The organism is Flavobacterium covae (genome assembly GCF_001534645.1).
Classification (GTDB): Bacteria; Bacteroidota; Bacteroidia; order Flavobacteriales; family Flavobacteriaceae; genus Flavobacterium; species Flavobacterium covae.
Genome location: NZ_CP013992.1, coordinates 2,992,195 through 3,107,537 on the forward strand (window position 1 = coordinate 2,992,195; position 115,343 = coordinate 3,107,537).

General features: G+C 31.4%; 107 protein-coding genes and 2 pseudogenes (1 of these 109 running past the window's edge). 53 read left to right on the top strand and 56 right to left on the bottom strand.

What is annotated here, in order from left to right; translation table 11 throughout:
• The 12 genes and pseudogenes from AWN65_RS13105 to AWN65_RS15470 all read left to right on the top strand — a co-directional run.
• Nucleotides 1–274 carry the 3' portion of a hypothetical protein gene (locus AWN65_RS13105; RefSeq protein ID WP_060383557.1) on the top strand. The gene continues 206 nt to the left of window position 1, outside the view, so the window shows 274 of its 480 coding nt (coding positions 207–480); its start codon lies beyond the left edge, outside the window; it ends in the stop codon at nt 272–274.
• Nucleotides 275–306: 32 nt separating this feature from the next.
• The gene (locus tag AWN65_RS13110; protein ID WP_060383558.1) at nt 307–1,755 is read left to right on the top strand and encodes a lipopolysaccharide biosynthesis protein; all 1,449 of its coding nucleotides are present in this window, start codon (nt 307–309) and stop codon (nt 1,753–1,755) included.
• 166 nt (nt 1,756–1,921) lie between these two features.
• Complete coding sequence (gene dut, locus AWN65_RS13115) at nt 1,922–2,356, top strand: dUTP diphosphatase (RefSeq protein WP_060383559.1); 435 nt, start codon at nt 1,922–1,924, stop codon at nt 2,354–2,356.
• Between the two features lie 113 nt (nt 2,357–2,469).
• The gene (locus AWN65_RS13120; RefSeq protein WP_060383560.1) at nt 2,470–3,480 is read left to right on the top strand and encodes a sugar phosphate nucleotidyltransferase; all 1,011 of its coding nucleotides are present in this window, start codon (nt 2,470–2,472) and stop codon (nt 3,478–3,480) included.
• A gap of 170 nt (nt 3,481–3,650) precedes the next feature.
• Nucleotides 3,651–4,997 carry a tetratricopeptide repeat protein gene (locus tag AWN65_RS13125; RefSeq protein WP_060383561.1) on the top strand — a complete coding sequence of 449 codons (1,347 nt, stop codon included), beginning with the start codon at nt 3,651–3,653 and terminating at the stop codon, nt 4,995–4,997.
• Nucleotides 4,994–5,779, top strand: coding sequence for a DUF4292 domain-containing protein (locus tag AWN65_RS13130; RefSeq protein ID WP_060383562.1), 786 nt, complete (start codon nt 4,994–4,996; stop codon nt 5,777–5,779). Before AWN65_RS13125 ends, AWN65_RS13130 begins: the two co-directional genes overlap by 4 nt.
• A gap of 16 nt (nt 5,780–5,795) precedes the next feature.
• Nucleotides 5,796–7,010, top strand: coding sequence for a murein hydrolase activator EnvC family protein (locus tag AWN65_RS13135; RefSeq protein WP_060383563.1), 1,215 nt, complete (start codon nt 5,796–5,798; stop codon nt 7,008–7,010).
• 85 nt (nt 7,011–7,095) lie between these two features.
• A complete protein-coding gene (locus AWN65_RS13140; protein WP_014165977.1) occupies nt 7,096–7,506 on the top strand; it encodes a BrxA/BrxB family bacilliredoxin in 411 nt (136 codons plus the stop codon).
• 89 nt (nt 7,507–7,595) lie between these two features.
• On the top strand, nt 7,596–8,327 hold the full coding sequence (locus AWN65_RS13145) for a lysophospholipid acyltransferase family protein (RefSeq protein WP_060383564.1): 732 nt from the start codon (nt 7,596–7,598) through the stop codon (nt 8,325–8,327).
• A 13-nt stretch (nt 8,328–8,340) separates the two neighbouring features.
• A complete protein-coding gene (locus AWN65_RS13150; protein WP_060383565.1) occupies nt 8,341–9,342 on the top strand; it encodes an acyl-ACP desaturase in 1,002 nt (333 codons plus the stop codon).
• 176 nt (nt 9,343–9,518) lie between these two features.
• Complete coding sequence (locus tag AWN65_RS13155; protein ID WP_060383566.1) at nt 9,519–10,163, top strand: HD domain-containing protein; 645 nt, start codon at nt 9,519–9,521, stop codon at nt 10,161–10,163.
• A gap of 516 nt (nt 10,164–10,679) precedes the next feature.
• Nucleotides 10,680–10,788 (top strand): annotated as a pseudogene (locus AWN65_RS15470) (IS982 family transposase); the annotation flags it as partial.
• 329 nt (nt 10,789–11,117) lie between these two features.
• On the opposite strand, the gene AWN65_RS13160 reads toward AWN65_RS15470, so the two are convergent.
• From AWN65_RS13160 to AWN65_RS13180, 5 genes are all read right to left on the bottom strand, one after another.
• Nucleotides 11,118–14,579 (bottom strand): efflux RND transporter permease subunit, encoded by a 3,462-nt coding sequence (locus tag AWN65_RS13160; protein WP_060383567.1) that lies wholly within the window; start codon nt 14,577–14,579, stop codon nt 11,118–11,120.
• A gap of 92 nt (nt 14,580–14,671) precedes the next feature.
• On the bottom strand, nt 14,672–15,811 hold the full coding sequence (locus AWN65_RS13165) for an efflux RND transporter periplasmic adaptor subunit (protein WP_060383568.1): 1,140 nt from the start codon (nt 15,809–15,811) through the stop codon (nt 14,672–14,674).
• Nucleotides 15,812–15,829: 18 nt separating this feature from the next.
• Nucleotides 15,830–17,152 carry a TolC family protein gene (locus AWN65_RS13170; protein ID WP_060383569.1) on the bottom strand — a complete coding sequence of 441 codons (1,323 nt, stop codon included), beginning with the start codon at nt 17,150–17,152 and terminating at the stop codon, nt 15,830–15,832.
• Nucleotides 17,153–17,749 carry a TetR/AcrR family transcriptional regulator gene (locus AWN65_RS13175; protein WP_060383570.1) on the bottom strand — a complete coding sequence of 199 codons (597 nt, stop codon included), beginning with the start codon at nt 17,747–17,749 and terminating at the stop codon, nt 17,153–17,155. It lies immediately after the preceding gene.
• A gap of 1 nt (nt 17,750) precedes the next feature.
• On the bottom strand, nt 17,751–18,530 hold the full coding sequence (locus tag AWN65_RS13180; RefSeq protein WP_060383571.1) for an SDR family NAD(P)-dependent oxidoreductase: 780 nt from the start codon (nt 18,528–18,530) through the stop codon (nt 17,751–17,753).
• A 189-nt stretch (nt 18,531–18,719) separates the two neighbouring features.
• Here AWN65_RS13180 and AWN65_RS13185 point away from each other — a divergent pair, with 189 nt between their 5' ends.
• Nucleotides 18,720–19,694 carry a polyprenyl synthetase family protein gene (locus AWN65_RS13185; protein ID WP_060383572.1) on the top strand — a complete coding sequence of 325 codons (975 nt, stop codon included), beginning with the start codon at nt 18,720–18,722 and terminating at the stop codon, nt 19,692–19,694.
• Between the two features lie 113 nt (nt 19,695–19,807).
• Nucleotides 19,808–20,164, top strand: a complete 357-nt coding sequence (locus AWN65_RS13190; protein ID WP_060383573.1) for a hypothetical protein — start codon at nt 19,808–19,810, stop codon at nt 20,162–20,164.
• On the opposite strand, the gene AWN65_RS13195 is transcribed toward AWN65_RS13190, so the two are convergent.
• Entirely contained in the window at nt 20,161–21,489 is a 1,329-nt protein-coding gene (locus AWN65_RS13195) for an alkaline phosphatase D family protein (protein ID WP_060383574.1), read from the bottom strand. The two genes, AWN65_RS13190 and AWN65_RS13195, sit on opposite strands and share 4 nt — an antisense overlap.
• Nucleotides 21,490–21,734: 245 nt before the next feature.
• On the opposite strand from AWN65_RS13195, the gene AWN65_RS13200 reads away from it, so the two are divergent.
• Both AWN65_RS13200 and AWN65_RS13205 read left to right on the top strand, forming a co-directional pair.
• Nucleotides 21,735–22,976 (top strand): MDR family MFS transporter, encoded by a 1,242-nt coding sequence (locus AWN65_RS13200; protein ID WP_060383575.1) that lies wholly within the window; start codon nt 21,735–21,737, stop codon nt 22,974–22,976.
• Nucleotides 22,973–23,872 (top strand): hypothetical protein, encoded by a 900-nt coding sequence (locus tag AWN65_RS13205; RefSeq protein ID WP_123861962.1) that lies wholly within the window; start codon nt 22,973–22,975, stop codon nt 23,870–23,872. The genes AWN65_RS13200 and AWN65_RS13205 overlap by 4 nt, the downstream gene beginning before the upstream one ends.
• A 93-nt stretch (nt 23,873–23,965) precedes the next feature.
• On the opposite strand, the gene AWN65_RS13210 is transcribed toward AWN65_RS13205, so the two are convergent.
• On the bottom strand, nt 23,966–24,487 hold the full coding sequence (locus AWN65_RS13210) for a hypothetical protein (protein WP_063743550.1): 522 nt from the start codon (nt 24,485–24,487) through the stop codon (nt 23,966–23,968).
• Nucleotides 24,488–24,623: 136 nt separating this feature from the next.
• Here AWN65_RS13210 and AWN65_RS13215 point away from each other — a divergent pair, with 136 nt between their 5' ends.
• The 4 genes from AWN65_RS13215 (at nt 24,624) to AWN65_RS13230 (ending at nt 30,775) form a co-directional block, all read left to right on the top strand.
• Nucleotides 24,624–27,383 carry a 2-oxoglutarate dehydrogenase E1 component gene (locus AWN65_RS13215; protein WP_060383577.1) on the top strand — a complete coding sequence of 920 codons (2,760 nt, stop codon included), beginning with the start codon at nt 24,624–24,626 and terminating at the stop codon, nt 27,381–27,383.
• Between the two features lie 54 nt (nt 27,384–27,437).
• The gene (gene odhB / locus AWN65_RS13220; RefSeq protein WP_060383578.1) at nt 27,438–28,649 is read left to right on the top strand and encodes a 2-oxoglutarate dehydrogenase complex dihydrolipoyllysine-residue succinyltransferase; all 1,212 of its coding nucleotides are present in this window, start codon (nt 27,438–27,440) and stop codon (nt 28,647–28,649) included.
• Between the two features lie 82 nt (nt 28,650–28,731).
• Nucleotides 28,732–29,946: a TCR/Tet family MFS transporter gene (locus AWN65_RS13225; protein ID WP_014165997.1), complete on the top strand. Its 1,215-nt coding sequence runs from the start codon at nt 28,732–28,734 to the stop codon at nt 29,944–29,946.
• Between the two features lie 70 nt (nt 29,947–30,016).
• Nucleotides 30,017–30,775: a UDP-2,3-diacylglucosamine diphosphatase gene (locus AWN65_RS13230; RefSeq protein ID WP_014165996.1), complete on the top strand. Its 759-nt coding sequence runs from the start codon at nt 30,017–30,019 to the stop codon at nt 30,773–30,775.
• A 31-nt stretch (nt 30,776–30,806) separates the two neighbouring features.
• Here the strand turns inward: AWN65_RS13230 and AWN65_RS13235 are convergent, their stop codons facing one another.
• Nucleotides 30,807–31,808, bottom strand: a complete 1,002-nt coding sequence (locus AWN65_RS13235; protein ID WP_060383579.1) for a phosphatidylinositol-specific phospholipase C domain-containing protein — start codon at nt 31,806–31,808, stop codon at nt 30,807–30,809.
• A gap of 386 nt (nt 31,809–32,194) precedes the next feature.
• On the opposite strand from AWN65_RS13235, the gene AWN65_RS13240 reads away from it, so the two are divergent.
• The gene (locus AWN65_RS13240) at nt 32,195–34,408 is read left to right on the top strand and encodes a TonB-dependent receptor (RefSeq protein WP_235588325.1); all 2,214 of its coding nucleotides are present in this window, start codon (nt 32,195–32,197) and stop codon (nt 34,406–34,408) included.
• 348 nt (nt 34,409–34,756) lie between these two features.
• Here AWN65_RS13240 and AWN65_RS13245 read toward each other — a convergent pair whose 3' ends face one another.
• From AWN65_RS13245 to AWN65_RS13280, 8 genes are all read right to left on the bottom strand, one after another.
• Nucleotides 34,757–35,722, bottom strand: coding sequence for a 2-hydroxyacid dehydrogenase (locus AWN65_RS13245; RefSeq protein WP_060383581.1), 966 nt, complete (start codon nt 35,720–35,722; stop codon nt 34,757–34,759).
• Between the two features lie 534 nt (nt 35,723–36,256).
• Nucleotides 36,257–36,640: a T9SS type A sorting domain-containing protein gene (locus AWN65_RS13250; RefSeq protein WP_060383582.1), complete on the bottom strand. Its 384-nt coding sequence runs from the start codon at nt 36,638–36,640 to the stop codon at nt 36,257–36,259.
• Nucleotides 36,616–37,041, bottom strand: a complete 426-nt coding sequence (locus tag AWN65_RS13255; RefSeq protein WP_060383583.1) for a choice-of-anchor J domain-containing protein — start codon at nt 37,039–37,041, stop codon at nt 36,616–36,618. The genes AWN65_RS13250 and AWN65_RS13255 overlap by 25 nt, the downstream gene beginning before the upstream one ends.
• Before the next feature lie 463 nt (nt 37,042–37,504).
• Nucleotides 37,505–38,287: an enoyl-CoA hydratase/isomerase family protein gene (locus tag AWN65_RS13260; RefSeq protein WP_060383584.1), complete on the bottom strand. Its 783-nt coding sequence runs from the start codon at nt 38,285–38,287 to the stop codon at nt 37,505–37,507.
• Nucleotides 38,288–38,291: 4 nt separating this feature from the next.
• Nucleotides 38,292–39,770: a sensor histidine kinase gene (locus AWN65_RS13265; protein WP_060383585.1), complete on the bottom strand. Its 1,479-nt coding sequence runs from the start codon at nt 39,768–39,770 to the stop codon at nt 38,292–38,294.
• Entirely contained in the window at nt 39,770–40,318 is a 549-nt protein-coding gene (locus AWN65_RS13270) for a CopD family protein (RefSeq protein WP_060383586.1), read from the bottom strand. Before AWN65_RS13270 ends, AWN65_RS13265 begins: the two co-directional genes overlap by 1 nt.
• A complete protein-coding gene (gene hemH, locus AWN65_RS13275; protein WP_060383587.1) occupies nt 40,318–41,328 on the bottom strand; it encodes a ferrochelatase in 1,011 nt (336 codons plus the stop codon). Before hemH ends, AWN65_RS13270 begins: the two co-directional genes overlap by 1 nt.
• Nucleotides 41,329–41,418: 90 nt before the next feature.
• The gene (locus AWN65_RS13280; RefSeq protein WP_060383588.1) at nt 41,419–42,285 is read right to left on the bottom strand and encodes a helix-turn-helix transcriptional regulator; all 867 of its coding nucleotides are present in this window, start codon (nt 42,283–42,285) and stop codon (nt 41,419–41,421) included.
• A gap of 231 nt (nt 42,286–42,516) precedes the next feature.
• Here AWN65_RS13280 and hemA point away from each other — a divergent pair, with 231 nt between their 5' ends.
• From hemA to AWN65_RS13350, 14 genes are all read left to right on the top strand, one after another.
• Nucleotides 42,517–43,827: a glutamyl-tRNA reductase gene (gene hemA, locus AWN65_RS13285; protein WP_060383589.1), complete on the top strand. Its 1,311-nt coding sequence runs from the start codon at nt 42,517–42,519 to the stop codon at nt 43,825–43,827.
• A 33-nt stretch (nt 43,828–43,860) separates the two neighbouring features.
• Nucleotides 43,861–44,826, top strand: coding sequence for a hydroxymethylbilane synthase (gene hemC, locus AWN65_RS13290; RefSeq protein ID WP_060383590.1), 966 nt, complete (start codon nt 43,861–43,863; stop codon nt 44,824–44,826).
• 106 nt (nt 44,827–44,932) lie between these two features.
• Nucleotides 44,933–45,610, top strand: coding sequence for a uroporphyrinogen-III synthase (locus tag AWN65_RS13295; RefSeq protein ID WP_060383591.1), 678 nt, complete (start codon nt 44,933–44,935; stop codon nt 45,608–45,610).
• Nucleotides 45,611–45,621: 11 nt separating this feature from the next.
• Nucleotides 45,622–46,647 carry a uroporphyrinogen decarboxylase gene (gene hemE, locus AWN65_RS13300; RefSeq protein WP_060383592.1) on the top strand — a complete coding sequence of 342 codons (1,026 nt, stop codon included), beginning with the start codon at nt 45,622–45,624 and terminating at the stop codon, nt 46,645–46,647.
• 218 nt (nt 46,648–46,865) lie between these two features.
• Nucleotides 46,866–47,453 carry a DUF3575 domain-containing protein gene (locus AWN65_RS13305; RefSeq protein WP_060383593.1) on the top strand — a complete coding sequence of 196 codons (588 nt, stop codon included), beginning with the start codon at nt 46,866–46,868 and terminating at the stop codon, nt 47,451–47,453.
• 61 nt (nt 47,454–47,514) lie between these two features.
• On the top strand, nt 47,515–48,420 hold the full coding sequence (gene hemF / locus AWN65_RS13310) for an oxygen-dependent coproporphyrinogen oxidase (RefSeq protein WP_060383594.1): 906 nt from the start codon (nt 47,515–47,517) through the stop codon (nt 48,418–48,420).
• A 1-nt stretch (nt 48,421) separates the two neighbouring features.
• Complete coding sequence (locus AWN65_RS13315; protein WP_060383595.1) at nt 48,422–49,456, top strand: DUF4421 family protein; 1,035 nt, start codon at nt 48,422–48,424, stop codon at nt 49,454–49,456.
• Nucleotides 49,457–49,474: 18 nt separating this feature from the next.
• Entirely contained in the window at nt 49,475–50,470 is a 996-nt protein-coding gene (gene hemB, locus AWN65_RS13320) for a porphobilinogen synthase (RefSeq protein WP_060383596.1), read from the top strand.
• Between the two features lie 86 nt (nt 50,471–50,556).
• Nucleotides 50,557–50,934, top strand: a complete 378-nt coding sequence (locus AWN65_RS13325) for a c-type cytochrome (protein ID WP_060383597.1) — start codon at nt 50,557–50,559, stop codon at nt 50,932–50,934.
• A gap of 79 nt (nt 50,935–51,013) precedes the next feature.
• Nucleotides 51,014–51,484, top strand: a complete 471-nt coding sequence (locus AWN65_RS13330; protein WP_060383598.1) for a methylated-DNA--[protein]-cysteine S-methyltransferase — start codon at nt 51,014–51,016, stop codon at nt 51,482–51,484.
• A gap of 67 nt (nt 51,485–51,551) precedes the next feature.
• A complete protein-coding gene (locus AWN65_RS13335) occupies nt 51,552–52,265 on the top strand; it encodes a 3'-5' exonuclease (protein WP_060383904.1) in 714 nt (237 codons plus the stop codon).
• Nucleotides 52,266–52,282: 17 nt separating this feature from the next.
• Nucleotides 52,283–52,888 carry a hypothetical protein gene (locus AWN65_RS13340; RefSeq protein WP_060383599.1) on the top strand — a complete coding sequence of 202 codons (606 nt, stop codon included), beginning with the start codon at nt 52,283–52,285 and terminating at the stop codon, nt 52,886–52,888.
• Between the two features lie 55 nt (nt 52,889–52,943).
• Nucleotides 52,944–54,383, top strand: coding sequence for a nucleoside recognition domain-containing protein (locus AWN65_RS13345; RefSeq protein WP_060383600.1), 1,440 nt, complete (start codon nt 52,944–52,946; stop codon nt 54,381–54,383).
• A gap of 342 nt (nt 54,384–54,725) precedes the next feature.
• Complete coding sequence (locus AWN65_RS13350) at nt 54,726–55,733, top strand: IS256 family transposase, variant Zn-binding type (RefSeq protein ID WP_424959246.1); 1,008 nt, start codon at nt 54,726–54,728, stop codon at nt 55,731–55,733.
• Between the two features lie 277 nt (nt 55,734–56,010).
• Here the strand turns inward: AWN65_RS13350 and AWN65_RS13355 are convergent, their stop codons facing one another.
• Nucleotides 56,011–57,615 (bottom strand): Ig-like domain-containing protein, encoded by a 1,605-nt coding sequence (locus tag AWN65_RS13355; RefSeq protein WP_235588326.1) that lies wholly within the window; start codon nt 57,613–57,615, stop codon nt 56,011–56,013.
• Between the two features lie 87 nt (nt 57,616–57,702).
• Nucleotides 57,703–58,386: a ComF family protein gene (locus AWN65_RS13360; protein WP_060383906.1), complete on the bottom strand. Its 684-nt coding sequence runs from the start codon at nt 58,384–58,386 to the stop codon at nt 57,703–57,705.
• Nucleotides 58,387–58,486: 100 nt separating this feature from the next.
• On the opposite strand from AWN65_RS13360, the gene AWN65_RS13365 reads away from it, so the two are divergent.
• Both AWN65_RS13365 and AWN65_RS13370 read left to right on the top strand, forming a co-directional pair.
• On the top strand, nt 58,487–58,723 hold the full coding sequence (locus AWN65_RS13365; RefSeq protein WP_123861961.1) for a hypothetical protein: 237 nt from the start codon (nt 58,487–58,489) through the stop codon (nt 58,721–58,723).
• 377 nt (nt 58,724–59,100) lie between these two features.
• Nucleotides 59,101–60,645, top strand: coding sequence for a glycine--tRNA ligase (locus tag AWN65_RS13370; RefSeq protein ID WP_060383602.1), 1,545 nt, complete (start codon nt 59,101–59,103; stop codon nt 60,643–60,645).
• 323 nt (nt 60,646–60,968) lie between these two features.
• Here AWN65_RS13370 and AWN65_RS13375 read toward each other — a convergent pair whose 3' ends face one another.
• Nucleotides 60,969–61,169, bottom strand: coding sequence for a hypothetical protein (locus AWN65_RS13375; RefSeq protein ID WP_060383603.1), 201 nt, complete (start codon nt 61,167–61,169; stop codon nt 60,969–60,971).
• Nucleotides 61,170–61,481: 312 nt separating this feature from the next.
• Here AWN65_RS13375 and thiL point away from each other — a divergent pair, with 312 nt between their 5' ends.
• Nucleotides 61,482–62,534 (top strand): thiamine-phosphate kinase, encoded by a 1,053-nt coding sequence (thiL, locus tag AWN65_RS13380; protein WP_060383604.1) that lies wholly within the window; start codon nt 61,482–61,484, stop codon nt 62,532–62,534.
• Nucleotides 62,535–62,893: 359 nt separating this feature from the next.
• Here thiL and AWN65_RS13385 read toward each other — a convergent pair whose 3' ends face one another.
• The 7 genes from AWN65_RS13385 to AWN65_RS13415 all read right to left on the bottom strand — a co-directional run bounded on the left by AWN65_RS13385 (nt 62,894) and on the right by AWN65_RS13415 (nt 70,280).
• Nucleotides 62,894–63,853, bottom strand: a complete 960-nt coding sequence (locus AWN65_RS13385) for a DUF2931 family protein (RefSeq protein WP_235588327.1) — start codon at nt 63,851–63,853, stop codon at nt 62,894–62,896.
• A gap of 76 nt (nt 63,854–63,929) precedes the next feature.
• Nucleotides 63,930–66,272 (bottom strand): T6SS phospholipase effector Tle1-like catalytic domain-containing protein, encoded by a 2,343-nt coding sequence (locus AWN65_RS13390; protein WP_060383606.1) that lies wholly within the window; start codon nt 66,270–66,272, stop codon nt 63,930–63,932.
• Between the two features lie 10 nt (nt 66,273–66,282).
• Nucleotides 66,283–66,765: a DUF4280 domain-containing protein gene (locus tag AWN65_RS13395; protein WP_060383607.1), complete on the bottom strand. Its 483-nt coding sequence runs from the start codon at nt 66,763–66,765 to the stop codon at nt 66,283–66,285.
• 20 nt (nt 66,766–66,785) lie between these two features.
• Nucleotides 66,786–67,832 (bottom strand): hypothetical protein, encoded by a 1,047-nt coding sequence (locus tag AWN65_RS13400; protein WP_060383608.1) that lies wholly within the window; start codon nt 67,830–67,832, stop codon nt 66,786–66,788.
• A gap of 4 nt (nt 67,833–67,836) precedes the next feature.
• Entirely contained in the window at nt 67,837–68,841 is a 1,005-nt protein-coding gene (locus AWN65_RS13405; protein ID WP_063743531.1) for a TssN family type VI secretion system protein, read from the bottom strand.
• A gap of 3 nt (nt 68,842–68,844) precedes the next feature.
• Nucleotides 68,845–69,777: a hypothetical protein gene (locus AWN65_RS15095; protein WP_060383610.1), complete on the bottom strand. Its 933-nt coding sequence runs from the start codon at nt 69,775–69,777 to the stop codon at nt 68,845–68,847.
• A gap of 5 nt (nt 69,778–69,782) precedes the next feature.
• Complete coding sequence (locus AWN65_RS13415) at nt 69,783–70,280, bottom strand: C40 family peptidase (RefSeq protein ID WP_317043929.1); 498 nt, start codon at nt 70,278–70,280, stop codon at nt 69,783–69,785.
• Between the two features lie 229 nt (nt 70,281–70,509).
• On the opposite strand from AWN65_RS13415, the gene AWN65_RS13420 reads away from it, so the two are divergent.
• The 11 genes from AWN65_RS13420 (at nt 70,510) to AWN65_RS13470 (ending at nt 81,496) form a co-directional block, all read left to right on the top strand.
• Nucleotides 70,510–71,580 (top strand): PKD domain-containing protein, encoded by a 1,071-nt coding sequence (locus tag AWN65_RS13420; RefSeq protein WP_060383611.1) that lies wholly within the window; start codon nt 70,510–70,512, stop codon nt 71,578–71,580.
• Nucleotides 71,581–71,614: 34 nt separating this feature from the next.
• A complete protein-coding gene (locus tag AWN65_RS13425; protein WP_060383612.1) occupies nt 71,615–74,083 on the top strand; it encodes an AAA family ATPase in 2,469 nt (822 codons plus the stop codon).
• Nucleotides 74,084–74,096: 13 nt separating this feature from the next.
• The gene (locus AWN65_RS13430; protein WP_014166031.1) at nt 74,097–74,546 is read left to right on the top strand and encodes a hypothetical protein; all 450 of its coding nucleotides are present in this window, start codon (nt 74,097–74,099) and stop codon (nt 74,544–74,546) included.
• 11 nt (nt 74,547–74,557) lie between these two features.
• Nucleotides 74,558–75,922, top strand: coding sequence for a DUF5458 family protein (locus AWN65_RS13435; RefSeq protein WP_060383613.1), 1,365 nt, complete (start codon nt 74,558–74,560; stop codon nt 75,920–75,922).
• A 162-nt stretch (nt 75,923–76,084) separates the two neighbouring features.
• Nucleotides 76,085–77,242 (top strand): hypothetical protein, encoded by a 1,158-nt coding sequence (locus AWN65_RS13440; RefSeq protein ID WP_060383614.1) that lies wholly within the window; start codon nt 76,085–76,087, stop codon nt 77,240–77,242.
• A gap of 3 nt (nt 77,243–77,245) precedes the next feature.
• Nucleotides 77,246–77,761 (top strand): type VI secretion system TssO, encoded by a 516-nt coding sequence (gene tssO, locus AWN65_RS13445; RefSeq protein WP_060383615.1) that lies wholly within the window; start codon nt 77,246–77,248, stop codon nt 77,759–77,761.
• 18 nt (nt 77,762–77,779) lie between these two features.
• A complete protein-coding gene (locus AWN65_RS13450; RefSeq protein WP_145902571.1) occupies nt 77,780–78,301 on the top strand; it encodes a hypothetical protein in 522 nt (173 codons plus the stop codon).
• Complete coding sequence (locus tag AWN65_RS13455; RefSeq protein WP_060383617.1) at nt 78,301–78,993, top strand: hypothetical protein; 693 nt, start codon at nt 78,301–78,303, stop codon at nt 78,991–78,993. Before AWN65_RS13450 ends, AWN65_RS13455 begins: the two co-directional genes overlap by 1 nt.
• Nucleotides 78,994–78,995: 2 nt before the next feature.
• The gene (locus AWN65_RS13460) at nt 78,996–79,427 is read left to right on the top strand and encodes a GPW/gp25 family protein (RefSeq protein ID WP_174647507.1); all 432 of its coding nucleotides are present in this window, start codon (nt 78,996–78,998) and stop codon (nt 79,425–79,427) included.
• A 30-nt stretch (nt 79,428–79,457) separates the two neighbouring features.
• Nucleotides 79,458–81,284, top strand: coding sequence for a type VI secretion system baseplate subunit TssF (locus AWN65_RS13465; protein WP_060383618.1), 1,827 nt, complete (start codon nt 79,458–79,460; stop codon nt 81,282–81,284).
• Between the two features lie 8 nt (nt 81,285–81,292).
• Nucleotides 81,293–81,496, top strand: coding sequence for a LysM peptidoglycan-binding domain-containing protein (locus AWN65_RS13470; protein WP_060383619.1), 204 nt, complete (start codon nt 81,293–81,295; stop codon nt 81,494–81,496).
• A gap of 103 nt (nt 81,497–81,599) precedes the next feature.
• On the opposite strand, the gene AWN65_RS15300 is transcribed toward AWN65_RS13470, so the two are convergent.
• From AWN65_RS15300 to AWN65_RS14660, 11 genes and pseudogenes are all read right to left on the bottom strand, one after another.
• Entirely contained in the window at nt 81,600–82,037 is a 438-nt protein-coding gene (locus tag AWN65_RS15300; RefSeq protein WP_081078453.1) for an RHS repeat domain-containing protein, read from the bottom strand.
• 362 nt (nt 82,038–82,399) lie between these two features.
• The gene (locus tag AWN65_RS13480) at nt 82,400–82,777 is read right to left on the bottom strand and encodes an immunity 22 family protein (RefSeq protein ID WP_060383620.1); all 378 of its coding nucleotides are present in this window, start codon (nt 82,775–82,777) and stop codon (nt 82,400–82,402) included.
• A gap of 9 nt (nt 82,778–82,786) precedes the next feature.
• A complete protein-coding gene (locus AWN65_RS15305) occupies nt 82,787–83,062 on the bottom strand; it encodes a hypothetical protein (RefSeq protein WP_060383621.1) in 276 nt (91 codons plus the stop codon).
• Between the two features lie 129 nt (nt 83,063–83,191).
• A pseudogene (locus AWN65_RS15405) lies at nt 83,192–83,560 on the bottom strand (RHS repeat domain-containing protein); the annotation flags it as partial.
• A gap of 219 nt (nt 83,561–83,779) precedes the next feature.
• Nucleotides 83,780–84,361, bottom strand: coding sequence for a hypothetical protein (locus AWN65_RS13490; RefSeq protein ID WP_060383622.1), 582 nt, complete (start codon nt 84,359–84,361; stop codon nt 83,780–83,782).
• A 4-nt stretch (nt 84,362–84,365) separates the two neighbouring features.
• Entirely contained in the window at nt 84,366–85,067 is a 702-nt protein-coding gene (locus AWN65_RS15385; RefSeq protein WP_081078454.1) for an RHS repeat domain-containing protein, read from the bottom strand.
• Between the two features lie 297 nt (nt 85,068–85,364).
• Complete coding sequence (locus AWN65_RS13500) at nt 85,365–85,925, bottom strand: imm11 family protein (RefSeq protein WP_060383623.1); 561 nt, start codon at nt 85,923–85,925, stop codon at nt 85,365–85,367.
• A 10-nt stretch (nt 85,926–85,935) separates the two neighbouring features.
• Nucleotides 85,936–86,445: an AHH domain-containing protein gene (locus AWN65_RS13505; protein WP_060383624.1), complete on the bottom strand. Its 510-nt coding sequence runs from the start codon at nt 86,443–86,445 to the stop codon at nt 85,936–85,938.
• A 992-nt stretch (nt 86,446–87,437) separates the two neighbouring features.
• The gene (locus tag AWN65_RS13515; protein WP_060383626.1) at nt 87,438–88,256 is read right to left on the bottom strand and encodes a tyrosine-type recombinase/integrase; all 819 of its coding nucleotides are present in this window, start codon (nt 88,254–88,256) and stop codon (nt 87,438–87,440) included.
• Nucleotides 88,256–89,083, bottom strand: a complete 828-nt coding sequence (locus AWN65_RS13520; protein ID WP_060383627.1) for a tyrosine-type recombinase/integrase — start codon at nt 89,081–89,083, stop codon at nt 88,256–88,258. Before AWN65_RS13520 ends, AWN65_RS13515 begins: the two co-directional genes overlap by 1 nt.
• 120 nt (nt 89,084–89,203) lie before the next feature.
• Nucleotides 89,204–91,573 carry a CHC2 zinc finger domain-containing protein gene (locus AWN65_RS14660; RefSeq protein ID WP_063743522.1) on the bottom strand — a complete coding sequence of 790 codons (2,370 nt, stop codon included), beginning with the start codon at nt 91,571–91,573 and terminating at the stop codon, nt 89,204–89,206.
• Between the two features lie 134 nt (nt 91,574–91,707).
• Here AWN65_RS14660 and AWN65_RS13530 point away from each other — a divergent pair, with 134 nt between their 5' ends.
• Entirely contained in the window at nt 91,708–92,073 is a 366-nt protein-coding gene (locus tag AWN65_RS13530) for a helix-turn-helix domain-containing protein (RefSeq protein ID WP_060383628.1), read from the top strand.
• 156 nt (nt 92,074–92,229) lie between these two features.
• Here AWN65_RS13530 and AWN65_RS13535 read toward each other — a convergent pair whose 3' ends face one another.
• The 5 genes from AWN65_RS13535 to AWN65_RS14670 all read right to left on the bottom strand — a co-directional run bounded on the left by AWN65_RS13535 (nt 92,230) and on the right by AWN65_RS14670 (nt 98,190).
• Nucleotides 92,230–92,511, bottom strand: a complete 282-nt coding sequence (locus tag AWN65_RS13535) for a DUF6881 domain-containing protein (protein WP_060383629.1) — start codon at nt 92,509–92,511, stop codon at nt 92,230–92,232.
• A gap of 10 nt (nt 92,512–92,521) precedes the next feature.
• Complete coding sequence (locus AWN65_RS14665; protein WP_081078456.1) at nt 92,522–93,046, bottom strand: HYD1 signature containing ADP-ribosyltransferase family protein; 525 nt, start codon at nt 93,044–93,046, stop codon at nt 92,522–92,524.
• 992 nt (nt 93,047–94,038) lie between these two features.
• Nucleotides 94,039–94,857, bottom strand: a complete 819-nt coding sequence (locus tag AWN65_RS13550; RefSeq protein WP_060383630.1) for a tyrosine-type recombinase/integrase — start codon at nt 94,855–94,857, stop codon at nt 94,039–94,041.
• Nucleotides 94,857–95,684 (bottom strand): tyrosine-type recombinase/integrase, encoded by an 828-nt coding sequence (locus AWN65_RS13555; RefSeq protein ID WP_060383631.1) that lies wholly within the window; start codon nt 95,682–95,684, stop codon nt 94,857–94,859. Before AWN65_RS13555 ends, AWN65_RS13550 begins: the two co-directional genes overlap by 1 nt.
• 121 nt (nt 95,685–95,805) lie before the next feature.
• The gene (locus AWN65_RS14670) at nt 95,806–98,190 is read right to left on the bottom strand and encodes a CHC2 zinc finger domain-containing protein (RefSeq protein WP_081078457.1); all 2,385 of its coding nucleotides are present in this window, start codon (nt 98,188–98,190) and stop codon (nt 95,806–95,808) included.
• Between the two features lie 152 nt (nt 98,191–98,342).
• Between AWN65_RS14670 and AWN65_RS13565 the strand changes: the two genes are divergently transcribed.
• A complete protein-coding gene (locus AWN65_RS13565) occupies nt 98,343–98,675 on the top strand; it encodes a helix-turn-helix domain-containing protein (RefSeq protein ID WP_060383632.1) in 333 nt (110 codons plus the stop codon).
• 249 nt (nt 98,676–98,924) lie between these two features.
• Here the strand turns inward: AWN65_RS13565 and AWN65_RS13570 are convergent, their stop codons facing one another.
• From AWN65_RS13570 to AWN65_RS14675, 5 genes are all read right to left on the bottom strand, one after another.
• Nucleotides 98,925–99,359, bottom strand: coding sequence for a hypothetical protein (locus AWN65_RS13570; RefSeq protein WP_060383633.1), 435 nt, complete (start codon nt 99,357–99,359; stop codon nt 98,925–98,927).
• Between the two features lie 8 nt (nt 99,360–99,367).
• Nucleotides 99,368–99,910, bottom strand: coding sequence for an HNH/ENDO VII family nuclease (locus tag AWN65_RS13575; protein ID WP_060383634.1), 543 nt, complete (start codon nt 99,908–99,910; stop codon nt 99,368–99,370).
• 992 nt (nt 99,911–100,902) lie between these two features.
• On the bottom strand, nt 100,903–101,721 hold the full coding sequence (locus tag AWN65_RS13585; RefSeq protein ID WP_060383630.1) for a tyrosine-type recombinase/integrase: 819 nt from the start codon (nt 101,719–101,721) through the stop codon (nt 100,903–100,905).
• Complete coding sequence (locus tag AWN65_RS13590; RefSeq protein ID WP_060383631.1) at nt 101,721–102,548, bottom strand: tyrosine-type recombinase/integrase; 828 nt, start codon at nt 102,546–102,548, stop codon at nt 101,721–101,723. The genes AWN65_RS13585 and AWN65_RS13590 overlap by 1 nt, the downstream gene beginning before the upstream one ends.
• Nucleotides 102,549–102,669: 121 nt before the next feature.
• Nucleotides 102,670–105,054 carry a CHC2 zinc finger domain-containing protein gene (locus AWN65_RS14675; protein ID WP_081078457.1) on the bottom strand — a complete coding sequence of 795 codons (2,385 nt, stop codon included), beginning with the start codon at nt 105,052–105,054 and terminating at the stop codon, nt 102,670–102,672.
• Between the two features lie 152 nt (nt 105,055–105,206).
• On the opposite strand from AWN65_RS14675, the gene AWN65_RS13600 reads away from it, so the two are divergent.
• Nucleotides 105,207–105,539, top strand: coding sequence for a helix-turn-helix domain-containing protein (locus AWN65_RS13600; RefSeq protein ID WP_060383632.1), 333 nt, complete (start codon nt 105,207–105,209; stop codon nt 105,537–105,539).
• 249 nt (nt 105,540–105,788) lie between these two features.
• Here the strand turns inward: AWN65_RS13600 and AWN65_RS13605 are convergent, their stop codons facing one another.
• The 5 genes from AWN65_RS13605 to AWN65_RS14680 all read right to left on the bottom strand — a co-directional run bounded on the left by AWN65_RS13605 (nt 105,789) and on the right by AWN65_RS14680 (nt 111,902).
• On the bottom strand, nt 105,789–106,223 hold the full coding sequence (locus tag AWN65_RS13605; RefSeq protein ID WP_060383633.1) for a hypothetical protein: 435 nt from the start codon (nt 106,221–106,223) through the stop codon (nt 105,789–105,791).
• 8 nt (nt 106,224–106,231) lie between these two features.
• Nucleotides 106,232–106,774, bottom strand: a complete 543-nt coding sequence (locus AWN65_RS13610) for an HNH/ENDO VII family nuclease (RefSeq protein ID WP_060383634.1) — start codon at nt 106,772–106,774, stop codon at nt 106,232–106,234.
• Between the two features lie 992 nt (nt 106,775–107,766).
• Nucleotides 107,767–108,585 (bottom strand): tyrosine-type recombinase/integrase, encoded by an 819-nt coding sequence (locus AWN65_RS13620; RefSeq protein ID WP_060383626.1) that lies wholly within the window; start codon nt 108,583–108,585, stop codon nt 107,767–107,769.
• Nucleotides 108,585–109,412 (bottom strand): tyrosine-type recombinase/integrase, encoded by an 828-nt coding sequence (locus AWN65_RS13625; RefSeq protein ID WP_060383627.1) that lies wholly within the window; start codon nt 109,410–109,412, stop codon nt 108,585–108,587. The genes AWN65_RS13620 and AWN65_RS13625 overlap by 1 nt, the downstream gene beginning before the upstream one ends.
• A 120-nt stretch (nt 109,413–109,532) precedes the next feature.
• Nucleotides 109,533–111,902 carry a CHC2 zinc finger domain-containing protein gene (locus AWN65_RS14680; RefSeq protein WP_063743522.1) on the bottom strand — a complete coding sequence of 790 codons (2,370 nt, stop codon included), beginning with the start codon at nt 111,900–111,902 and terminating at the stop codon, nt 109,533–109,535.
• 134 nt (nt 111,903–112,036) lie between these two features.
• On the opposite strand from AWN65_RS14680, the gene AWN65_RS13635 reads away from it, so the two are divergent.
• The gene (locus AWN65_RS13635) at nt 112,037–112,402 is read left to right on the top strand and encodes a helix-turn-helix domain-containing protein (RefSeq protein WP_060383628.1); all 366 of its coding nucleotides are present in this window, start codon (nt 112,037–112,039) and stop codon (nt 112,400–112,402) included.
• Nucleotides 112,403–112,558: 156 nt separating this feature from the next.
• Here AWN65_RS13635 and AWN65_RS13640 read toward each other — a convergent pair whose 3' ends face one another.
• From AWN65_RS13640 to AWN65_RS15390, 4 genes are all read right to left on the bottom strand, one after another.
• The gene (locus AWN65_RS13640; protein WP_060383629.1) at nt 112,559–112,840 is read right to left on the bottom strand and encodes a DUF6881 domain-containing protein; all 282 of its coding nucleotides are present in this window, start codon (nt 112,838–112,840) and stop codon (nt 112,559–112,561) included.
• A gap of 10 nt (nt 112,841–112,850) precedes the next feature.
• A complete protein-coding gene (locus tag AWN65_RS15375; protein WP_335338731.1) occupies nt 112,851–113,615 on the bottom strand; it encodes an HYD1 signature containing ADP-ribosyltransferase family protein in 765 nt (254 codons plus the stop codon).
• A gap of 262 nt (nt 113,616–113,877) precedes the next feature.
• Nucleotides 113,878–114,429 carry a DUF6707 family protein gene (locus tag AWN65_RS13650; protein ID WP_060383636.1) on the bottom strand — a complete coding sequence of 184 codons (552 nt, stop codon included), beginning with the start codon at nt 114,427–114,429 and terminating at the stop codon, nt 113,878–113,880.
• A 1-nt stretch (nt 114,430) separates the two neighbouring features.
• Nucleotides 114,431–115,126, bottom strand: coding sequence for an RHS repeat-associated core domain-containing protein (locus AWN65_RS15390; protein WP_335338732.1), 696 nt, complete (start codon nt 115,124–115,126; stop codon nt 114,431–114,433).
• Nucleotides 115,127–115,343: the final 217 nt, after the last annotated feature.

Genomic DNA, 115,343 nt, shown 5'->3' on the forward strand with positions numbered 1-115,343 from the left:
AAATAAAGTAGCCAATCCTAATAAAGTAACTTCAAAAGAATATTTCTTTAGTTTTAAGGATAATATTAATTGGCTGGCAAATGAAGAAAATCATCAAGATGAACAAAATATTATTTCTAATACAGAAAAAGCGCCTTTGAATATTACATTTAGACAAGCTGTTTTGGAGTATTTTTACAAAGGAAAAAAATCTTTTTTAAAAATCAAGAAAGTAAAAGAAAAAGAAATGTTAGTTTATCCTTCTATAAGAACAAATGAAAATGATAAAAATTAATACTTTTGTAGGTTTAAAATAACATAATTATTTTGGGTATTTATAAAAGTTTATTTAAGCAGACACTAATCTATGGTTTAGCTACGGTCTTACCTCGTATGATTAGTTTTTTATTGAATCCTCTGTATGTAAAAAAATTACCAAAAGCTGAATTTGCTGATGTATCTATTATTTTTGCTTATCTAATCTTTTTTAACGTGGTTCTATCTTATGGAATGGAAACTGCTTTTTTTAGGTTTTATAGTCAGGAAGAAAACAAAAAAAATGTTTTCAAAACCTCATTGGCATCTCTTTTTTGGTCTTCTATTGCCTTTTTGGCTTTTTCATTAATTTTTAGAGAAAGTATAGCTCACTTTATTAATATTAAAAAGGAATATATTACTTATACCATTTGGATATTGGTCTTAGATGCTTTGGTTGTTATTCCCTTTTCAAAATTACGTGCCGAAAAAAAATCAATGCAGTATGCCGTGATTAAAATTTTGAATGTTGTTATTAACTTTGGCTTAAATATTTTTTTCTTACTAATACTTCCTCTTATTTCAAAAGAAAACCCTATTAGTACACTTTATTTTGATCATTTTCAAGTCGGATATATTTTTATTTCAAATGTTCTAGCTAGTTTATTTACTTTAGTAATGCTGTCTAAACATTATATTAAAAGGGAAGGTGTTTTTGATAAAAAGCTATGGATTAAAATGATTCAATATGGCTTACCTATACTTTTTTCAGGAATTGGCTTTGCTATTAATGAGCACTTTGATAAAATTTTATTAGAAAAATTACATGTTTCCAAAGCGGATATTGGGGCATATTCTGCTTGTTATAAATTAGGTATGTTTATGGTTTTATTTCGCACGGCTTACTCCTTGGGTATAGAACCTTTCTTTTTTAATCATGCTAAAAATGAAAACGCTCCTCAAACTTACGCCACTATAACAAAATATTTTGTCATTTCGGGTTCTTTCATTTTGCTTTTTGTAATTGTTTTTATTGATCTTCTCAAACAACCGTTAGTTCCTAATGAAACATACTGGGAAGCAATAAAAGTAGTTCCCTTGATTGTATTAGCTAATTTCTTTTTAGGAATTTACACAAATCTATCTGTATGGTATAAACTAACTGACAAAACATATATAGGCACTATAATATCTCTTATAGGTGCTATCCTGACATTAATTTTTAATTATTGGCTAATTCCGGTCATGAGTTATTATGGTTCTGCCCTTGCAACTATTATAGCTTACGGAAGTATGATGTTTATATCCTATTATTTAGGTCAAAAAAAATATCCTATTCCTTATGAAACAACTAAAATCGTAAGCTATATAGGAATGTCTATTACATTATCTATTTTATCTTTTTATGTTCCCATTCTACGCAATAATTATATTTTTGGAATATTTGCCCTAATAGCATTTGGTTATTATATTTATCAAAATGAAAAAAATATTTTTTTGAAAATAATAAAAAGGAAATAGTTAAAATAGAGGAGATCTGAAAAGTCAAAACTCAACATCTAGTCTATCATTTCAACGACAGAATAAATCACATTATTAGTGTTATGTAATTTCTTACTTTACTCTAAATAAAAAGATTAAGACCTTTTTGGAAATCTCATAATTGTTAAAATCGTATATTCACAACATGGAAATAAAAATTGTAAATAAATCAAAACATACGCTACCTCATTATGAAACTGATTTATCAGCAGGTATGGATTTAAGAGCTAATTTAGAAGAATCTATTACAATCCCTCCTCTGGGAAGAGTATTAGTTAAAACAGGATTATTCATAGAATTACCACAAGGCTATGAAGCACAAATAAGACCCAGAAGTGGTTTAGCCCTAAAAAAAGGAATTACTGTTTTAAACTCTCCAGGTACCATAGATGCTGATTATCGGGGTGAGATAGGTATCATTTTAGTTAATTTGTCAAATGATTTCTTTGAAATTGAAGACGGTGAACGTATCGCACAATTAGTCATTGCTAAACACGAACGCATATTTTGGCAACCTGTAGAAATTCTTTCTGATACAAATAGAGGCAAAGGAGGTTTTGGAAGTACGGGACTAAAATAATTTCATTAAATTCAAAATAATAAAACTTTAAAAATTGAGTATTAAATAAATAAATTTTAAAAACTACTTTCCCTGTAGCAAGTTCTTATTTACAAGAACAAGGGACTAATCTTATGAAAATCATTGTACCTATGGCTGGTCGTGGCTCACGTCTTCGCCCGCATACACTAACTATTCCTAAACCATTAATTCCTATTGCTGGCAAACCTATCGTACACCGTTTAGTAGAGGATATTGCTAAAGTAATTAATCAAGATATTGAAGAAATTGCTTTTATCATTCATGAAAGTTTTGGTCAAAAAGTAGAAGAAGAATTAGTGGCTATAGCACAAAATTTAGGAGCTAAAGGAACAATTTACTATCAAAATGAAGCATTAGGTACAGGACACGCTATCATGTGTGCCAAAGAATCCCTTTCAGGTCCCACCGTTATTGCGTATGCTGATACCCTTTTTAAAGCTGATTTTACATTAGATACGGCTGCTGATAGTGTAATTTGGGTAAAGCAAGTAGAAAATCCTGAAGCCTTTGGCGTAATTAATCTAAATGAATCAAATGAAATTATTGAACTAGTAGAAAAGCCTTCTACTTTTGTTTCTGATTTAGCTGTTATTGGTATTTATTATTTTAAAGATATAGCAATCTTAAAAAATGAATTACAAGCTGTTTTAGACAACAACATCATTCACGGTGGTGAATACCAAATAAATGATGGAATCAAACAAATGATGGACAAAGGAATGAAATTTGTTCCTGGAAAAGTAGATGAGTGGATGGATTGTGGAAATAAAAATGTAACAGTTGAAACAAATAGTAGAATGCTGAATTTTTTACATGCAGAAGGTGAAAATATGGTAGCTGATTCTGCTCGTATTGAAAATTCTACAATCATTCCTCCTTGTTTTATAGGAGAAGACGTAGTTTTAATAAACTCAACTGTAGGGCCTAATGTATCTCTAGGAAAGTCTACACATTTAACAAATGTTACCATTAAAAACAGTTTGGTTCAAACGCATACACATTTACGTAATGCTGATTTGGACAATGCTATGATTGGTAATCACGCTACTTTTGACGGAAACTTCAAAAGTATAAGTATAGGAGATTATTCTACATTAGAATAAATAAAGAATAAAACTGTCCGAATGTTTTTTTAAAATTTTCGGACAGACCTTTTTAAACTGGATATTTTACTGTTATAACAACATTAACACCCCCTTTTTTGTAACAAATAATCTAGAATGATTAAAAGAACAACACTATATGTTAATCACTGTACGTAAAATTTAAAAATATGAATAAAACAATATACAAACTGGTCTGTTTTATATTCATAACCAGTACACATCCTTTTTTAGCCCAAACAGATCCTGAAAACATCGTATCAGATAATGATAGTTTTCAAGAAGCCTACTATGAATCTTTAAAACAAAAAGGAATTGAAAATTATGACAAAGCACTTATTGAATTGGAAAAATGCTTACAACTCCAACCTAATAACGCAGTTGTTTATCATGAATTAGGCAAGAATTATTATTTTAAAAAAGATTATATTTCGGCTGAAGAAGCCTATATAAAAGCGACAGAATTAGACTCAAAAAACAAATGGAACTGGATTGATTTATATGATGTCTACTATACCACCAAGAATTATAATCAAGGAATTTCAGTTCTTCAAAAAATCATTGTTTTAGACAAAAAATACAAAGAAGATTTATTGGCACTGTTTATGTACACTCGTCAGTTTGATAAAGCTCTAATACTAATCAACGAATTAGACGAATCCGAAGGTAAAACAGAAAGAAGAAATCAATACAGAGCAGAAATCAATAGGCAAACGAATATCAACGCTGGAAGTAAATCTGATTTAGAAAAAGCAATTGAAACTAATCCCTTAAATGAAGAAAATTATCTTTCTCTAATTACTAAATATTCTGAAACCAATCAGGAAGAAAAAGCCAGAGAAGTAATTGAAAAACTAAAACAAAACATACCTACTTCAGAATGGGCTGCTGTGTTCCTCTTTAAATATCATATTACTGACACAAAAGGAACAGAAGCTTTTAGCACACTTGAAACCGTTTTGAAAAGCAGAAAAATGGATAAAAAAATTAAAATTAAAATGTTTAATGAATTTTTAATTTTTGTATCTAAAAATCCTGTTTTTGAAAATCAACTATCAAAAGCTATGTCCTATTTTGAAGGAGATCCAGAATTTAATGTAAATAAAGAAGTTGGAAAATTCTACTTTAAAAAAAAGCAATGGGATTTAGCTATTAAAAATTTTCAAAAATCTATTATTTTTCAAAAAAACGATCTAGAAACAGCCTTATGCACTCTTATTTGCTATGAAGAAAAAAAAGATTATCAAATAATGTTAAAACTTACTACAGATTATTTAGATCTATTCCCTAATCAACCTGAATTTTATTACTTTGCAGGAAAAGCAAATTTTGAACTAAAAAATTATAAAAAAGCTAACGAAATTTTAGAAGTTGGTTTCGATTATATAATTGAAAACCCTACATTAGAAATTAATTTTCTAGATTTAATAAGCAACGTTTCAACTGCTTTGGGCAATACCAAAAAAGCAGAAGAATACCAAAAGAAAGCATTGATTATTAAAAATACAACAAAATGATCAAAAAGATTATAAGTATAATAAGCGTAGCACTCGTGTCCGTTTCATGTAAAACCAAACAAAATCTTGTTATACATCAAGAAAATAAGACACCAATTATTGCAGAAACGGCAAAAAATGTTATAACAAATCACGAAGCCATAAAAAGAGATTTTAAAACAGCGTATATAAAATCGGATATACAGTATAAAGATGAAAACCAATCCTCTAGTATACTAGCAGACATTCGTATCAAAAAAGATCAAATGATCCTTGTAACCGCTAAGATATTAGGTTATCCCGTAGCCAAAGTACTATTAACACCCTCCTCTGTAAAATATTATCAAAAAATTGGAGGAAAGTTTTTTGATGGGGATTATAAAATATTAAGTAACTGGTTAGGCACTGAATTAAATTTTCAAAAAGTTCAAAACCTACTTTTAGGAAAAACTATCGACGACCTTTCTTTAGGCAAATATACCATGATAAAAGAAGAAAACAGTATAAAATTATTGGAAACAACACCCCATAATCTTATAAAATCTTACTCCTTTGATCCCAACTCTTTTTGGTTAAACAGTCAAGAAATAAAACAAATTGATCGAGATCAAAAAATGACGGTTAATTATACTAATTATAATTCAGCCTCAGAAGCTATTTTACCAATGGAACTTGTTATTTTTGCAACTCAAGGTAATAGAACCACAGAAATTACAATACAAAATGAATCTGTTACGTACAATGAAGAACTGACATTTCCGTATAGTGTACCCGAAGGTTATAAAGCCATAAAAATTAATTAAAAAGAATTAATAAATTATGTTAAAACATATCTTATCTTTTGTTTTTATTCTTAACACCATCATGGTCTGGTCTCAAGAAGAAGATAGACAACGCAAATTAGAAGAACAAAAAGCTAGAATTCAAGAAGAAATCCGTCAAAAAGAACGCCTATTGGGTGAGCAAAAAAGAAAAGAAAAAGATGTAACTAAAATTGTAGCCCAACAAAAGGAAAAAATAGACTTACAACTTAAACTGATTCGTACTACAGAAAAACAAAAAAAAGTATTAGGAAACAGTATGTATATCAACCAATTAAAAGTAAATCAATTAAAAAAGGATTTACAAATCCTAAAAGAAGATTATGCTGAAATGATTGAAAAATCATATAAAAGTCGTTCAGAACAAAGTAGAGCGATGTTCATTTTATCTGCTGATAATTTTTTACAAGCCTATAAAAGAGGAGAATATATGAAACAATATTCTAGCTTCCGAAAAATGCAGGGCGAAGAAATAAAAAGTAAAACAAAAGACCTAGAAAACTATAACACTAAATTAGGTACGCAAAAAAAACAAAAAGAAAAATTAATTGCTATAAGCGAAAAAGAAAAAAAAGATCTAGAACAAGAACGTCTAGAACAAGAACGCCTATTAAATAGCATTAAAAAAGATAAAAAGAAAATCATTGCCGAAATTCATAAAAAGCAAAAAGAATCTCGCGCCATTGAACGTCAGATAGATCGCTTAATTCGTGAAGCAATTGCCGCAGCTAACAAAAAAGCAGGAAATACAACTAATACAACCACTTTTGTATTAACACCTGAAGCTAAAGAATTAGCTAATGATTTTCGATCAAATCGTGGTCGATTACCATGGCCTGTAGAAAAAGGAGCTTTAACTAAACGCTTTGGTCGTCAGCCCCACCCCTTAGAACCTTCTATCATGATTGAAAGTAGCGGAATTGAAATTTCTTCCGAAAGAGGTGCTCAAGCTCGTGCCGTTTTTGGAGGCGAAGTAAGTGACGTACAAATGGCTGCTAACGGAACTGCAACTGTAGTTATCAGACACGGTGACTATATCACTTCTTATTCTAATCTTAGTGGAGTAAATGTCAGTAAAGGACAAAAAGTAAGCACCAAACAAACTTTAGGAAGCATTCATTTCAATAGTTTTACAAATAAAGCGGTCTTAAAATTTTATATTTATCAAAATACAACAAAACTAAATCCTCAATCTTGGATTAAAGGATTATAAGAACTATTAAAATCATATTAAATAAAAAGGTTACAATAGAAAAGTTTGTAACTTTACAAAAGAATAACTTTAACATATAAAGAATATGTATCCAGAAGAAATGGTAAAGCCAATGCGCGAAGAATTAACTAGCAAAGGTTTTCAAAATTTATATACAGCAGACGATGTAAAAAATGCAATTACAGCTACCGGTACTACCCTTGTTGTAGTAAATTCAGTTTGTGGTTGTGCGGCTCGTAATGCTCGTCCAGGTGCTATAATGAGTTTGTCAGGTGAAAAAAAACCGAACCAATTAATTACTGTTTTTGCAGGTGTTGATAAAGAAGCTGTAGATGCTGCTCGTGAACAAATGTTTCCTTTCCCTCCTTCTTCACCAGCTATGGCATTATTTAAAGATGGCGAGTTAGTACACATGTTAGAACGTCATCATATAGAAGGACGTCCAGCAGAAATTATTGCTGAAAATTTAAAGGACGCTTATAGCGAATTTTGCTAAAAGCTATAAGACCTTGTTTTTAATAAATGTCATCTAGATCTTTTTTTCTAGATGACATTTGTTATTTTTGACCTAATAAAACTAAAAACATGTTAAAACTTATTTCTTATCCGTTATCTATTCTATTTGGAATACTGTTTTTTCTTTGCTTACTTATCTTTCATCCTATACAATGGTTCTGTTTCTATTTTTTCGGATATAATACCCACCGAATCAGTGTAGCAATTTTAAATGCTTTTTTAGTTAGAACCACTCATGTATTAGGAACTACCTATAAAATAAAAGGCCTTGAAAATATCCCCAAAAACAAACCCCTGATTATTGTAGCTAACCATCAAAGCCTATATGATATCCCTCCTTTTATCTGGTTTTTACGCAAATGCCATCCTAAATTCATTAGCAAAAAAGAATTAGGAAAAAAAATACCAAGTGTTTCCTTTAATTTACGTCATGGAGGTTCCGCTTTAATCGATCGGAAAGATCCAAAACAGGCCTTACCAGAAATAAAACGAGTAGCTGAATATATTAATCAAAATAATTATTCTGTAGTCATATTTCCAGAAGGTACAAGAAGCAAAACGGGAGTACCCAAACCTTTTTCTATAAATGGCTTAAAAATGCTTTATAAATTTGCGCCCGATGCCTATTTTTTGCCCGTAACAATAAATAACTCATGGAAAATGACACGTTATGGTCAATTCCCTTTAGGATTAGGCAGTAATATTGAACATATAATTCACCCTCCTCTAAAAATATCTGATTATAGTTTTGATGAAATATTCAAAAAAACTGAAACTATAATCAAAGAACATATAAAATAATTATACTAATCTTATGGAAAAATTAAATAATATTCGCTTGGAAGTCATGCAGTATCTAGAAAAGAGTTTGGATTCTTTTGTAGAAAATTACCTACTTCCTGTGGAAAAAATCTGGCAACCAAGTGATTTATTACCAAACTCTGAAGCAGAAAACTTCATAGAAGAAGTCACAGAGCTTAGAGAAATAGCAAAAGATTTACCTTATGATTTTTGGGTAGTTCTAGTAGGCGACACAATTACAGAAGAAGCCTTACCAACCTATGAATCATGGTTGTTAGATATTGAAGGTATTCAACAAAAAGGATCTATAGGCGATAACAGCTGGGCTAAATGGATTCGTCAATGGACTGGCGAAGAAAATCGTCATGGTGATTTACTTAATAAATATTTATATCTATCAGGACGTGTAAATATGCGCGAAGTAGAAATAACCACTCAACATCTAATAAACGATGGATTTGATCCTGGTACTGATCGTGATCCTTATAAAAATTTTGTGTTTACAAGTTTTCAGGAATTAGCTACTTATATTTCACACATGAGAGTATCTAAATTAGCCAAACAATTTGGCGATAAAAAATTAGCTAAACTATGTAATTTAATTGCAGGCGATGAAATGCGCCACCACTTGGCTTATAGTGAATTTGTTAACCGAATTTTTCAAATAGATCCTAGTCAAATGATGTTAGCTTTTCAATATATGATGAAACAAAAAATTACAATGCCTGCCAACCTTATTCGAGAATCGGGAGAAGCTATAGGAACTGCATTTGAAAAATTTTCTGAATCTGCTCAACGAATAGGTGTTTATACTGCTACAGATTATATTGATATTATGGAAAAATTAATTCAAAAGTGGGAAATAGACAAAATCACTCATCTTACAGATGAGGCAGAAAAAGCGCGTGATTATCTAATGAAACTACCTGCAAGAATGACTCGATTAGCAGAAAGAATAGTTACTCCTACTGAGGAAAAAATATTTAAATGGGTACAACCTGCTTTAATAGTGTAAAAAATAGAAATCAAGATAAATTCAAAGTGGCTGTCTCAAAAATAAAAACAAAAGTTTATTTCATACTAAAATATAAGGAAAAAAGGTAATTAATATATCTAATTTACTTCCTATATTTCTAAAAAAACGTGACAATTAAACTTATTTTAAGACAGCCCTTTTTAAAGATATAACCTATGGAAATTATACAAAAAACAATTGAATTTGTAAAAAAGCAATTAGAAGAGGCTGAAGGCGGACATGATTGGTTTCATATAGAACGAGTATATAAAAATGCCCAACAAATAGCTAAAGAAGAAGAATGTAACGAAACGGTAGTTTACCTAGCAGCTTTATTGCATGATATAGCCGATAGTAAATTTTATAATGGTGATGAAACTATTGGTCCTAAAACAGCATCTGATTTTCTTACATCACAAAATGTTGATCAAAACATTATTGATCATGTAGTGAAAATTATAGAAAATATTTCGTTTAAAGGAGGTAATTTCACATCTAATTTTTACTCTAAAGAACTCGCTATTGTCCAAGATGCGGATCGCTTAGATGCCATTGGTGCTATAGGAATTGCTAGAGCCTTTAATTATGGTGGATTTAAAAATAGAAAACTCTATGATCCTTCTATTACACCTAATTTAACAATGAGTAAGGAAGAATATAAAAATACCACATCGCCTACCATTAATCATTTTTATGAGAAATTATTGCGTTTAAAAGAAAAAATGAACACGTCAACTGGAAAACAAATTGCCTTGCAACGCCACCTGTTTATGGAGCAATTTTTAGAACAGTTTTATAATGAGTGGGAAGGAATGAAATAATGAGCACGAGGTCCTTAAAATTATCTTTCTATTAACCTCTAAGAAAAATCTTATTATTTCGTTTTTTTCATTGAAACGCAAAGAGGTTTTACCCAAATTACGCATTAGAAAAAAGTAGGAATTTAGCTTATGAAGCTTGAGTCATCCTTTACTAATAAAGGGAGATTACGCCTTGAGGCAGAATGTTTTTTCAAGCAAATATTAGATAAACCCAGATCACGCATTAAAAAAACTATTTTTTATAACTCATTGAAATAAAATGTTTTAATTTTTATCAATTCTAGTTTTTAAAAAATTAAAATATTAGGGAATCAATAAAGTTTTTTTAAATTCTCTAATGCGTAATTTGGGATAAAATCAACTTTTTATTGCTTTTGTAGGATAGTATCTAAATCAACATGTGGTTTATAACTCCAACGTAAGGAGGAGTCTCATAATCAAGATTATGTAATTTCTCCCTTTGGTCAAAATGAAAGATTGCGAACTTTTTGAACAGTCTTAAGGTTAAAAAAATATTATTTTAAAGGCTTTTGTTGTGAGATGTATTACGTTATTGATTCTTTTCCAGTAGCTGTATGTAATAATATGGAGAATTGTAAATTGTAAAATTCTCAAAGAAGAAAAATGATTAGGTTATATAGCTAGATTCCAGAACTACTAACGACACCAAGTTTTGGCGGTAGACTTCCCGACTTGGGATATTACCCTTAATTAGTATCTCTATTTCTCCTATGATAAATTAACTTTATCTTTTTCCATGTTAGAGTATAGTATACCTTTTAGATAAAAGATGAAATTGTTTTATAAAAAAACTGTTTAAAAATTCTGTAATATTTGTATTCGTTAAAGAAATAAAACATTTATAAATTGTTATGTCATTTATCTCCATAAAAAATATCCCACAATATCACTCTAACTTTTAAACAGTTCTGTATATTTTTATATTTGGATTAATTATTCTAATTTACTTCTTAATTTTTTCTCTCTCAATTTGTATTTAATACGTTTTACTAAATAAAACATAACAGGTACCATAACTAATGTTAAAACAGTGGCGTAGGTTAACCCAAAAATAATAGTCCAAGCAAGAGGTCCCCAGAAAACTACATTATCTCCACCCATGTATAAATGCGGATTAAGATCTGTAATCAATCCAAAAAAATCAAAATTTAACCCAATTGCTAACGGAATTAACCCTAATACTGCGGTCAACGCAGTTAATAATACTGGGCGTAAACGAGATTTTCCAGATTCTATAATAACTTCCTTAATTTGTTCTAATGTCAGATCATCGTGGCTTTCTAATCCGTTATCTTCTACTTTTTTATCCATTAATAAAACAAAAAAGTCCATTAAAACGATTCCGTTTTTCACCACAATTCCTGCTAATGAAATAATTCCCATCATTGTCATGAGTACAACAAAATCCATTTGAGCGATTACATAGCCATAAAAAACACCGCTAAAACTTAATAATACGGTAAACATGATGACTAAAGTCTTAGAAATAGAATTAAACTGTAAAACAATAATAGTTGTAATACCTGCTAAGGCTAAAAATAAGGCAAAGAATAAAAAGTTTTGGTTCTTACCTTGTTCTTCCTGTACTCCCGAAAAACCATACGTAATATCACTTGGTAGCTTATAGTTTTTTAACTCATTAGCTATGATTTTTGTTATTTCGTTTCCGTTATAACCTGTTAAAATATTAGAGTACACCGTCATAATTCGTCTATAATTTTTACGTTTTATTTGATTGTACGTTTTTGTTTTTTCAACATTAGATATAGCAGCAATGGGCACTTGCATTATCTGTCCAGTATTAGGATTTCGATACGTTAAGGGTTGATTAAATAGTGTACTTTCATTTTTACGTTGTTCATTTTGTAAACGCATTACGATATCATATTTATCGTCTCCTTCTTTATATGTTGAAATTTCTTGACCATATACCGCACGACGAAGTGTAAAACCAGTCATTCCCGTAGAAGCACCTAAACTTCCTGCATTTACTCTATCAATTTTTACAGATAATTCAGGACTTTCTTTGTTTATATCTACTTTTAATTTTTCAACTCCAGGTATGTTTTTTGCATTTAAAAATTCAATCATCTTATCTGCTTCTTTCAGCATTAGGTCATAATCAGTTCCTGTTAACTCAATACTAATAGGATATCCCGCAGGTGGTCCTGCTGCATCTTTTTCTACGGTTACAGATGCGCCAGGAATGGTTCTAATTTTCAATCTAATTTCTTCCATTACATCTGAAGTATTTACACCTCTTCGGAACTTAAATTCAGAAAAATTAATTGTAACTTTCCCTTTATGTGGCGTTTCTGACTGTACTCCTAAGTCTATTTGAGGGTTTGTGGCTCCTACTCCAACTTGGGCTATAACAGAATTAGCTAGAAAATTTTCTTTCGTAGTAGGATCTACATACTTATTTAAGACAGATAGTATTTGTTTTTCAACATAGTCTGTAGCTCTATTGGTCTTATCTATAGATGTTCCTTGCGGATATTCTATATAAGCTATTACTTGGTTGGGAATATTATTTGGAAAGAATAAAACTTTTCTTGGAAAAATACCTACTAATAAAAAGGAGAAGAATAGCATTATTACAATTATTCCAAATGCTCTCCATGCTTTTTTTCCTGTCAAAATTTTTGCCAACATTTCTTTGTATTTCTCTTCCATACGTGGAAAAAAATGATGTTGAAAATCTTGGGTCCATTGATATAGTTTTTTATAATACAACCACATTAATCCAATTGCAATTAAAGCAATATGTCCTATTGCTCTGGCTATTTTAATATCAAAAACATATCCTATAGCTATAAAAACAACCCCTAGAATGAGGAATAATTTAGTGTTGTTTTTTAATGATTTTGAGGTGATATTTCTATCTACAATATCCATAGATCCTCCTGTCATGGCGGCATTAGTAACCATAGCTACAAATAACGAGGCCCCTAGTGTTACTGATAAGGTTAATGGAAAATACATCATAAATTTCCCCATAGTTCCAGGCCATAATGCAAAAGGTAAAAACGCCATTAATGTAGTTGCTGTTGATGAAATTACAGGCCAAGCAATTTCTCCTATTCCAATTTTAGAAGCTTGTACTCTTGGCATTCCTTTTTGCATATTAGCAAATACGTTATCAACAACAACAATACCATCGTCAACTAACATCCCTAATCCCATTACTAGACCGAATAAAACCATCGTATTCATGGTAACTCCTACTCCTTGAAGGATCGTAAAAGCTATAAATATTGACAAAGGAATGGCTGCTCCTACAAATAATGAGTTACGTAAACCCATTGTAAACATTAAAACAACCATAACCAGTATTATCCCGAAAATAATATGATTAGATAATTCTTCTACTTTATGTTCTACTTTAGAGGACTGGTCATTTGTTAAACTAATTTCCAGATCTTTAGGTAAAACGGTTTCTTTTGCTTTATTAATGACTTCTTTTACTTTTTCTATAGCAGAAATCATATTTTGTCCAGAACGTTTTTTTACATTAAGCATTACAACTTCTTCTCTTCTTTCTCGGGCAAAAGTGGTTTTTTCTTTTTCTTTAAAGGTAATAGTAGCTATATCTTTTAGATAAACCGATCCTCCTAATGTTTTTACGATAATATTTTCTAACTCGGAAGGGTTTGTTATTTCTCCTGTAATTCTAATATTGTTACGGATTCCTTGTGAAACTAAATTTCCTCCTGAAAGAGACATATTTTCGTATCGAACAGCATTTGCAATATCATCAAAGCTTACTTGAGCTGCATTCATTTTATAAACATCTATGGCAATTTCTACTTCTTTAGTATCAACACCTAGTATATCTACTTTTTTTATTTCTGGAATTCGTTTAATTTCTTCTTCTAGATACTTTCCATATTTTTTTAATTGTTGGGTTGTATAATTTCCTCGAAGATTAACATTTAAGATGGGAATTTCTTCTGATATATTTAAACTAAATACGCTAGGCTCTACCTTTCCTCCATTATCTAATACAGGCCAACTTACGTTGGTTTTAGATACGTCTACTTTATCTTTGATTAAGGCTTTTCCTTGATCAGTTGTAATATTATCATCAAATTCAACTACAATAATACCGTAATCTTGATAGGAATCAGAAGTTACTTTGTTAACACCACTAATATTTTTTATTTCATCTTCTAAGGGTTTTATTACCAATTTTTCAACATCTTTTGCAGAATTCCCTGGGAATATAGAAGATATATAAATTTTATTTTCTATTACTTCTGGGAAATCTTCACGAGGCATCGTTATATAGGCATATATACCTGTCATTACAATTATTAAGGTAAATATATAAACAGTTACTCGGTTATCGACTGCCCAGCTAGATATACTAAATTCTTTTTGCTTATGTGACATATCAGCCCCCTACCCCCAGAAAGGGGAATTCCTATTAGGGGTCAATAGGAAAATTAGTTAATATTAAATTTTATTATAATCCATTTTAAAAATTAAAAAGTTAATTTCATTCCTTCTGAGATCATATTTGCTCCTTCTGAAACGATTACATCTTTTTGTTTTAAACCTGAAAGAATTTCTGTATAATTATTGGCTGTTTGACCTATTTTAACAATTACTTTTTCGGCCACTTTATCTTCTTTTTGTCCTACAACAACTTTATATACATAGTTGTTTCCTTTTCCATCTTTTTGAATTATGTTTGTTGGAATTGATATAACAGATGGATTTGAGTAATCCATGATTTTTAATTTCGCTACTTGATTAGGTCTTAATAGTTCATCTGGATTGGATACATCTATTTTTACTGTAAAACTTCTATTGGCAGGATTTATAGTTTTGGCTACTTGACGCACTTTTCCTATGCTGTTTTTATTTATTGAAGCTATATTTACGATTACAGAAGTTCCTCTTTTTACTCTTGGTAAATACATTTCTGGGACTTCTGTTCTAACATACATTTGGCTTAAATTTACGATGCGCATTAAACCCTGTGGAGTAGCAGATACTACTTGTCCTCTTTCTACAAATACTTCATCTATTACACCACTAAAAGGAGCACGAATAATGGTTTTTGCAATTTGTGCCTTTATTTGATTAATAGATTTAGACAGACTTATCATTTGGGTTTGCGCTTGTAGGTACTGTATTTCAGAACCAATTTTTTGATCCCATAAACGTTTTTGACGCTCATAAGTGGTTTTGGCTAATTCATATTGTGTTTGAATACTTGCCAATTGTTGACTCATACCAGCATCATCTATTCTTCCTAAAATTTGTCCTTTGCCAACAGACTGACCTGCCTTTACATCTAGATTTACTAAAGTTCCTGGCATTTCAGGTTGGATCAATACATTTTGTTGTGTATCTACATTTCCTTGAATTTCAACATAATGATTAAATATTGTGTCTTTTACAGTAATAGTTTGTACCAATGCTTCATCTGTTTTCTTTTCTAAAGTTGCAAGAACTTCATCTAATCTTGCTAAATCAGCTTGAAGACTTGCTCTTTTATTTTTTATTTCGGTTAAATTTTTGCTTTCTATTAAGGCATCAACTGTCATAGAATTTTCTTTACTTCCGCAAGAAACTAGCAATAATGTATGAATGGTTAGGATAAATATTTTTTTCATTTGTGATCGTATATAATTTTAGTTCTTTAATAATAGTTTTTCTAAAGTTGCTCTTTTGGTAATGACTTCTACCATAGATTGTAAGTATGCTTGTTGTGATGTATATAACTGACGTTGCGCTTCTGTAAATTCAAAACTGGTAGATAAACCTTCTTTAAATTTAACACTTTGTTTGTTTTCAATTCTTTCCGACAAACGTAAGGTATTCTTAGCATTACCATATTGTGCTACACTATATTCAAAATCACTTTTTGCTTTTTGATATTGAAGTTTTAATTTTTGTTCTGTTTCTGCTAATTTTGTTTTGGCTTGTTCAAATGCTATTTTAGCTTGATGTGTTTTAGCTTGTCTACCCAATGAGCTAAATAGTGGAATGTTTAAACCAATTGAAAGGGTAGAATAATCATACCATTTTTGATTAGCATTAAACATAGTAAAACTATTATCAAATGTATTGGCTCCAAAATTCACTTGAGCTCCCAAGGAAGGTAATGCTTTACTTTTTTCTAATTTTAACAATAATCGGTTTACTTCTACTAAGTTGTTACTGATTTTATAATCAACCGAATTATTAGTATCAAAAGTTTCTGATAAAATAGCTAAATCAATGTTTTGTGATGCAAGTGTATCTAATTTATCTGTCAGTTGAATGGTTTGATTAATTTCTATTCCCATTAAAAGTTTGAGCATATTGGTTGCTATTACTTCCATACGCTTTGCGTAATCCAACGAACTATTAATTTCGGATAATGTAATCTGTAAACGCTCTACTGATTCTTCTTCAACAAAACCATTTTTATATATTTGTTTTGTATCATTTAGTGTTTTTTCTAATATCACTTTATTTCGTTCTACGATCATGATACTTTCTTGCGCTAATAAAACATCTCCATAGGCTTTAGTAGTTATTTCTCGAATTTCTTGCGCTGTTTTTACTTTTGCATCTTGAGAAATTTTTAGGTATGTTTTAGCTGATTCTAAACCTACTAAATAAGAGCCATCAAAAATCAATTGACTTAATGTAAGCTTTGCATCCATGGCATTATACTGACCAAATTGTAATGCGGCAGGTACTCCATTAAAACTAATTACGCTAGTAGCTATCTTAAAATTATTTTGATACCCTACATTTGCACTTATCTGAGGTAATCCGATAGTCGTTGTTTCCCATTTCTTTTTTTGAGCTATTTCTATATCTCTGCTTGAATTAATAGCAGTGTAATTATTTTTTGTTGCGTAATCTACAGCTTGATCTAAACTAAACGAATAGTTCATCTTCTCTTGAGCATAAGTCTGCCCCACAAGAAATAATGCTAATAAAAGTCTATGCAAGTTTTTCATTTAATTGTTATATTTCAGTAATTGTTTTTCTAATTCTTTTATGCCTTTAGGTGTAGCTAACGCTCTAGTATGATATTCTAACGCTTCTAATTCTAATTTTAATGTTTCGCTTTCTAGTTGTGTATTTTCATTAATATTAAATATAAGTGTGTAATAAAATTGTATATAAGCAGGTATGTATACTTCTTTTCTATAGAGTCCTTCTGTTATTCCTTTTTCAATATTTTTTTCAAACATTTCATTACAATCTTCCATTTCACTCGCCATTAACTGATTATAAATATCAGGATAATGTTTTTTTAGTTGATAAGCGGGTGAATTATCATAAGATTGAAACATTTCTTTAAAAAGCCGACGAATTTCAAAATTTTCCTCTATTGCATTATAATTCTTAGCCACAATTTCATCTATAACTAAATGTATTTTTTCATGAATAACAAAAGTTGACTCTCTTATTAAAGATTCTTTATTACTAAATACTTTATATATTGTTTTTTTAGAAATACACATTTCGGCAGCAATATCATCCATGGTAACACTTTTAAAACCGAGTTTTAAAAACATATCTGTAGCCTTAGCAATAATTTTATCTTTCATATTATGCGGTTTCTTGAATAAATCGAGTAATTTTTGTAACCCATTTTCTAGGAGCAAATCGAACTGTATTAGCTAACAGCGTGTTTTTAATTCCATGAATTGCTACAACATCTCCTCTTAGCATGGCTTGGTATCCATAGTAAGCTACTTCTCGTGATGTAGGCAATTTTTTGTTTTTTACTAATTTACTACTTTCCATATCTGCCATTGATTGAAACCCACTTTCTGTTGCACCAGGACATAAAGCTGTTATTGTTACACCTGTTCCTTCTACTTCATTTGCTATAGCTTCTGTAAAATGTAAAACGTATGATTTAGTTGCATAATATACAGCCATTAAAGGACCTGGTTGAAAAGCCGCTGTAGAAGCTACATTCATAATCTTTCCACTCTTACGTTGTATCATATCTTTTAAAAATATATACGTAAACTGAGTCAAAGCCGTTATGTTTAATTGAATCATCTGATCGGTCTTATCCCAATTAGATTTTATAAATAAGCCAAAGTCACCAAAACCCGCGTTATTAATCAAGTAATCTATTGTTAAACCATACTTTTTAACTTCATTATAAACATTTAAGGCAGCTCCTCTTTTTGACAAATCTTCAGAAATAGTATAAATCCTAATATTATTTTTAGCCTTTAACTCTATTTTTAAATCATCTAGTCGCTGTCCATTTCTAGCTACAAGTACTAAATCATCTCCTTGTTCGGCATGAATTTTAGCTAATTCTAATCCTATACCACTTGAAGCTCCTGTAATTAAAACCGTTTTTTTCATCTACATTTATTTTCAAATAAACTAAAAACCACCATTATACATTAGTATTAAAATGTGTTTTTAAAAGTTAAGCAAATATATAGAGGAAACTTTAAAAACTTAAAAAGTTTCCATTTTTTTTTGTTTTTTTTAACATTTAATAAAACTAGGTGTTCCCAACTTTTAAATTATTTTAGCAAAAAAAATACAATGCAGGCAATTAGTACCTATCAAGATATTATTACAAAACATTTTGAAAATTTATCAATACAAAAAGAACCCCTCAATTTATACAACCCTATACAATACATTTTATCTTTAGGAGGAAAAAGAATACGTCCGGTGCTAACATTAATGGCTGCTGAAATTTTTGATACTTCTTATGAAAAAGCTCTTTCAGCGGCTACAGCAATAGAAGTTTTTCATAACTTTTCCTTAGTACATGATGATATTATGGATAATGCTCCTTTAAGAAGAGGCAACGAAACTGTTCATGAAAGATGGAATATTAATACAGGTATTCTTTCTGGTGATGCTATGCTTATTTTAGCCTATCAATATTTTGAAAATTATGAACCCGTTATTTTTAAAGAGTTAGCACAATTATTCAGTAAAACCGCACTTGAGGTATGTGAAGGACAACAATATGATGTAGATTTTGAAACCAGAAAATATGTAAACGTTGCTGAATATCTTAAAATGATTGAATACAAAACCGCCGTACTGGTAGGAGCTGCATTAAAAATGGGAGCTATAATTGCAGAAACATCCGCTGAAAATGCAAACTTAATTTATGAATTTGGTTTAAATTTAGGAATTGCTTTTCAACTTCAAGATGATTATTTAGACGCTTTTGGAAACCCTTTAACCTTTGGAAAACAAATAGGAGGTGATATTATAGAAAATAAAAAAACATATCTCTATATAAAAGCATTAGAGTTTTCTTCTGAAACAGAAAGAACTCAATTAGAACAATTATACTCTACCCATTCTAAGGATAATAGCAATAAAATTGAAACAGTAAAAAACATTTTTAACTCAAGTGGAGCTAGTGCAGCTACACAAGAAGCAATCAAACAATACACTCTCAAAGCTTTTACTACACTAACAAAAATTAATATTAGTGAAGATAAAAAGGTTATTCTAAAAACATTTGGAGAAAACTTAATGAATAGAAATGTTTAACACTTGCAAAATCATTTCAAATAAAAAAATAACACATTAACACAAAATGAGTTTGATATAGAATTTTCTTTATTATATCAAACTCATTTTCATCTAAATAATCATGATTGAAATTGAAAAAGTTCATCGCTCCTCAAAACACTGATTTAATACTTTCAGAAGCTCAAAAAAAAGAGCTATATTACAAGCTCATTGAACAAGTTTCCAAAGACTTTTTATTAGCTAATGAAGATTTAAATATACTACATCCTATTTCCCCTGTTGAATTAAAAATTCAAGTACATAAAAAAGTACACCAACTTATTCAAAATAAATTTAATGAATACTTAAACCTACTATATATTATTGATGTAAACGAAGATGATATAAAAAAACTCGACGGTTTCAACCTAGTTGAACTCGCCGAGCAAGTAAGTTATCTCATTCTAAAAAGAGAGTGGCAAAAAGTGTGGTATAAAAACCTATACTAATACCCTAATTCTTTTTTTGTAATAACTTTATTCCATAACTCTTTTCCTTCATGATCAAATAAAGACAATTTAACTTGTCTATCATCCTTATCGCCTGTAAAAGACAGTAATCCAAAGTTATGTTGTACAAACATACTTCCTTCTACACGATTCTTGTTTTCTTCTTTCAATCCTGAATTAGAAGGATTAGAAGTCAATGGAGAAACGGTCCAATCATATAAAGAATAATTATTACCTCTTTTCAACATGGACAATTCTGCAAAATGGCGATCTCCTGTCAAGAATAGCACTCCTTTAATTTCGTTTTTTGCAATTTCATTAAGCAAATATTCTCGTTCCTGAGGATAAGTTGCATAATTTTCAAACTTTGAAGCTGAATTTAGTACTTGACCTCCAACAACTATAATCTTAAAAGTAGCTTTAGAAGAAGACAAAGCATCAATTAACCATTCTAATTGTTCTTTACCTAACAACGTTTTTTCTCCTGTTTTACGATCATTAGGCGACTTAAAAAAGCGATTATCTAATAAGAAAAACTGTGCATCACCCCAATTAAAAGTAGAATAAGTTCCTTGTGTTTGAGACACATCTAAACCATAAGACTTATTAGCCCAAAAATCCTTAAATGCTTTTTGAGTATGTATTTTATAATTAAAACTTCTATCACCATCATTAGGTCCAAAATCATGATCATCCCAAATAGCAAAATTTTGAGTACTCGCTAATAATGGTTGAATTTCTTTAACACTTCGAGAATGGGTATAACGAAGGTAAAGACCTGATAAACTTTCATCTACTTCTCTCAAATAAATATTATCCCCTCCCCATAACATAATATCTGGTTTTTTAGCAGCTATACTTGTAAAAACACCATAATTACTTCCATAAGGCTTTCCTGGTCTATCAACCTCAGGTTGATTAATGTAAACACAACTACCAAAAGCTACTGTAAAATCAGGTGCTTTTTCACGCCATTGCCATAACTTTTTGGACTCAAAAGTAGTTGGATAAGGTAACTTTATTAACTTATTATCAAGATATACTTGATACGCATATTTTTTTCCTTGTTCTAACCTATCTAGAACTACGTGACAAGTATATCCCGACTCTTTCTTTGTATTATAAACATCCGAAAACATCTTTTTTGATGGATTTAACAAATCATAATACTCTAACTTTACACTAGCACTAGTAGTTGTTTGTAACCAAATTACAGCTTCTGTCATTTCACAATACCCTACCATAGGACCTGACTGTAGCAATTCTTTTTGAGCAAACAACGAAAAAGCTTGAAGCAAAAAGAAAAAAGAAATAATTTTTTTCATTTAAAATAGATTTTATCAAGGCTCTGCCTTTATAATTATTATAAATTTTTATAAAAACATATATTACAAAGAAAGCAGCCTATTGAAGATTGTTTACTACAAAAATAATAAATAATCTTTGACTACAGAAAAACGAATTAAACCATTACGGTTTTACCGTATATTTTGTTAAAACAAAAAGAAAAAAACACAATAAAAACAGCTTTAAACTAACTTAGCCCAAGATTTCCCCTAAATCTACACGTATGAAAAAAAAAATTACTTATTTAGATAATTTCAGAGGTTTTACCAAAGAAATTTGGATTCTCACGCTCATTACTTATATTAATAGAGCAGGAGCTATGGTCATGCCGTTTCTAAGTAACTACCTACACAAAGGCTTTTCGTTTACCCTTCAAGAAGTAGGTTGGCTTATGAGCTCTATAGGCATTGGCTCTTTCTTAGGAAATTGGATAGGCGGTAAATTAACCGATAAAATAGGCTTTTATACGGTTATTCTTTCAAGCCTCCTATTAGTAGGCTTTGGCTTTATTTCATTAATGTTTTTATATGATTTTATAGAAATCAGTATTGGATTATTTGTTTTAACGGCTATAGCTGATATGTACAAACCCGCCGTTTATGTAGCCATTGGGTGTTTTAGCAACTTTTCTAATAGAACTCGCTCACTCACCCTTATAAGACTAGCAACTAACTTAGGTATGTTTACAGGTCCTATCATTGGAGGTGTTTTGATTGCTAATAACAATTATGATCCTTTATTCTGGATAGACGGTATAAGCTGCGTAACAGCTGTAATTTTATTTCTATTTTTAATAGATGAAACAAAAATTGATATTTACGCTAAAAGAGTAGAACAATTAAAAGAAACTACAAATACAAAAAACTCCATATTTAGAGATTCTAATTTTGTAATTTTCTTATTAGGTTCTTTCATTACCGCATTATTATTTTTTCAACTTTTCACTACACTTCCCGTATACAACTCTTCAAAATTTAACTTTAGTGAAATGCAAATAGGATTATTACTATCATTAAATGGATTACTAATATTCCTCTTCGAAATGCCCATTATAGGATACCTAGAAAAAACCAAAATAAAAAACACTAAAATTTTCCAAATAGGAAGCCTTTTTATGACTTTGGGATTTTTATTCTTAATCTTTGCCAATTGGATTTTTTTACTAATGATAAGCATTTTATTAATCACATTAGGACAAATTCTAATATTTTCTTTTGCCAATACTTTTGCTTTTAACAAAGCAACACCAGGTCAAGAAGGAAGATATATGGCTCTCTACTCTATGAGTTTTAGCTTTGCTCAAATATTAAGTTCTAAACTTAGTTTTAGCATCATCGAAAACTACAGCTTTAATACTAATTGGATTTTAATGGCTCTCATTGGTGTCTTAGGAATTTACATTTATTTTAGACTAGACAAAAATCTAAACCAAATCCCACCCATTAATCAAACCATAATATCATGACAAACTCTACTATAAACAATAAAAGCTTTAAAATCATAATCACATTATTATCCTTATTACTACTGAGCAGTTTAATCTATATCTATAGAATGTCTGCCCATTCTAAAGGCATTATAATATCATTAAGAAGCGAAAAAGCAGAACTGACTAATGATCTAGAAAAAGTAAAACTAGCACTAGAAAACACTCTTTCTAAAGAAGGTCATTTAAGCAAAGAATTATTAGAAGAAAGAAAAAAAGTAAACACCCTCCTAGCAAAAATAAAAAATGAAAACTATGATCCATCTGAAATTTCTAAATATCAAATTGAATCAAAAAATTTAGAATTAAGAATAGGATACCTAATGAATGAAATAGAACGGTACAAAAAAAGAATAGACAGTACCGAAAACGAGCTCATTGCATCCAATACAGAATTAAAAAACATAAAAAAAACAAATGAAGACCTAAACACAAACAACGTAGATCTAAACAAAAAACTACAAATTGCTGATGAAAAATTAAGTAAAGCATCTAGATTAAGCTTCTCTAATCTAGAAGTAAATTCTTTTAAATTAAAATCATCAGGCGAAATTGTTCAAACAAATAAAGCAAGTAAAACCAATTTAATAAAAATTAATTTTTTAATTAGCGAAAATGAATTGGTAACACCTCAAAACAAAACTTTTTATTTCCAATTATTTGATCCCAATAATGAGCTAGTAACACATAATGAAACCACCACAACAGGAGAAAAAATAGAAGATTACACAGCCGTTTCATTTATTCATTACCAAAATAAAGCCATGAAAATTGAAAAAGCAATTCCTATAAAAGATCCAATACCTGGACTATATCAACTAAAAGTTTATGATGCAGCTAAGCTCATCTTGAGTAATAGCTTCCAAATTAATTAATTCTTTCGCCCATTTCTTTTATTAACAGAACAAAAAAACTGTCCCAAAAGTCATAATAGCATTTTTTGGGACAGCCTTTCTTAATAAATCATTCTAGAATACGATCCTAACAAAAGGCATCCATGCTGATGTATATAAATTATTAGTATTTTTAAAAAGAAGATTATAACGCAAACCAGCCGTAACATTATTCATTCTATAGCCACCCCCTAAAAACAAAGCCGTATTCCAAAAATCATCAAAACGACGACCCGAAATCGTATTATAATCCAAATTTACTCGTAACTGTTCTATATCCGTTGATAATTGCAAATACTCAACCGGGCTATACAACAAACTACCGCTCACACCATAAACAAAAGAAGTAAAATTGCCAGAGTTTTTAACATAACTACTATTAAGTCCCAATCCTACACTCGTTTTATCATCAAAATTATAATACATAGTTGGAGAAACTGAAATATTAGTAAAATTATTCCCTATACTAAGCCCTAGACCTCCCCCAAAACGAACATGATCCCAAAAATTATTTACAGGCGGATCTGCCTCTAAATTTTGAGCTTGATTAATAGATGAAAATAAAAAAAAACTAAAAAAAAATACATTTTTTATCATTAGACTCTCATTTTAGATATAGATTTTAAAGAATTAAAAATTAATCATATAAATATACTGTTTTATTGGCTATATTAGTCTAAAAGTTTTTACTTTTGCAATAATTTTTAACCAAAAATTGTCATTAGACAGCATTATGGATAGGTTTTCCTTTTTAAACGCAGCACATACGGCCTTTTTTGCCGATTTATACGATCAATATTTAGTAAATCCTGATAGTATTGAACCTTCTTGGAGGGCTTTTTTTCAAGGATTTGACTTTGCTAATGAATTCCCAAATGGATTTTCAGGTGAAGAAACTTCTTCGGAAGGAGCTATAAACAACGCTCAATTAACGGATAAAATTCAAAAAGAAATTAGAGTACTTCAATTAATTGAAGCTTACCGCACAAACGGGCACTTATTTGCCGATACAAATCCTGTAAGAGATAGAAGAACCCACACGCCTAGTTTAGAAATTGAAAACTATGGCTTAGCAAGTTCTGACTTACAAACGGTTTTTCAAACCGCTAGTTTAGTGGCAGGTAATCCAACTACTTTGGCTGATTTAATTACTTTATTAAAGAAATTATATTGCCAATCAATCGCCTTTGAATACAAATACATTCGCGATACTAAAACACAAGCATGGATTGAACAAAAAATCAATGCCATGGCAAATGAGGTAACTGCCGATAAGAAAAAGATTATCATTGAAAAATTGAATGAAGCTGTTTCATTCGAAAATTTCTTACATACAAAATACGTAGGGCAAAAGCGTTTCTCTCTAGAAGGAAACGAAGCGGTTGTTCCTGCTTTTGACATTCTAATTGAGGAAGCTGCCGAATTAGGAGTGGAACAATTAGTATTAGGAATGGCACACCGTGGTCGTTTGAATATCTTAGCAAATGTTTTTGACAAAGAACCTAAAAAGATTTTTAGCGAATTTGATGGTAAGGACTATGCAGATGAAGACCATTTTGACGGTGATGTGAAATACCACTTGGGGATTACAACTCCTAAAACAACTCGTAAAGGAAAAGGGATTAACATCAATTTAGTACCTAACCCTTCACACTTAGAAACTGTAGCTGCTGTGGTGGAAGGAATCACACGTTCTAAACAAGACCGTTTCTTCCCAGCACAACCTAATAAAGTATTACCAGTTATCGTACACGGAGATGCGGCTGTATCTGGTCAAGGAATTGTGTATGAAATTGCACAAATGGTACACTTAGACGGTTACAAAACACAAGGAACCATTCACGTAGTAATCAACAACCAAGTTGGTTTTACAACAAATTATACCGATTCTCGTTCAGCAACTTACTGTACAGATATTGCTAAATTAACTTCAGCACCTGTTATCCATGTAAATGCCGATGATGCGGAAGCAGTGGTAAAAGCTATGTTGTTTGCATTAGAATATCGTATGGAGTTCGGTTCAGACGTATATATTGATGTTTTAGGTTATAGAAAATATGGTCATAACGAAGGGGATGAACCTCGTTTTACGCAGCCTGTTTTATACAAATCGCTTTCAAGACATAAAAATGTAAGAGATTTATATGGCGCTAAATTAGTAGAACAAGGAGTTATTTCAACTTCGTATGTTAAAGAAATCGAAGAGGCTTACAAAGCTAAATTGGATGAAAATTTAACAGCATCGCGCGAAGAAACTTTAACAGTTATCGAGCCGTTTATGCAAGACGAGTGGGTTGGTTTTTCTAAAGCGAACCAAGCTAAAATGTTAGAAAAAATTGATACCGCAGTAGCAAAAGACACCTTAGACGGTATCGCTAAAGTAGTAACAGAATTACCAGAAGGGAAAAAATATATCAGCAAAATACAAAAGCTTATCAACGATAGAAAAGCGATGTATTTTGAGAAAAACCAGTTAGACTGGGCTATGGGTGAAATGTTAGCCTATGGTTCGTTATTGACGGAAGGTTACAACGTTCGTATTTCTGGACAAGATGTAGAACGTGGTACATTCTCACACCGTCATGCCGTAGTAAAAACGGAGGATACAGAAGAAGAAGTAATCTTATTGAACGACGTACCTAACAAGAAAGGCTACTTCAATGCTTACAACTCATTGTTATCGGAGTACGGTGTAGTTGGTTTTGATTATGGTTATGCTATGGCATCGCCTAAAACATTAACCATTTGGGAAGCTCAATTTGGAGATTTCTCTAATGGAGCTCAAATCATGATTGACCAATACATTTCGGCAGCGGAAGACAAATGGAACAACCAAAATGGTTTGGTTATTTTAATGCCTCACGGCTATGAAAACCAAGGTGCAGAACACTCATCGGCACGTATGGAACGTTACTTACAACTTTGTTCAGAACAAAATATGTATGTGGCTGACTGTACAACACCTGCAAACTTCTTCCACTTGTTAAGAAGACAAATGTTGGCAGATTTCCGTAAACCTTTGATGGTTTTTACCCCTAAGAGTTTATTGCGTCATCCAGAAGCGGTTTCTTCAATTGAAGAATTTGCTACAGGTTCGTTCCAAGAAGTTATCAATGATACACACGTAAATCCAGTGGATGTTAAAACATTGGTTTTCTGTACAGGTAAATTCTACTACGACTTAAAAGCAGAAAGAGAAGCACAAGGAAGAAACGATGTGGCATTAATAAGAATCGAGCAATTGTTCCCATTACCAGTAGACCAATTAAAAGCGATTATTGCTTCGTATCCAAACGCAACGGATTATGTTTGGGCACAAGAAGAGCCAAGAAACATGGGAGCTTACGGATTTATGTTGATGAATTTCAACGAGGTTAAATTCCGTGTAGCATCACCTAAAGCGTACAGTGCGCCAGCATCAGGAAGTTATACACGTTCTAAGAAACGTCATGCGGATGCGATTGCTATGGTTTTTGATAAAACTTTAGTTTAATAAAAAATTGTATTTTTGATAAATAGATAACAACACTTTATAAAATTATAAAAGATGATTTTAGAAATGAAAGTCCCTTCGCCAGGGGAATCAATCAAGGAAGTGGAAATTGCTACTTGGTTAGTACAAGACGGAGATTATGTAGAAAAAGACCAGGCGATTGCTGAGGTTGATTCAGATAAGGCAACATTAGAATTACCAGCTGAAATGAGCGGAATCATCACGCTTAAAGCTGAAGAAGGGGACACAGTAGCTGTAGGTGCAGTAGTTTGTTTAATTGATACAAGTGCCGCAAAACCAGAAGGTGGTGCAGCTCCTGTAGCAGAGAAAAAAGAAGAAGCTCCTAAAGCGGAGGCTCCTAAAGCAGCACCGGTTCAAGCAACCACGTATGCAACAGGTTCAGCTTCGCCAGCAGCTAAAAAAATATTAGCAGAAAAAGAAATTGACCCTGCAACAGTTACAGGTACTGGTAAAGCAGGTCGTATTACTACTGAGGATGCTTTAAATGCAAAAGCTTCTATGGGTACTCCTACAGGAGGTTCTCGTGGTTCTCAAAGAACAAAATTATCAATGTTACGTCGTAAAGTAGCAGAGCGTTTAGTATCTGCTAAAAACGAAACGGCTATGTTAACTACTTTCAACGAAGTTGACATGAGTGCTATCTATGCGTTACGTGACGAATACAAAGAAGAATTTAAAGCAAAACACCAAATGGGATTAGGCTTTATGTCATTCTTTACAAAAGCGGTAACACGTGCTTTACAATTATTCCCAGATGTAAACTCAATGATTGATGGACAAGAAAAAGTGTCTTTCGATTTTTGTGATATTTCTGTTGCGGTTTCAGGACCTAAAGGCTTAATGGTGCCTGTGGTACGTAATGCAGAAAACTTAACGTTCCGTGGTGTTGAAGCTGAAATCAAGCGTTTAGCCATTCGCGCACGTGATGGTCAAATCACAGTTGATGAAATGACAGGTGGAACATTCACTATCTCTAATGGTGGGGTTTTTGGTTCTATGTTATCTACCCCTATCATCAATCCGCCGCAATCAGGAATCTTAGGGATGCACAATGTAGTAGATAGAGCTATAGTGAAAAACGGTCAAATCGTGATTGCTCCAGTTATGTTTGTAGCATTGTCTTACGACCACCGTATCATTGATGGACGTGAGTCGGTAGGTTTCTTATGTGCTGTGAAAGAAGCTTTAGAAAATCCAGCAGAAATCTTAATGGGTGGTAATCCAAGAAAAGCTTTAGAATTATAGTTATTGCTAACAACAAAGCAATCTTACCTATTTAAAATCCCAAATTCCAAAAGAGTTTGGGATTTTTTTGTTTATTTGTTCTATGAAGAAAAGTCAAAAACAAGCGGCTATAGGTTTTATTTTTATCACGCTTTTAATAGATGTGATAGGTTTAGGAATTATTATTCCAGTAACCCCAAAGTTAATTCAAGAACTCATACACGGTAATGTAAGCGATGCTGCACAATACGGAGGTTGGCTTACTTTTGCGTATGCTTTTACCCAGTTTTTGTTTTCGCCCTTGGTAGGAAATTTGAGTGACAAATACGGTCGCCGTCCTGTATTATTGCTTTCACTTTTTGGATTCAGTTTGGATTATCTGTTATTGGCTTTTGCACCCACCATCAGTTGGTTATTCATCGGACGCATATTGGCGGGTATTACAGGGGCTAGTATCACGACCGCTTCTGCATATATCGCAGACATTAGCAACGATGAAAATCGCGCCAAGAATTTCGGAATGATTGGAGCCGCTTTTGGTTTAGGATTTATTATTGGTCCCGTTATTGGAGGCTTGTTAGGGCAATACGGGGCACGTATTCCTTTCTATGCCGCCGCGGTTTTATGTTTACTCAACTTTTTATATGGTTATTTCATACTTCCAGAATCTTTATCCAAAAAACACCGTAGAGCCTTTGATTGGACCAGAGCTAATCCGATAGGTGCTTTTATTAGTTTAAAAAAATATCCAAAACTGATTGGATTAACCCTTGCCGTGTTCTTGCTGCATACGGCTTCTCATGCAGTGCAAAGTAATTGGAGTTATTTTACCATGTATCAATTTCATTGGGATGAAACCATGATAGGGTTATCCTTAGGCGTAATAGGTTTATTAGTCGCGCTAGTACAAGGTGGTTTGATTCGATGGATAAATCCAAAGCTAGGGAATGTAAAAAGTATCTATGTAGGCATGGCTTTGTATACGATAGGTATGTTTCTTTTTGGTTTTGCCAGCCAAAGCTGGATGATGTTTGCCTTCCTGATTCCGTATTGTCTTGGTGGCATAGCAGGACCGGCATTACAAGCGGTAATTGCAGGGCAAGTGCCCGCAAACGAACAGGGAGAAATACAAGGTACCTTGACGAGTTTGATTAGTGCTTCAGCTATTATAGGACCGCCCATCATGTCGAGTGTATTTTATTATTTTACTCAAGAGAGTAACGCGCATTCTTTTGCAGGTGCTCCTTTTATTTTGGGAGGCTTTGGTATGTTATTAAGTACACTAATGGCTTATGTGTCGTTAAAAAAGCATCATTAATGAAACTATTTTAAATTCAATAGTTTTTTAAGTACTAGCAAAATAATATCTTTGCTCGAAATCCTGCTACATGAATTCTACTTCTCATAAAAAAATATATTTCGCTAGCGACCAACACCTTGGCGCACCCACGCCTGAAATGAGTTTTCCTCGGGAGCAAAAGTTTGTACAATGGCTGGATGAAGTCAAACAAGATGCGGAAGCTATTTTTTTATTAGGCGATTTATTTGATTTTTGGTTTGAATATAAAACGGTGGTTCCTAAAGGTTTTGTACGGGTGTTAGGCAAACTCGCCGAGATTCGTGATAGTGGGATTCCTATTTACTTTTTTGTGGGTAATCACGACCTTTGGATGAATGATTATTTTGAAAAAGAGTTAAACATTCCCGTGTATCACACAACTAAGGAATTTACATTCAACGATAAACTTTTTTTAATCGGTCATGGCGACGGTTTAGGACCTGGGGACAAAGGCTATAAGCGAATGAAAAAAGTGTTTACCAATCCCTTTTCAAAATGGTTGTTTCGCTGGTTGCATCCTGATGTGGGCGTGAAATTAGCGCAGTATTTATCGGTAAAAAACAAAATGATTTCAGGAGCAGAAGATGTCAAGTTTTTAGGGGAAGATAACGAATGGTTGATTCAGTATGCCAAACGCAAATTAGAAACCAAGCATTATGATTATTTTGTGTTTGGTCACCGTCATTTGCCTATGGAAATTCAACTAAACAAAAATGCCCAATATTATAACTTAGGCGACTGGATTGGCTATTTCACTTATGGTGTTTTTGATGGAACACATTTTGAGTTAAAAAAACAAGAACACTAAATTACTTTTTAGTGTTCTTGTTTTAGCAACATTAATTAGAAAAATTATTAACTGATATTTCAATACACTTTTCGGACAATCTATTTCCTTTTTCTGAATTGATAAAATCCATCAAGATCCACCCACATGATTTTAGTTTTGGGTTATTACTTTGGATATAATCTGCTACTTTGGGATTAATTCGATCCGCTACAGCTACTGGATAAGCAAAAGCGCTAGCTCCTGAACAATACGTTAAATAAGCATTCATTACATTTGAATCAGCATTTGAACGAATAATATTTTCAATAATACGATCGTATTTATAATTTATAGAACTTGGTAATATCGTATTAACTGTATAAAAATCAGAAATCTTAAAAGAATTGTAATATCCATTTCCCATTAGAGTACCATTTGAAAAATTAGGATTTCCAGACCAGCCCTGCACAAAGGTAGAATTTGTATAGGTTTCTCTCGATAGAGGTAAAACTCTTCCTCTACAATCACCTAATAGGCTATTTGTATTCCAATTTTTCTTTACCAATCCTTTAGATTCATACTCATTCATTTTAGCATCAAAATAATTAACCCAAGTAGATTTGTCCTCTCCATTCTCTTTTTTCATAATAACAATAATTGCTTCATTGGGATGTACTTTTAAAAACTCTTTAAAAGTTGACATTATTTGATCTAAAGTTATATTAAGTTTTACAATTCCGTGGTATCCCATAAATTGACCGTTTTCATAATTAAAACGTAAATCAAAAATTCTTGCTCCGGCACCTAATTGTTCGTTTATACTACCATATTGATTACTACTAAAAGCCCAATTTTTGATAGACATTGAATCATGTGTGCCAGGAATAGATAATTTAGACAATGGGGTACTGGCTTTTATCGAGGACATCCAATTATCTTTAGAAACACTAGCTATGAGCCTTTCTTTTAAAGATATGTTTTCTATATTTTCATCAGATCTTGGGGCTAAAGAATCTGAACTACAAGATTGTAAAATAGCTAAAAAAGCCATACTAAGTAAAATTTTTCTCATAAATAAATAGGTTAAATTAACTTACAATATATTATTTAATAAATAATTAACAAATAAAAACATACAAAAATTGTATATCAATTTCAACAGTATCTCATCTGGATATTCTTGGAGATCTTAAATATTAAAGTATCTTTACATTGTCTCAAAAGGGGTGCTTTGTTTCTTTTTAAAAAGTTAAATAAGGCTGAGATTATACCCAATGAACCTAGACAGGTAATGCTGTCAAGGGAAGGGCAAGAGCCTAACTTACAAAAAAATATACGTTTTTTATTAATGAATAATAACCCCTTTTATTCGTAACCATTTTGTAACGAATGAAAAATTTAATTCACAATCAAAGACATCATTTTTTTTTTAAATTTATTCTGAGTACACTATTTTTGATGAATATTAGTACTGTATTTGGTCAAGAAAAAAAAATAAATGATTCCACAAAGATCAACGCATTAGAAGAAGTAAAAGTAGCTTCTACTCGTCTAAACAAAAAATCTCCGTTTGCTTTTACAGATATTAAAAAGGAAGCATTAGAACGAAATAATTTAGGACAAGATCTTCCTATTTTGTTAGACCAAATGCCTTCTGTCGTTACTACTTCTGATGCTGGCGCTGGTGTAGGGTATACTGGATTAAGGGTAAGAGGGAGTGATGCTACTCGTATAAATGTAACGATTAATGGCATACCTTATAATGATGCTGAAAGTCAAGGTACTTTTTGGGTAAATATGCCTGATTTTACAACTTCTGTAGAAAATATCCAATTACAAAGAGGTGCTGGAACTTCTACTAATGGCGCTGGAGCATTTGGGGCTAGCCTTAACTTACGTACGCTTACCCCTTCCTTAGAAGGATATGCTACCACTTCACACAGTATCGGATCTTTTAATACTCGAAAACACAATATTACTTTTGGTTCTGGAATTAAAAATGGTTTTTATGCGGAAGGGCGGCTTTCAAAAATAGGAAGTAATGGATATATAGATCGTGCTTCATCTGATTTAAAATCTTTTTATGCAGAAGCCGGATTTATCCATAAGCAAACAGCTATAAAAGCCTTAGTATTTGGAGGTAAAGAAATTACTTATCAATCTTGGTTTGGAACTCCAGAGGCGGTAGTTAATGGCGATAGAGTTGGCATACTAGCTTACATTAATCGTAATTATTCCAGCACAGAAGAAACTGAAAATTTATTAAATTCAGGAAGAACGTATAATTATTACACTTATGATAATCAAACTGACAATTACGAACAAGTTCATTATCAACTACATATAACACATCAATTCACAGATCATTTATCAGCTTCCTTATCAGGAAATTACACTAAAGGGAAAGGATATTATGAAGAATTTAAGGGAGATCAAAAACTTAAAAAATATTTTCCTGACCACATAAATGGTAATTTTAAATCAGATGTAGTACGTAGAAAATGGTTAGATAATGACGCTTATAGTCTTGTTTACACCTTAAATTACAATACTAAAAACTTTAATGCTAACCTAGGTGGTGGATATAATCAATACGACGGAACTCATTTTGGGGAGCTGATCAAACATCAGTATACAGATCTTCCTGTTACTAATGTAAATTATTATAAATCACTAAGCAAAAAAGAAGATTACTCAGTATATATTAAAGCGGATTATACATTTTTTTACAAATTACAGCTCTTCTTAGATATTCAGGCACGTCGTATAGATTATACAACACACGGATTGAGTAGTGATTTAAAATTATTAAATGTAAAGAAAACATATCCGTTTTTAAATCCTAAAATAGGCTTAAACTTTGCTATACATAAGAATCATAGTATCTATGGATTCTTTGCTGTAGCTAATAAAGAGCCTAATCGTAATGATTTAACGAAGAATCCTATTGAACCTCAAGCAGAACAATTATTGGACTATGAGGCAGGTTACCGATTTAAAAATAAGATAACACATATTAATTTAAATGGGTATTATATGCACTACAACAGTCAATTAGTTCTTACAGGGGCATTAGATGAAGTTGGAGATCCCATTCGTGAGAATGTAGAAAAAAGCCGTCGAATTGGTATTGAATTAGAAGCAAGTATTCAACCTACTAAGTTTTTTAAATTAGATTTTAATATCACAAAAAGTATAAATAAAATCAAATCGTTTGATTATTCTGTCCCTGTAACTGAATACGATATAAATGGTAATAAAAGTTATTCAACAAAAATCACGAAATATGAAAATACAGATATTTCTTTTTCACCTAATGTAACAGGAGGTGTAACTGCCACTTTTTATCCTATTAAGGATTTAAGCGTTGCTTATATACAAAAATATATAGGAAAACAGTATTTAGATAATACTTCTTCAGAGGACAAAATATTAAATAGTTATCACAATGGTAATTTAAGTATTCAATATATTTTTAAACCTAAAAGTTTTGCCGAAATCAGTTTCAATTTACTAATTAATAATTTTTATAATAAGCTGTATGAATCAAATGGTTATACTTATAGTTATTATGATCGCCCTTTAGGTTCTAATAATCCTGTTACTACTGAAAATTTCTACTATCCACAGGCTGGAAGAAATTTTTTAACTGGTGTAACACTCAAATTCTAGATTTTATGAGAATTGTTTTTCGATACTATTTGTTTGTTTCTAATATCTGTTCTTTAGGGTAATTTAGAGAAATGGGGAAAAAATATATAAAAGTACTTGAATATCAATTATAAGAATTTACTCTAAAAAGTTCCCTCTTTTTTTAGATTTTACATCTAAAAAGAGGGATTTGAGTTTAACTTGTATTATGTATTAATTATTACTAATAAAAATCCTCTATTTTTTTATCTTCAATATCATATTCCTCTTTACCACAAGAAGTAAAGCAAAAATTTAGGTTATGTTATGAAGAGAAATTTCCTAATATTAAGATACTCTTAAAACAAAAAATCTTTCATTTAGTATATCTTATTGGGAATGCTTAATAAGATAGAGTTCTTTTATTTTATCAATGATAATTTGTGCTAATTTTTCTTTACTTTCAAATGTCCAACCTGCAATATGAGGCGTTAACAAAATATTAGAAGCATTTAATAAGTATTCAAATGCGGGTGTCTTTTGTTCTTCAAAAAGTGTTTCAAAAGAAAGTTTTTCGTATTCTAACACATCTAAACCTGCTCCTAAAATCTTCTTTCCTTTTAACGCTTCTACCAAATCCAGAGTTACCACACTTTTACCTCTAGCAGTATTAATCAACCAAAAAGGTTTAGCAAATGCGTTAATAAAAGAGGCGTTAATCATTTTATCTGTTTCAGGTGTCCAAGGTGTGTGTAAGCTGACTACATCTACTTTTTCTTGAAATTCTTGCAATGTAACTTGGCGTGCATTGGCATCACCTACATTAGGAGCAATATCATAACAAAGAACGTCTACATCAAAACCTCTTAGTTTTTTGGCAAAGGATTTTCCCATATTACCATAACCAATGATGCCTACAGTTTTGCCATCTAATTCATGACCGCGATTTGCTTCACGGTTCCATTGTCCGGATTTAATTTCGTTATTGGCTTTGTTTAGATTGTTAAATAAAGACAAAAGCATTCCCAAGGCATGTTCGCCCACAGCATTACGATTGCCTTCTGGCGCAGCAATTAAATGAATGCCTTTGGTTGCCGCATAATGACAATCAATACTTTCTAAACCAGCCCCTACACGGGCTATGAATTGTAAGTTAGTGGCTTTATCTAAAAAGGTTTTGTCAATTTTAAAACGGCTTCGTATAACAATACCATGATATCCTGAAATTTTGGATTCAATTTCTTCTTTGGAAGAGGTAAAATCATCATAATTTAGAAAACCTGCTGTTTCCAATTGATTTCTTAGCAAAGGGTGATTGCTGTCTAAATGTAGTATTTTTATATCTTGAGGTTTCAATTTTGTAAGTTTTATTCAAATATAAGAAATTTTAAATACTAGATTCTATTTCAAAAATTTTCATTTTTAACGTTTATATTGAATCTTAAATTTGTTATTGATGTTATACCACTTAAAGTATACTGTATTAAAAAGTAAAATTCTCAATATGTTTTTTTATTTTAAAACAACTCGAACAAATGGTTGAGTATATAATTGAAATAATCGTCCGTTCGAGTGCGAGGCGCATCGAGAGCCAACACTAATTTTAGAAGATAAAACAGAGTTAGAGCAAATAAGATTAATACAACAACTTGAAGATGAAGACAAACAAACAATATTTAAACTAGTTGAGAAGGCACATTTATTTCTTAAAAATTAAGGGAATATCAAATAATAAATCCTTTTGATATTCCCTTAATAAAAACAGGTAAGTTTAAAATCTAAAATCTCACTAATTTTTTAATAAAATTTCGTGCTTCTCAAACAATACGGATCAAGCTCAGGTTAATTATAAAACTACTTTTAAAAATTTCACTGATAACCTGATTCTTTCTAGTTTTTAACAAACTTGATTGTTTTTTCTAATCCGTCTAAATCCGTAAATTTGGCTATATATATTCCTTGAGGATAATCTAAAAGTGCTAAAGATCCCCTAAGTGCATTTATTTCCTTTGTTTGCATTTTCTGTCCTTGCAAATTACATATAGTAATAGCTTGAAGTTCTTTTGTGTAAGAAAAATGAAGATAATCAGCAGTAGGATTAGGGTAAAATTCAAATCCCTCGTGATTAAAAGTAGGAGCCTCTAAAACATCTGATAAACCTGCGTTCACAACATTATCTATTCTTATAGCACCTATTTCTAGATCAGCAACATAAAAGGCTAAATAAATTTTTTTTCCTATATATTTTTTTAAATTAATTGTATTTTTTTCCATTCTCTTTTATCAAGACTTTCGGTTAATACTATCTCTTCAAAATCGTCTAAATCTTTTCCTTTTTCAGATAATTTTAAAACATATCTTCTTGGTGTTGTTTCATTAAATAAACTACCTACCCAATATGAAAAACCATCTGTATTATTTTCTATTACCTCTATTTGTGGTGTAATTAAATAAGACCCTCCTTTTTGATTAGTTGCTTTACCAACAATCATAGCACAACTCCTTCCATCTTTAGGAAACAATTCATCTTTATAAATTCCCCAATAAGGTCCGTCTTCTCGTGTTTTTACTATGTCCCATTCTTTATTAAAAACTTCTTTATCTTCAAATCCTTCATTAAATTGTGCCTTTGCTTGAATAAAAACAAAGAAGAGCATAATCATAATTTTTTTCATTTTCAATTTACTTTTAAATATTTATAACTTTTTAAGGGGAATTTTCGTCTATTTTTTTCTGCGCGAAAGTATGACACATATAAAAGAAAAAAGTTGACACAGATCAACCTTTTAAAAAAATATATTAATATAGTCGAATCAAAACCAGTATAGTTTCAAACTGAATTATACATAAGAGATTTGGTATAGATAAAAATATACGTTTTTTGTTTCAAGGCTACAAAACTACAACTATGGAACAAAATTCCGCATATTTTTATCTTATTTACTGTTTTTATTTTCATTACAAAGTCTAACATATAATCTAAATTTAATAAAAACAGCAACCTCTTTTTTAAAGAATTTTCATTTAAAAACCTAGTTAATGAAATTTGGAAAACTTTGATCAAGAGGGGGTAATATTTTAATATTAAATTCTTTTCTTACGAACTAAAAGTTATTTAGAATAAGTTTTAATCAGTTGTTATTTTCCTTCAAAAATAGCTTTGCGTTTCTCTAAAAATGCGGTCGTTCCTTCTTTAAAATCAGCGGTAGCAAAACATTCTCCAAACTTTTTAATTTCTGTTTCAAAACCGTTTACACCTTCTTTATAATTTGCATTTACGGCTTCAATTGCTTTACCTATAGCAATGGGAGAGTTACGTTGTATTTTATCTACTATAGTCATATAGGTAGCAAACAATTCTGTTTGAGGCACTACATGATTTACCAATCCAAATTCTTTTGCGGTGTTAGCATCTATCATACCAGCTGTCATAATCATTTCCATAGCACGTCCTTTACCGACTAATTGTGCCAAACGTTGTGTCCCTCCATAACCTGGAATAACGCCTAATGAAGTTTCAGGTAATCCCATTTTTGCATTTTCAGAAGCAATACGAAAATGACAAGACATGGCAAGCTCTAAACCGCCTCCTAATGCAAATCCGTTTACTACAGCAATTACAGGGGTTTTCATGTTTTCTACAAAATTAAAAAGAATTTCTTGTCCTTTTCTAGCTAATTCAGCTCCTTCTTGTTCAGAGAAATGAGCAAATTCAGATATGTCAGCACCTGCTACAAAAGCTTTTTCACCACTACCTGTAAGGACAATAGTTCTAATGTTTTCATTTGCTTCTAATTCTTTTAACCAATAATGTAATTCTTTTATCGTTTCAGAATTTAGTGCGTTTAATTTTTCTGGTCGATTAATTGTTATAGTAGCTGTAAATTTTTCGTGCTCGACTAAAATATTTTTTAATTCCATATTGCTATTTATTTATAATAGGTAATAGTACTTTAAAAGTAGTTCCTTTAGTTAATTTAGATTCAAAAGTAATCTTTCCTTGATAATTTTCAATTATATTTTTGATAATCGCTAGTCCTAGTCCCATTCCGCTAGTTTTTGTGGTAAATTTAGGTTCAAATATACGTTCAAAATCTTGAGCTGCTATTCCTTTTCCATTATCACATACACTAATTATGGTATTATTTTCCTCTTTTTTTACAGATACTAAAATTTTCTTATCTATTTGTTCTTCTGGTATAGCCTGTATTGCATTTTTTACTAGATTCGTAATAATACGGATAAGTTGAGTTCTATCTATTTTGGTAATAATTTCATTTGTACAGGGACAATACTTAATATAATCTTCATTAAAAATATCTAATGCCATACTTACTACATCTACCACATTTAGTGTTTCGTTTTGTTGAGCCGGCATAGATGCAAAATTAGAAAAAGCATTGGCAACAGCACTCATGGTATCTATTTGCTGAATGAGTGTTTTAGAAAAATCTGTTACTTTTTGCTTAATGTTAGGATCTTGAGGATTAAAACGCATTTCAAAACTCTGAACGGTTAATCGCATGGGAGTTAAGGGATTTTTTATTTCATGAGCTACCTGTTTTGCCATTTCTCTCCACGCTCCTTCTCGCTCCCCTTGTGCTAGTTTATTAGCACTTTCTTCTAACTCATCAATCATCTTATTATAAGACTGAATAAGTTTATCTATTTCGGAACTGTGTGTTACTAAATCTATTTTTTTATTCTTTTCGGTCAAACTGGTTTCGGTTAGTCTACGAGAAATGGTTTCAAGAGATTTGGTAATATATCGAGAAAGATAGAAAGCTAACCAAACTGCCAATGAGAACATTCCTAAATACACACTCCCAAATATGGCTAAAAAGTTTTCTATTTCTTGTTTATAATAACTATCATCTTGTTTGTAGGGCAAACGTATAATACCAATGGGTTTCTTTTCTATATGATCCATTAAGTAGCTATAAGAGAAATTATACACATCTCCTCTTGCTTCCCCCTCACCTATGAATCTATTTTTATCAGCGTATTTAATTTTCCCTAACAAATTATCCGATATATTAATCGTAATTTGTCCTTTTATCATAGGTGCTCTTGAATTAATTAACATTCTTCCTTGCAGGTCATAAATATCTATTTCTAAATTATGAATATCGGCTATTTCAAATATTTTTTCTTTAAAAATTGAGGCTAAATTAGCTGTTATTAGAGGATGCGGAGTGGTTTCTAATACATACTCTATATGTTGTTTAATTTGTTCTTCTTTACGTAATAATCGTTCTTTATGATATTCTTGGCTTTCGTATTGAAAGTGAAGTATTGATACTAATGCTATTAATATTGAGGATATTAATGTTATAAATATAAGTGCAAGAAAAATTCTTGATCGTAAGGAAAGATTTTTACCCCAAAGAAAGATGTTTATCATTATTTTTTTTCTCGTATGTTTTTATAAAACTTATAACCTAGCATTAGAAGTATAGAAAAAAGAATTATACCTATTACGCCAAATATCCAATTGATAGCATTTTTTAAAATTACTAAAAAAACGACTGCAAATAAAATAATGGTAGCTCCTTCATTCCATAATCGAAAAAAGGTAGAACTTTTTTTAACTTCATTTTTTTGCAATTGATTAAAAATCTGATGACATTTTAAATGATACAAATACAAGAGAAAAACAAAAGTTAACTTAACATGCATCCATGATTGTGTAAGCCATAGACTACCTATATCAGTAAAAAATAACATCCAAAAAGCAAAAATACTAGCAAGTATAGCACTTGGCCAAGTTATAATGTACCATAAACGGTATTGCATCAATTGGTATTGTTTAATTAGAATACTTTGTTCTGGCTCTATTTTTTCCTTAGCTTCAGCGTGGTATACAAAAAGACGTACAATATAAAATAATCCTGAAAACCAAGTGATTACAAAAATAAGATGCAATGATTTTATGTAGTTGTAAAGTTCCATTAATTCCAATTCTTAATCCAACTTGCTATAGTTTGCGCCCAATCATCACGATCATTTAAACAAGCTACTGTCAAAAAGTTTTCTCCTCCATTTTCTTTAAAACTATGAGCAGCCTCCATACCTATTTCTTCCAGAGTTTCTAAACAATCTGAAACAAAAGCAGGTGTTACAACGGCTAAATTTTTAATTCCTCTTTGAGCGAGTCCATCAATTGTGGCATCAGTATAAGGCTGTAACCAAGGATCACGTCCTAAACGAGATTGAAACGAAGTGCTGTAACTTCCTTCTTCTAATTGTAATAATTCGGCTACTTGTCTGGTTGTTTCATAACATTGATGGCGATAACAAAATTCGTGTGCGGGAGAGGGTGTTATACAACATTTTCCATCAATTGTACAATGTGATTTTGTAATATCTGATTTTTTTATATGTCGTTCTGGTACGCCATGATAGGAAAACAACACATGATTAGCTTCAATGCCAGCCAAAGCTTCCTTTATTGATGTTCCTAAATTAGCGATATAACGTTCTCGTTTATAAAAAGCAGGTATTGTTTTAAAAGTCATAGAAGGAAATTTCTTTTTCCGAATTTCTTCCGCTAAGACCAAAATAGTTTCTGTGGTTGCCATAGCAAATTGTGGATACAAAGGCAAAAGCAATACTTCTTTTACTCCCTTATCATACAATTGTTGTAATCCAAATTCTATACTAGGATTACCATAACGCATTGCAATTTCTACTGGAAAATCAACTAAATCTTGTACTTTTTTTTGTAATCGTTGAGTTAAAACAATTAAAGGAGATCCTTCTTCCCACCAAATTTTTTTATAAGCTGCTGCTGATTTTTTAGGTCGCGTATTCAATATGATTCCTTTTACTAGAAAGGCTCTTAATAAATAAGGAAGATCTATTACGCGTTCATCCATTAAAAATTGATCTAAATATTTTTTTACATCTTTTACCTCTGTACTGTCGGGCGAACCTAAATTAACTAATAATACTCCTTTCATTTTTATGTTTTTTGAGACTTACAAAATTTAAAGATAGTTTAAAATAAAATGATATTGTACTTCCTATCTTATATCTTTCTTTTATCTATTCTAATTTACTTTTTCTAATAAATACTTTTTAGGCGTTGTACCAAATTTCTTTTTAAATGCTGCAATAAAATGACTAGCTGTACTGTAGCCAATTCTTAATCCTACTTCATTTACATTATAAGATCCGCTATCTAATAAATTTCGAGCATATTGCATTTTATAATCAAACAAAAATCCATAAACTGTTTCACCGTAAATCTGTTTAAACCCTGTTTTTAGTTTTTTTAAGTTTAAACCTACTTGCTCGGCTAGTTCTTCTAGCCCTGGTGGTTCTGACATATTAGCAATAATAATTTCTTTTGCTTTTTTTAGTTTCTTTACATTTTCTTCATCTATTAAAAAAGGGCATTGTTCTATATTAGGATCTTCACTTTTATTGAAAAACAAACTTAGGAGTTCGTATCCTTTTCCTCTGTAATATAAATTTTTAATAGTTGGATTTAAATTATAGTGAAACATTTGATTGAGTACAATAGCCATAGAGGGCGTTATATTCTCTTCTCCATAATATTTTCTATCCCGATTTTCTTCACTCAAAAAAGGGATATGGTCTGCATCATTAGTAAATAAACCATGAAATTTTTTAATAGATATCAAAATAGAGATAATCCAAGTTTTGGGTTCTATATTTAAATGTAGCGGGAGTTCTTTTTCGGGATTGTAAAATAAAAGCGATTTTTCGCTTTCTAATCCTATGGTATAACTACCATTATTAAAAACAAACTTTCCTTTTCCTTTTAAACCAAAATGAAACTGAATCAAACCTGTCTTTACTGGACGTTCATACTTAACAACTTCTTCTGTATCATTCTGAAACCTTAATAAAACAAATTCATCATCCATTTTTATCTCTTCAGTAGCACCCATAGCGACATTTTTTTAAATAGATTTTTTCAGTAAACAGGATTTGTTATTTAGAATTATTCTACATAACAAACTTGTGAGCAGCCTATTCCAGTACAAAAATAGCATAAATATGACTAAAAACTCAAATCAACTATCAAAATAACTTATAGCGATACAAAAAGTACTTATAGCGTTATTTTGGAAAAACAAAACTAAATACTTTTGTTTGTAGAAAATTTGATTAGGATTTTAATGACACAGAATATTCCCTCAAAATCTGCCACTTTTTACGCAATTGGTTTAAGCTATTTAAAAGCAGATGCTGAAATGCGAGGAAAATTTAGTTTAGATGAACCAGCTAAGACTCAATTGATCCAACAAGCCAAAGAAGATGGCTTAGAAAGTTTGATCGTTACTTCTACTTGTAACCGAACCGAAATATATGGTTTTGCACAGCACCCTTTTCAGTTAATTAAATTACTTTGTGCAAACAGCCAAGGTACCGTTGAAGACTTTCAAAAAGTTGCTTACGTATATAAGAATAAAGAAGCGATCCATCACCTATTTAGAGTAGGAACTGGCTTAGACAGTCAAATCTTGGGCGATTTTGAAATCATTTCTCAAATTAAAAACGCTTTTGTCTTATCAAAAGAATATGAAATGGTTAATGCTTATTTGGAACGTTTAGTAAATTCTGTTATTCAAGCAAGTAAGCGTGTAAAAAATGAAACGGAAATATCATCTGGTGCGACTTCGGTTTCTTTTGCCTCTGTTCAATATATTTTCAAAACAGTTCCTGATATTTCCGATAAAAATATTTTACTCTTTGGCACAGGAAAAATTGGTCGTAATACCTGTGAAAACTTAGTAAAACACAGCAAACACGATCATATTACTTTAATTAATCGCACAAAAGATAAAGCAGAAAAATTAGCTAAAAAATTAGATCTAATTGTAAAAGATTATGCTGATTTACAAGAGGAAATTCAAAAAGCAGATGTCTTAGTTGTTGCTACAGGAGCACAAAATCCAACCGTTGACAAAACCATCCTAAATTTAAAAAAACCTTTACTCATCTTAGACCTGTCAATACCTAAAAACGTAAATGAAAACGTTCAAGATATAGAAGGAGTAAGATTAATTCACATGGATCACTTGTCACAAATGACAGATGAAACTCTAGAAAATCGAAAGAAATTTATCCCACAGGCAGAAGAAATAATTGAAGAAATTCAAGACGAATTTATTACTTGGACAAAAGGACGCAAATATGCTCCAACTATACATGCACTAAAAGCAAAACTACAGTCTATCAAAGAATTAGAAATGGCATACCAACGCAAAAAAATGTCTAATTTTGATGAAGAGCAAGCAGAAATTATAAGTAATCGAATCATACAAAAAATAACCAATCATTTTGCTAATCACTTAAAAGATGAAAACACTTCGGTTGACGAAAGTGTAGATTGGATACAACGTGTTTTTCAGTTAAGTGCTCCAACCCCAAAAGGAAGTTTTTCTAAAACAGAAACGATTCATACAGAAGATTTACAATCTATCTAAATCTTTATTCGGGTTTAAAAATTAAAATTCTTAATGAAAAAAAATAAAGACAAACAAATTATTTCTCCAGGAGATAATAACCGGGTAATCAGAATTGGAACTCGTGATAGTGAATTAGCTCTTTGGCAAGCACATACTGTTGAAAAACAACTAAATGATTTAGGCTATAAGACCAAAATTATAGCTGTTAAATCACAAGGTGATATTATCCTTGATAAACCTTTATATGAATTAGGAATTACAGGAATTTTCACTAAAACACTAGACATTGCTATGATTTCTGGTCAAGTAGATATTGCCGTACACTCTATGAAAGATGTACCAACTACTTTACCACAAGGCATCGTACAAGCCGCTGTTTTAGAAAGAGCTAATACAGTAGACATTTTAGTTCATAAAGGAAGTACTGATTTCTTAAATACCGTCTCCATAATTGCCACAGGAAGTTTACGCCGTCAAGCACAATGGTTACACAAATATCCACAACATAAAACAGTTGATTTAAGAGGAAATGTAAACACTCGCCTTCAAAAATTAAAAGATAATGACTGGGGTGGAGCTATTTTTGCCTGTGCTGGTTTAGAACGTTTAAATTTAAAACCTGAAACAACCCTTTCGTTAGACTGGATGATACCTGCACCTGCACAAGGAGCTATGATGGTAGTAGCTATGGCAGAAGACACTCTTGCACTGGAAGCTTTATCTGAATTAAACCATATAGAAACTGAGATTTGCACCTATATAGAACGTCAATTTTTACGCACCTTAGAAGGAGGTTGCACTGCTCCTATTGGTGCTTTGGCAACTTATAACGAAGAAACAGATCAAATTGATTTCAAAGGAGCCTTATTTTCAATTAATGGTCAACAAAAAATAACCATCGAACGCTCTTTTGATGTTTCTGAATGGAAAAAATTAGGTTTAAATTGTGCTAGAGAAATCCTCAATAATGGAGGAAATGAACTCATGATTGACATTAAAAAGCAACTAAAAAAATAACAATTACAGATTCAAAAAATAATTTATAAAATTAAAGATTAATAGTATGAAAATGTATTACTCAGTGATTTTTTGATAATTTATAGAGATCTTTTTTATAGAAGAAATGAAAAAAACACGAATATTATCTACTAAAAAATTACTACCTAAACAAAAACAATTAGTATTAGATCTTAATATAGAAATTATTGATTCTGATTTTATTAACATTAAAACAAAAAACGTCTCTATCAAAGAATTAACAGATGCTCTTATTTTTACAAGTCAAAATGCTGTTCTTGCCGTTTTAAATTCTAAAAACATTAATTTTTTAAAAAGTAAAAAGATTTTTTGTGTAGGAATTAAAACAAAAACATTACTAGAAAAAAAAGGATTCATTATTGAAAGTTATGCAAACTATGCAGAAGAATTAGCAAAAACAATTTCTTTAAATTATTCTAATTTAAGCTATACTTTCTTTAGTGGTAATTTAAGACAAGATATTGTACCTAAAAAATTAAAAGAATTCGGTATTACTTTAAAGGAAATAGAAGTATATGAAACCATTTTAATCCCTCAAAAAAACAATATAAAATCAGAAGGAATCTTATTTTACAGTCCATCAGGAGTTGAAAGTTATTTAAAAGAAAACAAAATAACAGATGAAATATGTTTTTGTATTGGTAATACCACAGCAAAAGCATTGAGAAATATAACCCAAAAAATCGAAATTGCAGATCAACCTTCAGTTGAAAATGTAATTATTAAATGTATCAATTATTATAAAAACACCTCACAGGTCTAAATACAAAAAGTATGTTAAAAAACGATCTATTCTTAAGAGCACTAAAAGGAGAAACAGTTGAACGTCCACCTGTATGGATGATGCGTCAAGCAGGAAGATATTTACCAGAATTCCGAGCTTTACGAGATAAATATGATTTTTTCACACGTTGCGAAACACCCGAATTAGCAGCTGAAATAACGGTACAACCTATTCATATTGTAAAACCTGATGCAGCCATTTTATTCTCTGACATCTTAGTGGTTCCTAGAGCTATGGGAATTGACGTAGAACTAAAAGACAACATAGGGCCCATCATTCCAAACCCTATTCGTTCAATAGAACAAGTCAATCAGGTGTATATTCCAGAAATCAAAGAGTCCTTAGGTTATGTAATGGATGCTATCAAATTAACAAAAGAAATGTTAAACAATGAAGTACCATTAATAGGTTTTGCAGGATCTCCTTGGACCATTTTTTGTTACGCAGTAGAAGGAAAAGGCTCTAAAAGTTATGATACCGCCAAAGGTTTTTGTTTTTCACAACCCGAAGCAGCACACGCATTATTACAAAAAATTACCGACACCACTATTTTATATCTAAAAGAAAAAGTAGCTAACGGTTGTAATGCCATTCAAGTTTTTGATTCTTGGGGAGGGATGCTATCACCAACTGATTACCAAGAGTTCTCTTGGAAGTATATCAATCAAATTGTAGAAGCATTAGCTCCCATAACAGAAGTAATTGTTTTTGGAAAGGGTTGTTGGTTCGCATTAAATGAAATGTCACAATCAAAAGCATCTGCTTTAGGAGTAGACTGGACTTGTTCCCCTAAAAATGCACGCTATTTAACAGGAGGAAACATTACTTTACAAGGAAACTTTGACCCTTCTCGTCTATTATCACCAATACCTACTATCAAAAAAATGGTACATGAAATGATTGACGAATTTGGAAAAGATAAATATATCGTAAACTTAGGTCACGGTATTTTACCAAATATTCCTGTAGATCACGCAAAAGCATTTATAGAAGCCGTAAAAGAGTATCAAAAATAGTAATATCAATAAAGCTAATATAACATCGTTATTTTTTATATTTTTATAAACTTATAATGCAAAAGAAAGCATAAAGAATATTGAATTTTAAATTATAAAAATTATTTTAGCTTTATTATTTTTATTAATAATTTACTTTTGAAAACTATTTGCAAACCCATTATATTTTTTCTAATATTAATTATAAAATATCTCACAAGATCTCTAAATAAAAAAATATGTACGTACTATCTAATAAAATAGATAAAAAACTAAAAAAGTATATAAAATATTTTATATACTTTTTTATCATAAATACTTATTCTCAAACTTCTATTAAAGGAAATATAACCACGATTGTAGGATTACCACAAATAGGAGTAGAAACAAAAATAGGAAACAAATTAACTTTTCAAGCAGATCTAATGGCTTCATTATGGGAGTCCGTTAATAATGCTCCTCAAAAATTTGCCATCTTAATTCCAGAAGTAAGATATCATTTCAACACACTTGAAAAAGGATTTTATTTAGGAGGTCACATTGGCGGTTCCAGTTATAAAATGCAAAAATGGAATTACCTCAATTCAGGCAGGTATCAAGAAGGCTATAGCTTATTATTCGGAATGACTGTCGGGTTTAAAGTCCCTGTAAACAAATCTTTTTCAATAGATATTTTTATGGGTGGTGGTTCTCAACAAGGATATTATAAAGGCTATTATTTAGAAAGTGGAGAGCGTTACGAGACAGCAGATAATTTTAACAAGAGCGGCGAATGGCTACCTTATAGAGGAGGCGTTATGATTTGTTACAAATTGGGTAAAAACTAATAATGATACTGGTATTCCTAATAGAATTAGCTTAGATAAAATTGTATATTTAAAATCATAAATGAAAAATAAATTCTACACATATATACAAAACCTTCAAGATCAAATTTGTAAAGGTTTAGAAGATATAGACGGAAAAGCTAAATTCCGTCAAGACTTATGGGATAGACCCGAAGGAGGCGGTGGTCGGACTCGTGTAATTGAAAACGGAACTATTTTTGAAAAAGGAGGCGTTAATATTTCTGCTGTCCATGGAAAATTACCTGATACCATGCAAAAAATGTTTGGTGTTGGAGAAGCTGATTTTTTTGCATGTGGACTAAGTTTAGTAATCCATCCTAAAAACCCAATGGTTCCAACAGTTCATGCCAATTGGCGTTATTTTGAAATGTACGATGATAACGGAACTATTATTAATCAATGGTTTGGTGGTGGACAAGACTTAACGCCTTACTACTTGTTTGAAGAAGATGCTATTCATTTCCATAAAATATGTAAAACTGCTTGTGATAAACACAATCCAGAATTTTACCCTAATTATAAAAAGAAATGTGACGAATACTTTTGGAATAGCCACAGAAATGAGGCTCGTGGTATAGGTGGTTTATTTTTTGATTATTTAAAAACAACTGACACTATGTCTATGGAAAACTGGTACAACTTTGTTACAGAAGTCGGAAACAGTTTTTTAGATGCGTATTTACCAATAGTACAAAAAAGAAAAGGTTTACCTTACACAGACGCTAACCGTACATGGCAAGAAATCCGTAGAGGACGTTATGTAGAGTTCAACCTAGTTCATGACAAAGGTACTTTATTTGGATTAAAAACAAATGGTAGAATTGAAAGTATTTTAATGAGTTTACCTCCTCATGTACAATGGATATATGACCATCATCCAGAAACAAACAGTGAAGAAGAAAAACTGATAAAAATTTTATCAAAACCAGTAGAGTGGTTAAAATAATATGCGTAATTGGCTAAAATTTTTAATACTAGTATATTATCCCGTTTCTCTTGCTCAAGAAAAAGAGGGAGAAATTAGGCATGCTTTATCGCATAAATATAACCTAGATTATCGTTTGAATTATTTTGACAAAATGATCTTTAAAATAGATATTAATTCAGAAGTAGATAATTTTTACATCCCTAAATTAAATTATACAGATAATAAAAGAAGCATTTTCTCTCCTGATGAAAAATTAAAACTTCGTTTCTCTTTTGATTATAAATTTTTAGGAATTAGTTATTCTTTTTCACCTGATTTCATCCCCGAATTGAATAATCAGAGAGCTAATACAAAAACATTAGATTTAAGTTTTAAATTTTTTTACTCTGATCGTCTAAGACAAGAAGTTACTTATAAAAAAGTGAAAGGATTTACTTTAAGAAATCCAGATGATCAAAACCCAATTGAGGTTTTTGACGATTTAGAAATCAATACCATTGGAGGCAAAACTTTTTATATAACTAATAAGAATTTTTCATATAGAGCTTACGAATCTCAAACAGAAAGACAAATAAAAAGTGCCGGTAGTTTCATGCCTTCACTCACCTATTTTATTAACAATTTATATACTAATAATCCTAATTCTTTTGAACAAAACTTAGAACGGATAAAATCTGTAGATTTCATTCTTCAATTAGGTTACATGTATAATTACGTAATTAACAAAACATGGTTTGCTACTGGAGGTTTGCATCCAGGTATTGGATTTCATGATTCTAAAAATTATTATACAAATAACAAGGAATCTGTTGTTTTTGACAATAAAATCAAATGGAATTACAATTTAGATTTAAATTTTTCATTAGGTTACAATCAAGAAAATTTCTTCTCAGGAATTAGAGTCAATTACAAAAATTACCAATATGATAGTAAAGTAGCTGCTGATATAATGAACTCAAAATTTAATACTGTACTTTTTATTGGTTATCGCTTTAATGAAGTTAAAAGTGTTAAAAAAGTATTTGAAAAAATAGAAAATAAATTCGGTATATAATCTAAAAAAATAAAAGATATGTTTCCTATACACAGAGGTAGAAGATTAAGAATAAACGAAGCGATACGAAATATCGTAAGAGAAACTAGCTTAAGTCCATCTGATTTTATGTCCCCTATGTTCATAATGGAAGGTGAAAACACTTCAATAGAAGTTCCTTCTATGCCCGGCATCTACCGTCGTACACTGGATCTAACAATAAAAGAAGTTAAAGAACTATACACCTTAGGCATTAGAGCTGTAAATATTTATGTAAAAATAAATGATGGTTTAAAAGATAACACAGGAAAAGAGGCCTGGAATCCTAATGGTTTAATGCAAAATGCTATTCGTGCCATCAAAAAAGAATGCCCTGATATGATCGTTATGCCAGACGTAGCATTAGACCCATATTCAATCTACGGTCATGATGGAATCATAGAAAAAGGAGATGTAGCAAATGATATTACAAATGATGCTCTAGTAAAAATGGCTGTTTCTCATGCAGAAGCAGGTGCTGATTTTGTTGCACCAAGCGATATGATGGACGGACGTGTATTCCGTTTACGTCAAGGATTAGATGCAGCTGGTTATCATAATGTAGGTATTATGAGTTATTCCGCTAAATACGCATCCGCTTTTTATGGGCCTTTCCGTGATGCCTTAGATAGCGCACCAAAGGAAGCTGACATTGTAGTTCCTAAAGACAAAAAAACCTATCAAATGGATTATGCAAACCGTATAGAAGCTGTAAAAGAAGCTCTTTGGGATGTAAAAGAAGGAGCTGATATGGTTATGGTAAAACCAGGAATTGCTTACTTAGATATTGTTCGTGAAGTAAAAAATGCGGTAAATGTACCCGTTACAGTATTTCATGTTTCAGGAGAATATGCTATGATAAAAGCAGCTTCGGAAAGAGGCTGGTTAGATCATGATAAAATCATGATAGAGCAATTAATGTGTATAAAACGTGCAGGTGCTACTTTAATTTCAACATATTTTGCCAAAGAAGCTGCTATTTTATTAAATAAATAACGATCTTATTATTTTCAATTAAGTCAAAATTCCTATATACTCTATAAAATTCTTTGCTCGTTCAAGGTGACACATTTAAACAGAATATGAAAAAACTCTTATTATTATCACTTATCGGAATTATTTTTTCTTGTAAAAAAGAAAGTCAAGAGCGTTTTGGTAAATCAACCTCTGAAACCATTGTTACACAAAAACCTATTGATTTAGGCAAAGAAATTTTTGAAGGAAAAGGCGTTTGTTATACATGTCATAAACCTGATATAAAAACAGTGGGCCCTTCTTTAAAAGAAATAGCTAAACTATACAAAGAAAAAAACGGAAGCATTGTTGACTTTCTTCAAGAAAAAAGCCAACCTATAGTAGATCCTAGTCAGTATAATACAATGAAAGCTAACTTTCCTATTACTAAAAATCTTCCTAAAGAAGAATTAAAGGCCATAGAGACCTATATATTAAGTTTTTAATACATTTCGTACTTATTAAATCTAAATTATAAAGACCTAGGAAGTTTTAAAAAATTTCCTAGATCTTATAACGAATCTTATGAAAACAGCATTTATTCATTCCCCGTTAGGTATCATCAAAATTGAAGGAGATCAAAAAGGAATTGCTAGTATTTCAGTAGTAACAGAAGGGGATTTATCTGTTCCAATTCCACAAGAACTCCTAGATGCTGTAAATCAACTACAAGAATATTTTTATAGTAATAGAACAAATTTTTCATTTCCATTAAATCTACAAGGGACAGATTTTCAAAAAAAAGTTTGGAATGAATTACTTAAAATTCCTTTCGGAAAAACAATTTCTTATTTAGATTTAGCAAAAAAGCTAGGTGACACGAAGGTCATTCGCGCTGCTGCTTCAGCTAATGGAAAAAATCTACTTTGGATTGTGGTTCCTTGCCATCGCGTGATTGGGACTGATGGGTCTCTTACAGGATATGCAGGTGGCTTATGGCGTAAAAAATGGCTATTAGAACATGAAAGCTCTTCAAAACAACAAATATTATTTTAATTTTAAAAATTCTTTATTTTTTAATCGTAAATTTTTATTTTCGTAGGTAACGGTTAAAATGGGTAATATGCTAGACAAACTTCAACTTGAAAACGTTTTATTTTTAGATATAGAAACAGTACCTGAACATCAAACCTTTTCTTCTTTAGATCCCATACGACAAGAACTATATGAACTCAAAACTCAATACCAACGTAAAGAGGAATTTACTGCGGAAGAGTTTTATAATCGAGCAGGTATTTGGGCTGAATTTGGCAAAATTGTTTGTATTTCTGTAGGCTATTTTTCTTTTAAAAAAGATATTCGCCAATTTAGAGTAACCAGTTTTTGGGGTGATGAAATAACCATTCTAAATGATTTTTCTAATTTATTAAACAGCCACTATAGTCATACACAGCATTTACTATGCGGACATAATGCTAAAGAATTTGATTTTCCTTATATAGCCAGACGAATGATCATTAATAGTATCCCTATTCCCAAAAAACTAAACCTTTTTGGAAAAAAACCATGGGAAGTCCCTCATTTAGACACATTGGATTTATGGAAATTTGGAGATTACAAACATTATACATCTCTAAAATTATTAACAACCGTCTTAGGCATACCTTCTCCCAAAGGAGATATAGAAGGTAGTGATGTAGCTAAAGTATATTATCAAGAACAAAACATAGACAGAATTATAACCTATTGTGAAAAAGATGTAATAGCAGTTGCTCAAATCATTCTTCGATTAAGAGGAGAAGATTTATTAATAGACGACGAAATCTTTATTGTATAATATACTCATTATTCTATATGATTCCTAAAAATCACTTTTATATCGTATTTCTTTTTTTGTTAAGTCATTCTTTTAATGCTCAAGAACGAATTTCTAATCCAGATAAAAAATACCGATTTATTTTTCAAATGGATAATCGTTTTTCTAGCTTAAGAGGAAACCATATTTCTATTTTGGGCACGAAAGTAGGGTTTCAATATAAAAATAAATTCCGATTCGGATTAGGTTCTTCTTTCATTCTATCTCCCGTTAACATTACCTATGTAAACAAAAAAACACAGGCAATTAATGACAACAAGGTAAGTATGTGGTATGGAAGTCTTTTTACTGATTGGATCTTTTACAAGAATCCTAAATGGGAATGTTTTTTAACAGAACAAATAGGTTTTGGAAAACCTAGTTTTGTTAGAGAAATAAATGATGATATTGTTCGTGATACTAATATTTCTTTATATGTAAATGAAATATCAGGACAAACCAATTACAGAATATTAAAATGGTTAGGATTAGGAGCAGGCGTAGGATATCGTGCCGTTTTAAACTCAAAAGCAGCATTAAAAACTACTTTTGATGCTCCTATTTATATCGGAAAAGTTATACTTTACCCCGAAAATATTTTTTGATTTATTACTTTTATACCCTTTATAAAGTTATTTCACCCATTTAAAATAAAAATTTATGGTTTTAAGCAGATTTTGGTTGGCAATTTTTATTTCATCTATTTTTTTCATTGTTCTAAATTTTTTCACTGAAGGAAGTTATAGTACTGACTATATTTTAAATGGCAAAAAAGAGGATCCCATCTTAGTATCTGAAAAATATTTAAACCAACTACCTAAATTTGTAGCAGATAGTATCAAAAAAGCTCCTGAAATGACAATGGTTGTCAATAAGGATACACTAAATACTGACACTACTTATGTATATAAAAATCAAACGGTTAAATTATATAGCGGATTTCAAAAAGCAGATGGACTACTTCCTACTTGTAAAAACAGTTTAGTAGATTTAATCCTTCCCTTAATTGCGTATTTAGCATTCTTTTGTGGGTTAATGGAATTATTAATTATTTCAGGTGCTTCTGAAAAATTAGCTAAAAAATTAAGTCCCTTTTTCGCGCAAGTATTTCCATCAGTTCCTAAAAATCATGAGTCTATATCCTATATGACCTTAAATTTTGCCGCTAACTTCTTAGGATTAGATTCAGCTGCTACCCCATTTGGTCTTAAGGCAATGGAAAGTTTACAAACACTTAATCCAGACAAAGATAAAGCTAGTGATGCACAAATTATGTTTATGTGTTTACATGCTGCGGGTCTTACCCTAATACCTACCTCAATTATTGGTTATAGAGCAGCCGAAAACGCATCTAATCCCGCGGATGTAATGCTTCCTTGTATCATTACCTCTTTTATAGGTACAATAGCAGCGTTATTAATAGTGGGTATTCGTCAGCGTATAAATTTTAAAAGCGTTGGGTTATTAAGCGCATTAATGGGTATAATAAGTGCCATCATTGGGTTATTATTTTACATTAATACATTAGACTTAATAGGTAAAAATGCTTTTACAGGCAATTTATCTGGATTAATGTTAATATCTATTATCGGATTTACCCTCATTTTTTCTTTTATTCATGAAAAGAAATTCACTCTAGCCAACACGACCATCTTTGATACCTTTGTTGAAGGAGCTCGTAATGGATTAAATACTGGTGTAAAAATCTTTCCGTATGTTATGGGAATGCTGGTTGCCATCTCCTTTTTTAGGAATAGTGGATTGTTTGAGATTGTAAGTAATGGCATTAGTTTTTTATTTGGTCAAATAGGAGTTAGCAAAGAAATTACGGATGGTCTCCCTGTAGCTTTATTACGCCCTTTTAGCTCAGGTGGTTCACGTGGATTTATGATAGATGCTATGCGAACTTCAGGTGTAGACTCTTTTACAGGTCGTTTGGTTTGCATTTTTCAATGTAGTGCTGAAACTACTTTTTATGTAATAGCTGTATATTTCGGTTCTGTTAATATAAAAAACACACGCTATACCCTAGGAACAATGCTTTTAGTTGACTTTATTTGTGTATTAGCAGCTATTGCTGTGGCAACTTGGTTTTTTTAAATCATCGTTAGTTCAAGCGCGAATCGCATCGAGAACCAACACTAATTTTATTACTTTTGTAGGATAGTGCCTAAATCAACATCATGCGATTCTCTCTTTACTCAAAATATTGCGAACTTTTTGAACAGTCTCAAGGTTAAAAAAATAGTATTATGAGGAAATTTCAAAAGTTTAAATGGTATTAAACGCTGTATTTTTTTACATTAAATTTTTAAAGAAAAACCCCGTTTTTGACTCTTTTTGGGCCTTCGGGGGTTTATTTTTCTGGTTTAATAGTCAAAAATGGTTGGTAAAAATGCTGTAAAGCATTATAAAATATGATATTGACGAAAGTTTATTGAAATTAGTTTCAATAAACTTTTTTTATTTCATGAAAACTTCAAAAAAAAGCGTTGTCCAACCTGTAAAAGCCTCAATACGATAAAGTGGGGAATAAGAGAAAATAAGCAACGATTTAAGTGTAATGATTGTGGTCAATTATTTACTTCAAATAATAAATCAGTTTCAGATTCTAATAAAGAGATTTGGTTTAAAAACTGGATAATCGGTAAAGATATTTTTGATAAAATTTCACTTGAATCTGGTTACAGTAAAAGTACTTTACAACGTTATTTTTCTAAAATGTTATCTAAAGCTCCTGTTTTAGAGTTTAGCTCCACTGATGATGTTTATCTTATGATTGATGGAACTTATTTTCCTAATGATATTTGTCTAGTAGTTTATAGAAATTTTCATTTAAAATCTACTCAACTTTATAGAATAACTGATAACGAAAATTATGAAGAAGTTGCAGAAGATTTACAAAATTTATTAAATCTTGGGATTACTATAAAATGTATTACTTCTGATGGTGATAAATCTGTATTAAAAGCGATACAAAATATTTGCCCTGACATAGCTTTTCAAAGGTGTTTAGTACATATTTCAAGAATGTGTAAAATATGGCTCACGGCCAATCCAAAACACAAATCAGGCTTTGAATTAAAGCAAATTATAATTAAAATCCATCAGATTAATTCTGAATACAAAAGACAATTATGGTTAATAGAGCTTATACATTGGGAAGAAAAATATAGAGACTATCTTAATGAAAGATCATATAAAATCGAAAGTAAAAAATATTGGTATACTCATAAAATGGTTAGAAGATCATTTACTGTAATTAAAAAAGCATTACCACATATGTTTACCTATCTTAAAGATGATAAAATACCAAATTCAACTAATGCTCTTGAATCATTTTTTGGACATTTGAAAGACAATCTAAATATTCATAGAGGATTAAGTATAAAAAACAGGAAGAACTTTTTAAGATGGTATTTATACTATAAAAATCAAATTGAAAAATAGGTTTTTTCAGCCATATTTGATTACCGATAATTAAAAAAGGATAGATTAAAACCTATCCTTTAATTATCGTATAATCATCAAACTTATTGCTGGTTGGTTGCTCCTCAGCAGAGCCAACTTCCTCTTCAATTTGATGTTGTAATATAAGCAATTTAAAATCAAAAATTACCAACCATTTTTGACCACATTACCATTTTTCTAAAAATATCCATTTTGCTAATATGCAAGTTTGTATTTGATATGATTAAGACTTTTAAAAAACAGGATAATATTTGGATTATTTTCCTAAATCAATTTCTTGATTGACATCCCAGTTTGCTCGAACGTCAAGAACAGTTGGAAAATGATAAACTTCTTCAGGTTGTTTGTTTTCTAAGAAAGAACCCGTATCCCATTGTCCATTTTTGTTAAGATCATAGATAACTCTAACGTAATATTTTTCAGGATTTATTAAAATAAAATCCACATCTATCGTATTCTCACTCACAAGTTTCGTGTAAAAAACTTTTCCTTTTTCGTTCGTAAGTTCTATCATAAGAGGTATGTCTTTTTTGTTCTTAAAGTGTATTTTTAAATTCCCATAATCTTCTATTTTCTTTGTCGAAAAATTAAACTTTAGAGTGTCTTTATTTTTATTTCCTATATAATCTTCTATTGCGCTTGGTAATAGTTTTAAATCATATTTTTCATTTTCTTCCTTTTCAAAATCTAATTCAAATTTTTGAGTATAATCTTCGTATTTTGCTTTGAAAGGAACAAGTGTTTTATCTCCTTTGGTTAATAAAATTTTATTAGTATCCCATTTTTCAATAGGAGTTGATGATTTAAGTGCTAAATTTTCTTTTAAATGCAAATAGGTTGTTTTACAATCAAGATGTAAAGTATCTTTTTTATATTCTTTAAATTTTACAGAATAACGCTCTTGGTATTTCTCCTTTGATAATTCTAACTGAATAGAATCATTCTTTATATAAGGAGTCCAAATTTGTAAGGAATCTTTATCCTGAACTTTTGAAACACGCACAGGTATTTTATTTCCTTTGAACTGTGCTTGGATCTTAATATTTTGTACATTCTTTCCTTCATAACCTAATAAAATTCGATTACCAGAAGCTTGTGTAGGTCTTTTAGGCTTGAATGAAGGATGTTCTTTGTACAACTCTAATTCAAATATTGAATTATCAGGTATGTTGATTACTTGATTATAAAAACCTATTTTATCTTTTTTAGGATCATATTTATAATTTGAAACGTTTTCTTTTAAAGCTATTAATTTATATTTTCCTGCCTTTATGTTTTCAATTTTAAAGCTAGTGGTACTATCTAATGTGTTAGTGATATAACGAGGAGTTTGTTTGTAAATAGTAGAATCGTTATACTTTTCATCTACTTCATACAACATTACATTTACAAAATTTGGCGTAATTCTTTCATAAGCATCCTTTATGATACCTTGTATAGACAATGAATCTAAATTTTTTCCAGTTGAAAAAACGTATTTAAAATTTTTTAGTTTATTTCCTTCATTATTATCTACAATACTTTCTCCAAAATTAAAACTGTAAGTTGTATTAGGAACTAATTCTTCGTTTAATTTTATAGTAATTTGTCTACTTACACCTCCTTGTGGTTGAATGTTTGGTTGGTTTTTTAAAGTAGGTGATATAATGAGATTTTTCTGTAGATCATTTATTTTTATATATTCATCAAAAGTAATTCGGATATTTTTTTCTTTAAAATCAGTTGAAAAGTTTTTCGGATAACTACTTATCATCTTTGGAGGGGTTATATCTTTATCGCCTCCTGTAATGGAACCTCTTTTGGCGCAATTGATAAGAGTTAAAGCAAAGAATAATAATAAAATAAATGATTTATTTTTCATTAGGATTAATTTTATGCTCATTAGACAACAAGTATCTATAACGGCTGGGTATTAAATTTATTAGAAGTACAAAATAACGACATTTATTTAAGATTGTGAAAAAGCCATAGTTACTATGCTAATTTTTATTTTATCAGATTGTTGCAATGCCTTAGCACAAGCTTCTAATGTAGCTCCTGTAGTGAGAACATCATCAACTAAAAGAAAATGAATGGGTCCATCAAGTTTTTTGAGTTTACTAATAAAACGGTTTTTTTCAACGTTATTGCGTTCTATTAATCCTTTTTTGGATTGACTTATATCATATTCTTGTCTAAATAAAAGATTTTTATTGATTGGAATTTTTAATGTTTCCGATAAGCTTTCACAATATGTATCAATCTGATTGTACCCTCGTTCTTTTTCTTTTTTAGGATGTAGAGGTACTGGAATTATGTAGTTTATAGTATTCAAAACGGGAAGATTTTGAAGATATTCAGCGTGCCATTTGCCTAATAAACTCCCTATTTCAATATGTCCTTTGTACTTTAAATTATGTATAAGCTTTTGACCTATTCCTTCTTTGTGGTAATAAAACATTGAGGAAACATGCTCTACTTGTATTTTCCCATAAAATTTAATAAATGCCTCATTGTTTGTTTTAGTCCATTGATAGGTTAAAGGGAGGTTATGCCTACATTCAAGGCATATTGATTGTTCGTTATTAACTAATAAATCTTGGCATCCTAGACATAAATCAGGAAAAAATAAATTAATCAGTTTTTTTAGCATTTCGTCGATTTTTTTTTTTGTAATAAAATTATTAAAATACATTTGATTGTAACAAAGTCAAATTAGAATGTTGTTAAGGGATTCATTAACAGTCTATAAAATGGTTTCTGTAGGACTGCTTTCCATAGCAGTATCATTAAGTGTTAAATGCTATCAAGTTGTAGAAGAAAATCTAAAACTTCAGGAAGAAAAAATTTTAGATAGAACAACTTACACTAATGATTTAAGCGAAATAATATTTCGGTTTGATGCAGAGGTAAGGAAAAATAAAGAGTTAGTAGATAAACAAGTACAGCTTGAAAATGAACTGGTAAAGGTAAGAAAGAAATCTTCTTAGTTTATTAGATAAGAATTTGTCTTAGATAGGTTTTAGAAACACTTTAAAAGTTAATTATAGTTATTTTTTTTAGTAAGAAATAAGATTTATAAAGATAATATAAATAAAAAGGGCATAACAAAAGATTATAAGAACTTTTATTTATAAAAAAGTAAAAAGTAGGATAAATTTAAACAATGAGAGTTAGATGAGTTTATACCTCTAAATATTACTTAATTAAGATAAATATTGAGTGATATTGTAACCGCAATACCAACAGGAAGAACTGATCTAATTGGTTGAGTGGAGGTTATACTTAAATAACTTTTTTAAAATTGTTGATTATATAAGGGGAGAAAACGGATTTTTTAAATCCGTTTTTTTATTTTTGCAATACTATGGCAAAACAAGACGATTTATTTAAAAATGTTATTTCGCACGCAAAGGAATACGGATTTATATTTCCGTCAAGCGAAATTTATGATGGTTTGAGCGCTGTGTATGATTATGCTCAAAACGGGGTAGAGTTAAAAAAGAATATTCGTGACTATTGGTGGAAATCAATGGTGCAAATGCACGAAAATATTGTAGGAATAGATGCTGCTATTTTTATGCACCCTACTACTTGGAAAGCTTCAGGTCACGTAGATGCGTTTAATGATCCCTTGATTGATAATAAAGATTCTAAAAAAAGATATCGTGCAGACGTTTTAATTGAAGACTATTGCGAAAAATTAAATCAAAAAGCACAAAAAGAAATAGAAAAAGCCAAATCTCGTTTTGGAGATACTTTTGATGAAGCTCAGTTTGTAGCTACTAATCCTAGAGTCGTTGAATATCTTTCTAAGAAAAAAGAAATCTTAGAACGTATGGCTCATGGTTTAGACACTGGAAATTTAGCTGATGTTAAAGCATTAATAGAAGAATTAGGCATTGCTTGTCCTGAATCAGGTTCAAAAAATTGGACCGAAGTGCGCCAGTTTAACCTTATGTTTGGTACTAAATTAGGAGCCTCGGCAGATACTGCAATGGATTTATATTTGCGTCCAGAAACAGCTCAAGGTATATTTGTAAACTTCTTAAACGTCCAAAAAACAGGGCGTATGAAGGTACCTTTTGGTATTGCACAAACAGGTAAAGCATTTCGTAATGAAATCGTAGCACGCCAATTTATTTTCCGTATGCGTGAGTTTGAACAAATGGAAATGCAATTTTTTGTAAAACCAGGAGAAGAAATGAAATGGTACGAATATTGGAAACAAACACGTTTAAAATGGCATAAGTCTTTAGGTTTGGGAGCTGAAAACTACCGCTACCATGACCATGAAAAATTAGCACATTATGCTAATGCTGCTTGTGACATTGAATTTAATTTCCCTTTTGGATTTAAGGAATTAGAGGGTATTCATTCACGTACTGATTTTGATTTAAAAGCACATGAGCAACATTCTGGCAAAAAATTACAGTATTTTGACAATGAGGAAAATGCAAGTTATGTTCCTTATGTAGTAGAAACCTCTGTTGGTTTAGATAGAATGTTTTTAGCTGTTTTTTCAAAAGCATTGCAAGAAGAAACTTTAGAAGATGGTTCTACACGTACAGTTTTACGTTTGCCGTCAGTTCTTGCACCTACAAAAGCAGCGGTTTTACCACTAATAAAAAGAGATGGTTTACCAGAGTTAGCCAAAGAAATTATTGAAGACTTAAAATGGGATTTTAACGTAGCTTATGATGAAAAAGATGCAGTAGGTCGTCGTTACCGCCGTCAAGATGCTCTTGGTACACCGTTTTGCATTACAGTAGATCATCAAACATTAGAGGATAAAACTGTTACAATACGTCATCGTGATTCTATGCAACAAGATCGTGTAGCAATTGCTGATTTAAGAGCTATTATTCACAGTGAAGTTTCAGTTCGTAATTGGTTATTAAAAATGAAATAAACTTTTACTTTTTAAGAGGCTTTCTGAAAAATTAACGTCTAATCTTTGAACTCGATAACAGGAAAAATCAGATGACCAGTGTTATGTAATTTAATTTAGCGGACTCACAAGTAAGCCTATTTTAATAAAGAATATAATAAAAATCCAATTTTGTAAAATTACAAAATTGGATTTTTTGTTAGCAACTATCTTTTTTGAATGAATATTATTACAAATAAATTTAAATAAGACACACTACTCCCATCGAACTCTAATTCTTGATTTTTAAGCCACTAAATTTTGGGATTCAAGAGCTATTTTTCGTCTGTCTATAGCAAGTGCATTTACCGTATGAATTCCGAAACATATCCATAAAATTTCATTCTTTTTAGATTATCGTTCTCTTTCTCATTATCAAAACTAGCTTCTAATCGAGTAGCTCTTTTGATTTTTCCTACTAAAATTTTATGATCTTCTTCATTTTCTCCTACTTTTCCTTTTCGTACAAAATCGGTTTCGATATCTTTTAAACCCAGATTACGCATTAGAAAAACTAATTTTTATAACTCATTGAAATAAAATGTTTTAACTCTTATCAATTCTAGTTTTTATTGATGGCATATATAACATCTGCTCCTACAATTTTTACTTTTGTTTTTGTTATACCATTTAAACTTTAAATCTTCTTTTTAAAAATAGTACATCTACAAAAGCAACAAAAATTAGTGTTTACTATTTATACTTAATCCTAAAATAGATTTAGAACTTTTTATTTGTAATAATTTTTTAATGTGTAATTTGGGATTATATAGGGTTTCACTTTTAGTTTGTACCTTTGTTTTGTAAATTAAAAGATTATGATTGAAGATAAAATGTCTCCAAGAACAAGTGTAGCTCAATTAGGGGAATTTGGATTAATAGAACATTTAACCAAACATTTTAAAATTACCAATGCTTCTACTTTAAAAGGAATTGGAGATGATGCTGCGGTATTAAATTTTGGTTCTAAACAAACAGTAGTCTCAACAGATTTATTAATTGAAGGTGTTCATTTTGATTTGGCCTATATGCCTTTAAAGCATCTTGGTTATAAGTCAGTAGTAGTCAATTTATCTGATATTTATGCAATGAATGCAAAAGCAACTCAAATTACAGTATCTATTGCTATATCTAATCGTTTTAGTTTAGAAGCATTAGAAGAGTTATATGCAGGTATTTCTTTAGCAGCTAAACAATATGGAGTAGATGTAATAGGAGGTGATACTACCTCTTCTCAAAAAGGCTTAATCCTATCTATTACCGCACTAGGGGAGGCAGAAGAAAAAGATATTGTGTATAGGACTGGTGCAAAACCAAATGATTTGTTAGTTGTATCGGGCGATTTAGGGGCTGCTTACATGGGGTTGCAAGTGCTTGAAAGAGAAAAACAGGTTTTTTTAGTTAACCCTAATAATCAACCCGATTTAGATCAATACGCTTACTTGGTTGAACGTCAATTAAAACCAGAGGCAAGAAAAGATGTTACTGAAATTTTAAAATCATTAGGAGTACGTCCTACTTCTATGATTGATATTTCAGATGGCTTATCTTCTGAAATCTTACATTTATGTAAACAATCCCAAGTAGGTTGTAATCTGTATGAAGAAAAACTACCATTGGACCCTCAGTTTATTAACGTATGTGAAGAATTTAATATAGATAGTACTACAATAGCATTAAATGGAGGCGAAGATTATGAGTTGTTGTTTACCATAAAAATGGATGATTACGATAAATTAAAAGGAAATCCCAATTTTACTACCATAGGTCATATAGTACCTGATAAAGAAGGTATACATCTAATTACTCGTGCTAATACAAAAATTGAATTGAAAGCGAGGGGCTGGAATGCTTTAGCTGAAGATAAATAAATTATTTTAAATCATAAAGCAAGACTAAAATGTAAAAAAGCTTTTTTTACGTATTCTATGTCTTTTAAACGAGATTACGCCTAAAAAAATGTTATAGATAAAATGCCTTGTTGATTTTCCAAGGCTTTTTATTTTATAAAATAAAAGAGACTGTCCGAAAATATCGCAATCTTATCATTTCGACCAAAAGAAGGATTAAGTAAAGCAAACCATTGAAAATCAAATTCATTTATAATTCAATAAAAAATTGTATATCAGTAAAATATAGATTGTATTAGAAAAACCAAATCCCAAAAAAGCTGATACTGTACAAAAAAAGTGTGTAAAGATTTTTTTGTACAGTATCAAACATGTATTTCTTATCCTCCCCAAACACCTACTACTTTGTATTTTGTAAGGGGGATTTCTTCTGTTGTACATTTTACTGAAATTTTCATATCGTCGTACATAAAGGTTGGTTTTATAATTATATCTATGGGGGTTTCAGGATATTTTTTCTTTAATTTATCAAATACTTGTAGCATTTCTCGATCATTGAAAATGATTTCGGTACTATAGGTTCTAAATATAAAATTACATGTATAAGGAATTCCTTTTATCATGTATTCTTGTTTATTTAGTTTTTCTTGTAATACCTCATCTGCTTCTGCATTGTAATACAAATAATAATTATGAGTAAATTTATCTTTTTCATCATAGGATTTAAATATAAAACGGTACTTGTATTTTTCTCTGTACTGATCCCATAAACCATACGGTATGCCTTTTTGTTTTATTTCTGCTTTGATACTATCGGGAACGGCTATATCATACATGGTATCAAAAAAATCTTTTTGGGTTCTTTGATGGGGATTGTCATAAAAATCGTTTCGATCTACAAAGGTTTCTTTGGCTTGCAAACGACAAATTTCGACACGATTATTACTTCCTGATAACCAAACCACTATACATCCACCTGGAGCTGCTCCTACGGTTAGAACATCATACGTTTCATGGACGATATCTCCCTTATGTGTCATACGATCATATCCTTTTTTAAATTCTGCTAAAATTTTATCAGCGGGTAGTGCTGCCTCTACTTTATAAAACTTTTTTTCGGCATAGGCTACATAGGTAAGATTTAAATAATACGGAATAGAACCACCTCCCATACCGCCTTGTTTTCCTTTATAAGTCCAACCACCTCCATTGGTTCCTGATCGAGGCATTCCGCAAATAAGTTTTTTGTTTTGATCTAACAAATACCCTATATGTACTTCCGTAGGATATTCTTTGGGTGAAGTAACCCCTACTCCGTAAGAAAAATTCTCTTGTGTCATTTTATCGTGTTTTTTATTTGTGTGTTTGCATCCTCCTAATGGTAGGATAAACAAAAGGATAAGGAGCTTTTTTAGTTTAGTATACATTTCTTTTTCTTTTACCATTTATTATATTCGGGTAATCTTTTTCTACCAAAAGATCTATCCCTGAACTACCATAAGTAGCGTTCCAGTGCAAATAGTGGTTGCGTAGGAATCTAATATCTTTATTTATTTCTTCTTCTTTTTGTTTTTCGCGTTCTTCACGCTCTTTATTCACACTTGCCTTAGAGGCATCTGTTTCATATATTGTAGCGGGTTCTTTATATTCTATAAAACCAAAAGGCATCCCCCCATTAAACGTATAATCTTCCAGCTTTTTTTTGATCCGTTCTAAAAAGGCTATATTTCCAACTATATGATTTCCTAAAGTATGTGCTTTGAGATCATTATAGGTATTTTCTTTAAAATTTTTAAATTCTAATAATTGTTTATTATTTATCTGCACCTTTTTTATACCACAAATTTTTGCCATAATATGCAGAGGGATATAGCTGTACTGATTACTAAGCCACTTTCTGTTGCCCTCTAAATAGCATTTACGTGCATTCGCATTTAAGTCCCATCCTTTTTGAAATTTCACAAACAGTTGATCTTCTTTAAACCAACCTTGTCTGATGAGTTCCTCTCTTACTTTTTTTAAAGAAGGAAGATCCCATTCTATCGCAATTCTTTTAGGATTATCTGGTTTACCATCTTCATAAGCGCCTCCTACATCGCAATGTACTCCAGGGTAGATGAGCTCTATTCCTCCTTTTTTGCCACTTTCAGGATGGGTTTTAGCAACAGAAGAAATATCTGCTAAACTAAAATTAGCACGATGCTCATCTGCTGCTACCATGTGTACAACATAATCTGCTTTGTTTACACTATCTAATCCTAGGTCTTTTATATCATTATCCTGAGATAAACCATGATGCGAAACGGTGTCATAAATACCTACAAAACGAACGTTAACTTGTGTTTGTGCATCTAAAATCCCGTTTTCTTGAAGCAACTGCCCTAGGAGTCCAAAATGAGGCATGGTTTTGTATTTATAAGAAACAGGCAATTGATTCTTTTGCAAGTCTAATACAATCGAGTCACGCTCCTTTTTTTTGTACACAATAGGATTGTAGGGAGGATGTGTAACTATGTGTACAAAATGCCGTGCGGCAGCGGCACCACGACTAAAACCAAATACGTCAAAAGTTATAGTTCCTATTTTTTGATCTGATTTAATATTTTTTAATTCTTTTACAACGTCTAAAATGGCTTTTTTTACATTATCCATAATACCTGAACTGCCCATACCAAAAGCGGGACCTTCTATGAGGTCGTTGTCTTTATAATCCTCTGGTCGCAAGGTTTGCCCTTGGTTTTTAGGAGCTGTATTGGTACCTATACCGCTTATATAAATTGGATATATTTTTTCTATTTCATTAGGTTCATAATTTTTATACAATATAGCGGGATTGGAGAGGTCGTTTTCATAACTACTTTGCATTTCATCAGGATCGCCATGGTCTTGATAAATATCTACAGCTCGAGATTGGCTTACACCTAAGCCACTGGTATTGATTACTTTTTTTCCTTCTGCATACTGTCTTAGTTCGGTATCATACATATTGTTTAGGGTACCATCTAAAAAAACACCGAAGGTAAAATCTACTGCTTTCTTTCTTTGTTTTGCTTTGTTTTCTACTTGACCTATTTTCGCAGGATTATTGCCTGTATAGGGTTGTATCATTTGTGTGAGTTTATTATTTACCTTTATTTGTATTTGGTCTTTTATCTGGTTTAACTTATTGTAATAGTGTATTTGTGCGTAAAACAAGTGTACTCCATCATTTACATAATCACTGTTATTGAGTTTTTTTTGGTAAAGACTCATATTGGCAAGGTCTAGGTAAGCGTAGCCATTCTTTGTAACGCCTTTAGTGTAGTATTTTCCCATATTCCGAGAGCTATCTCCATGACCGTCTAGGTATTCATCTTCAAAAATCGTTATTTTAAGGACGTCCCCTTGGGGAATATTTTTGGTTTTTATCACTAAGGTAACTTTGTCTAGATAAGCCACTTCTCTATTATCTATTTTTTCTCCATTTACATCTCTCCAATAAAGGTCGAGTATTTCGGGTTTTCCTGCTAGGGGTTGTATTTCAGTTGCTATATCTTCTATTTTATTGGTTTCAGGATTTCTTACTTTGGCAATTAGTGTAAAGGTATTTCCAACTGTATTAATTCCAAACTTAAAAATCCCAGTTCCATTTTCGGTAATCAATTTAGCATTGTTATATACTTGCCAAAGAATTACAAATGTTGTTCCTCCGTAATTATCAACTACTGTATAGCTGTAATATTTGTTTGTATATGGTCTTATATCGCCTATTATTTTCATCTTTTTGTTCTTATAGGGTTACAAACGTATCATCATTTTCTATAGCGTCTGTTTCTTCTTCTAAAAAATCTACAAAAGGGCATAGCTCTGCTATTATTTCAGGTTTTGCATTTTTTATATTTTGTTGAGATACTTCAGCTGTTTGTCCGTGATTTGTAATGGTTATACAATCTTTTCCTCCTATAGGACAGGTAGCTTTGTTGTCTTCTAACAAAGCATGTCCTTTGTTAATATCTAATGTAATTTTTTTGTAATAACCACTCCATTCTGTTATTGTAGCCTGACAAGGGTTGTTATTCATCTTCGAGCAAGATCCAAAGGTATTTTTTTCAAAGGTTTTACCAATGTCTTTATGGGTTGCCATTCGTTTTTGAGTTCCTTTATGATCGTTGATATAATGTTTATCTTGGGTCAGTACTTTTAATTTATCGGGTGCTGTTCCAAAATTACATTTGCATTCGGCTCCTTGGCAAACGAGATGTTTTTCGCTCATAAGATTGTATATTTAGTTGTTTAAATTTGTTCATAACATTCAAAGCTAATTTTTCGGATGGTATTATTGAGTTCTAAATCTACTGTTCCAAAAATGGAGAAGACACTGTTATCTTGTGCATTAAGCGTGTAAACAAATGCAAAATCTCCTTTTACTTTTTCCCCTATAAGTTCTGGATCATGAATGGTTTTTCCGTTTTCTATTTCAGTTGCAAACCTACTGTCTATACAATGTCCTTTTGCATGAATTATAAATTTGTTTGTTTCTGAAAGAGTTTCTTCTATTTGAAGAGTGATTTGATATAATACTTTAGGTTTTTTAGGAAAAATGGGTAGGGGCAAATTGAAAGTATATGTTTTTTGATCATTAAACGTATCGTATAATGAAACAAAGTACAGAACAAAAAACCAACTATCTAAGATTCCTCGTTGTGTTTGCCCTCGGTATTGTAATTGATGATTTATTTTGTTAAATAAATTTTCTGCGACGCTGCCTTTGTAATAGTTTTCTAATTGTATTTTTTTTGTTTTCCACCTTTTTTGTATTTCAGGGAAATTAGCAATGATTTTTAGTTTAGCATTGTTGTATAGTTCGAGTTCTAGTGGATAAAAAACGCTTCCTATTTCATCTGCTATTTGTTCTATTATAAGATCTGGTCTTTGATAATTAATATAAAGGGGGTATCTCTTTATAACTATGTTGTTTAGGGTGTTTTTCTGAAGTTTAATTTGATAATGAAAAAAGCTTATTTCTTCATCATTTGTTGTTATACGCTGTATGATTCCATATTTTTTGTTAAATGATGGGGGTACATACAGCGTATTTATTGCTTTATAAAAAGGTTTGCTTCTTTGTTTTTTAGCATAAAAATCAATGGATGTTCCTGGAATAGGAATACAAATATTTTCTACATGGGGTTGTATATCAGATTCTATTAAATCCTCTACTGGGCAATATATATTATGGAACCATCTAAGTTCTTCGGGTAATAAATTGAATGTATTAGCTAATTCTTTTAATCGAATACTGTTTGGTTTAATTTTATAAATCTGATATTTTTCTTTCATTTTATTAGCTTATGGTTTCCATTTGATCGGCTTCTTTTTTATTATTTTTGCCAATTCTTTTATCGTCCTTTTCTCTATCGTATTGATATTCTAGATCATCATTATCATTGTCTTTATTATTTTCATCTAATACAATTTCATCCGTTCTCATACAAACAATAACGGCATTTTCGGTAATTGTATTCATGTAAAGTGTTTGAGTAGGATCTATATATTTAGCAGATTCATACCATTTTGTTTGAAAAAAGAATACCCAGCTGTACAATCCGTTTTGGTCTTGAATTGCAATAGGTTCATCTTCATGTTTCGCATTATAGTCTAAGACAAAGTTGTAAAACAGGCGCCCAAAATCTAATCTTGTAGGTCCTTTTGCTCTATATTGTCTGTATTTTTCATCTCCATTATCTTTTTTAATTAAAAAAGTAATTACCACTAAATCTCTCATTTCAGAATCACTTACACCTGCTATTTCTATGTAATTAGCAGGAAACTGCCATGTTTTATATACTTTAGCGGGTATAATCATTCCTATATTAAATGTATCATAAATTAACTGAGGGATAAAAAATAGGATAAAATGACTGGACATTAGGTACAATAAATCAGGTCCATTTAAAAACGTATGAGTTATGGCAAAGCTAAAAAAGGAATAAACAACGGTTATGAGTATAAAGAAGTAGACAAACCAAACTTCTCTTTTCTCAAATTTATTGAAATAGTTTTTATACAGATAGACTTGTAAGATTCCCAATAATAATGAAGATACTTGATAAAATATAAAGCAATTCATAGCATTGTTACTTAATAGATTATTAAATCCTAGGAAAGTAATTATAACGTATAGTAAGGCAACTGATAATTCATAAATTATAAATTTAGTTTTATATTTTTCTTTAAAACCTGGTGTTTTTTGAATAAAAATCATGGTTAATATTGTACAAACAGCTATTGCAATAATAATTGCTGACAATAATTTTAGTTCGATAAGATTGATAAAGTATTTTCTCATTTGTTAAATAATTGTGTTGTATCCCAGAATTGTTTTTTTATCTGTGAATTCAAAATTTTGTTGGTCGTTAGGAATTAGTATGTTCGTTTTAAGATCTGTTTCCATAGGAAAAAAATATTCATAATAAAGATCTAGGAATTTTTTTATTTTACCTTCTAGGATATAATCTAAAAAGGAGGAATTTTTAAGAGGTCCTATCTGCACTTCTAAATGTATGGAATAATCGTCATATTCTACTCCTGATATAAAGTCTATCCCTAGTTGAGCTTCTCCTAATGAAATAGCCAATTTTTCATCTGAATATTGCTGAGATCCTTTATTTATTATAGAAACTTTTTCACCAAGGAAAAAAGACAATAAGTTAGTTGCTAAGTTTATATTCCCTACTATTTGATAGGTATAGGGCAAAAAATGTATTAATTTAGAAGCTAAATGTTCTGGTATTTCTTTAGTAATACCCCAGAACTCATAAAACAAATCAGAAACAGAAGGGTTGTTTAATTCAGAAAGAAAATTAGTTTCAAAATCTTCAAGAGACACACCGTAGGCAAAAAACTCATTTTCAAATGGTTGAAAAAAAACACGTGCCGCCTTTTGTTCCTTTTTTTGAGTTTGATACTCATTAATCATTTTGTTGACTCCTTTGTCTGGATATTCATTTTTAGACTGATGAAATACCCCTTCTGGAAGTAAATCATAAAGACTATCTCGTGATAAAGTAAAATTTAGATATTCTTTTTTATCAAGATTAAAATCCTTTATATCTACTTCTAATATATCTCTTCTATAGGTTCTAGAAAATTGACTTTCCTTTTGAATAATGAATTGATTATCAGAAATAATTTTATTATTTAATAAATCATTCACTATTACTTCGGCTCGTATATCTGATTTAATATTTCTAATTAAACTCAAGATTTCATTTAAATGAGTCATATTGTTTATTTTTTTGATTTAACTAATCTTCCAGCAGAAACAAATCTTAACTGAAAATATTTATCGTTAAAATTATAAATATCAAGCCCCTCAGCCGTACAAGCTATAATTCTATCGTTTTTCAAGTAAATCCCTACGTCTGAAATAGGATGATCCTTATCATATCTAAGAAATATCAAATCACCTTCTTGCAGATATGTCCTACCAGTAAAAAGTTGTATTAATTTAGATCTAAACATACCCGCGGGATCCTTAGGGAGTACTTCATCATAAACTTCGCTATAAAGAGTTTGCGCAAAAAAAGAACAATCAGCTCCTTCTTTTAAATCTAAAATTCCTTTTTTATAAGGAGTTCCTACCCATTTATCCACATAAGAATAGAGTTCATAGTTTTTAATTTCTTTAGGCATTACTCCTAAAATTATAGAATATTTTTCTTTTAGTTTTAAATCCTCATCTTTTAGGTTATCTTCATTGTCATCTACAATAACTTCGTTTTTCAACTTACTTAATTCACTTTTTTTTTGTTTTATAACTTCCTGAAAGGAATATTGATAAGGAATATATTTTAAGTACTGCTTCGAAGAGCACGAGCACAAAAAGCTTGCGATTAATAAGCTTTTAATATTTTTGATAATTTTCATCAGATCTTTTTCACAAAAATAAAAATTTTTAAATAAAAAAACTATATTTGTAACAGGTTGTACGAACAAATATTTATTTCCAATTAGAGTGAAACGATTTTTTAACAAATTTAATTATTTAACCAAAATAGATGTAAGAATCTTTTTAGGTTTTGGACTTTTAATCCTTTTAGGATTTGGAATATTCCTATTTAAATATTCTCGTCATATAGATTGTAACACTGGTAACTTTCTAATTACAGCTGACGAGTTCAAGCCTGATGAGGTAGTAGAATTTTTTGACAATACAAAAGGAGCCTCAAGTTGGGAGTGGGATTTTGGAGATAGCACAACAGTTGACAACAGACAAAGAACATTTCATAAATATAAAAAAGAAGGAGATTATGTTGTTAAGCTGATCGTAAACGGCAGCTGTTACTATGAAAAACTAGTAAGAATAACAAACGTTGGACAACAAACAGGATATCTTCCCTTAATAAAAGCCCCAAACGTAGCTTTTTTAGGAGAAGTTGTTCGCTTTAGTGCTGAGAAAAACGGAGGAGAATCTTGGGAATGGAGTTTTGGCGAAACTACATCTTTAGATGCCGTTGGACAAAATGTATCCTACAAATTCAAAACAACTGGAGAAAAAAAAATAACTCTAATTGTTAATGGAGACTTAGAACATATTGCCACTAAAATAATCTATGTTGCCCCTAAAGTTATTGTTGCTAAACAAAAAATAGACATGGAAACCTATGAATATGAAAAACCACATTCTACTTTTTCCCTTCCAAGAGGAATGGCAAAAAAAGACCCTCTAGAAGACATGTTAGGATATATACCTGTCTCTCCAAAACATGACAACCATAAAGAATCAAACGAAAAAACAAAAACAAGCGAAATCTCTAATGAACAATTTCAATTATTACTAAAACAAGTAGCAGCTCAAGTAAAAACAAAAGATGATTTCAAAGAATATTTGTGTGGAAATTTTGAAATTCCTGTTGTTGTAAATGATGATAATGTAATGTCTTTCTCAGAATTGTGTAAATCTATCTCTGGAAAACAAATTAAAATAACATTCTTACAACTAAACAGAAATGATAACAGCAACTGCATTCAAAACATCAATATTCAATACAAAACCAAAAAATGGATGATTTGGGTTAAAGAGTAAAAACAATTTATTTTTTATAATAGACAAACTAAAAATGAATCAAGAAATTACGTACAATACAGAAGTCAATAAAGCTATAGATATTGCACAAAAAATAGGTAGAGAAAATTTAAACTCCCATTTTAATGGAGCTCACTTACTTAAAGCAATCCTTAATAGAGATTTGTCCTTACTAAAACAACTAGAATCTCTAGGAATTGATGTATATTATATTGAAGAATGGGCGGAAGTTAAAATAGAAGAATCTCCAAAATCCACTAATCAATACTATTGTGAACCAGACGAAATTATAGATGAAATATTTGCCGAAGCAGATTCTATTAGAGAAGAACTAAAAGAAGATGAAATAACATTATTACATGTAATGACCGCCATTTGCACCCCTGGCGTTGCATTTAGTTTTGAAAAAATGAAATCATTTCCTATAACAAGAAATGATTTAATTAAAGATACTTTTACAAGTACTTCAAAAAGTCTTTCAACTTTCAACAAAAATGGCTTTTTACAAAAGTATTGTATAGACAAAAACCAAGAAATTAGATTAAAAAACAAAAAAGAATTACTAATAGGTAGAGATTTAGAAATCAATAACATTACCGAAATACTTTGTAGATACAGTAAACAAAATGTAATTATACTAGGAGATTCTGGTATTGGAAAGACATCCTTAATAGAAGGTTTTGTTCAAAAAGTATTACTCAATCAAATCCCTGACTTACTATCTCAAATAGAAATTTTTGAACTTGATATGGGAGCCTTAGTTGCAGGAGCATCTTATAAAGGAGAAATAGAAGACCGAATAAAAAATATTGCGCAAGAACTTAAGCATATCCCTAAATCTATTTTGATAATAGAAGAATTTCACTCCCTATTTGGAGGCAATGGTTCCGACACAAACATAGTAAATTTACTAAAAAGTGAACTATCTAAAGGACTTACAATCCTAGCTACCTCAACAATAGAAGAATACACCAAAAAAATCGAAAAAGAACAAACCCTATCAGGAATGTTCGAACTCATTAAATTGGAAGAAAAAGAGGACGAAACCCATTTTAGAATGTTGAAACAAACATTGCAAGATTACCAAAAACATCATGGAATAACAATAGATGATGCTACTATAAAGGAAGCAATCCGATTTTCAAAACGATACATGAAAGAAAAAAGTCTACCAGCTTCTGCAATAGACTTGATAGATCATACCATGTCAGTACTTAAAACAACTGGAGATACTTTCATAAATGAAAGAGAGCATTTACTTAATCAAATTAAAAATATTGAGGAAAATATTGGAGAAATAGAAGAAGATGAATTAATGCAAAAGGCTGAATGGTTTCTAAATGATTTATTAAGCAAAACAAACTTTCTTTATACCACTTCAAATCATGACATTAATATTAAAAATTTGCACTTTGAAGGAATTCCTGAAATTTTAAATTTCTGTCGAAAATATATTGAAACACTTGAAAAAATAGCTAATGAAAAAAGAACCCATATTACAGAACTTGATTTAGCCTTAATCATCTCGCAAAAAACAAATATTCCGATAGGAAAATTAAAAAATGAAGAAAAACAAAAGCTAAATGACATGGAAAAAATTCTTACCAAAAGAGTAGTAGGACAAGACCATGCCATCAGTATTGTTTCAGAAGCTATATTAGAATCTCGTTCAGGCTTAAGCAAAGCAGGACAGCCCATTGGTTCATTCTTTTTCTTAGGACCAACAGGAACAGGAAAAACAGAATTAGCAAAATCATTAGCCGAATTTCTTTTTCAAGATGAAAATGCTATCATTCGTTTTGATATGTCAGAATTTAAAGAAGAACATTCCGCAGCATTACTCTATGGTGCTCCTCCAGGGTATGTTGGCTATGAAGAAGGAGGACTATTGGTAAATAAAATTAGACAAAAACCTTATTCTATCGTCTTATTTGATGAAATAGAAAAAGCTCATAGTTCCGTTTTTGATGTCTTTCTTCAACTAATGGATGAAGGAAAATTACACGATAGACTAGGAAAAGAAGGCGATTTTTCTAACGCTATTATCCTATTTACATCTAACATTGGGTCTGATTTTATTGTAGAATCCTTTGAAAAAGATGAAATACCTACAAACGCCAAATTACTTGAAATCATGAGCAGATATTTCAGACCCGAGTTCTTAGGCCGATTAACAGAATCTATTCCTTTTAGACCAATAAGTAAAATAAACGCATTAAAAATATTTGAAATTCATTTAAAAAAGGAGTTAATAGATTTAGCTAAAAGCATCCATATTAATTTAGTCGTAAGTCAAGAAGTTAAAGAACTCCTTGCTGAACAAGGATACGATGCAAAATACGGAGCACGTCCGCTAAAAGGAATCATAAGAGGAAAACTCAGAAGACCTTTAGCGAAAAAAATAGTCGCAATGGAATACAATGAAGGCGATACAGTCAAAGTTTCTCTAAAAAATGGAGAATTATGTTGGGAAAAAATCAAATTAAATATAGAGTTAAACTAATAAATTAAGTATTATGTTATCAAATCATGGAATTGGTGGTAATGAAGTACCATTAGACGCAAACGAAGCAATAAGCGAAATCCCTCAAAACAGAACAATTATTGCTCAAAAACTAACTGCAGAAAGTCCTGTAAAACCAGAACTAGTAGAAGGATTAACAACCATTGAAAAAGTGTTTGACCATTTTAAACCTGAAATAAAGGTTGATTTTGAAAATTTAGATGGTTCTACTAAAATGGAAAATTTAAACTTTAAAAACCTTGGCGATTTTGGTGTAAAAGGAATTACTCAACAAAGTAACTTTTTGACAGGTCTAGAAACAGAAAAAGATCAGTATCAAAAAATTATTAAACAACTTAAAAGCAACAAAATCTTAAAAGGAGCTTTAGAAGATCCAGATGCAAAAAAAGCATTATTAGATTCATTACAATCTCTTATTAAAGAACTAGAAGAAAACAAATAAACAGACTACTAATGGCACAAAATAAAGAAAGTCAACACGTTGACAGTACAGTTTTAGAACAAAAGAAGGGACAGGCTAATTTAGAAGGTAGCCTAGAAAAGTTAGCAAAATTTGGTGGTTTTGATCTATTAGAAACAACCATTGAAGGAGCACAAAATTTAAATCCTGACAGAAAAGCAAGAAGAAAAATCTTTCTTTCTGAAAAAGAAAAAGAAAAAGAAAGAGAATCTTTAAAAAAAACACTTAAGCTTTGGGCTGAGGTTCTTTCCGATGCAACAAATATAACAGACATTGTTTCTAATTGCGAAGACAAAAGAAAAGAAGCCGAAGATTTATTAAAGAAAAATTTATCAAGAGCCGTAGAAGTCACTAAAGAATTAGAAACTAATTATCGTACAATAGCTCTATTCTATAAAAACACAGAAACGGACAAAGTAAAAAATGTTACCGTTATTAATTCTGATTTAGAACAATTAAAAGATCTAGATAATACTCGATTTATAGATACAATTCATGCAGAATTAGTAAATAACTATGACCGTTTAGATCTAAAAAACAACTATGGTATTTTAGTAATTCCAGGATATTTAGGTTCTAATAAAGTCGTAGAAAAATGGGCTAAAATTGCACATGAAAACAAAGTTATGCTAGTAACAGACTTTGAACATTTAGACGAACCAGATGACGTTATGGAAATGTTTGATCAAGCCTATCTAACAGGAGGCGAAGTATATCGTTCAAATGTATTAATGACTTGTAACTGGCTCGTTGGTAGAGGCCGATTTGAAGAAATTCAAGAAACAGAAGACCTATATGTTGCTCCTTCAGCTGCCTTAGCAGGAAAAGTATACAAAACATTAATGTCTCAGGTAACAGCTGGTAAAAAATACGGAGGAATTAACGAAGTAGATGGCGTAAAATTTGATCTAAAAAAGAGTGAAATTGCTAATTTAGAAAGCCTTGGATTAATTCCTATGGTAAACGAATACGGAAAAGTAATGGCATTTTCTGCTAAAACTCTTTTCAACGGTGATAATTTGGGTCTACAAACCTATTCTGTTGTTAGGGTGTTTGACTACGTTACAAAAGTATTAATGGATTTCTTAAACAGAAGAGCTTTTGAAAACTTTACAGCCGTAACTCGTAAAGAAATCATGGGACAAATCGTTCGCTTCTTAGATTCAATAAGTGGTCCTGGAAAACTAATTGAAAATTTTGAAGTAAAAAGATTTGAACAAGATCCTATACAAAAAGATCGAATTCATTTAGACATTCACATGAAACCTTATTTCCCTGCTAAAAACTTCCTAATTAAAATGGATGGACACAAAGGAGATGACGGAAATGAATGGGATACTGAGTACGAACAAAAATAAGAACCAACAAACAACCGTTTCTTTCAGAAACGGTTGTTTTTATAAGTTAATAAAAAACACTTCTTTAAACCTATTTAGCTCATATAAAACAACCTAAATAAAAAAAGTCTTCTTATTAACTTCTATTTGTTTTTTTTGAATTCAATCAAAAACACAAAAATAATGATAGAAAAACTAAATTATTTCCCTGTCAATTGGATTGACGGAATGAAAATAAACAAAAATCACTTTAATTCGATTCAAAACTTCATCAATGATTCCATAAAGGATACCGTGGGGTTGCATACGTCATTAATATCTTATGGCCTATTACCTGCTGATAATTCTATCAAATTAAACTTAATGGTAGATAGTCATAAATCATTAAGAGTACAAGTACAGGAATGTCACGCCATAACACCTAATGGCTCCAGAATTGAAATAGATGACAGAAGCGAAACCGTTAACACTAACTCTACTTATTTAGAAGCCTCTTACGAAATTAAAGGAGATGAGAGTCTAAAATTATGGGTTTGTATTTCTGTTAATTATTTTAAAAGAATACCTTTTGGCGACTCTGATCCTGAAGAAAATCCTCCAAGATACCCTTTTACAAAACCAGAATATCTATTAAGTCTTATCCCTGAAAATGAATTAGTAAACGAAACAGGTTTAGGAGGAAACTTTTTAATCATAGGAAAAGTACTCGTAAACTCATACGAGTCAAAAATAGATAATGCTTATATCCCCCCATCAGTATATGTAGGAAGCCACAAACGACTACAAGAATTATATGATGAAATCAACCGTTTTTACGGACAGATAGAAGTATTTTCAATACAAATTGCTCAAAAGATTAACTCTAAAAAACAAGCAAATGAATTAGCCTTAATGATGCTATTAGTAACTGATAAAATATTAGATTATTTAGGAGTAGAAATTAATAAAATCAGATGGCTAGGAAAACACAAAGCACCTTCAGAAATGCTCCTTTCAGTTGTTGGTTTAGGCAGAACACTTAAAAACCTATTTGATTCAAAGTCTGGAGCAGGAAAAGAAGAATTGCTAAATTACTTTGCGGATTGGTGTAACGTTAATCAAGGTACCTTTGAAAATATTTTCTTAGAACTAATAAATAACAATTATAATCATAATCAAATTGATGTAAGTGTCTCAAAAATTCACAAATTTATGGATGTATTCGAAAATCTCTTATCTTCTCTAAGTCGACTAGATTACATAGGTAAAAAACGAGATGGTAGTATTTTCGTATCCGAAATTACGGACGAAAGAGACAGTCTATTGTACGGAAAAAGAAGTAAAAGTTTTTTAGCAGATTAAACCATGGAAATACTTAATAAAAAAGAACGTTCTAAAGCGTTTATATCTTTTGTATTGTTTTTTGTAATAAGTGTAACTGTCTTTATGTCAGCACTCTTATTTAATACTTATTTTCCTTTTAGAGAAAACGAATTATTAAAAACAGAAAACTTTAAACTCAAAAAAGAAATTGAAATTCAAAACAAATTTTCTTTTCAACTCGAAAAAGTCAAAACTACTGTAGACTCTATTAATGCACCAGGTCAAAATGATTTTTTCAATGAAAAACTGGCTCTTTCTTTGTTAGCAGAAATGTATAATCAGTTACCTAAAGATACACTGAAAAACAAAATAATGTATAACAATACAATTATTGCTTTCAAAGATCTAATAGATGCAAAAAAACAAGTAAAACAATTGGCAACAAACCACAAACTAATGGATAGTTTGAGTACTATAAACAAAACACTAAAGGATGAATACGATAAAATGAAACGCGATTTAGAAGTTTGTAGACAAATTTATCAACAAGCAGAATAAACACTTAAAAACATAACAATGAATAGTATAAAAAAGTTATCTCTATGTTTTTACATGATAAGTTTTTATTGTGTTGCCCAAAAAAATGTAAAAAGCCCCATAATAGATAGTTGTCAGGTTACTCAAACAAGACAAAAACTAGACGGTCGCTTCTTTGCTAGCCCTAATCCCATACTCTTTATAGTAAATAATAGCAATGGCATATTTACTACATTACAATTTGGAAAACGTAAACGCAAAATATTTATGTATTTCAAAATACATGACAACAGTGTTTGTATTGAAGAAAAAAAGATTTTCGATTTTAACTTTAAAAATGGGGATGTGATACATTTAAAAAATCATTTCCCCATAAATTGTGATGGTATTTTTATTCATCAACTAAATCGAAGAACTTTTAAAAAATTAACAAGCCTAGAATTGAGTAGTATTAAAATTTTTACTGTACACAAAAATTATGAAATTTTAATAAATAAATCTCAAAATACAGAAATTATAAAAGATTTAACTTGTTTAAAAACTTATAAAATAAAGAAATAATGAGTCCAATACCAGAACTTAATTTATCTTTAGGAATGACAGACAATCCAGGTTCTCCTTTTTATGCAGGAAATGGAGAAATAGGACGGGTTTCAAAAACAGACTCAGGGCTTCGAACACACAAAATTTCTTTGACAATATCTGATTTAGAAATCGGAAAAATTACCTTAACAATCAACAAACAAAACGTAGAAATACCTACTTACAAAATGATTGTTAGCGATGACAAAACAAACGAAACAACTGTTTATCAAGTAACAAGAGATATGTTTAGTTTTGTTAAAAAAAATACCAAAAAAGGTATTTTATCTTTCTTTGGATTTAAAAATTTTGACAAAACTTCATTCTTATATGAAAACATCCCATACGAACCTGCAGATGAAATAGAAATACTTCATATTTCAAAATATCGAAACATTTCACACGATAGTTTAATTTATCAATTTAACAATCCTCAAAAAGTATATATTTTTTCTGGCAATATTAATGAAATTACAATTCCAGAAAACAACCCTTATTTTATTATAATAGATAATAATGATGGTAAGAGCTTCATTGGTGACATACTTTATAGAGAAAAATTCCTCAAATTAACTCCTAGAGTTGAATTAAAAATAATTAAAAGAAACAAAATTCCAAAAGAAATGGAAATAAACGAGAATGGAAGTATTCAAAAATTAATTTATCTATAACAATGATTAGAGGTTCATATTTTAAAATACCTATTGATTTTGACGGAATAATAAAAAAACAAGATGCTATAAACATTAGTATTGACACATCAATAGCACAACATATTTTCTTAATAGCAACCACTTCATTTGGAGAGTGCAAATTTAATGATGACTATGGAACCGAAATATGGGAAACAGACTTTGATATTTTAAAAAGTGATAATCTATTAAAAGAAACCATTACAAATACTTTAAAAAAAGCCATCTCAACATACGAAAAAAGGCTTTCTCTAGAAGACGTTACTATAGTTATATCTGATAAAAATATTGGAAACATAAGTCGAAAGAGAATCAAAAAATGTGTTTCTTTTAGCATTAAAGGACAAGTTTTTGAAACCAATAGACCCTTTTTATTCCAAAGCTCGTTTTTTGTCGGCCCCTTATCATATTAATTTTTCTTTTATCATCTAAAATAAAATACTATGAATCAAGAACGCATCAAAGATCGTATTTTAAGAAAAGCATCTAGACTATGGGGCTTTAATGAATTACAAACAGAATCTTCTTTTGACCCCATTGTTGGATTATTACTAACTGCTTGTGCTTCAGAATTAGAAAAATTAAATACTGATCTAGAAGATTCTAGATCAAGAATAATTGAAAGAGTATTAGACCTTATGTTTCCCGAAGAAGTATCAGGCGTAACTCCTTCTAGTGCTGTTGTACAATTGTTCCCTACAGAAAACAATATCAAAATATCAAAATACAATCAGTTTAAAGGAACTAAAAAAATCACCAATATTTATAATCCTACTGAAATTATACACAAAGATGTCTTTTTTGGCCCTACAATAGAAACTACATTAACTACCGCTAAAGTAGAATATTTAGCCTATGGAAATTCTTTAAAAAAAATTGATAATTTCTTTTTTAACGATATTATCAATACTTCCGATAACTTCATACCAAAAGGAGAATTATGGATAGGATTAAAATGCACTGATACTGAAAATATTATCAATCCAACATTTTATGTAAACATTAACAATAGTTATCAAAAAGATCTATTCTTCTACTACTTACGACAAGCTAAAATATACTTCGGAAATCAAGAGTTCTCTTTTAATGAAGGATATAACGCCACCGAAGAAGCCTTCAATTTTGAAAATATTGTTCGTAAAAATTATTCTAATCTAGACCAAATAAATAATAGAATAAATAATTTTTATCTACCTAATTTTTTTACCTTAAATGGCACTATTAATCATACTGAAAAAACCGATGTAGATACATTGTTTCAACATTATTTTACAGGTCATAAGTTAGAACACGATAAGTCTATTATATGGCTACGAGTTGAATTAACCGAAACAATAGGGAATGACGTTCTAGAAAATGTATCCATAAACCTCAACTGTTTACCCGTAGTAAACAAAAGGATTTCAAGAGCGTCTCATAGAGTTACAGGTGCTCTAAACATAGTTCCCGTAGATTCCGATGAATTTTTCTTAGACCTAGATTATGTTTCAAATGACGAAGGCTATCGTTACGATTTAAGAAATTACAATGATAATAAATCCGGAACCGTTACACTCAGACACGGAGGCGTTTCTCGTTTTGACCAAAGAAGAGCATCCGATCTCTTACAACAACTCCTAGAACTTATTAAAGATGAAACGGCTTCTTTTATGAGCATAGGAAACGACGCAACCAGAGAAACTCTAAAACAAATTAACCAAAATGTTGCCGCTTTATATCAACTATCCAAAGAAAAAGATTTTGAAAAACCCAATAACCCCTACCTAACCGTTAATGCTACATCTAAAGACGAAGGTGGTTTCTTTTGTAATATAGCCTTTTGGACAACTCTAGGAGATGAAGCAAATGATATCAAAATTGGTACCGTTTTATCCTTAGAAGAAGCAGGAACTATGCTCTTAGAAAAAAACATCATGTTAGTAACTCCAACCGTTGGTGGAAGAAAAGGACTGTCTACTAAAGATAAAATACTCGAATACAGAAACTCCTTACTAACCCGCGGAAGAATTGTAACAATAGCTGACATTAAAGCATATGGTCTAAACCACTTTAAAAATACAATTACAAAGATTGAAGTAAAAAAAGGAACCAAAAAAGAAAGCTCTACAAAAGAAGGTTTTGCCAGAACAATAGATATCTATCTATATAAAAACACAGAAATAACAGAAGTCATGAAAGAATCTGAATGGCACTATTTATGCGATAGCTTTTTAATTAATCTTAAAAAAGCATCCTCAAATGTGTACCCTTATACCCTAAACACCATCTAAATTAATTCATGAGTTTTACTTGGCGCACATATAAAGTCAAAAAAGACGACACTCTACAATCAGTGGCAAAGGAATTGGGTATTAGCATAGAAACTCTAAAATGGCATCATAATAACTATTGTCCTCATGAACTGCTATTCCTACGATCTTTTTATAAAAAGATCGTAGGAATAGCAGGGAGTAACAAAAAAAGAAAATCAACTACAATCTAAAGTAAATTGAAGTTAATTTTCTTTTATAATTTCTATCGTTTAAAAATCACTTTTTTGTAATATTCTTATTATCAAATACTTCCCTTATAAGGGACTCTTTTTTCTAAAAAGATCGTAGAAGTAGCAGTGAACGAGGTATAACGTGATGATTTTGGTAACCGTCAATTTTCGGCATATTATTATAGCTCCAGCCGTTACTAGGCATTGGCATAAGTCCAAACGGGTCAAAATGTGTATTGTTATCTACTACATACCCATAAAAAGTTGGGTTATTTCCCGCTAATCCAATCGGGTCTTGACTTATGTAAGTTCCTGTTTCTGGATTATAATACCTAAATCGGTTATATGCTAACTCAATATCGTGATCATAATATTGTCCTTGATATAAGAACGGAATCAAGTTTTGATCTCCTTCTATTTTACGTGTCTTTCCGTAAATATCAAGTTCTCTTTCCCAAATTAATTTTCCGTTACTATTATAAGCTTGTACAGGAGTTCCTAAATAATCATTTATGATGCTATAAACTTCCTCTCCTAAAATCTTTGCCCTTGGGTTGTAATTATTCGTATCATATACCCACGTAACTAGATTATTAACCTTTTCTTTTTGACTAAAAAAAACTTCTCCTAGATTATTAACAGAAGTTTCATGTTCTTCTCCTTTTTGGTAATCCCACTCATGTAAAAGAACGTTTCCATCCTAAAAAGAGGAAACAACGAACAGTTTTTTAGCCTGTTCGTTGTTTGGTATTTTTAATTTATTATTTCATAACTCTCTTTATAAGGGACTCTTTTTATAAAAAGATCGTAGAAATAGCAGGCTTTTATTCATTAATTAAAAGTTTCAAGAAACTCTCGAAAATGAGAACTTTTAGTTTTTAGTGTAGAACAAAATTAAGTAAATTAGTCAAGCATAAATTCACCAATGTATTTTAAATCATTATAATCTTTATCAAATTTAGGTGTTTCAATTTCTCCTGAATACCAATAAACAGCATTAACTGTATTCAAACCCAAGTCATTACATTTTTTTACTACTGTTTCTTTTTCTGATGAATTAATAGGAACTTCTTCTAATATTTCAAAAATATCAGTATTCTTTGGAAATTTTAAATATCCAATAAAATCTTCATCATACCATTTTTTACCTATATCTAAACAAAAACCGCATATTTTTTTATTTTCATTTTCTGAGTAATCTAATTTAAAATAATCATTGAACTCTTGTTCTGTTTTAGTACTGTTTCCTAACCAAAGGAAAATTTTATCTAAATAATCCATAATTATAATTTATTTACAACTTAATTTCATATGTGCTTTATGATGTCTTGCAATAATTTTTTTCGCTTCACGTTTGGAGGTAGCTCCTTTCAAATCTTTTATTAGTTTATTATGAAAATGTCTACCTGCTCTACTACCGTGATGAGCCCCATCAGGTAAGACATTACCAGCCGAATCAGTAACACCAGTAAAAGTTATTCTATCTGTGTCAACAGTCATCTTTTTTATTTCTTCAGCTGTAAAACCTAATTCTTTAGCTTTAGTTGCTTGAGATACAGGAAACATTTCGTGTTTACCACCTGGTTTTCTTAATGCCTCTGAAACGGCATCTTTGTTATTAGCAATATCTTGAACAGAAGCATTATTAAACCATTCATTAAAACCTCCTTTAGGCCAAGGATTTAATCCTAATACATCTGCTTGTGTATTACTATCACTTACATACCCATAAAAAGTTGGATTATTTCCAAGTAAACCAATAGGGTCTTGAGAAATATAATTCCCAATACTACAATCATAATATCGAAACCTGTTGTAATAAAGACCTTCTAATTCGGGGTCTTCATACTGTCCGAGTTGTCTAAAAGGAATAAAGTCTGGGGTTAGATTAATAGGCGAGCTAAAATTGCGTAAACCTCCGTAAATATCATAGTCTGTGCTCCATATTAAAGAGCCCTTTTCGTTATAACATTGTAGGGGTCTGCCTATATAATCAGAAATTATACTAAATTGTTCTTCTCCTTGTATTTTAGCACTAGGTACAAAGCTATTTTCTTGGTAAATCCAAGTAACTAAATCCTCTACGGTTTCTTTTTGACTTAGATAAACTTCTCCTAGATCGTTAACAGAAGTTTCTGCCTCTTGCCCTTTTAGATATGTCCACTGGTGTAAAAGAACGTTTCCATCCTAAAAAGATGAAACAACGAACAGACTAAAAAACTGTTCGTTGTTTGGTATTATTAAAATTTTAGAAAACTCACAAAGTATTATTGATATACTTTTTTAATATGTAGATAGGTTAAAAACATACTTATCATCTTCTCTAGGATCTTTATAACCTATAAATTGCTCTACTTTTTTAAACTCGAATGAATAACCATAATTAGCTTCTGGATATTCAAGCGCACTTTTTCTTTTATAACCTATTATGTTTACTAAATATTTTCCATTTTCAATATTGAATTTGAATGATTTGAATAAAGTAACTCCATCAAGTGTTTGATAAGAAATACTTTCATTGATAGAATTTGTAAATTGTTCTAAATTAAAGTTCAATAAACTTCCAAAGGATCCAATCCAATATGCTCCATCATTTACATTAAGGTTAAAATCTTCATATCTAAATTCTTCTTGCCATTCGTTATTAAGAGGGATGTTATTAATAATATATTTAGTTGATTCTATTGGTAAAATAGGAATCCAAATCCCCTCTTCTAATGATTTTAGATATAATTCATGATTTTTTTGAAAAACTTCTAATACTTTTTTACTTTTTATTTTATTCTCTTTAAAAAAACTCAATAATTTGTCTATTGACATTATATATATGCCATAATCTGTGATAGTTAATTTTTTTTCTAACATATAATTATTTACAAGGTATTTTTTTGTTTTTATATAATTCTTTTAATTTATCCAAAGCTTCTCTAGGTGTCATATTTTCAAATAAAATATCGTCTGTTCCAGGTATTTTCATATATCCTTTTACATCAATGTCTTTATAGGCTTTAGCTCCTTTGTCAAAAAAATCGTCTACTGTTCCAGTAAACTTAGAACCATGATAAGGAACTCCTTCATTGATAAGATTTGTGTGCATCTCTCCGTGTAAAGTAGCTGTATTAATACCATTATTAGGATACCAAGCTATAGAATTTGTTTGTGCTAATTCAGTAATGTCTAATTTTTTTGCTACAGATCTTGGCATAAGATGGTGTCCCATTCCACTACCTAATAAATCTGAATACCACCCGAATTTATCAATTTGTATATTTGAATTTTTCACATAAGCATATAATTCGTTTCCACCCAAGAGTCCAATCGGGTCTTGACTTATGTAAGTTCCTGTTTCTGGATTATAATACCTAAATCGGTTATATGCTAACTCAATATCGTGATCATAATATTGTCCTTGATATAAGAACGGAATCAAGTTTTGATCTCCTTCTATTTTACGTGTCTTTCCGTAAATATCAAGTTCTCTTTCCCAAATTAATTTTCCGTTACTATTATAAGCTTGTACAGGAGTTCCTAAATAATCATTTATGATGCTATAAACTTCCTCTCCTAAAATCTTTGCGCTTGGGTTGTAATTATTCCTATCATATACCCACGTAACTAGATTATTAACCTTTTCTTTTTGACTTAAAAAAACTTCTCCTAGATTATTAACAGAAGTTTCATGTTCTTCTCCTTTTTGGTAATCCCACTCATGTAAAAGAACGTTTCCATCCTAAAAAGAGGAAACAACGAACAGTTTTTTAGCCTGTTCGTTGTTTGGTGTTTTTAATTTATTATTTCATAACTCTCTTTATAAGGGACTCTTTTTATAAAAAGATCGTAGAAATAGCAGGCCTATTTTTGTTTAATACTAAATATCAGTATAAATTGTATGTCCTTCTTCTACAAACTCAACACCTTTTAAACCTGCTTCTTCGCATCTCTTTTTAAATTCTTCATTTACAATAATGTAAGATTTGTGTTCTTCCATTCTTACAATTGATTTTTCACCTAAAGAATTTGGTATATAATACGCCTTTTGAATTGTGTAAAAATCATCTTCATCAACTTCATAAGTAGATTTTTCTTTATCCAAAACTTCTGCTTTATTTAATATATTGAGGATATAAAAATTTTTATTCTCATTTTTATTCTTATCAATTATAATAGTATTAATAAATTGAATTTCTTCTTTGTTACAGATATTTTCCAAAAGTATTTTAAATTTAGCACTTATTAGAGGTGCATCAAAAGTTGGTAAAATATCATAATCATTTAAATAAATATCGATTTTGTCAATATTATATATTAATAAATCATTACTTTCAATTGCTTTACAATTTACAAGGTCAAACCTATGAATTTTATTTAATTCAATATTATAAACAAAATACACATCTCTTTTATAAAAATCTGATAACTGATAATACATAATTAATATTTTAATGACATTTAATTCTACCTTCTCGTAATCCTTTTCTTGTTTTCGACCTTAGTTTTTCGATTTCAGCTTTATATCTTGCTTGATCCCAACCTTGCGCCATACCTTTTCTATCTATTCTGTCTAATTCAGCCCTTATATCTGCATTATATGCTTTATGTTGTTTGTTCCAACCATTATGTTGGCTTCTTGTAGGATGTCCACCTGCATCTTTTGGTAAGTAAATAAGATTACTAGGTTTATCAACATCAAAACCTGCTGCTTTTATAGCTGGATGATTAGCCATTGAGCGAGGTATAACGTGATGATTTTGGTAACCGTCTATTTTCGGCATATTATTATAGCTCCAGCCGTTACTAGGCATTGGCATAAGTCCAAACGGGTCAAAATGTGTATTATTATCTGCTACGTATCCATAAAAAGTCGGGTTATTTCCTTCCAGTCCAATAGGATCTTGAGAGAGATAATACTGCACCACTTTTTGCCCCTCTACAACACACTTTTGAGCCATCGACAGACATCCTTTTGACTCTCGTGGGTACAAGTTCAAAGGTATCAGCAATAGGATTAAAAGCAGTTTTAGCAGTTTCATTATTTCAAAAATAGCTTATTTTTTATTTCATCTGAAAAAAAAAGATTGTTTTTTGATCGATTAAACAAGGCAGATACAAAACTAACTTTGAGTGTTTGCCTTTGGTTTACAGGTGCTTTAGTGTTGTGGTGCTTGTTTTTTTAAACGATTGCTGGGCGATTCATTTGATTTGGAACGATTAACATCCTAAAGCAATCGTTTAAAAAAATGAGCCCTGCGGAGTTTACGGAGCAGTTAACCACTAATCTTACCACGTCTTACCTTTTTAAATTTTTGTGATAAAAACCAAACAAAGATGCGAGGCTAGAAGTCCGTAAGGCGAACTAGACGAGGATTTTGTGCAGGTTTTTGAACAAATAATTTAAAAATGCAAACTCTTGCGAAGCTCCTATTTTCGGGCGGGAGCGTTGGAGAGGGGCTATTTTACATAAATGCCAGTTATAGCTTTCAAGGCGAAGCGAACCCGCAGGGCTTGAACTATAACTGCCAATTATGTAAATATAGCTTTGGGGCGGTTTGAGCCTTGGCAAGCGGTTGTTTTTTTGGTTGGGGAAAGCAAGCGAGTAAAAAAAGGCTTTTTTGTGTGCGAGGGGTTGGGAAAACAAAAAGCCTTTTTTTACTGGCATTGCAGGGGTGGGAAAAACAACGGCTGTGAGGGTGGGGAAAAAACCGCCGGAGCGTTGGGGAGCGTTGGACGGGCGGGTGAAAATACTTGGTGCGAAGCACACCGCTTTTTATATAAAAACAACCAACTAAAATAATTAGTCGGTTGTTTAAGAGGTTTGTTGTTGCAATAGTTCTTTTTCTGCTTTTTCCCTGGTGTTTTGGAGGTTTTCTAAGATAAGTCTTAATTATGACTTTGGCTAAGGATTTGCACCGTTAATAGGCGTTTAGATTTGTTTACCTAAAGTTTATTGTAGTGGATGCAAAAGGTTGATTTTTGCTTTTAGTTCTTCGAACTGGGTAGTTTTATATTGTTGGGTTGTACCGCTTATTTTGTGTCCTGCAAAGACTTGTACTACTCTTACATCGTGCTGTATTAATAAGTTTTTAATGACGCTTTGTCTTATTTTGAGCGGTGTAATTTGTTTTTCTTTTGTTCGAGATTTATTGAGGTATTCGCCAATGTCATTGGTATTGTAGGCTTTGTTGGTTCTTGTGGTAAATAAATAATCTTCTGGCTTTTTTTCTTTGAGGTATTCTATATAATTGATGTATTCTGTACAGAGATAGATTTGATAGGCTTTTAAGGGTAGGGTTCTGTTTTTTAGGGTGATTTCTGCTTTTTCTAGATTGATGTCTTTTACTTTGATGGCTATCAGTTCGCTAGTGGTTAGGGCTTGTTCTATAAGTAAACTCACCATTAGTTTTTTATGTTTGGGGGTTTGTTGGTAATATTCTTCTAATTGTTTGATGGTGTATAAATTTTGGGTTTTTATGGTTTTGTCTATTTTATCTATTAAAATGAGTTTTTTGATAGGATGATCTTTTCTTATTCCACTGTATTGTAAATATCTGTAATATACTTTGATGCTATGAAGATGATTGGCTATGGTTCTGTATTTTTTGTTGCTTTCTCTAAGGATTTTAAGGTAACGTAATATGTCATTTAATGTAGCTTTTTCGTGATTAATGGTGTGCTCTTGGTACTTCTTGATGCAACAGTATAAACTTTTATGATTGGATGGACTAAAGTTGTTTTGGATATATTCTTTTAGAGTCATCATCATTATAATTTTTTGAGTTGGTATTTACTTATTCTTGTATAAATTTCGGTAGTTTCCATTTGGGAGTGTCCTAAAAATGCTTGTACTTGTGGGAGCTGTACGCCGTTCTCCAGTAGATGTGTGGCGATGGAATGACGCAAACCGTGCAGGGTTATTTTTGCTTTTACACTGGCTTTTATGGCTAGTTTTTTTAGGATCATTAAAGCGGTGTATCTTTTTAGTGGGGTGCCTGCTTTGTTGTATAAAATGTGTTGATTTTTTATTGTGGTGTATTTTATGGTTTCTAAATAATTGATTAGGTCCTGGTTTATTTTTTCACTTACTGGGATGACTCTGTATTTGTTGTTTTTGCCTTTTTGAACTGTTACTGTTTTTTGTTGAGTATCGATGTCTTTTACCGTGATTTGTTCCATTTCGAAGGCTCGAAGCCCACAGCCATAGCACAGATGTAAAATGATAGTTTGTTGTAAGTTGGCTTTTGTATAGAGTTGTTTTATTTCTTCTTGGGTGAGTATTTCTCTTTCTGCTTTTGTAGCTTTGGGGAGCTGGAGTTCATAGTAATTAAATGGATTTTTTTTAATGAGTTTTTCTCTTTCTAAGTAACTAAAATAATGTTCTATACTTCTATAATATCCCTGTATGGTGTGAGTATTTAATGCCTTTTGTTGATAATGATTTACGTATTTTTTTAGATCTGAAGGTTTGACTTGTTGGAGTTCTTTTTGAGTGATTCTTATAAAATGGTGGATGTTTCTTATTCGTTGTTCGACAGATAATTTATGGTAACCTAGTATGAGTAATTCTTCTTTATACGATGCTTTATGTATCATTGTCCTACACTGTTTTTTAAAATGATGCGCCGATTACTTTTATTTCTTGTTTTACAGTACTTTACACTTATTTTATCGGCTCATTATAGGTATATTCTAAGCTCACTTTAGACTCATTTATTACTCTTTTAACTTGTCTAACATTACTTGTAATTGTTCTTCGCTCAATGTTTTAAAGTTGTCCCAATGGGCTATTTTGTATTGATTGCCTTTGCCCATTTTACCAATTTTTGATAAATATTCACAAGATACTAAATCGGTTAAATATCGGTTTATTTGTGCTTTGCTTAGCGTGTAATGGTCTTTAATGTCGAAGCGTGTAAATTTTACATCTTCTTTTTTCTTGTCTTCTTTTTTAGCCTTTTTTTCTGCAAACTTTTTTAAGGATTCGTAAAAGGTTCTGACTTTCCCCTCCAGTTCATCCATTTTTAATATAATGCTGTTTTTCATTAATAATAAACCATTGATTACGTCTTCTTTTTCGGCGATTAATTGCCCTTGTGGGGTTTTGTTTCGTTGGTATTGATTCAGTAGTACTATTTGATTGATTACCCCCATTACTATATCGTGCATTCGGGTGGGTTTGTGAACATTCTCGGGCAGTTCCACCAGATTTGCATACGGGTTTATGACTTCATAGACTTGTAATAATTTGATACATTCTCTTAAAAATAGCCTTATTTGTTCTTGTTCTTGTTTGTTGATTTCGCCTTGATAGACTTTGTTTTTATATTCAATGATTCGTTTGGTTTGTTCCTTGGATTCATCGACCGATAACACTATAATTCTACTCATATTATCCTCGTAGAGTTCGCCTTTGGTGGTGGCTGATAGACTGGCAAAAGATACTTCTACCTCTTTTATTTTACCGTCGGCATTGCCTTTTTTGTCTTTGATAGAAGTCGAGGAGGACAATTTTTTATTAGAGATCATTTCACGCACTGCCAGTAAAGCTTCTTCTTTTAGTCCGTCTAAATCTTCAAAAACAATAAGCTTATACATAAATTCTCCATTTTTATAATTGTACAAACTGCTTTCTGTAACCCTAGTTAAATAAATCACATCTTCGGGGGGTATGAGTAAGGCTATTTGTTTGATGGTGTGTGTTTTGCCACTTCCAGAACTTCCTTGATAGAGTACGTGTAAATTATAATTCATTTTATAGGTAGTTGCCGTTACATATTGCAATAGCCTGTTATCTTCTTCTCCTACAATGCCTATTTTTCCTAGTAAGTCGTTAGTATTGTGTAGTAAATTAGGGGTTTTTAAAAAGTCGAGGGGTTTTGTGTTTTTAGCCACAGATTTTAAGGATTTTACTATTGCCTTTTCATATAAGATTGCTTTGCTTTGTTCCTCGCAACTCCTCGCAAGGACAGCCTTTCTTTTCTCCAATAGTTCCATAAAAATTTCTTTTTCATAAGCGACTAAAAGGCTGTTGATGTCCTCATTTTCGGGCGTTTCAACTCGGGTAAGCCCCCTAACCCCCAAAGGGGGAATAAGAGCGAGTAATTCCTTTGCGTATTTTGCTATCGCCGTGCGACCTGCTTTGTCTCCGTCAAAGAAAAATATTACTTCTTCTAATTCTTTTAGGTTTTTGATGGCTTCTAGGTGTTCTGGTGTTAAGCCGTTTGTACCATAGCACGCTAAAAGGCTATAATTATTTGTGATTTCGGGAATGTGTAAAAGGCTGGCACAATCGATAATAGCTTCGGTTAAAATGAGTTTTTTGGTTTCGGGGTTTGGATAATGGGGGAATAATCCTTTTGATTCTTTTAAGTAAAAATGTTTGTAGTTTTTAGTATCGTCGGCTATACGATAATATAAGCCTGTGATTTGATTGGCTTGGTTTCTAAGAGCAAAGACAATGGATTTTAAACCAAATACATTATAAGCCTTTTCGCCTGTTTTAGATAATATATTTGATTCTGATAGTAAACCAAATTCTAACCCCTGGGCGATTACTTCTTTTCGAGCTTCTGCTGGATTGGCTTCGTTTTCAAAGCGTCCTGCGTGATGGAACTGCCCCGAATTAAAACCGACTAAGCCTCTTTTTTCTAGTAATGAAAGTAGATTTCTGCTTTGTAAATAGTCTCTTGCTGGTTGACTTAAATACACTGATTTTATAAAGGTTTCGTATAGTTTTTCTAAAAATTCAATTCGTTTTTCTTGATCCATTGGTTTTGTGGTTATGGGTTGATGTTTTATTTCGGGTGGATTTCCTGCAAGTGCTATACATTTTAAAAGGGCTTCGTGTTTTGAGAAAGCCTGTCCGCCTGTGGCGGATTCAAAGTCCTGGACAAATTGGATTTGGTCGCCTTTTGCTCCGCAAGCGTGGCATTTGTAAAAATCTTTTTGCAAATTGACTTGTAATGAAGCTGTTTTGTCATCGTGAAAAGGACAGCACAACATTTTGTTTTTGTTTGGTTGTAAGTTGTAATGCTGGAGTACTTGGCTTAAACTTAAAGTTTGTTTGATGTCTTGGATGTCCATAAATAAAGGCTTTAAAAAATTTGTGTTTAATTTCACAACAACAAAAATAAAATAAAGTTTTTATTATAACAACTTAATTGTTTTTAAAATTACAACTATTTGCAAATAGTGTTTGTTTTCAATACTTTTGTAGTATGAGTCTAGCTGATAACATAAAAAATATAAGAGAGCAGAAAAATTTCAAGCAAATTGAAGTCGCTAACTATATTGGTGTAGATAAATCTGCTTATTCTAAAATAGAAAAAGGAACTAGAAGCCTAGCTGTTGAAGAGATTGAAAAAATGGCACAACTTTTCAATATGACAATTGACCAAATAATACATTATGATGGTTCAATACCTAAAGAGGTAATTTTAGAAGATAAAACAGAGTTAGAGCAAATAAGACTAATACAACAGCTTGAAGATGAAGACAAGCAAACAATATTTAAACTAGTTGAGAAGATGCTCACTAACAAAAAATTCAAAGACTTTTTCAATAAAAACGTAGCTACTTTATAATAAAAAAGCCGTCAAAAATGACAGCTTTTTTACTTTTATAATTTCTATCGTTTAAAAATCACTTTTTTGTAATATTCTTATTATCAAATACTTCCCTTATAAGGGACTCTTTTTTCTAAAAAGATCGTAGAAGTAGCAGGGGAAAGATAAAATATTCTAAATATTTTTATCCCAAATTTCATAAAACATATCTTTACTCATTTCTATACCCTTTAAAATTTCATTGTCATCAGAATTATTATAATCTTCTATATCATTAAATTTTATTGGTGATAAAAAAGTTCCATTTTCGATGTTTTCAGTAGCATAATTTATTCTCCCATCTGTATAAAATTCCATTTTTTTTATTTCTTCACCTAAAGTATTAACTTCTAAAATATACAAATAAGGGTACTCCTCATTATTTTTATGAATCCATTCTATCTTATAATATCTCATAATTGTTAAATTAACCACAATTCAATTTACCACTATCAACTATTCTATTACTAATATCAAGATTTTGATCGCCTAATATTACAAAAACATCTTTACGATTAAGCCCTTGATGAATTTCTAAACCACTTACATCTATAGCAATGTAATGAGTGAATAAATGTGGATTAGGAACTCTTACAAATGATGCAGCAAGTTGTTTTGAATTTTTTGTTCCTGGAACAATATTTGAAAAATATTGACCATCACCAAGTCTGGCATCTTTAGGATTTAAAGCTTTTATAGAAGGAAAAATTTCTTTACTTTCCAATATTCCTTCATATCCTTTTGCATTTGTATAATGATATAAAGTAGTGCCTTTTGGAGCTGTGCCTAAGTTGACAGTTGGTTCTAATTCAAGTCCAAACGGGTCAACCCACGAATTAGAATCGTGTACATACGCATAGAAAGTCGGGTTATTTCCTTCCAGTCCAATAGGATCTTGAGAGAGATAATACTGCACCACTTTTTGCCCCTCTACAACACACTTTTGAGCCATCGACAGACATCCTTTTGACTCTCGTGGGTACAAGTTCAAAGGTATCAGCAATAGGATTAAAAGCAGTTTTAGCAGTTTCATTATTTCAAAAATAGCTTATTTTTTATTTCATCTGAAAAAAAAAGATTGTTTTTTGATCGATTAAACAAGGCAGATACAAAACTAACTTTGAGTGTTTGCCTTTGGTTTACAGGTGCTTTAGTGTTGTGGTGCTTGTTTTTTTAAACGATTGCTGGGCGATTCATTTGATTTGGAACGATTAACATCCTAAAGCAATCGTTTAAAAAAACGAGCCCTGCGGAGTTTACGGAGCAGTTAACCACTAATCTTACCACGTCTTACCTTTTTAAATTTTTGTGATAAAAACCAAACAAAGATGCGAGGCTAGAAGTCCGTAAGGCGAACTAGACGAGGATTTTGTGCAGGTTTTTGAACAAATAATTTAAAAATGCAAACTCTTGCGAAGCTCCTATTTTCGGGCGGGAGCGTTGGAGAGGGGCTATTTTACATAAATGCCAGTTATAGCTTTCAAGGCGAAGCGAACCCGCAGGGCTTGAACTATAACTGCCAATTATGTAAATATAGCTTTGGGGCGGTTTGAGCCTTGGCAAGCGGTTGTTTTTTTGGTTGGGGAAAGCAAGCGAGTAAAAAAAGGCTTTTTTGTGTGCGAGGGGTTGGGAAAACAAAAAGCCTTTTTTTACTGGCATTGCAGGGGTGGGAAAAACAACGGCTGTGAGGGTGGGGAAAAAACCGCCGGAGCGTTGGGGAGCGTTGGACGGGCGGGTGAAAATACTTGGTGCGAAGCACACCGCTTTTTATATAAAAACAACCAACTAAAATAATTAGTCGGTTGTTTAAGAGGTTTGTTGTTGCAATAGTTCTTTTTCTGCTTTTTCCCTGGTGTTTTGGAGGTTCTCTAAGATAAGTCTTAATTATGACTTTGGCTAAGGATTTGCACCGTTAATAGGCGTTTAGATTTGTTTACCTAAAGTTTATTGTAGTGGATGCAAAAGGTTGATTTTTGCTTTTAGTTCTTCGAACTGGGTAGTTTTATATTGTTGGGTTGTACCGCTTATTTTGTGTCCTGCAAAGACTTGTACTACTCTTACATCGTGCTGTATTAATAAGTTTTTAATGACGCTTTGTCTTATTTTGAGCGGTGTAATTTGTTTTTCTTTTGTTCGAGATTTATTGAGGTATTCGCCAATGTCATTGGTATTGTAGGCTTTGTTGGTTCTTGTGGTAAATAAATAATCTTCTGGCTTTTTTTCTTTGAGGTATTCTATGTAATTGATGTATTCTGTGCAAAGATAGACTTGATGGGCTTTTAGGGCTAAGGTTCTGCTTTTTAGAGTGATTTCTGCTTTTTCTAGATTAATATCTTTTACTTTAATGTTAACGAGTTCGCTAGTGGTCAGGGCTTGTTCTATGAGTAAACTCACCATTAGTTTTTTATGTTTGGGGGTTTGTTGGTAATATTCTTCTAATTGTTTGGTGGTGCATAGATTTTGGGTTTTTATGGTTTTGTCTATTTTATCTATTAAAATGAGTTTTTTGATAGGATGATCTTTTCTAATTCCAGTAAATTGTAAATATCTATAATATACTTTGATGCTGTGGAGATGATTGGCTATGGTTCTGTATTTTTTGTCACTTTCTCTAAGGATTTTAAGGTAACGTAATATGTCATTTAATGTAGCTTTTTCGTGATTAATGGTGTGCTGTTGGTACTTCTTGATGCAACAGTATAAACTTTTATGATTGGATGGACTAAAGTGGTTTTGGATATATTCTTTTAAAGTCATCATCATTATAATTTTTTGAGTTGGTATTTACTTATTCTTGTATAAATTTCGGTAGTTTCCATTTGGGAGTGTCCTAAAAATGCTTGTACTTGTGGGAGCTGTACGCCGTTTTCTAGTAGATGTGTGGCGATGGAATGACGCAGACCGTGCAGGGTTATTTTTGCTTTTACACTGGCTTTTAGGGCTAGTCTTTTTAGCATTATTAAAGCGGTGTATCTTTTTAATCTAGTTCCTGCTTTGTTGTATAAAATGGGTTGATTTTTCATTGTGGTGTATTTTATGGTTTCTAAATAATTGATTAGGTCCTGGTTTATTTTTTCACTTACTGGGATGACTCTGTATTTGTTGTTTTTGCCTTTTTGAACTGTTACTGTTTTTTGTATGGTATCGATGTCTTTTACCGTGATTTGTTCCATTTCGAAGGCTCGAAGCCCACAGCCATAGCACAGATGTAAAATGATAGTTTGTTGTAAGTTGGCTTTTGTATAGAGTTGTTTTATTTCTTCTTGGGTGAGTATTTCTCTTTCTGCTTTTGTAGCTTTGGGGAGTTGAAGCTCATAATAATTAAATGGATTTTTTTTAATGAGTTTTTCTCTTTCTAAGTAACTAAAATAATGTTCTATACTTCTATAATATCCCTGTATGGTGTGAGTATTTAATGCCTTTTGTTGATAATAATTAACGTATTTTTTTAGATCCGAAGGTTTGACTTGTTGGAGTTCTTTTTGAGTGATTCTTATAAAATGGTGGATGTTTCTTATTCGTTGTTCGACTGATAATTTATGGTAACCTAGTATGAGTAATTCTTCTTTATACGATGCTTTATGTATCATTGTCCTACACTGTTTTTTAAAATGATGCGCCGATTACTTTTATTCCTTGTTTTACAGTACTTTACACTTATTTTATCGGCTCATTATAGGTATATTCTAGGCTCACTTTAGACTCATTTTACTACTCTTTTAACTTACCTAACATTGTTTGTAATTGTTCTTCGCTCAATGTTTTAAAGTTGTCCCAATGGGCTATTTTGTATTGATTGCCTTTGCCCATTTTACCAATTTTTGATAAATATTCACAAGATACTAAATCAGTTAAATATCGGTTTATTTGCGCTTTACTTAGTGTATAATGGTCTTTAATGTCGAAGCGTGTAAATTTTACATCTTCTTTTTTCTTGTCTTCTTTTTTAGCCTTTTTTTCTGCAAACTTTTTTAAGGATTCGTAAAAGGTTCTGACTTTCCCCTCCAGTTCATCCATTTTTAATATAATACTGTTTTTCATTAATAATAAACCATTGATTACGTCTTCTTTCTCTGCGATTAATTGCCCTTGTGGGGTTTTGTTTCTTTGATACTGATTCAGTAGTACTATTTGATTGATTACCCCCATTACTATATCGTGCATTCGGGTGGGTTTGTGTACATTCTCGGGCAGTTCCACGAGGTTTGCATAAGGGTTTATCACTTCATAGACTTGTAATAATTTGATACATTCTCTTAAAAATAGCCTTATTTGTTCTTGCTCTTGTTTGTTGATTTCGCCTTGATAGACTTTGTTTTTATACTCAATGATTCGTTTGGTTTGTTCCTTGGATTCATCGACTGATAACACTATAATTCTACTCATATTATCCTCGTAGAGTTCGCCTTTGGTGGTGGCTGATAAACTGGCAAAAGATACTTCTACCTCTTTTATTTTACCGTCGGCATTGCCTTTTTTGTCTTTGATAGAAGTGGAGGACGATAATTTTTTATTAGAGATCATTTCACGCACTGCCATTAAAGCCTCTTCTTTTAGTCCGTCCATATCCTCAAAAACTACCAACTTATACATAAACTCTCCATTTTTATAATTGTACAAACTACTTTCTGTAACTCGGGTTAAGTAAATGACATCTTCGGGCGGTATGAGTGATGCTATTTGTTTGATGGTGTGAGTTTTGCCACTTCCTGAACTTCCTTGATATAATACGTGTAAATTGTAATTCATTTTATAGGTAGTTGCCGTTACATATTGCAATAGCCTGTTATCTTCTTCCCCTACAATGCCTATTTTTCCTAGTAAGTCGTTAGTATTGTGTAGTAAATTAGGGGTTTTTAAAAAGTCGAGGGGTTTTGTGTTTTTAGCCACAGATTTTAAGGATTTTACTATTGCCTTTTCATATAAGATTGCTTTGCTTTGTTCCTCGCAACTCCTCGCAATGACAGCCTTTCTTTTCTCCAATAGTTCCATAAAAATTTCTTTTTCATAAGCGACTAAAAGGCTGTTTACATCCTCATTTTCGGGGGTTTCAACTCGGGTAAGCCCCCTAACCCCCAAAGGGGGAATAAGAGCGAGTAATTCCTTTGCGTATTTTGCTATCGCTGTGCTTCCTGCTTTGTCTCCGTCAAAGAAAAATATAATTTCCTCCAGTTCTTTTAGGTTTTTGATGGCTTCTAAATGTTCTGGAGTTAAGCCGTTTGTACCATAGCATGCAAGAGCCCCCCAACCCCCAAAGGGGGAGTTAGGGTCGTTGAGTATCGTCAATAAACTAGCACAATCGATGATGGCTTCGGTTAAAATGAGTTTTTTGGTTTCGGGTTTTGGATAATTTGGATATAAGCCCTGACGGTTTTTTAAATAAAAATGTTTGCCGTTTTTTTCGTCTATGCTTCTTAAATAATAGCTTACGATTTGATTTTTGTTATTTCGCAATGGAAAAGCAATACTTTTATTGGCAAAGACTTGATAGGTTACTGCTTCGCCTGTTTGATTGTTCATTCTATTTAAAGGGGTTAGCATCCCTACTTCTAAAGCGTCTTGTATCATTTCCTTTTTTGCTTGTTCGGGGTTTGGTTCGTTTTCAAAACGTCCTGCGTGGTGGAACTGCCCCGAATTAAAACCGACTAATCCTCTTTTTTCTAGTAATGCGGTTAAGTTTCTGCTTTCTAAATACTCTTTTGCTGGCGGACTCATATACACCGCTTTTGTAAAAGTGTCGAAGATTTTTTCTAAAAATTCAATTCGTTTTTCTTGATCCATTGGTTTTGTGATTATTGGTTTGTTTTTTATTTCGGGTGGATTCCCTGCAAGTGCTGTACATTTTATAAGGGCTTCGTGTTTTGAGAAAGCCTGTCCGCCTGTGGCGGATTCAAAGTCCTGGACAAATTGGATTTGGTCGCCTTTTGCTCCGCAAGCGTGGCATTTGTAAAAATCTTTTTGCAAATTGACTTGTAATGAAGCTGTTTTGTCATCGTGAAAAGGACAGCACAACATTTTGTTTTTGTTTGGTTGTAAGTTGTAATGCTGGAGTACTTGGCTTAAACTTAAAGTTTGTTTGATGTCGTTGATTTGCATTTTTTAGATTGTTGAAAAAAGTTTTAACATACATATATGTCGCAAATCTATAAAATTTGTATAACACAACCAAACATTAGTTATTTTTTTACTACATTTTTTAATTATATATTTGCTAAATACTTGCATTTACTGTATTAAATCATACAAATATGACTTTTGGAGAACGACTAACATTAGTAAGAAAGAAAAAAAATATGTCTCAATTAGACGTAGGTAAAAAAGTTGGTATAAATGGAGATGCTTATGGGAGATATGAAAGAAATGAAGTAAAACCAACTATCGAAATGGCTGTTAAAATATCTCAAGCATTAGAAGTAAGTTTGGACTTTTTAACTGGAAATTCAGACATAGAACTCGACAAAGCAACTCTTGACAGAGTACAAGAAATAACAAAGCTATCAGACAAAGACAAAGATTATATTTTTGTTACTCTTGATGCTTTAATACGAGATTTTAAAAATAAACAAGCATACATGAGATAATAATTTTAACTATTTTTCATATTTACATTTTTATTAAAACAATAAAAGCCGTCAAAAATGACAGCTTTTTTACTTTTATAATTTCTATCGTTTAAAAATCACTTTTCTGTAATATTCTTATTCTCAAACACTTCCCTTATAAGGAACTCTTTTTTCTAAAAAGATCGTAGAAGTAGCAGAGCAAGAAGTAAACTACAAACTATTTTAAAATAAAAAGCTGTCAATCGACAGCTTTTTATTTTTATAAATTTAATTAAGTTTAAAAAAGTATTCTAAAAATTCATTAAACGTATTCCATTTTTTATCATAATAATCATCATTTGATAATTGTTTCATATTTTTTGCTTCTATTAATTTTACACTATCATCCTCAATATTATATAGTAAATAATCGTCTAGCTCTAAATTATATAAAGAAAAATATTTAGAATTTAAATTATCTTGATTTCTTAAATGTTGTGTAATACTATTTTCAAAGTCGATTAAATCATTAGCTACATCCATTATAAAACCTTCTTTTCCTGAATATTCATCACTATATTTAATCATAAAGTCCAAAAAACTTGAATTTATTTCATCATTAAAACCTAATTTTTTTAGATTTTGCTCGTGCTTAATTTGAAACTCTTTAGAAGTCAAATCGGCATTTTTCTTTAAATACTTTAAAATTTTTTCCGATAACATAAAATTGATTATTTACATTTGATTTTTGCTTTTCTACTTGCTTTTTCAGCTTTTGCTCTATTTCTCCAATATGCCCCTCTATCAGTATCAAAAGCATCCCTATCAACTGGAAAATGTGGGTGTTGACCAGTACCATCAACCTTATATGGATGTAAAGCATTTGATCTATCAAATTGCTTATGCATTGAATCAGACACCTCAAATAATGGACCTTGAGCATTTTGTTTAGAATGATGAAGATTAATAGATCTACCATCATTTCCAAGTGGGGCAACCCCTTTTGATGCTCTTTGTAAATTTGTTCTTCCTTTATCATCTATTTTATCCCAATCAATATTTTGCTGATATACTGTATAAGTGTTCCCAGTTCCTGAAGATGGAGCAGTCCATTGAATAGGATTAAACATATTCAATCCAAACGGGTCAACCCACGAATTAGAATCGTGTACATACGCATAAAACGTTGGGTTATTTCCCGCCAGTCCAATCGGGTCTTGAGAGAGATAATACTGCACCACTTTTTGCCCCTCTACAACACACTTTTGAGCCATCGACAGACATCCTTTTGACTCTCGTGGGTACAAGTTCAAAGGTATCAGCAATAGGATTAAAAGCAGTTTTAGCAGTTTCATTATTTCAAAAATAGCTTATTTTTTATTTCATCTGAAAAAAAAAGATTGTTTTTTGATCGATTAAACAAGGCAGATACAAAACTAACTTTGAGTGTTTGCCTTTGGTTTACAGGTGCTTTAGTGTTGTGGTGCTTGTTTTTTTAAACGATTGCTGGGCGATTCATTTGATTTGGAACGATTAACATCCTAAAGCAATCGTTTAAAAAAACGAGCCCTGCGGAGTTTACGGAGCAGTTAACCACTAATCTTACCACGTCTTACCTTTTTAAATTTTTGTGATAAAAACCAAACAAAGATGCGAGGCTAGAAGTCCGTAAGGCGAACTAGACGAGGATTTTGTGCAGGTTTTTGAACAAATAATTTAAAAATGCAAACTCTTGCGAAGCTCCTATTTTCGGGCGGGAGCGTTGGAGAGGGGCTATTTTACATAAATGCCAGTTATAGCTTTCAAGGCGAAGCGAACCCGCAGGGCTTGAACTATAACTGCCAATTATGTAAATATAGCTTTGGGGCGGTTTGAGCCTTGGCAAGCGGTTGTTTTTTTGGTTGGGGAAAGCAAGCGAGTAAAAAAAGGCTTTTTTGTGTGCGAGGGGTTGGGAAAACAAAAAGCCTTTTTTTACTGGCATTGCAGGGGTGGGAAAAACAACGGCTGTGAGGGTGGGGAAAAAACCGCCGGAGCGTTGGGGAGCGTTGGACGGGCGGGTGAAAATACTTGGTGCGAAGCACACCGCTTTTTATATAAAAACAACCAACTAAAATAATTAGTCGGTTGTTTAAGAGGTTTGTTGTTGCAATAGTTCTTTTTCTGCTTTTTCCCTGGTGTTTTGGAGGTTCTCTAAGATAAGTCTTAATTATGACTTTGGCTAAGGATTTGCACCGTTAATAGGCGTTTAGATTTGTTTACCTAAAGTTTATTGTAGTGGATGCAAAAGGTTGATTTTTGCTTTTAGTTCTTCGAACTGGGTAGTTTTATATTGTTGGGTTGTACCGCTTATTTTGTGTCCTGCAAAGACTTGTACTACTCTTACATCGTGCTGTATTAATAAGTTTTTAATGACGCTTTGTCTTATTTTGAGCGGTGTAATTTGTTTTTCTTTTGTTCGAGATTTATTGAGGTATTCGCCAATGTCATTGGTATTGTAGGCTTTGTTGGTTCTTGTGGTAAATAAATAATCTTCTGGCTTTTTTTCTTTGAGGTATTCTATGTAATTGATGTATTCTGTGCAAAGATAGACTTGATGGGCTTTTAGGGCTAAGGTTCTGCTTTTTAGAGTGATTTCTGCTTTTTCTAGATTAATATCTTTTACTTTAATGTTAACGAGTTCGCTAGTGGTCAGGGCTTGTTCTATGAGTAAACTCACCATTAGTTTTTTATGTTTGGGGGTTTGTTGGTAATATTCTTCTAATTGTTTGGTGGTGCATAGATTTTGGGTTTTTATGGTTTTGTCTATTTTATCTATTAAAATGAGTTTTTTGATAGGATGATCTTTTCTAATTCCAGTAAATTGTAAATATCTATAATATACTTTGATGCTGTGGAGATGATTGGCTATGGTTCTGTATTTTTTGTCACTTTCTCTAAGGATTTTAAGGTAACGTAATATGTCATTTAATGTAGCTTTTTCGTGATTAATGGTGTGCTGTTGGTACTTCTTGATGCAACAGTATAAACTTTTATGATTGGATGGACTAAAGTGGTTTTGGATATATTCTTTTAAAGTCATCATCATTATAATTTTTTGAGTTGGTATTTACTTATTCTTGTATAAATTTCGGTAGTTTCCATTTGGGAGTGTCCTAAAAATGCTTGTACTTGTGGGAGCTGTACGCCGTTTTCTAGTAGATGTGTGGCGATGGAATGACGCAGACCGTGCAGGGTTATTTTTGCTTTTACACTGGCTTTTAGGGCTAGTCTTTTTAGCATTATTAAAGCGGTGTATCTTTTTAATCTAGTTCCTGCTTTGTTGTATAAAATGGGTTGATTTTTCATTGTGGTGTATTTTATGGTTTCTAAATAATTGATTAGGTCCTGGTTTATTTTTTCACTTACTGGGATGACTCTGTATTTGTTGTTTTTGCCTTTTTGAACTGTTACTGTTTTTTGTATGGTATCGATGTCTTTTACCGTGATTTGTTCCATTTCGAAGGCTCGAAGCCCACAGCCATAGCACAGATGTAAAATGATAGTTTGTTGTAAGTTGGCTTTTGTATAGAGTTGTTTTATTTCTTCTTGGGTGAGTATTTCTCTTTCTGCTTTTGTAGCTTTGGGGAGTTGAAGCTCATAATAATTAAATGGATTTTTTTTAATGAGTTTTTCTCTTTCTAAGTAACTAAAATAATGTTCTATACTTCTATAATATCCCTGTATGGTGTGAGTATTTAATGCCTTTTGTTGATAATAATTAACGTATTTTTTTAGATCCGAAGGTTTGACTTGTTGGAGTTCTTTTTGAGTGATTCTTATAAAATGGTGGATGTTTCTTATTCGTTGTTCGACTGATAATTTATGGTAACCTAGTATGAGTAATTCTTCTTTATACGATGCTTTATGTATCATTGTCCTACACTGTTTTTTAAAATGATGCGCCGATTACTTTTATTCCTTGTTTTACAGTACTTTACACTTATTTTATCGGCTCATTATAGGTATATTCTAGGCTCACTTTAGACTCATTTTACTACTCTTTTAACTTACCTAACATTGTTTGTAATTGTTCTTCGCTCAATGTTTTAAAGTTGTCCCAATGGGCTATTTTGTATTGATTGCCTTTGCCCATTTTACCAATTTTTGATAAATATTCACAAGATACTAAATCAGTTAAATATCGGTTTATTTGCGCTTTACTTAGTGTATAATGGTCTTTAATGTCGAAGCGTGTAAATTTTACATCTTCTTTTTTCTTGTCTTCTTTTTTAGCCTTTTTTTCTGCAAACTTTTTTAAGGATTCGTAAAAGGTTCTGACTTTCCCCTCCAGTTCATCCATTTTTAATATAATACTGTTTTTCATTAATAATAAACCATTGATTACGTCTTCTTTCTCTGCGATTAATTGCCCTTGTGGGGTTTTGTTTCTTTGATACTGATTCAGTAGTACTATTTGATTGATTACCCCCATTACTATATCGTGCATTCGGGTGGGTTTGTGTACATTCTCGGGCAGTTCCACGAGGTTTGCATAAGGGTTTATCACTTCATAGACTTGTAATAATTTGATACATTCTCTTAAAAATAGCCTTATTTGTTCTTGCTCTTGTTTGTTGATTTCGCCTTGATAGACTTTGTTTTTATACTCAATGATTCGTTTGGTTTGTTCCTTGGATTCATCGACTGATAACACTATAATTCTACTCATATTATCCTCGTAGAGTTCGCCTTTGGTGGTGGCTGATAAACTGGCAAAAGATACTTCTACCTCTTTTATTTTACCGTCGGCATTGCCTTTTTTGTCTTTGATAGAAGTGGAGGACGATAATTTTTTATTAGAGATCATTTCACGCACTGCCATTAAAGCCTCTTCTTTTAGTCCGTCCATATCCTCAAAAACTACCAACTTATACATAAACTCTCCATTTTTATAATTGTACAAACTACTTTCTGTAACTCGGGTTAAGTAAATGACATCTTCGGGCGGTATGAGTGATGCTATTTGTTTGATGGTGTGAGTTTTGCCACTTCCTGAACTTCCTTGATATAATACGTGTAAATTGTAATTCATTTTATAGGTAGTTGCCGTTACATATTGCAATAGCCTGTTATCTTCTTCCCCTACAATGCCTATTTTTCCTAGTAAGTCGTTAGTATTGTGTAGTAAATTAGGGGTTTTTAAAAAGTCGAGGGGTTTTGTGTTTTTAGCCACAGATTTTAAGGATTTTACTATTGCCTTTTCATATAAGATTGCTTTGCTTTGTTCCTCGCAACTCCTCGCAATGACAGCCTTTCTTTTCTCCAATAGTTCCATAAAAATTTCTTTTTCATAAGCGACTAAAAGGCTGTTTACATCCTCATTTTCGGGGGTTTCAACTCGGGTAAGCCCCCTAACCCCCAAAGGGGGAATAAGAGCGAGTAATTCCTTTGCGTATTTTGCTATCGCTGTGCTTCCTGCTTTGTCTCCGTCAAAGAAAAATATAATTTCCTCCAGTTCTTTTAGGTTTTTGATGGCTTCTAAATGTTCTGGAGTTAAGCCGTTTGTACCATAGCATGCAAGAGCCCCCCAACCCCCAAAGGGGGAGTTAGGGTCGTTGAGTATCGTCAATAAACTAGCACAATCGATGATGGCTTCGGTTAAAATGAGTTTTTTGGTTTCGGGTTTTGGATAATTTGGATATAAGCCCTGACGGTTTTTTAAATAAAAATGTTTGCCGTTTTTTTCGTCTATGCTTCTTAAATAATAGCTTACGATTTGATTTTTGTTATTTCGCAATGGAAAAGCAATACTTTTATTGGCAAAGACTTGATAGGTTACTGCTTCGCCTGTTTGATTGTTCATTCTATTTAAAGGGGTTAGCATCCCTACTTCTAAAGCGTCTTGTATCATTTCCTTTTTTGCTTGTTCGGGGTTTGGTTCGTTTTCAAAACGTCCTGCGTGGTGGAACTGCCCCGAATTAAAACCGACTAATCCTCTTTTTTCTAGTAATGCGGTTAAGTTTCTGCTTTCTAAATACTCTTTTGCTGGCGGACTCATATACACCGCTTTTGTAAAAGTGTCGAAGATTTTTTCTAAAAATTCAATTCGTTTTTCTTGATCCATTGGTTTTGTGATTATTGGTTTGTTTTTTATTTCGGGTGGATTCCCTGCAAGTGCTGTACATTTTATAAGGGCTTCGTGTTTTGAGAAAGCCTGTCCGCCTGTGGCGGATTCAAAGTCCTGGACAAATTGGATTTGGTCGCCTTTTGCTCCGCAAGCGTGGCATTTGTAAAAATCTTTTTGCAAATTGACTTGTAATGAAGCTGTTTTGTCATCGTGAAAAGGACAGCACAACATTTTGTTTTTGTTTGGTTGTAAGTTGTAATGCTGGAGTACTTGGCTTAAACTTAAAGTTTGTTTGATGTCGTTGATTTGCATTTTTTAGATTGTTGAAAAAAGTTTTAACATACATATATGTCGCAAATCTATAAAATTTGTATAACACAACCAAACATTAGTTATTTTTTTACTACATTTTTTAATTATATATTTGCTAAATACTTGCATTTACTGTATTAAATCATACAAATATGACTTTTGGAGAACGACTAACATTAGTAAGAAAGAAAAAAAATATGTCTCAATTAGACGTAGGTAAAAAAGTTGGTATAAATGGAGATGCTTATGGGAGATATGAAAGAAATGAAGTAAAACCAACTATCGAAATGGCTGTTAAAATATCTCAAGCATTAGAAGTAAGTTTGGACTTTTTAACTGGAAATTCAGACATAGAACTCGACAAAGCAACTCTTGACAGAGTACAAGAAATAACAAAGCTATCAGACAAAGACAAAGATTATATTTTTGTTACTCTTGATGCTTTAATACGAGATTTTAAAAATAAACAAGCATACATGAGATAATAATTTTAACTATTTTTCATATTTACATTTTTATTAAAACAATAAAAGCCGTCAAAAATGACAGCTTTTTTACTTTTATAATTTCTATCGTTTAAAAATCACTTTTCTGTAATATTCTTATTCTCAAACACTTCCCTTATAAGGAACTCTTTTTTCTAAAAAGATCGTAGAAGTAGCAGAGCAAGAAGTAAACTACAAACTATTTTAAAATAAAAAGCTGTCAATCGACAGCTTTTTATTTTTATAAATTTAATTAAGTTTAAAAAAGTATTCTAAAAATTCATTAAACGTATTCCATTTTTTATCATAATAATCATCATTTGATAATTGTTTCATATTTTTTGCTTCTATTAATTTTACACTATCATCCTCAATATTATATAGTAAATAATCGTCTAGCTCTAAATTATATAAAGAAAAATATTTAGAATTTAAATTATCTTGATTTCTTAAATGTTGTGTAATACTATTTTCAAAGTCGATTAAATCATTAGCTACATCCATTATAAAACCTTCTTTTCCTGAATATTCATCACTATATTTAATCATAAAGTCCAAAAAACTTGAATTTATTTCATCATTAAAACCTAATTTTTTTAGATTTTGCTCGTGCTTAATTTGAAACTCTTTAGAAGTCAAATCGGCATTTTTCTTTAAATACTTTAAAATTTTTTCCGATAACATAAAATTGATTATTTACATTTGATTTTTGCTTTTCTACTTGCTTTTTCAGCTTTTGCTCTATTTCTCCAATATGCCCCTCTATCAGTATCAAAAGCATCCCTATCAACTGGAAAATGTGGGTGTTGACCAGTACCATCAACCTTATATGGATGTAAAGCATTTGATCTATCAAATTGCTTATGCATTGAATCAGACACCTCAAATAATGGACCTTGAGCATTTTGTTTAGAATGATGAAGATTAATAGATCTACCATCATTTCCAAGTGGGGCAACCCCTTTTGATGCTCTTTGTAAATTTGTTCTTCCTTTATCATCTATTTTATCCCAATCAATATTTTGCTGATATACTGTATAAGTGTTCCCAGTTCCTGAAGATGGAGCAGTCCATTGAATAGGATTAAACATATTCAATCCAAACGGGTCAACCCACGAATTAGAATCGTGTACATACGCATAAAACGTTGGGTTATTTCCCGCCAGTCCAATCGGGTCTTGAGAGAGATAATACTGCACCACTTTTTGCCCCTCTACAACACACTTTTGAGCCATCGACAGACATCCTTTTGACTCTCGTGGGTACAAGTTCAAAGGTATCAGCAATAGGATTAAAAGCAGTTTTAGCAGTTTCATTATTTCAAAAATAGCTTATTTTTTATTTCATCTGAAAAAAAAAGATTGTTTTTTGATCGATTAAACAAGGCAGATACAAAACTAACTTTGAGTGTTTGCCTTTGGTTTACAGGTGCTTTAGTGTTGTGGTGCTTGTTTTTTTAAACGATTGCTGGGCGATTCATTTGATTTGGAACGATTAACATCCTAAAGCAATCGTTTAAAAAAATGAGCCCTGCGGAGTTTACGGAGCAGTTAACCACTAATCTTACCACGTCTTACCTTTTTAAATTTTTGTGATAAAAACCAAACAAAGATGCGAGGCTAGAAGTCCGTAAGGCGAACTAGACGAGGATTTTGTGCAGGTTTTTGAACAAATAATTTAAAAATGCAAACTCTTGCGAAGCTCCTATTTTCGGGCGGGAGCGTTGGAGAGGGGCTATTTTACATAAATGCCAGTTATAGCTTTCAAGGCGAAGCGAACCCGCAGGGCTTGAACTATAACTGCCAATTATGTAAATATAGCTTTGGGGCGGTTTGAGCCTTGGCAAGCGGTTGTTTTTTTGGTTGGGGAAAGCAAGCGAGTAAAAAAAGGCTTTTTTGTGTGCGAGGGGTTGGGAAAACAAAAAGCCTTTTTTTACTGGCATTGCAGGGGTGGGAAAAACAACGGCTGTGAGGGTGGGGAAAAAACCGCCGGAGCGTTGGGGAGCGTTGGACGGGCGGGTGAAAATACTTGGTGCGAAGCACACCGCTTTTTATATAAAAACAACCAACTAAAATAATTAGTCGGTTGTTTAAGAGGTTTGTTGTTGCAATAGTTCTTTTTCTGCTTTTTCCCTGGTGTTTTGGAGGTTTTCTAAGATAAGTCTTAATTATGACTTTGGCTAAGGATTTGCACCGTTAATAGGCGTTTAGATTTGTTTACCTAAAGTTTATTGTAGTGGATGCAAAAGGTTGATTTTTGCTTTTAGTTCTTCGAACTGGGTAGTTTTATATTGTTGGGTTGTACCGCTTATTTTGTGTCCTGCAAAGACTTGTACTACTCTTACATCGTGCTGTATTAATAAGTTTTTAATGACGCTTTGTCTTATTTTGAGCGGTGTAATTTGTTTTTCTTTTGTTCGAGATTTATTGAGGTATTCGCCAATGTCATTGGTATTGTAGGCTTTGTTGGTTCTTGTGGTAAATAAATAATCTTCTGGCTTTTTTTCTTTGAGGTATTCTATATAATTGATGTATTCTGTACAGAGATAGATTTGATAGGCTTTTAAGGGTAGGGTTCTGTTTTTTAGGGTGATTTCTGCTTTTTCTAGATTGATGTCTTTTACTTTGATGGCTATCAGTTCGCTAGTGGTTAGGGCTTGTTCTATAAGTAAACTCACCATTAGTTTTTTATGTTTGGGGGTTTGTTGGTAATATTCTTCTAATTGTTTGATGGTGTATAAATTTTGGGTTTTTATGGTTTTGTCTATTTTATCTATTAAAATGAGTTTTTTGATAGGATGATCTTTTCTTATTCCACTGTATTGTAAATATCTGTAATATACTTTGATGCTATGAAGATGATTGGCTATGGTTCTGTATTTTTTGTTGCTTTCTCTAAGGATTTTAAGGTAACGTAATATGTCATTTAATGTAGCTTTTTCGTGATTAATGGTGTGCTCTTGGTACTTCTTGATGCAACAGTATAAACTTTTATGATTGGATGGACTAAAGTTGTTTTGGATATATTCTTTTAGAGTCATCATCATTATAATTTTTTGAGTTGGTATTTACTTATTCTTGTATAAATTTCGGTAGTTTCCATTTGGGAGTGTCCTAAAAATGCTTGTACTTGTGGGAGCTGTACGCCGTTCTCCAGTAGATGTGTGGCGATGGAATGACGCAAACCGTGCAGGGTTATTTTTGCTTTTACACTGGCTTTTATGGCTAGTTTTTTTAGGATCATTAAAGCGGTGTATCTTTTTAGTGGGGTGCCTGCTTTGTTGTATAAAATGTGTTGATTTTTTATTGTGGTGTATTTTATGGTTTCTAAATAATTGATTAGGTCCTGGTTTATTTTTTCACTTACTGGGATGACTCTGTATTTGTTGTTTTTGCCTTTTTGAACTGTTACTGTTTTTTGTTGAGTATCGATGTCTTTTACCGTGATTTGTTCCATTTCGAAGGCTCGAAGCCCACAGCCATAGCACAGATGTAAAATGATAGTTTGTTGTAAGTTGGCTTTTGTATAGAGTTGTTTTATTTCTTCTTGGGTGAGTATTTCTCTTTCTGCTTTTGTAGCTTTGGGGAGCTGGAGTTCATAGTAATTAAATGGATTTTTTTTAATGAGTTTTTCTCTTTCTAAGTAACTAAAATAATGTTCTATACTTCTATAATATCCCTGTATGGTGTGAGTATTTAATGCCTTTTGTTGATAATGATTTACGTATTTTTTTAGATCTGAAGGTTTGACTTGTTGGAGTTCTTTTTGAGTGATTCTTATAAAATGGTGGATGTTTCTTATTCGTTGTTCGACAGATAATTTATGGTAACCTAGTATGAGTAATTCTTCTTTATACGATGCTTTATGTATCATTGTCCTACACTGTTTTTTAAAATGATGCGCCGATTACTTTTATTTCTTGTTTTACAGTACTTTACACTTATTTTATCGGCTCATTATAGGTATATTCTAAGCTCACTTTAGACTCATTTATTACTCTTTTAACTTGTCTAACATTACTTGTAATTGTTCTTCGCTCAATGTTTTAAAGTTGTCCCAATGGGCTATTTTGTATTGATTGCCTTTGCCCATTTTACCAATTTTTGATAAATATTCACAAGATACTAAATCGGTTAAATATCGGTTTATTTGTGCTTTGCTTAGCGTGTAATGGTCTTTAATGTCGAAGCGTGTAAATTTTACATCTTCTTTTTTCTTGTCTTCTTTTTTAGCCTTTTTTTCTGCAAACTTTTTTAAGGATTCGTAAAAGGTTCTGACTTTCCCCTCCAGTTCATCCATTTTTAATATAATGCTGTTTTTCATTAATAATAAACCATTGATTACGTCTTCTTTTTCGGCGATTAATTGCCCTTGTGGGGTTTTGTTTCGTTGGTATTGATTCAGTAGTACTATTTGATTGATTACCCCCATTACTATATCGTGCATTCGGGTGGGTTTGTGAACATTCTCGGGCAGTTCCACCAGATTTGCATACGGGTTTATGACTTCATAGACTTGTAATAATTTGATACATTCTCTTAAAAATAGCCTTATTTGTTCTTGTTCTTGTTTGTTGATTTCGCCTTGATAGACTTTGTTTTTATATTCAATGATTCGTTTGGTTTGTTCCTTGGATTCATCGACCGATAACACTATAATTCTACTCATATTATCCTCGTAGAGTTCGCCTTTGGTGGTGGCTGATAGACTGGCAAAAGATACTTCTACCTCTTTTATTTTACCGTCGGCATTGCCTTTTTTGTCTTTGATAGAAGTCGAGGAGGACAATTTTTTATTAGAGATCATTTCACGCACTGCCAGTAAAGCTTCTTCTTTTAGTCCGTCTAAATCTTCAAAAACAATAAGCTTATACATAAATTCTCCATTTTTATAATTGTACAAACTGCTTTCTGTAACCCTAGTTAAATAAATCACATCTTCGGGGGGTATGAGTAAGGCTATTTGTTTGATGGTGTGTGTTTTGCCACTTCCAGAACTTCCTTGATAGAGTACGTGTAAATTATAATTCATTTTATAGGTAGTTGCCGTTACATATTGCAATAGCCTGTTATCTTCTTCTCCTACAATGCCTATTTTTCCTAGTAAGTCGTTAGTATTGTGTAGTAAATTAGGGGTTTTTAAAAAGTCGAGGGGTTTTGTGTTTTTAGCCACAGATTTTAAGGATTTTACTATTGCCTTTTCATATAAGATTGCTTTGCTTTGTTCCTCGCAACTCCTCGCAAGGACAGCCTTTCTTTTCTCCAATAGTTCCATAAAAATTTCTTTTTCATAAGCGACTAAAAGGCTGTTGATGTCCTCATTTTCGGGCGTTTCAACTCGGGTAAGCCCCCTAACCCCCAAAGGGGGAATAAGAGCGAGTAATTCCTTTGCGTATTTTGCTATCGCCGTGCGACCTGCTTTGTCTCCGTCAAAGAAAAATATTACTTCTTCTAATTCTTTTAGGTTTTTGATGGCTTCTAGGTGTTCTGGTGTTAAGCCGTTTGTACCATAGCACGCTAAAAGGCTATAATTATTTGTGATTTCGGGAATGTGTAAAAGGCTGGCACAATCGATAATAGCTTCGGTTAAAATGAGTTTTTTGGTTTCGGGGTTTGGATAATGGGGGAATAATCCTTTTGATTCTTTTAAGTAAAAATGTTTGTAGTTTTTAGTATCGTCGGCTATACGATAATATAAGCCTGTGATTTGATTGGCTTGGTTTCTAAGAGCAAAGACAATGGATTTTAAACCAAATACATTATAAGCCTTTTCGCCTGTTTTAGATAATATATTTGATTCTGATAGTAAACCAAATTCTAACCCCTGGGCGATTACTTCTTTTCGAGCTTCTGCTGGATTGGCTTCGTTTTCAAAGCGTCCTGCGTGATGGAACTGCCCCGAATTAAAACCGACTAAGCCTCTTTTTTCTAGTAATGAAAGTAGATTTCTGCTTTGTAAATAGTCTCTTGCTGGTTGACTTAAATACACTGATTTTATAAAGGTTTCGTATAGTTTTTCTAAAAATTCAATTCGTTTTTCTTGATCCATTGGTTTTGTGGTTATGGGTTGATGTTTTATTTCGGGTGGATTTCCTGCAAGTGCTATACATTTTAAAAGGGCTTCGTGTTTTGAGAAAGCCTGTCCGCCTGTGGCGGATTCAAAGTCCTGGACAAATTGGATTTGGTCGCCTTTTGCTCCGCAAGCGTGGCATTTGTAAAAATCTTTTTGCAAATTGACTTGTAATGAAGCTGTTTTGTCATCGTGAAAAGGACAGCACAACATTTTGTTTTTGTTTGGTTGTAAGTTGTAATGCTGGAGTACTTGGCTTAAACTTAAAGTTTGTTTGATGTCTTGGATGTCCATAAATAAAGGCTTTAAAAAATTTGTGTTTAATTTCACAACAACAAAAATAAAATAAAGTTTTTATTATAACAACTTAATTGTTTTTAAAATTACAACTATTTGCAAATAGTGTTTGTTTTCAATACTTTTGTAGTATGAGTCTAGCTGATAACATAAAAAATATAAGAGAGCAGAAAAATTTCAAGCAAATTGAAGTCGCTAACTATATTGGTGTAGATAAATCTGCTTATTCTAAAATAGAAAAAGGAACTAGAAGCCTAGCTGTTGAAGAGATTGAAAAAATGGCACAACTTTTCAATATGACAATTGACCAAATAATACATTATGATGGTTCAATACCTAAAGAGGTAATTTTAGAAGATAAAACAGAGTTAGAGCAAATAAGACTAATACAACAGCTTGAAGATGAAGACAAGCAAACAATATTTAAACTAGTTGAGAAGATGCTCACTAACAAAAAATTCAAAGACTTTTTCAATAAAAACGTAGCTACTTTATAATAAAAAAGCCGTCAAAAATGACAGCTTTTTTACTTTTATAATTTCTATCGTTTAAAAATCACTTTTTTGTAATATTCTTATTATCAAATACTTCCCTTATAAGGGACTCTTTTTTCTAAAAAGATCGTAGAAGTAGCAGGGGAAAGATAAAATATTCTAAATATTTTTATCCCAAATTTCATAAAACATATCTTTACTCATTTCTATACCCTTTAAAATTTCATTGTCATCAGAATTATTATAATCTTCTATATCATTAAATTTTATTGGTGATAAAAAAGTTCCATTTTCGATGTTTTCAGTAGCATAATTTATTCTCCCATCTGTATAAAATTCCATTTTTTTTATTTCTTCACCTAAAGTATTAACTTCTAAAATATACAAATAAGGGTACTCCTCATTATTTTTATGAATCCATTCTATCTTATAATATCTCATAATTGTTAAATTAACCACAATTCAATTTACCACTATCAACTATTCTATTACTAATATCAAGATTTTGATCGCCTAATATTACAAAAACATCTTTACGATTAAGCCCTTGATGAATTTCTAAACCACTTACATCTATAGCAATGTAATGAGTGAATAAATGTGGATTAGGAACTCTTACAAATGATGCAGCAAGTTGTTTTGAATTTTTTGTTCCTGGAACAATATTTGAAAAATATTGACCATCACCAAGTCTGGCATCTTTAGGATTTAAAGCTTTTATAGAAGGAAAAATTTCTTTACTTTCCAATATTCCTTCATATCCTTTTGCATTTGTATAATGATATAAAGTAGTGCCTTTTGGAGCTGTGCCTAAGTTGACAGTTGGTTCTAATTCAAGTCCAAACGGGTCAACCCACGAATTAGAATCGTGTACATACGCATAGAAAGTCGGGTTATTTCCTTCCAGTCCAATAGGATCTTGAGAGATATAATTTCCAATAGTACAATCGTAATATCGAAACCTGTTGTAATAAAGACCTTCTAATTCGGGGTCTTCATACTGTCCGATTTGTCTAAAAGGAATAAAGTCTGGGGTTAGATTAATAGGCGAGCTAAAATTGCGTAAACCTCCGTAAATATCATAGTCTGTGCTCCATACTAAAGAGCCCTTTTCGTTATAACATTGTAGGGGTCTGCCTATATAATCAGAAATTATACTAAATTGTTCATCTCCTTGTATTTTAGCACTAGGTACAAAGCTGTTTTCTTGGTAAATCCAAGTAACTAAATCCTCTACGGTTTCTTTTTGACTTAGATAAACTTCTCCTAGATCGTTAACAGAAGTTTCTGCCTCCTGCCCTTTTAGATATGTCCACTGGTGTAAAAGAACGTTTCCATCCTAAAAAGATGAAACAACGAACAGACTAAAAACTGTTCGTTGTTTGGTATTTTCAATCTATTATTTTACAACTCTCTTTATAAGGAAAGATTTTTATTACTTTTTATAATAAGAAAGTAAAAAGAGTAAAACAGAAGAATTACGATATTATACTTAAAAGTTGTTGTTTATATTCATTCAGTTTTTTATTAGCCATTTCTGTTGTAAATTCTAAAGAAGCTCCCATTTCGGTAATAACAATAAGTTTCATTATTGAACTTAGTAAGTATGACTGTTCACTTAATAGATCTTTTTCTTTTTTTGCTAAATCAATTTCTTTTTGATACAAAGTTTCACCTGATAATAACCTTAAAAAAGTTCTTTTTTTAACTTGGATTTGTATTTCGTTCCCTTTTTCTAAAACTTTTAAAACTTCATTTTTATAATTAAACTCAGGTAATAAGTATCTGTTTTTTAACATAATTAAAGGTTCAATCCAACTCCATGTGTCATAGTTAATAAATTCAAAAGTATTAAAATCTTCTAATAATAGTTTTAAATTTTCATCATTGAATAAATATAAATAATATGCTAACTTAGTAAAAGGTTCTATAAACTCTGGATTATAATAATCCTTATTCATTAAATTTAGTTCTTTGGCTAAATTTTTAATTATATTAATTTTTGAATCTTTTAATATCTTTTCAAACATTTTAATCTATAATTTTAATTAATACTCTTGTGTCATTTGGATAATCGCTCAATGCACTTCCAACTGCTGAACCAGCTCCCCTGTTATCAGATGGATTGATATAACGTACACTTGCTCCAGATCCACCTTCTTTAAACATTGCCATAGGCCACTCATCTCTGTCAAAACCTTTTTTAGTAGGTATCCCTTTAAGTGATTTTGTTCTCTGAGCAGCAGCGTTTAATCTATCAACTGTTACAATATCAGGGTGACCTTTTTTTATTGCGTCTTCTATATGTTGTGCTGTTTCAGGAAAATCACTTTTTTTGATTGTTGCAACTATATCATGTGTTACACCATCCCCAGCTGTAACCTTAACTTTACAATCTAATCCGAAAATATCAATCCATGCGTTTGTGTTTTTTACGTAAGCATAAAGATTAGGATTACCACCTAATAACCTTATTGGATCTTGACTTAAATACAACCCTGTTTCTGGATTATAATAACGGAATCGGTTATATGCTAACTCAATATCGTGATCATAATATTGTCCTTGATATAAGAACGGAATCAAGTTTTGATCTCCTTCTATTTTACGTGTCTTTCCGTAAATATCAAGTTCTCTTTCCCAAATTAATTTTCCGTTACTATTATAAGCTTGTACAGGAGTTCCTAAATAATCATTTATGATGCTATAAACTTCCTCTCCTAAAATCTTTGCGCTTGGGTTGTAATTATTCGTATCATATACCCACGTAACTAGATTATTAACCTTTTCTTTTTGACTTAAAAAAACTTCTCCTAGATTATTAACAGAAGTTTCATGTTCTTCTCCTTTTTGGTAATCCCACTCATGTAAAAGAACGTTTCCATCCTAAAAAGAGGAAACAACGAACAGTTTTTTAGCCTGTTCGTTGTTTGGTATTTTTAAT

Excerpts from the sequence above, each read along its gene's own strand:
- AWN65_RS13610 (WP_060383634.1), bottom strand. The coding sequence starts at position 106,774 with ATGGCTCAAAAGTGTGTTGTAGAGGGGCAAAAAGTGGTGCAGTATTAT.
- AWN65_RS13120 (WP_060383560.1), top strand. The coding sequence starts at position 2,470 with ATGAAAATCATTGTACCTATGGCTGGTCGTGGCTCACGTCTTCGCCCG.
- AWN65_RS13195 (WP_060383574.1), bottom strand. The coding sequence starts at position 21,489 with ATGAAAAAAATTATTTCTTTTTTCTTTTTGCTTCAAGCTTTTTCGTTG.
- AWN65_RS13235 (WP_060383579.1), bottom strand. The coding sequence starts at position 31,808 with ATGAGAAAAATTTTACTTAGTATGGCTTTTTTAGCTATTTTACAATCT.
- AWN65_RS13140 (WP_014165977.1), top strand. The coding sequence starts at position 7,096 with ATGTATCCAGAAGAAATGGTAAAGCCAATGCGCGAAGAATTAACTAGC.
- AWN65_RS13215 (WP_060383577.1), top strand. The coding sequence starts at position 24,624 with ATGGATAGGTTTTCCTTTTTAAACGCAGCACATACGGCCTTTTTTGCC.
- AWN65_RS13440 (WP_060383614.1), top strand. The coding sequence starts at position 76,085 with ATGATAGAAAAACTAAATTATTTCCCTGTCAATTGGATTGACGGAATG.
- AWN65_RS13130 (WP_060383562.1), top strand. The coding sequence starts at position 4,994 with ATGATCAAAAAGATTATAAGTATAATAAGCGTAGCACTCGTGTCCGTT.
- thiL (WP_060383604.1), top strand. The coding sequence starts at position 61,482 with ATGATTGAAGATAAAATGTCTCCAAGAACAAGTGTAGCTCAATTAGGG.
- AWN65_RS13185 (WP_060383572.1), top strand. The coding sequence starts at position 18,720 with ATGCAGGCAATTAGTACCTATCAAGATATTATTACAAAACATTTTGAA.
- AWN65_RS13270 (WP_060383586.1), bottom strand. The coding sequence starts at position 40,318 with ATGGAACTTTACAACTACATAAAATCATTGCATCTTATTTTTGTAATC.
- AWN65_RS13125 (WP_060383561.1), top strand. The coding sequence starts at position 3,651 with ATGAATAAAACAATATACAAACTGGTCTGTTTTATATTCATAACCAGT.
- AWN65_RS13135 (WP_060383563.1), top strand. The coding sequence starts at position 5,796 with ATGTTAAAACATATCTTATCTTTTGTTTTTATTCTTAACACCATCATG.
- AWN65_RS13335 (WP_060383904.1), top strand. The coding sequence starts at position 51,552 with ATGCTAGACAAACTTCAACTTGAAAACGTTTTATTTTTAGATATAGAA.
- AWN65_RS13425 (WP_060383612.1), top strand. The coding sequence starts at position 71,615 with ATGAATCAAGAAATTACGTACAATACAGAAGTCAATAAAGCTATAGAT.
- AWN65_RS13155 (WP_060383566.1), top strand. The coding sequence starts at position 9,519 with ATGGAAATTATACAAAAAACAATTGAATTTGTAAAAAAGCAATTAGAA.
- AWN65_RS13505 (WP_060383624.1), bottom strand. The coding sequence starts at position 86,445 with ATGGCTCAAAAGTGTGTTGTAGAGGGGCAAAAAGTGGTGCAGTATTAT.
- AWN65_RS13260 (WP_060383584.1), bottom strand. The coding sequence starts at position 38,287 with ATGGAATTAAAAAATATTTTAGTCGAGCACGAAAAATTTACAGCTACT.
- AWN65_RS13490 (WP_060383622.1), bottom strand. The coding sequence starts at position 84,361 with ATGTTAGAAAAAAAATTAACTATCACAGATTATGGCATATATATAATG.
- AWN65_RS13150 (WP_060383565.1), top strand. The coding sequence starts at position 8,341 with ATGGAAAAATTAAATAATATTCGCTTGGAAGTCATGCAGTATCTAGAA.
- AWN65_RS13460 (WP_174647507.1), top strand. The coding sequence starts at position 78,996 with ATGATTAGAGGTTCATATTTTAAAATACCTATTGATTTTGACGGAATA.
- AWN65_RS13210 (WP_063743550.1), bottom strand. The coding sequence starts at position 24,487 with ATGATAAAAAATGTATTTTTTTTTAGTTTTTTTTTATTTTCATCTATT.
- hemB (WP_060383596.1), top strand. The coding sequence starts at position 49,475 with ATGTTTCCTATACACAGAGGTAGAAGATTAAGAATAAACGAAGCGATA.
- AWN65_RS13435 (WP_060383613.1), top strand. The coding sequence starts at position 74,558 with ATGGCACAAAATAAAGAAAGTCAACACGTTGACAGTACAGTTTTAGAA.
- hemH (WP_060383587.1), bottom strand. The coding sequence starts at position 41,328 with ATGAAAGGAGTATTATTAGTTAATTTAGGTTCGCCCGACAGTACAGAG.
- AWN65_RS13345 (WP_060383600.1), top strand. The coding sequence starts at position 52,944 with ATGGTTTTAAGCAGATTTTGGTTGGCAATTTTTATTTCATCTATTTTT.
- hemA (WP_060383589.1), top strand. The coding sequence starts at position 42,517 with ATGACACAGAATATTCCCTCAAAATCTGCCACTTTTTACGCAATTGGT.
- AWN65_RS13280 (WP_060383588.1), bottom strand. The coding sequence starts at position 42,285 with ATGGGTGCTACTGAAGAGATAAAAATGGATGATGAATTTGTTTTATTA.
- AWN65_RS13455 (WP_060383617.1), top strand. The coding sequence starts at position 78,301 with ATGAGTCCAATACCAGAACTTAATTTATCTTTAGGAATGACAGACAAT.
- AWN65_RS13175 (WP_060383570.1), bottom strand. The coding sequence starts at position 17,749 with ATGAAAGATAAAATTATTGCTAAGGCTACAGATATGTTTTTAAAACTC.
- AWN65_RS13160 (WP_060383567.1), bottom strand. The coding sequence starts at position 14,579 with ATGTCACATAAGCAAAAAGAATTTAGTATATCTAGCTGGGCAGTCGAT.
- AWN65_RS14680 (WP_063743522.1), bottom strand. The coding sequence starts at position 111,902 with ATGGACATCCAAGACATCAAACAAACTTTAAGTTTAAGCCAAGTACTC.
- AWN65_RS13470 (WP_060383619.1), top strand. The coding sequence starts at position 81,293 with ATGAGTTTTACTTGGCGCACATATAAAGTCAAAAAAGACGACACTCTA.
- odhB (WP_060383578.1), top strand. The coding sequence starts at position 27,438 with ATGATTTTAGAAATGAAAGTCCCTTCGCCAGGGGAATCAATCAAGGAA.
- AWN65_RS13305 (WP_060383593.1), top strand. The coding sequence starts at position 46,866 with ATGTACGTACTATCTAATAAAATAGATAAAAAACTAAAAAAGTATATA.
- AWN65_RS13550 (WP_060383630.1), bottom strand. The coding sequence starts at position 94,857 with ATGATGATGACTTTAAAAGAATATATCCAAAACCACTTTAGTCCATCC.
- AWN65_RS13265 (WP_060383585.1), bottom strand. The coding sequence starts at position 39,770 with ATGATAAACATCTTTCTTTGGGGTAAAAATCTTTCCTTACGATCAAGA.
- AWN65_RS13515 (WP_060383626.1), bottom strand. The coding sequence starts at position 88,256 with ATGATGATGACTCTAAAAGAATATATCCAAAACAACTTTAGTCCATCC.
- AWN65_RS13230 (WP_014165996.1), top strand. The coding sequence starts at position 30,017 with ATGAATTCTACTTCTCATAAAAAAATATATTTCGCTAGCGACCAACAC.
- AWN65_RS13635 (WP_060383628.1), top strand. The coding sequence starts at position 112,037 with ATGAGTCTAGCTGATAACATAAAAAATATAAGAGAGCAGAAAAATTTC.
- AWN65_RS13520 (WP_060383627.1), bottom strand. The coding sequence starts at position 89,083 with ATGATACATAAAGCATCGTATAAAGAAGAATTACTCATACTAGGTTAC.
- AWN65_RS13650 (WP_060383636.1), bottom strand. The coding sequence starts at position 114,429 with ATGTTTGAAAAGATATTAAAAGATTCAAAAATTAATATAATTAAAAAT.
- AWN65_RS13620 (WP_060383626.1), bottom strand. The coding sequence starts at position 108,585 with ATGATGATGACTCTAAAAGAATATATCCAAAACAACTTTAGTCCATCC.
- AWN65_RS13200 (WP_060383575.1), top strand. The coding sequence starts at position 21,735 with ATGAAAAAAAAAATTACTTATTTAGATAATTTCAGAGGTTTTACCAAA.
- dut (WP_060383559.1), top strand. The coding sequence starts at position 1,922 with ATGGAAATAAAAATTGTAAATAAATCAAAACATACGCTACCTCATTAT.
- AWN65_RS13375 (WP_060383603.1), bottom strand. The coding sequence starts at position 61,169 with ATGCGTAATCTGGGTTTAAAAGATATCGAAACCGATTTTGTACGAAAA.
- AWN65_RS13250 (WP_060383582.1), bottom strand. The coding sequence starts at position 36,640 with ATGGAAAAAAATACAATTAATTTAAAAAAATATATAGGAAAAAAAATT.
- AWN65_RS14665 (WP_081078456.1), bottom strand. The coding sequence starts at position 93,046 with ATGGCTCAAAAGTGTGTTGTAGAGGGGCAAAAAGTGGTGCAGTATTAT.
- hemE (WP_060383592.1), top strand. The coding sequence starts at position 45,622 with ATGTTAAAAAACGATCTATTCTTAAGAGCACTAAAAGGAGAAACAGTT.
- AWN65_RS15305 (WP_060383621.1), bottom strand. The coding sequence starts at position 83,062 with ATGTTTCCTGTATCTCAAGCAACTAAAGCTAAAGAATTAGGTTTTACA.
- AWN65_RS13170 (WP_060383569.1), bottom strand. The coding sequence starts at position 17,152 with ATGAAAAACTTGCATAGACTTTTATTAGCATTATTTCTTGTGGGGCAG.
- AWN65_RS13585 (WP_060383630.1), bottom strand. The coding sequence starts at position 101,721 with ATGATGATGACTTTAAAAGAATATATCCAAAACCACTTTAGTCCATCC.
- AWN65_RS13340 (WP_060383599.1), top strand. The coding sequence starts at position 52,283 with ATGATTCCTAAAAATCACTTTTATATCGTATTTCTTTTTTTGTTAAGT.
- AWN65_RS13330 (WP_060383598.1), top strand. The coding sequence starts at position 51,014 with ATGAAAACAGCATTTATTCATTCCCCGTTAGGTATCATCAAAATTGAA.
- AWN65_RS13570 (WP_060383633.1), bottom strand. The coding sequence starts at position 99,359 with ATGTTATCGGAAAAAATTTTAAAGTATTTAAAGAAAAATGCCGATTTG.
- AWN65_RS13295 (WP_060383591.1), top strand. The coding sequence starts at position 44,933 with ATGAAAAAAACACGAATATTATCTACTAAAAAATTACTACCTAAACAA.
- AWN65_RS13465 (WP_060383618.1), top strand. The coding sequence starts at position 79,458 with ATGAATCAAGAACGCATCAAAGATCGTATTTTAAGAAAAGCATCTAGA.
- AWN65_RS13535 (WP_060383629.1), bottom strand. The coding sequence starts at position 92,511 with ATGAGATATTATAAGATAGAATGGATTCATAAAAATAATGAGGAGTAC.
- AWN65_RS13390 (WP_060383606.1), bottom strand. The coding sequence starts at position 66,272 with ATGAAAATAATAGGCGATATAAGACCATATACAAACAAATATTACAGC.
- AWN65_RS13180 (WP_060383571.1), bottom strand. The coding sequence starts at position 18,530 with ATGAAAAAAACGGTTTTAATTACAGGAGCTTCAAGTGGTATAGGATTA.
- AWN65_RS13450 (WP_145902571.1), top strand. The coding sequence starts at position 77,780 with ATGAATAGTATAAAAAAGTTATCTCTATGTTTTTACATGATAAGTTTT.
- AWN65_RS13575 (WP_060383634.1), bottom strand. The coding sequence starts at position 99,910 with ATGGCTCAAAAGTGTGTTGTAGAGGGGCAAAAAGTGGTGCAGTATTAT.
- AWN65_RS13225 (WP_014165997.1), top strand. The coding sequence starts at position 28,732 with ATGAAGAAAAGTCAAAAACAAGCGGCTATAGGTTTTATTTTTATCACG.
- AWN65_RS13530 (WP_060383628.1), top strand. The coding sequence starts at position 91,708 with ATGAGTCTAGCTGATAACATAAAAAATATAAGAGAGCAGAAAAATTTC.
- AWN65_RS14675 (WP_081078457.1), bottom strand. The coding sequence starts at position 105,054 with ATGCAAATCAACGACATCAAACAAACTTTAAGTTTAAGCCAAGTACTC.
- AWN65_RS14660 (WP_063743522.1), bottom strand. The coding sequence starts at position 91,573 with ATGGACATCCAAGACATCAAACAAACTTTAAGTTTAAGCCAAGTACTC.
- AWN65_RS13360 (WP_060383906.1), bottom strand. The coding sequence starts at position 58,386 with ATGCTAAAAAAACTGATTAATTTATTTTTTCCTGATTTATGTCTAGGA.
- AWN65_RS13315 (WP_060383595.1), top strand. The coding sequence starts at position 48,422 with ATGCGTAATTGGCTAAAATTTTTAATACTAGTATATTATCCCGTTTCT.
- AWN65_RS13205 (WP_123861962.1), top strand. The coding sequence starts at position 22,973 with ATGACAAACTCTACTATAAACAATAAAAGCTTTAAAATCATAATCACA.
- hemC (WP_060383590.1), top strand. The coding sequence starts at position 43,861 with ATGAAAAAAAATAAAGACAAACAAATTATTTCTCCAGGAGATAATAAC.
- AWN65_RS13145 (WP_060383564.1), top strand. The coding sequence starts at position 7,596 with ATGTTAAAACTTATTTCTTATCCGTTATCTATTCTATTTGGAATACTG.
- AWN65_RS13625 (WP_060383627.1), bottom strand. The coding sequence starts at position 109,412 with ATGATACATAAAGCATCGTATAAAGAAGAATTACTCATACTAGGTTAC.
- AWN65_RS13590 (WP_060383631.1), bottom strand. The coding sequence starts at position 102,548 with ATGATACATAAAGCATCGTATAAAGAAGAATTACTCATACTAGGTTAC.
- AWN65_RS13605 (WP_060383633.1), bottom strand. The coding sequence starts at position 106,223 with ATGTTATCGGAAAAAATTTTAAAGTATTTAAAGAAAAATGCCGATTTG.
- AWN65_RS13400 (WP_060383608.1), bottom strand. The coding sequence starts at position 67,832 with ATGAAAGAAAAATATCAGATTTATAAAATTAAACCAAACAGTATTCGA.
- AWN65_RS13405 (WP_063743531.1), bottom strand. The coding sequence starts at position 68,841 with ATGAGAAAATACTTTATCAATCTTATCGAACTAAAATTATTGTCAGCA.
- AWN65_RS13555 (WP_060383631.1), bottom strand. The coding sequence starts at position 95,684 with ATGATACATAAAGCATCGTATAAAGAAGAATTACTCATACTAGGTTAC.
- AWN65_RS13370 (WP_060383602.1), top strand. The coding sequence starts at position 59,101 with ATGGCAAAACAAGACGATTTATTTAAAAATGTTATTTCGCACGCAAAG.
- AWN65_RS15095 (WP_060383610.1), bottom strand. The coding sequence starts at position 69,777 with ATGACTCATTTAAATGAAATCTTGAGTTTAATTAGAAATATTAAATCA.
- AWN65_RS13600 (WP_060383632.1), top strand. The coding sequence starts at position 105,207 with ATGACTTTTGGAGAACGACTAACATTAGTAAGAAAGAAAAAAAATATG.
- AWN65_RS14670 (WP_081078457.1), bottom strand. The coding sequence starts at position 98,190 with ATGCAAATCAACGACATCAAACAAACTTTAAGTTTAAGCCAAGTACTC.
- AWN65_RS13255 (WP_060383583.1), bottom strand. The coding sequence starts at position 37,041 with ATGAAAAAAATTATGATTATGCTCTTCTTTGTTTTTATTCAAGCAAAG.
- AWN65_RS13385 (WP_235588327.1), bottom strand. The coding sequence starts at position 63,853 with ATGACACAAGAGAATTTTTCTTACGGAGTAGGGGTTACTTCACCCAAA.
- AWN65_RS13395 (WP_060383607.1), bottom strand. The coding sequence starts at position 66,765 with ATGAGCGAAAAACATCTCGTTTGCCAAGGAGCCGAATGCAAATGTAAT.
- AWN65_RS13565 (WP_060383632.1), top strand. The coding sequence starts at position 98,343 with ATGACTTTTGGAGAACGACTAACATTAGTAAGAAAGAAAAAAAATATG.
- AWN65_RS13325 (WP_060383597.1), top strand. The coding sequence starts at position 50,557 with ATGAAAAAACTCTTATTATTATCACTTATCGGAATTATTTTTTCTTGT.
- AWN65_RS13500 (WP_060383623.1), bottom strand. The coding sequence starts at position 85,925 with ATGTATTATCAGTTATCAGATTTTTATAAAAGAGATGTGTATTTTGTT.
- AWN65_RS13355 (WP_235588326.1), bottom strand. The coding sequence starts at position 57,615 with ATGAAAAATAAATCATTTATTTTATTATTATTCTTTGCTTTAACTCTT.
- hemF (WP_060383594.1), top strand. The coding sequence starts at position 47,515 with ATGAAAAATAAATTCTACACATATATACAAAACCTTCAAGATCAAATT.
- AWN65_RS13640 (WP_060383629.1), bottom strand. The coding sequence starts at position 112,840 with ATGAGATATTATAAGATAGAATGGATTCATAAAAATAATGAGGAGTAC.
- AWN65_RS13480 (WP_060383620.1), bottom strand. The coding sequence starts at position 82,777 with ATGGATTATTTAGATAAAATTTTCCTTTGGTTAGGAAACAGTACTAAA.
- AWN65_RS13365 (WP_123861961.1), top strand. The coding sequence starts at position 58,487 with ATGGTTTCTGTAGGACTGCTTTCCATAGCAGTATCATTAAGTGTTAAA.
- AWN65_RS13165 (WP_060383568.1), bottom strand. The coding sequence starts at position 15,811 with ATGAAAAAAATATTTATCCTAACCATTCATACATTATTGCTAGTTTCT.
- AWN65_RS13240 (WP_235588325.1), top strand. The coding sequence starts at position 32,195 with ATGAATATTAGTACTGTATTTGGTCAAGAAAAAAAAATAAATGATTCC.
- tssO (WP_060383615.1), top strand. The coding sequence starts at position 77,246 with ATGGAAATACTTAATAAAAAAGAACGTTCTAAAGCGTTTATATCTTTT.
- AWN65_RS13430 (WP_014166031.1), top strand. The coding sequence starts at position 74,097 with ATGTTATCAAATCATGGAATTGGTGGTAATGAAGTACCATTAGACGCA.